The organism is Archangium violaceum, assembly GCF_016887565.1.
Lineage (GTDB): Bacteria > Myxococcota > Myxococcia > Myxococcales > Myxococcaceae > Archangium > Archangium violaceum_B.
In genome coordinates, this window is the sequence record NZ_CP069396.1 from 3,843,504 (window position 1) to 3,958,846 (window position 115,343).

At 69.1% G+C, this 115,343-nt stretch carries 88 protein-coding genes (2 of these 88 cut by a window edge); 51 read left to right on the forward strand and 37 right to left on the reverse strand.

Annotated features, from left to right (window positions below; all coding sequences use genetic code 11):
- The 21 genes from JRI60_RS15915 to JRI60_RS16015 all read left to right on the forward strand — a co-directional run.
- A protein-coding gene (locus JRI60_RS15915; protein WP_239470546.1) for an ATP-dependent helicase HrpB crosses the window boundary here: on the forward strand, positions 1–142 show its 3' end. Its footprint begins 404 nt before the window's first position; only the last 142 of its 546 coding nucleotides appear in the window; its start codon lies off the left edge, out of view; the stop codon is at positions 140–142.
- 131 nt (positions 143–273) lie between these two features.
- Positions 274–1,065: a type III secretion protein gene (locus JRI60_RS15920; protein ID WP_204226716.1), complete on the forward strand. Its 792-nt coding sequence runs from the start codon at positions 274–276 to the stop codon at positions 1,063–1,065.
- Between the two features lie 53 nt (positions 1,066–1,118).
- Positions 1,119–2,675 (forward strand): hypothetical protein, encoded by a 1,557-nt coding sequence (locus tag JRI60_RS15925; RefSeq protein WP_239470547.1) that lies wholly within the window; start codon positions 1,119–1,121, stop codon positions 2,673–2,675.
- 24 nt (positions 2,676–2,699) lie between these two features.
- The gene (locus JRI60_RS15930) at positions 2,700–3,374 is read left to right on the forward strand and encodes a FliH/SctL family protein (RefSeq protein ID WP_204226717.1); all 675 of its coding nucleotides are present in this window, start codon (positions 2,700–2,702) and stop codon (positions 3,372–3,374) included.
- A 2-nt stretch (positions 3,375–3,376) separates the two neighbouring features.
- Positions 3,377–4,687, forward strand: a complete 1,311-nt coding sequence (gene sctN, locus JRI60_RS15935) for a type III secretion system ATPase SctN (protein ID WP_204226718.1) — start codon at positions 3,377–3,379, stop codon at positions 4,685–4,687.
- Positions 4,688–4,723: 36 nt separating this feature from the next.
- A complete protein-coding gene (locus tag JRI60_RS15940; RefSeq protein ID WP_204226719.1) occupies positions 4,724–5,215 on the forward strand; it encodes a flagellar assembly protein FliH in 492 nt (163 codons plus the stop codon).
- Positions 5,216–5,254: 39 nt separating this feature from the next.
- Positions 5,255–6,235 carry a flagellar hook-length control protein FliK gene (locus tag JRI60_RS15945; RefSeq protein WP_204226720.1) on the forward strand — a complete coding sequence of 327 codons (981 nt, stop codon included), beginning with the start codon at positions 5,255–5,257 and terminating at the stop codon, positions 6,233–6,235.
- The gene (sctQ, locus tag JRI60_RS15950; RefSeq protein ID WP_204226721.1) at positions 6,232–7,614 is read left to right on the forward strand and encodes a type III secretion system cytoplasmic ring protein SctQ; all 1,383 of its coding nucleotides are present in this window, start codon (positions 6,232–6,234) and stop codon (positions 7,612–7,614) included. Before JRI60_RS15945 ends, sctQ begins: the two co-directional genes overlap by 4 nt.
- A gap of 152 nt (positions 7,615–7,766) precedes the next feature.
- Entirely contained in the window at positions 7,767–8,423 is a 657-nt protein-coding gene (locus JRI60_RS15955; protein ID WP_204226722.1) for a FliO/MopB family protein, read from the forward strand.
- Between the two features lie 13 nt (positions 8,424–8,436).
- The gene (sctR, locus tag JRI60_RS15960) at positions 8,437–9,264 is read left to right on the forward strand and encodes a type III secretion system export apparatus subunit SctR (RefSeq protein ID WP_430384382.1); all 828 of its coding nucleotides are present in this window, start codon (positions 8,437–8,439) and stop codon (positions 9,262–9,264) included.
- Between the two features lie 7 nt (positions 9,265–9,271).
- Positions 9,272–9,538, forward strand: coding sequence for a flagellar biosynthesis protein FliQ (gene fliQ, locus JRI60_RS15965; protein ID WP_204226723.1), 267 nt, complete (start codon positions 9,272–9,274; stop codon positions 9,536–9,538).
- Positions 9,535–10,353, forward strand: a complete 819-nt coding sequence (locus tag JRI60_RS15970) for a flagellar biosynthetic protein FliR (RefSeq protein WP_204226724.1) — start codon at positions 9,535–9,537, stop codon at positions 10,351–10,353. The genes fliQ and JRI60_RS15970 overlap by 4 nt, the downstream gene beginning before the upstream one ends.
- A 15-nt stretch (positions 10,354–10,368) precedes the next feature.
- Positions 10,369–11,433, forward strand: a complete 1,065-nt coding sequence (sctU, locus tag JRI60_RS15975; RefSeq protein WP_204226725.1) for a type III secretion system export apparatus subunit SctU — start codon at positions 10,369–10,371, stop codon at positions 11,431–11,433.
- 12 nt (positions 11,434–11,445) lie between these two features.
- Positions 11,446–11,727 carry an EscU/YscU/HrcU family type III secretion system export apparatus switch protein gene (locus tag JRI60_RS15980; protein WP_204226726.1) on the forward strand — a complete coding sequence of 94 codons (282 nt, stop codon included), beginning with the start codon at positions 11,446–11,448 and terminating at the stop codon, positions 11,725–11,727.
- A gap of 50 nt (positions 11,728–11,777) precedes the next feature.
- Positions 11,778–12,254 carry a hypothetical protein gene (locus JRI60_RS15985; RefSeq protein ID WP_204226727.1) on the forward strand — a complete coding sequence of 159 codons (477 nt, stop codon included), beginning with the start codon at positions 11,778–11,780 and terminating at the stop codon, positions 12,252–12,254.
- Between the two features lie 4 nt (positions 12,255–12,258).
- Positions 12,259–12,738: a SycD/LcrH family type III secretion system chaperone gene (locus tag JRI60_RS15990; protein ID WP_204226728.1), complete on the forward strand. Its 480-nt coding sequence runs from the start codon at positions 12,259–12,261 to the stop codon at positions 12,736–12,738.
- Positions 12,739–12,841: 103 nt separating this feature from the next.
- Positions 12,842–13,408: a hypothetical protein gene (locus JRI60_RS15995; RefSeq protein WP_204226729.1), complete on the forward strand. Its 567-nt coding sequence runs from the start codon at positions 12,842–12,844 to the stop codon at positions 13,406–13,408.
- 221 nt (positions 13,409–13,629) lie between these two features.
- Positions 13,630–14,196 (forward strand): hypothetical protein, encoded by a 567-nt coding sequence (locus JRI60_RS16000; RefSeq protein ID WP_204226729.1) that lies wholly within the window; start codon positions 13,630–13,632, stop codon positions 14,194–14,196.
- A 237-nt stretch (positions 14,197–14,433) separates the two neighbouring features.
- Complete coding sequence (locus JRI60_RS16005) at positions 14,434–15,000, forward strand: hypothetical protein (RefSeq protein WP_204226729.1); 567 nt, start codon at positions 14,434–14,436, stop codon at positions 14,998–15,000.
- A 237-nt stretch (positions 15,001–15,237) separates the two neighbouring features.
- Positions 15,238–15,804, forward strand: a complete 567-nt coding sequence (locus tag JRI60_RS16010; RefSeq protein WP_204226729.1) for a hypothetical protein — start codon at positions 15,238–15,240, stop codon at positions 15,802–15,804.
- A gap of 103 nt (positions 15,805–15,907) precedes the next feature.
- Positions 15,908–16,471, forward strand: a complete 564-nt coding sequence (locus JRI60_RS16015; RefSeq protein ID WP_343213408.1) for a tetratricopeptide repeat protein — start codon at positions 15,908–15,910, stop codon at positions 16,469–16,471.
- A gap of 178 nt (positions 16,472–16,649) precedes the next feature.
- Here JRI60_RS16015 and JRI60_RS16020 read toward each other — a convergent pair whose 3' ends face one another.
- Positions 16,650–17,105, reverse strand: coding sequence for a hypothetical protein (locus JRI60_RS16020; RefSeq protein ID WP_204226730.1), 456 nt, complete (start codon positions 17,103–17,105; stop codon positions 16,650–16,652).
- A gap of 113 nt (positions 17,106–17,218) precedes the next feature.
- On the opposite strand from JRI60_RS16020, the gene sctV reads away from it, so the two are divergent.
- A complete protein-coding gene (sctV, locus tag JRI60_RS16025; RefSeq protein ID WP_204226731.1) occupies positions 17,219–19,345 on the forward strand; it encodes a type III secretion system export apparatus subunit SctV in 2,127 nt (708 codons plus the stop codon).
- 74 nt (positions 19,346–19,419) lie between these two features.
- Here the strand turns inward: sctV and JRI60_RS16030 are convergent, their stop codons facing one another.
- The 3 genes from JRI60_RS16030 to JRI60_RS16040 all read right to left on the reverse strand — a co-directional run bounded on the left by JRI60_RS16030 (position 19,420) and on the right by JRI60_RS16040 (position 22,387).
- Complete coding sequence (locus JRI60_RS16030) at positions 19,420–19,992, reverse strand: hypothetical protein (RefSeq protein ID WP_204226732.1); 573 nt, start codon at positions 19,990–19,992, stop codon at positions 19,420–19,422.
- Positions 19,993–20,181: 189 nt separating this feature from the next.
- Positions 20,182–21,285: an FHA domain-containing protein gene (locus tag JRI60_RS16035; protein ID WP_204226733.1), complete on the reverse strand. Its 1,104-nt coding sequence runs from the start codon at positions 21,283–21,285 to the stop codon at positions 20,182–20,184.
- Between the two features lie 40 nt (positions 21,286–21,325).
- Positions 21,326–22,387: a tetratricopeptide repeat protein gene (locus JRI60_RS16040; protein WP_204226734.1), complete on the reverse strand. Its 1,062-nt coding sequence runs from the start codon at positions 22,385–22,387 to the stop codon at positions 21,326–21,328.
- 113 nt (positions 22,388–22,500) lie between these two features.
- Between JRI60_RS16040 and JRI60_RS16045 the strand changes: the two genes are divergently transcribed.
- The gene (locus tag JRI60_RS16045; protein ID WP_204226735.1) at positions 22,501–23,016 is read left to right on the forward strand and encodes an outer membrane beta-barrel protein; all 516 of its coding nucleotides are present in this window, start codon (positions 22,501–22,503) and stop codon (positions 23,014–23,016) included.
- Here JRI60_RS16045 and JRI60_RS16050 read toward each other — a convergent pair.
- Genes JRI60_RS16050 through JRI60_RS16060 form a run of 3 tightly spaced genes read right to left on the reverse strand, consistent with a single transcriptional unit; the run spans position 23,013 to position 27,148 of the window.
- Complete coding sequence (locus JRI60_RS16050) at positions 23,013–23,810, reverse strand: RDD family protein (protein ID WP_204226736.1); 798 nt, start codon at positions 23,808–23,810, stop codon at positions 23,013–23,015. The genes JRI60_RS16045 and JRI60_RS16050 overlap by 4 nt on opposite strands.
- A gap of 33 nt (positions 23,811–23,843) precedes the next feature.
- Entirely contained in the window at positions 23,844–26,417 is a 2,574-nt protein-coding gene (locus tag JRI60_RS16055) for a hypothetical protein (RefSeq protein WP_204226737.1), read from the reverse strand.
- A 20-nt stretch (positions 26,418–26,437) separates the two neighbouring features.
- Positions 26,438–27,148, reverse strand: coding sequence for an expansin EXLX1 family cellulose-binding protein (locus JRI60_RS16060; RefSeq protein WP_204226738.1), 711 nt, complete (start codon positions 27,146–27,148; stop codon positions 26,438–26,440).
- A gap of 225 nt (positions 27,149–27,373) precedes the next feature.
- On the opposite strand from JRI60_RS16060, the gene JRI60_RS16065 reads away from it, so the two are divergent.
- The 17 genes from JRI60_RS16065 to JRI60_RS16145 all read left to right on the forward strand — a co-directional run bounded on the left by JRI60_RS16065 (position 27,374) and on the right by JRI60_RS16145 (position 58,788).
- Positions 27,374–29,161 (forward strand): adenylate/guanylate cyclase domain-containing protein, encoded by a 1,788-nt coding sequence (locus JRI60_RS16065; RefSeq protein WP_204226739.1) that lies wholly within the window; start codon positions 27,374–27,376, stop codon positions 29,159–29,161.
- A complete protein-coding gene (locus tag JRI60_RS16070) occupies positions 29,161–30,453 on the forward strand; it encodes a serine/threonine-protein kinase (RefSeq protein ID WP_204226740.1) in 1,293 nt (430 codons plus the stop codon). The genes JRI60_RS16065 and JRI60_RS16070 overlap by 1 nt, the downstream gene beginning before the upstream one ends.
- 25 nt (positions 30,454–30,478) lie before the next feature.
- Positions 30,479–32,824: a FecR domain-containing protein gene (locus JRI60_RS16075; RefSeq protein WP_204226741.1), complete on the forward strand. Its 2,346-nt coding sequence runs from the start codon at positions 30,479–30,481 to the stop codon at positions 32,822–32,824.
- 176 nt (positions 32,825–33,000) lie between these two features.
- A complete protein-coding gene (locus JRI60_RS16080) occupies positions 33,001–33,774 on the forward strand; it encodes a 2,3-dihydro-2,3-dihydroxybenzoate dehydrogenase (protein ID WP_204226742.1) in 774 nt (257 codons plus the stop codon).
- Between the two features lie 97 nt (positions 33,775–33,871).
- Complete coding sequence (dhbC, locus tag JRI60_RS16085) at positions 33,872–35,095, forward strand: isochorismate synthase DhbC (RefSeq protein ID WP_204226743.1); 1,224 nt, start codon at positions 33,872–33,874, stop codon at positions 35,093–35,095.
- The gene (locus JRI60_RS16090) at positions 35,092–36,756 is read left to right on the forward strand and encodes a (2,3-dihydroxybenzoyl)adenylate synthase (protein WP_204226744.1); all 1,665 of its coding nucleotides are present in this window, start codon (positions 35,092–35,094) and stop codon (positions 36,754–36,756) included. Before dhbC ends, JRI60_RS16090 begins: the two co-directional genes overlap by 4 nt.
- Before the next feature lie 14 nt (positions 36,757–36,770).
- Entirely contained in the window at positions 36,771–37,697 is a 927-nt protein-coding gene (locus tag JRI60_RS16095; RefSeq protein ID WP_204226745.1) for an isochorismatase family protein, read from the forward strand.
- Between the two features lie 60 nt (positions 37,698–37,757).
- Positions 37,758–42,092 carry a myxochelin non-ribosomal peptide synthetase MxcG gene (gene mxcG / locus JRI60_RS16100; RefSeq protein WP_204226746.1) on the forward strand — a complete coding sequence of 1,445 codons (4,335 nt, stop codon included), beginning with the start codon at positions 37,758–37,760 and terminating at the stop codon, positions 42,090–42,092.
- A 38-nt stretch (positions 42,093–42,130) separates the two neighbouring features.
- On the forward strand, positions 42,131–43,507 hold the full coding sequence (locus tag JRI60_RS16105; protein WP_204226747.1) for a class II 3-deoxy-7-phosphoheptulonate synthase: 1,377 nt from the start codon (positions 42,131–42,133) through the stop codon (positions 43,505–43,507).
- A gap of 87 nt (positions 43,508–43,594) precedes the next feature.
- The gene (gene mxcH, locus JRI60_RS16110) at positions 43,595–46,150 is read left to right on the forward strand and encodes a TonB-dependent siderophore myxochelin receptor MxcH (RefSeq protein WP_239470548.1); all 2,556 of its coding nucleotides are present in this window, start codon (positions 43,595–43,597) and stop codon (positions 46,148–46,150) included.
- A gap of 51 nt (positions 46,151–46,201) precedes the next feature.
- Positions 46,202–47,434, forward strand: a complete 1,233-nt coding sequence (locus tag JRI60_RS16115; protein ID WP_204226749.1) for an MxcI protein — start codon at positions 46,202–46,204, stop codon at positions 47,432–47,434.
- Between the two features lie 124 nt (positions 47,435–47,558).
- On the forward strand, positions 47,559–48,236 hold the full coding sequence (locus JRI60_RS16120; protein ID WP_204226750.1) for a MotA/TolQ/ExbB proton channel family protein: 678 nt from the start codon (positions 47,559–47,561) through the stop codon (positions 48,234–48,236).
- Between the two features lie 2 nt (positions 48,237–48,238).
- The gene (locus tag JRI60_RS16125) at positions 48,239–48,670 is read left to right on the forward strand and encodes an ExbD/TolR family protein (protein WP_204226751.1); all 432 of its coding nucleotides are present in this window, start codon (positions 48,239–48,241) and stop codon (positions 48,668–48,670) included.
- Positions 48,657–49,508 (forward strand): TonB family protein, encoded by an 852-nt coding sequence (locus tag JRI60_RS16130; RefSeq protein WP_239470549.1) that lies wholly within the window; start codon positions 48,657–48,659, stop codon positions 49,506–49,508. Before JRI60_RS16125 ends, JRI60_RS16130 begins: the two co-directional genes overlap by 14 nt.
- Positions 49,509–49,569: 61 nt before the next feature.
- A complete protein-coding gene (locus JRI60_RS16135) occupies positions 49,570–50,580 on the forward strand; it encodes a stage II sporulation protein M (RefSeq protein WP_204226753.1) in 1,011 nt (336 codons plus the stop codon).
- Positions 50,581–50,633: 53 nt separating this feature from the next.
- Positions 50,634–54,587 carry a serine/threonine-protein kinase PknK gene (locus JRI60_RS16140; protein ID WP_204226754.1) on the forward strand — a complete coding sequence of 1,318 codons (3,954 nt, stop codon included), beginning with the start codon at positions 50,634–50,636 and terminating at the stop codon, positions 54,585–54,587.
- Between the two features lie 211 nt (positions 54,588–54,798).
- A complete protein-coding gene (locus JRI60_RS16145; protein ID WP_204226755.1) occupies positions 54,799–58,788 on the forward strand; it encodes a serine/threonine-protein kinase PknK in 3,990 nt (1,329 codons plus the stop codon).
- 56 nt (positions 58,789–58,844) lie between these two features.
- Here the strand turns inward: JRI60_RS16145 and JRI60_RS16150 are convergent, their stop codons facing one another.
- The 12 genes from JRI60_RS16150 to JRI60_RS16205 form a co-directional block, all read right to left on the reverse strand.
- Positions 58,845–59,315: an NUDIX hydrolase gene (locus JRI60_RS16150; protein WP_204226756.1), complete on the reverse strand. Its 471-nt coding sequence runs from the start codon at positions 59,313–59,315 to the stop codon at positions 58,845–58,847.
- Positions 59,312–60,733: a DUF2380 domain-containing protein gene (locus JRI60_RS16155; RefSeq protein ID WP_343213409.1), complete on the reverse strand. Its 1,422-nt coding sequence runs from the start codon at positions 60,731–60,733 to the stop codon at positions 59,312–59,314. Before JRI60_RS16155 ends, JRI60_RS16150 begins: the two co-directional genes overlap by 4 nt.
- Positions 60,734–60,851: 118 nt before the next feature.
- A complete protein-coding gene (locus JRI60_RS16160) occupies positions 60,852–62,159 on the reverse strand; it encodes a DUF58 domain-containing protein (protein ID WP_204226758.1) in 1,308 nt (435 codons plus the stop codon).
- A complete protein-coding gene (locus JRI60_RS16165; RefSeq protein WP_204226759.1) occupies positions 62,156–63,157 on the reverse strand; it encodes an AAA family ATPase in 1,002 nt (333 codons plus the stop codon). Before JRI60_RS16165 ends, JRI60_RS16160 begins: the two co-directional genes overlap by 4 nt.
- Positions 63,154–64,449: a DUF4350 domain-containing protein gene (locus JRI60_RS16170; protein WP_204226760.1), complete on the reverse strand. Its 1,296-nt coding sequence runs from the start codon at positions 64,447–64,449 to the stop codon at positions 63,154–63,156. Before JRI60_RS16170 ends, JRI60_RS16165 begins: the two co-directional genes overlap by 4 nt.
- Complete coding sequence (locus tag JRI60_RS16175; protein WP_204226761.1) at positions 64,442–66,316, reverse strand: DUF4129 domain-containing protein; 1,875 nt, start codon at positions 66,314–66,316, stop codon at positions 64,442–64,444. The genes JRI60_RS16170 and JRI60_RS16175 overlap by 8 nt, the downstream gene beginning before the upstream one ends.
- A gap of 1 nt (position 66,317) precedes the next feature.
- Positions 66,318–66,590, reverse strand: a complete 273-nt coding sequence (locus JRI60_RS16180) for a hypothetical protein (protein ID WP_204226762.1) — start codon at positions 66,588–66,590, stop codon at positions 66,318–66,320.
- Positions 66,591–66,638: 48 nt separating this feature from the next.
- Positions 66,639–67,526, reverse strand: coding sequence for a phosphate ABC transporter substrate-binding protein (locus JRI60_RS16185; protein WP_204226763.1), 888 nt, complete (start codon positions 67,524–67,526; stop codon positions 66,639–66,641).
- A gap of 45 nt (positions 67,527–67,571) precedes the next feature.
- Entirely contained in the window at positions 67,572–69,800 is a 2,229-nt protein-coding gene (locus JRI60_RS16190; protein WP_204226764.1) for a TonB-dependent receptor, read from the reverse strand.
- Positions 69,801–69,812: 12 nt separating this feature from the next.
- Positions 69,813–71,756: an ATP-binding protein gene (locus JRI60_RS16195; protein WP_204226765.1), complete on the reverse strand. Its 1,944-nt coding sequence runs from the start codon at positions 71,754–71,756 to the stop codon at positions 69,813–69,815.
- A 3-nt stretch (positions 71,757–71,759) separates the two neighbouring features.
- Positions 71,760–72,359 carry a YfiR family protein gene (locus tag JRI60_RS16200; protein ID WP_204226766.1) on the reverse strand — a complete coding sequence of 200 codons (600 nt, stop codon included), beginning with the start codon at positions 72,357–72,359 and terminating at the stop codon, positions 71,760–71,762.
- A gap of 144 nt (positions 72,360–72,503) precedes the next feature.
- Entirely contained in the window at positions 72,504–74,174 is a 1,671-nt protein-coding gene (locus JRI60_RS16205; protein WP_204226767.1) for a PQQ-dependent sugar dehydrogenase, read from the reverse strand.
- A 153-nt stretch (positions 74,175–74,327) separates the two neighbouring features.
- Between JRI60_RS16205 and JRI60_RS16210 the strand changes: the two genes are divergently transcribed.
- The 5 genes from JRI60_RS16210 to JRI60_RS16230 all read left to right on the forward strand — a co-directional run bounded on the left by JRI60_RS16210 (position 74,328) and on the right by JRI60_RS16230 (position 80,883).
- Positions 74,328–74,873, forward strand: coding sequence for a DUF2780 domain-containing protein (locus JRI60_RS16210; protein ID WP_204226768.1), 546 nt, complete (start codon positions 74,328–74,330; stop codon positions 74,871–74,873).
- A 63-nt stretch (positions 74,874–74,936) separates the two neighbouring features.
- Positions 74,937–77,042, forward strand: coding sequence for an ATP-binding domain-containing protein (locus tag JRI60_RS16215; protein WP_204226769.1), 2,106 nt, complete (start codon positions 74,937–74,939; stop codon positions 77,040–77,042).
- A gap of 87 nt (positions 77,043–77,129) precedes the next feature.
- Positions 77,130–77,726, forward strand: coding sequence for a TIGR02265 family protein (locus JRI60_RS16220; RefSeq protein ID WP_204226770.1), 597 nt, complete (start codon positions 77,130–77,132; stop codon positions 77,724–77,726).
- Positions 77,727–78,010: 284 nt separating this feature from the next.
- Complete coding sequence (locus JRI60_RS16225; protein WP_204226771.1) at positions 78,011–80,119, forward strand: hypothetical protein; 2,109 nt, start codon at positions 78,011–78,013, stop codon at positions 80,117–80,119.
- 20 nt (positions 80,120–80,139) lie between these two features.
- Positions 80,140–80,883: a hypothetical protein gene (locus tag JRI60_RS16230; protein WP_239470550.1), complete on the forward strand. Its 744-nt coding sequence runs from the start codon at positions 80,140–80,142 to the stop codon at positions 80,881–80,883.
- A gap of 4 nt (positions 80,884–80,887) precedes the next feature.
- Here the strand turns inward: JRI60_RS16230 and JRI60_RS16235 are convergent, their stop codons facing one another.
- A complete protein-coding gene (locus tag JRI60_RS16235) occupies positions 80,888–81,922 on the reverse strand; it encodes a medium chain dehydrogenase/reductase family protein (protein WP_204226772.1) in 1,035 nt (344 codons plus the stop codon).
- A gap of 66 nt (positions 81,923–81,988) precedes the next feature.
- On the opposite strand from JRI60_RS16235, the gene JRI60_RS16240 reads away from it, so the two are divergent.
- Together JRI60_RS16240 and JRI60_RS16245 are read left to right on the forward strand one after the other, a co-directional pair.
- Positions 81,989–82,864 carry a LysR family transcriptional regulator gene (locus JRI60_RS16240; protein WP_204226773.1) on the forward strand — a complete coding sequence of 292 codons (876 nt, stop codon included), beginning with the start codon at positions 81,989–81,991 and terminating at the stop codon, positions 82,862–82,864.
- A gap of 531 nt (positions 82,865–83,395) precedes the next feature.
- Positions 83,396–84,592 (forward strand): heparin lyase I family protein, encoded by a 1,197-nt coding sequence (locus tag JRI60_RS16245; RefSeq protein ID WP_204226774.1) that lies wholly within the window; start codon positions 83,396–83,398, stop codon positions 84,590–84,592.
- Position 84,593: 1 nt separating this feature from the next.
- Here JRI60_RS16245 and JRI60_RS16250 read toward each other — a convergent pair whose 3' ends face one another.
- The 6 genes from JRI60_RS16250 to JRI60_RS16275 form a co-directional block, all read right to left on the reverse strand.
- Positions 84,594–85,094 (reverse strand): CBS domain-containing protein, encoded by a 501-nt coding sequence (locus JRI60_RS16250; RefSeq protein ID WP_204226775.1) that lies wholly within the window; start codon positions 85,092–85,094, stop codon positions 84,594–84,596.
- A gap of 193 nt (positions 85,095–85,287) precedes the next feature.
- Positions 85,288–85,662 (reverse strand): glutaredoxin domain-containing protein, encoded by a 375-nt coding sequence (locus tag JRI60_RS16255; RefSeq protein WP_204226776.1) that lies wholly within the window; start codon positions 85,660–85,662, stop codon positions 85,288–85,290.
- A gap of 236 nt (positions 85,663–85,898) precedes the next feature.
- Positions 85,899–88,178 carry a hypothetical protein gene (locus JRI60_RS16260; protein ID WP_204226777.1) on the reverse strand — a complete coding sequence of 760 codons (2,280 nt, stop codon included), beginning with the start codon at positions 88,176–88,178 and terminating at the stop codon, positions 85,899–85,901.
- Positions 88,168–88,809, reverse strand: coding sequence for a hypothetical protein (locus JRI60_RS16265; RefSeq protein WP_204226778.1), 642 nt, complete (start codon positions 88,807–88,809; stop codon positions 88,168–88,170). Before JRI60_RS16265 ends, JRI60_RS16260 begins: the two co-directional genes overlap by 11 nt.
- A gap of 138 nt (positions 88,810–88,947) precedes the next feature.
- Complete coding sequence (locus JRI60_RS16270; protein WP_204226779.1) at positions 88,948–89,601, reverse strand: response regulator; 654 nt, start codon at positions 89,599–89,601, stop codon at positions 88,948–88,950.
- Positions 89,579–92,782, reverse strand: coding sequence for a ligand-binding sensor domain-containing protein (locus JRI60_RS16275; RefSeq protein ID WP_239470551.1), 3,204 nt, complete (start codon positions 92,780–92,782; stop codon positions 89,579–89,581). The genes JRI60_RS16270 and JRI60_RS16275 overlap by 23 nt, the downstream gene beginning before the upstream one ends.
- A 167-nt stretch (positions 92,783–92,949) precedes the next feature.
- On the opposite strand from JRI60_RS16275, the gene JRI60_RS16280 reads away from it, so the two are divergent.
- Entirely contained in the window at positions 92,950–94,554 is a 1,605-nt protein-coding gene (locus tag JRI60_RS16280; RefSeq protein WP_204226781.1) for a serine/threonine-protein kinase, read from the forward strand.
- A gap of 12 nt (positions 94,555–94,566) precedes the next feature.
- Here the strand turns inward: JRI60_RS16280 and rho are convergent, their stop codons facing one another.
- From rho to JRI60_RS16315, 7 genes are all read right to left on the reverse strand, one after another.
- On the reverse strand, positions 94,567–96,042 hold the full coding sequence (gene rho, locus JRI60_RS16285) for a transcription termination factor Rho (RefSeq protein ID WP_239470552.1): 1,476 nt from the start codon (positions 96,040–96,042) through the stop codon (positions 94,567–94,569).
- 301 nt (positions 96,043–96,343) lie between these two features.
- Positions 96,344–98,827, reverse strand: a complete 2,484-nt coding sequence (sppA, locus tag JRI60_RS16290) for a signal peptide peptidase SppA (RefSeq protein WP_204226783.1) — start codon at positions 98,825–98,827, stop codon at positions 96,344–96,346.
- 47 nt (positions 98,828–98,874) lie between these two features.
- Positions 98,875–100,095: a PEGA domain-containing protein gene (locus tag JRI60_RS16295; protein ID WP_204226784.1), complete on the reverse strand. Its 1,221-nt coding sequence runs from the start codon at positions 100,093–100,095 to the stop codon at positions 98,875–98,877.
- A 23-nt stretch (positions 100,096–100,118) separates the two neighbouring features.
- Positions 100,119–101,546 carry a PEGA domain-containing protein gene (locus JRI60_RS16300; protein ID WP_204226785.1) on the reverse strand — a complete coding sequence of 476 codons (1,428 nt, stop codon included), beginning with the start codon at positions 101,544–101,546 and terminating at the stop codon, positions 100,119–100,121.
- A gap of 101 nt (positions 101,547–101,647) precedes the next feature.
- A complete protein-coding gene (locus JRI60_RS16305) occupies positions 101,648–103,585 on the reverse strand; it encodes a DNA gyrase/topoisomerase IV subunit B (RefSeq protein ID WP_204226786.1) in 1,938 nt (645 codons plus the stop codon).
- Between the two features lie 12 nt (positions 103,586–103,597).
- The gene (locus tag JRI60_RS16310) at positions 103,598–105,982 is read right to left on the reverse strand and encodes a DNA gyrase/topoisomerase IV subunit A (RefSeq protein WP_204228961.1); all 2,385 of its coding nucleotides are present in this window, start codon (positions 105,980–105,982) and stop codon (positions 103,598–103,600) included.
- Between the two features lie 523 nt (positions 105,983–106,505).
- Positions 106,506–107,186, reverse strand: a complete 681-nt coding sequence (locus tag JRI60_RS16315; protein ID WP_204226787.1) for a hypothetical protein — start codon at positions 107,184–107,186, stop codon at positions 106,506–106,508.
- Positions 107,187–107,322: 136 nt separating this feature from the next.
- On the opposite strand from JRI60_RS16315, the gene JRI60_RS16320 reads away from it, so the two are divergent.
- The gene (locus tag JRI60_RS16320; protein ID WP_204226788.1) at positions 107,323–107,982 is read left to right on the forward strand and encodes an MBL fold metallo-hydrolase; all 660 of its coding nucleotides are present in this window, start codon (positions 107,323–107,325) and stop codon (positions 107,980–107,982) included.
- Here JRI60_RS16320 and JRI60_RS16325 read toward each other — a convergent pair.
- Positions 107,958–108,695 carry a M50 family metallopeptidase gene (locus tag JRI60_RS16325; RefSeq protein ID WP_204226789.1) on the reverse strand — a complete coding sequence of 246 codons (738 nt, stop codon included), beginning with the start codon at positions 108,693–108,695 and terminating at the stop codon, positions 107,958–107,960. The two genes, JRI60_RS16320 and JRI60_RS16325, sit on opposite strands and share 25 nt — an antisense overlap.
- Before the next feature lie 208 nt (positions 108,696–108,903).
- Between JRI60_RS16325 and JRI60_RS16330 the strand changes: the two genes are divergently transcribed.
- Together JRI60_RS16330 and JRI60_RS16335 are read left to right on the forward strand one after the other, a co-directional pair.
- On the forward strand, positions 108,904–111,075 hold the full coding sequence (locus JRI60_RS16330) for a S46 family peptidase (RefSeq protein ID WP_204226790.1): 2,172 nt from the start codon (positions 108,904–108,906) through the stop codon (positions 111,073–111,075).
- Positions 111,075–111,743, forward strand: coding sequence for a hypothetical protein (locus tag JRI60_RS16335; RefSeq protein WP_204226791.1), 669 nt, complete (start codon positions 111,075–111,077; stop codon positions 111,741–111,743). Before JRI60_RS16330 ends, JRI60_RS16335 begins: the two co-directional genes overlap by 1 nt.
- Positions 111,744–111,836: 93 nt before the next feature.
- On the opposite strand, the gene JRI60_RS16340 is transcribed toward JRI60_RS16335, so the two are convergent.
- The 3 genes from JRI60_RS16340 to JRI60_RS16350 form a co-directional block, all read right to left on the reverse strand.
- The gene (locus JRI60_RS16340) at positions 111,837–112,346 is read right to left on the reverse strand and encodes an RNA polymerase sigma factor (RefSeq protein ID WP_204226792.1); all 510 of its coding nucleotides are present in this window, start codon (positions 112,344–112,346) and stop codon (positions 111,837–111,839) included.
- Between the two features lie 116 nt (positions 112,347–112,462).
- The gene (locus JRI60_RS16345) at positions 112,463–114,094 is read right to left on the reverse strand and encodes a sigma 54-interacting transcriptional regulator (protein WP_204226793.1); all 1,632 of its coding nucleotides are present in this window, start codon (positions 114,092–114,094) and stop codon (positions 112,463–112,465) included.
- A 73-nt stretch (positions 114,095–114,167) separates the two neighbouring features.
- Positions 114,168–115,343: the 3' portion of a hypothetical protein gene (locus JRI60_RS16350; RefSeq protein WP_204226794.1), read on the reverse strand. It continues 216 nt past the right edge of the window; the window shows 1,176 of its 1,392 coding nt (coding positions 217–1,392); its start codon lies beyond the right edge, outside the window — the gene reads right to left on this strand; it ends in the stop codon at positions 114,168–114,170.

The window sequence follows — 115,343 nt, forward strand, 5'->3', positions numbered from 1 at the left end:
CTCCGGAAAGACCTTCTCCAACGCGGAGCTGCTGTCGCTCCAGGCCGGTATGTACAAGTACACCCAGGAGCTGGACCTGACGAGCAAGGTCGTCGAGAAGGCCACCAGCGGCCTCAAGGACACGCTGAAGACCCAGGTCTAGTCTCTCGGCTGGTCGTCTGCTTCTCGAAGGGCGTCTCCTCGGATGAGAGGGGGCGCCCTTCCTCGTTTCCCGCCTGTTTCCGGGTTGGGTCTTGTTGGAAACAACGCCACGCATCTAAGCTAGGCCCGCCCATGACGCTCCGACCGTACGCGCTCGCCGCCCTCCTCGCTCTCGTGGTGGGGACCGGCTGTACCATCGACCTGCAGCACGAACTCTCCGAACAGGACGCCAATGAGATCTACGTCCTGCTCAGCAAGAACGGCATCGCCGCCACGAAGATGAAGGAAGAAGGCGGCAATGAGCTGCGCTTCCGCATCGTCGTTCCCAAGGCCGACGCGGCCCAGGCCGCCGAGCTGCTGAAGGCGTACTCGCTGCCCCGTCCCATGGAGAAGGGCCTGAGCCACTTCGCCAAGGGCGGCATGGTGCCCACCGCCACCGAGGAGCGCGCCATGCTGCTCAAGGCGCTCGGCGGCGAGGTGTCCAACGCGCTCAACCAGATCGACGGCGTGCTGGAGGCCCGGGCCATCGTGATGATCCCGGAGAACAATGACCTCACTCAGCCGGAGAACAAGCCGATGCCCTCGGCGTCGGTGTTCATCAAGTATCGGCCGACGGCCAAGAACGAGTCGCCCATCAAGCGCGAGGACGTGCAGCAGTTCGTCTCCACCGCGGTGCCGGAGCTGAAGCCGGAGGCGGTGACGGTGCTGCTGACGCCGGCCATCGCGGGCGAGGCGGAGGTGAGCCCGGAGAGCCGTCTGCAGGATGTCATGGGCATGCGCATGACGGCCGGCAGCGTGAGCCAGTTCCGGATGATGGCCGCCGTGGCCGTGCTGCTCATCCTGGCCTCCATCGGCCTGTCGGCGTGGTCGTTGATGCGCGGGGGCGGCGTGGCCGCCACGGCCCGCGCCAGGCCCAAGCAGTAACGCGAGTCCTCTCCGTCGTTTTCTGGAAACGTCTCCCACCCCCAGGGTGACCGTTGGATCAGTTCCTCACGTCGCTGAGCAAGCGCCAGACGATGATGCTCCTGACCGCGATCACCTTTGGTGGTCAGGAGGGGGTCGGTGCGCTGGAGCATCTGCCCGAGGACGAGGGGGAGATGCTCCAGCACCGTGCCCAGGAGATCCTCCAGATCCCTCGTGACAAGCGGATCCCCCTGCTGGTCCAGGAGATCAAGCGCCTGATGAAGGACCGGCGCGGCCAGCTCTGGAGCGCGGATCCGGAGCGGCTGGCGGCGTTGCTCAAGCGCGAGCGCCTCGCCCTGGTGGAGGTGGTGCTGCGCGCGCTGCCGGCGCCGCTCGCGGACTCGGTGCGCTCCCACCTGCCTTCCACGGGGCGGGTGAAGCTCACGCGCGAGGTGCGGCCCCAGGTGCTGGACATCGTGCGCTGGAAGCTCGAGGAGCTGCTCGCCCGCGAATCCTCGGCGCACGTGCCCTTCAAGTTCACGGACGTGCTGTTGCTGCAGACGCGCGAGCTGCTCACCGTGTGTGATCGGCTGGGCGCTCGCGTGCTGGGTCCGGCGATGGCGAGCCTGCCGGACGCGGAGCGGGAGCCGGCCGTCGGGTCGCTGCCGCCGCACCTGCGCCAGCTGGCCACGCGGGCCGTGACGGCCAACGCCGCGCGCAAGATGGCCGAGGAGGACGCCAAGGCGCAGCTGGAGCAGTACGGGGGCCTGCAGAGCCTGGCCGCCGCCATCCGTGGCGCCGGCGTGCACCGGCTGGCGCGCGCGAGCGTGGCCCAGTCCCCCGAGTTCGCGGCGCGCCTGCTGGAGAAGCACCGCGGCGACTTCGGACAGATCCTGGCGAAGTGGGTGCGCGACGAGCGCGCGAAGCCGACGAGCCGTGGCGATGGTGGCCGCACGGACATCGTCACGGATCTGGAGCGGCTCGCGGCCCGGGGTCTCATCGAGCGCCCGGTGCGGCTCACCCCGGCACGGCCGCCCGCCCTCGGACCGCCTCCTCCCAGCGTCAAGCCGGCACCGGCGGCCCAGCCTCGCGGACCGTCCATGTCGCGCGAGATGCGCGCGGGGGCCAGCTCCGAGCCCTCCTCGGTGCGCCGGTCCGCGTCCTCGCAGTCCGTCGTCGGCGTGCGGAGGGATCCGATCGCCGAGCGCGAGGCCCGCCGGGCGGGGGCCAGCCCGCGCAGCTACGTGGGGCGCCCGGAGGACGCGGACAACTCGCGGGTGAGCCGGGTGTCCACGCGCAACTCCCGGGAGAACCCGCCCGTGGCACCGGATCCCACCGGAGCCCGGATCGGACCGGCGCCGTCGCGGGGCACCCGGTCCCGTGTCGACGAGCGGCTGGGGGAGGACTCGGAGGTCTCGCGCGTCTTCCGCTCGCCGGTGGCGCGCACGCACAGCCGCAGTGCCGTCCCCCGCGACAATCCCGAGGTCGAGCCCGATCGCCCGCCCAGGGTGCTGGGGACCAGCACCTCCCTGCCCGCCGTGCAGCCGGAGGGGACGCGGGTCCAGCGGCGCTCCCGCTCGGGCGTACAGCCGGCGACGACCGGGCGTGGACCGAGGGGCGGAACGCGATAGCATTCCGCGGACAAGGAGCTTTCCATGGCGATCGGCAAGGTGATCAAGGGTGACTCGGCGGCCGAGCCGGCACCCTCTGGGGGAGATCGGCCGGTGCTGCGGCCTCCGCGCCCGGGTGTGATGAACGCCGAGGTCTTCGAGGCCCGGCAGAGCGCCCAGGGCATCATCGAGGAGGCGCAGAAGGAGAAGGAGCGCATCCTCGCGGAGGCCCAGAAGGAGCGCGAGGACGTGCTGGCCAAGGCGCGCGAGCAGGGCAAGCAGGAGGGCATGGCCCAGGCCACGGAGCTCATCCTGCGCGCGAAGATGCAGGCGGGGGAGATCCTCGCCCAGCAGGAGCAGGACGTGGTGGCCCTGGCGTGCAAGATCGCCGAGAAGATCATCGGCCGCGACGTGGAGCGCGATCCCACGCTGCTGGTGGACATCTGCGCCAAGGCCATCGAGGAGCTGCGCAACGCGCGGGCGGTGGTGCTCCGGGTGAATCCCAAGTCGGCGGCGGTGCTGCGCGCGCGCAAGGCGGAGCTGATGGAGCTCATCGGCCGGGCGGTGGATGTGGCCATCCGCGAGGACCCGGACGTCGCCCCGGTGGGCTGTATCGTGCAGACGGAGTTCGGCAAGGTGGACGCGCAGCTGCCCACCCAGTTCGAGATGCTGCAGAACGTGCTGTTCCCGGACCAGGGCAAGAAGGAGGGCCCTCCGTAGCCATGGCTCTCGATCTCTCGCGCTACTACTCCCTCATCAAGGACGCGCCGCTGTACCGGGTGCGCGGCCGCGTCACCGAGCTGACGGGTCTGGTCATCAAGGCCAGCGTGCCCGGCGTGCGGGTGGGCGAGCTCGTCATCATCAAGGGCGCCAGCCGGGCCGCGGTGAAGGCCGAGGTGGTGGGGTTCCAGGGCGATGAGGTCATGCTCATGCCCCTGGGCGAGCTGTACGGCATCGGCCCGGACAGCGAGGTCATCCCCACGGGCAGGCCGCTCTCCATCAAGTGCGGGGAGGAGCTGCTGGGCCGCGTGCTCAACGGCATTGGCGAGCCCATGGACGGCAAGCCCCTGCCCGAGGGCATGCTCGACTGGTCGGTGGACCGCGACTGCCCGGACCCCTTCAAGCGCCAGCGCATCGAGCGCCCGCTGCCCCTGGGTGTGCGCTGCATCGACGGGCTGCTCACCGTGGGCGAGGGCCAGCGCGTGGGTCTCTTCGCAGGTTCAGGCGTCGGCAAGTCGACGCTGATGGGGCAGATCGCCCGGAACACCCAGGCGGACCTGAGCGTGGTGGCCCTGATTGGCGAGCGTGGCCGCGAGGTGCGCGAGTTCATCGAGGACGCCATGGGCGAGGAGGGCATGAAGCGCGCCGTGCTGGTGTGCGCCACCTCGGACCAGCCCAGCCTGGTGCGTCTGCGCGCCGCCTACGTGGCCACGGCCATCGCCGAGTACTTCCGCGAGCGCGGTGGCAACGTGCTCTTCATGCTCGACACGGTGACCCGTCTGGCCCGCGCCCAGCGTGAGATCGGCCTCGCCATCGGTGAGCCTCCGGCGCGCCAGGGCTACCCGCCGAGCGTGTTCTCCATGCTGCCGCGCATCCTCGAGCGCACGGGCAACTCGGACAAGGGCAAGTGCACCGCCATCTACACGTGCCTCGTGGCCGGCGGTGACATGGAGGAGCCCATCGCCGACGAGGTCCGCGGTATTCTCGACGGCCACTTCATCCTCAACCGTGCCCTGGGCGAGCGCAACCAGTGGCCCGCCATGGACGTGCTGGCCAGCCTCTCCCGTGTGATGAGCGGCATCGTCTCCAAGGAGCACAAGAAGGCGGCCGGCAAGCTGCGCGAGACGCTCTCGACCTACGAGAAGCAGCGCGACCTCATCCTCCTGGGCGCCTACCAGTACGGCACGGACCCCCGGACGGACTACGCCATCGACAAGTACGACGCCATCATCGACTTCCTCAAGCAGGACACCCACTCCAACAGCCCCTTCGAGGAAACCGTCCAGAAGCTCATCGGGCTCTTCGAGGATTAACGGGGCGGGGGCATTCCGGGCTAGGATGCGGACACCATGCCTCCGTACCGGTTGCAAGTCCTGCTCGAGATGCGCGAGCGCGCCAAGGAGGAGGCCGAACAGGCCTTCTCGGATGCCGTCAAGGCGCTGGAGAAGGAGAAGGCCGAGCTCAAGCGCCTCCAGGAGGATCTCGAGAAGCGCAAGGCCGAGCGCAAGCAGAAGGTGATGGCCTACCTTCAGCAGGTGATGGCCAAGGGCGCCACTGGCGTCAACAGCCTCACCATGATGAACCGCTACGAGGACCGCCTCAAGGACGAGGAGGCCCAGGTGGCCCTGGAGATCGAGCGCCAGAAGGAAGCCATCAAGGTCGCCGAGAAGCTGGTGGAGCAGCGGCGGCGGGAGATGGCCGAGGCGGCCAAGGAGCTCAAGGCCATCGAGAAGCACAAGGAGACCTGGCAGAAGCAGATCCGCGCCGAGCGACAGGCGAAGGAGGAGCTGAACCAGGAGGAAATCGGGAACACCTTGTTCCTGATGCGCCAGCGCAAGTAACCTCGGGGTTCCCCCCGTCTGGTCTGGTGGTGTGACGCGATGAGCCGAGTCGAAGACGATCGTCAGGCACAGAAGGCTGCTGAGCGGCTGGTCCAGGAGAAGCGTCTCCAGGAGTCCAAGACGAAGCAGCGCACGGAGGGCGAGAACGCCTTCTCCAAGCTGGTTCAGCAGCAGAAGTCCCAGCAGGCGCAGACGCAGCAGACCCGGACCCAGGACCAGGGCCTGGGCAAGTCCGTGCTCGCCAGCCTGCTGAAGGAGAACGACGCCAAGGGCAAGACGGAGCAGCGCGGCGAGGCCCAGAAGAGCACGTTGCGTCAGACGGGCAAGGCCCTGGACGAGCGCGTCCAGCAGTCGCGCTCGGGCGAGGGCGAGCGGCTGTCCCAGGGTCGTCAGACGGACTCCTCCCAGACGAGCCAGTCGGCCCAGGGCCGGCAGATGGATCAGGGCGTGGTCCACACGCGCGCCGAGTCGCGCCTGGCGGACGCCAAGAACACCGACGACGCCCTGAACGAGCGCGGCGAGGCGCTCACCAAGGGCAGCGAGAACTCGGCGGCGGGTCAGGCCGGCCGGAGCAAGGGCTCGCTCAAGACGGACGCGGACGGCGGTGGCAAGGGCGGTGGGGACGGCAAGGACAAGAAGGACGGCGGGGCGGAGCTGGCCGCTGGCTTCCGCTTCAACCCCGCGCTGATGGCCCCCGTGCCGGTGGCGAAGCCCAAGCCCACGGCGGGCTCGGAGCGGCTGCGCGCCATCGCCAATGAGATCGCCCAGAAGATCGTCGAGCGGGTGCGGGTGGGCACCAATGCCGCGGGCAACGCGGAGTTCCAGATCGACCTGCGCAGCGACGTGCTCAGCGGCCTGTCCATCAAGCTCAGCGCGAAGAACGGGAAGATCCACGCCGTGTTCAGCGGCGGTGATCGGGACGTGTTGAAGATGCTGGAGGAGCAGCGCGAGGGGCTCAAGAACGCGCTGGCCGGACGCGGTCTCACCCTTGAGGACCTGCGTATCGAGGCGAAGTCATGAGTCGTCTCGACCTCGATACGGACGATGGTCCCGGCGAACACGAGCGCACCATGGTCGTCGATACCCGGCAACTGAAGCGCCCGGTCCCGGGGCCGGGGAAGCCCTGGCGCCCCTTCTCCTTCAAGAAGCTGGAGAAGGTGTCGCTCACCGAGTCCCGGCTCACCGGGCGTCTGAAGTGGTTGACGCCGAAGGCGGAGGCCGTCGAGGCGCTGTGCGCCCGGCTCAAGGCCATCTTCGACGCGCAGGTGGGCTTCTCGCTGGAGACGGTGCAGGTGTTCGGCTCGGGCGAGCTGCGCCACCACATGGCGGAGCCGGCCTTCCTGTCCTTCCTGGTGCCCGGTCCGCATCGCGGGCGCGCGGTGCTGGAGGTGGAGCTGGCCCTGGCGCACGCGGCGGTGGACGCGCTGCTGGGAGGCGCGGGCGAGGCGGTCGGCCTGCGGCCCCTCACCGACATCGAGGAGGGCGTGGCGGGCTTCGTCCTGCTCGAGGCGCTCAAGGCGCTGGGCCCGGGGATGGATCCGGGGCAGCCCAAGCTGCGGATGGAGGGCGTGGCGCGCGGGGTGGACGAGGCGGTGGCGCGGCTGGGCGAGGAGGGACCGGTGCTGGTGGTGCAGCTGCGCGCCCGGCTCGGCTCCCATGATGGCGTGGTGCGCCTCTTCGTGCCCTCGGGCGTGCTGGATGTGATGGAGCCGGCGCAGGTGGCCGAGCAGCGGCGGGTGCAACTGCGCGCGGACGTGCAGTCGCACCTGGGCCGCCTGTCGTCGACGCGCGCCTGGCTGCGCGCGGAGATCGGCTACGCGGAGATCTCCAGCCGCGACCTGTCGAGCCTCCGGGTGAAGGACGTGGTGCTGGTGGACTCGCTCACGGCCCGGCCGGACCGCGGCGAGGAGGGCACCGCGCGGCTGCGCCTGGGACTGGGGCGCGTGGGCTGCCTGGACGCGCAGGTGCTCGTCGAGGAGGGCCTCTACCGGGCGCGCATCACCGCGGTGGTGCTCGGGGAGCAGTCCTTCCAGCGGCGTGTGCCCTCCGAGGCGGACGAGGCCGCGGCGGAGTCCCTGGGCGAGTCCGGAGAGGGGGAGGACGAGGAGTTCACCAACCCCGAGATGAACAACCCTATGTCGGAGAGTGGTGCCTTGGACGACAGAATGGATGCAGGCGACCTGCTGGGTGACATCCCGCTGCAGATCTCCGTGGAGCTGGCCCGGGTGCCGGTGACGGCCGACCAGGTGGTGTCCATGAGGGTGGGGCAGGTCATCGAGCTGAGCCGGGCGCCGGGCGAGCCGGTGGACCTGTCGGTGAACGGCAAGGTGATTGCCCGGGGCGAGCTGGTGGAGGTGGAGGGGCAGCTGGGCGTGCGGGTCCTCTCGCTCGCGGGCTGAGGTCCATCGTCCGGTTCGGGGGCACCACCGTGGCATTGCGACGAGAAGACCAGAGCGTGCCGCGGAGGGGTGACCCAGGCAGGCGAGCGATGGGGCAGGGCAGGGGGGACCGTGGCGGTCTCTTGCCCGATGCACTAGCCTCGCGACCCACCATGGCAGTGTTTCCCGCTTTCCTCCTGCGTCCGGCCCTCGTGGCGTGCGCATGCGTGCTGCTCGCGTCCTCGGCCCGGGCCCAGGCCACCGCCTCGCCCACGCCACCGGCTCCCGCCGCCGCACAGGCACCCACCCCCGTTCTGGCGCCTACGCCGAAGTCTCCGGAGCCCCCGGACCTCACGACGAAGGGTGCCACCGACCCCTTCTCCAGTACGGGGCAGGCGGGGTCCGGACTGGATGAGGAGCCCGAGAGCCTCGGGTGGATGCTGACGCGCACGCTGCTGCTGTTCGGCGCGGTGCTGGCCTCCATCTACCTGACGCTCAACGTGGGCCTGCGCAAGCTGATGGGGTTGCAGGGCGTGGCCACGGGGCGCCCCGCGGTGGTGTCGGTGGTGGAGCGGATTCCGTTGGATCAGCGCCGCACCCTGTTCGTGTTGAAGGCCGCGGGCGAGTACCTGCTGGTGGGCGGTGGCGAGAGTGGCCTGCAGTTGCTGTCGAAGCTCGATACCGAGGCGGTGGAGCGCATCCGTTCCGAGCGGCCTCCGGCCAACGTGATTCCCCTGTCCCCCTTCCTCCAGAAGCTCCTCGCCCGCCGCAATGCTTCCCCATCGGGCGCTCCTGCCCAACCGAGCGGCACCCAGCCGCCGGGCGCCTGATTAGAGACGACCCGTGAGACTCACTCCTTCCGTTCGCCTCCCCGCTTTCCGCATCGTGCCGTGGCTCTTCGCCATGGCGTTCGCGCTGAATCCGTTCATCGCCTTCGCCGCCAAGCGGGGCGGTGGCTCCGGCGCCGAGGCCGTGGCCGTCGAGTCGGTGAGCCCCGACTCCTTCGCCTCGCGGCCGCTGGTGCTGATGCTGGCGCTGGCCGCCCTGTCGCTCGTCCCCTTCGTGTTGATGATGGTGACGAGCTTCGTGAAGATCTCCGTGGTGCTCTCCATCGTGCGCTCGGCACTGGGCACCCAGCAGATTCCTCCCACCCAGGTCATCACCGGCCTGGCCATCATCCTCACGGTCTACATCATGGCCCCGGTGGGACAGGCCATGTACCGGGCCTCCGAGGTGGACATCCTGTCCAAGGGGCCCAGCCTGCTGTCCTCGGAGACGGTGGGCAACCTGATGGAGGCGGCCAAGAAGTCCCGCGAGCCGCTGCGCGAGTTCCTCATCAAGAAGATCACCAACAAGGACCGCGCGCTCTTCTTCAACCTGGCCAAGAAGATGCGGACCACGGAGGAGGATCGGCAGGACATCACCGACCGGGACTTCATGATCGTCGTCCCGGCCTTCGTGGTGTCCGAGCTGAAGGAGGCCTTCCAGATCGGCTTCCTGCTCTTCGTGCCCTTCATCGTCATCGACATGGTGGTGGCCAACATCCTGCTGGCGCTGGGCATGCACATGCTCTCGCCCACCACCATCTCCATGCCCTTCAAGCTGCTCCTCTTCGTCCTCGTCGACGGCTGGTACCTCATCGCCAAGGGCCTGGTCGTCGGCTACCTGTGAGACGCACATGAACCAGCTCAACTCCATCCTGCAGCAGGCGCTCTATCTGGTGCTCGTGGTGTCGGCGCCGCCGGTGCTCATGGGCCTGACGGTCGGCATGATCATCGCCATCTTCCAGGCGACCACGCAGATCCAGGAGCAGACGCTCTCGTTCGCGCCCAAGGTGGTCGCGGTGTTCGGCGTGCTGGCGTTGACCGGTCCGTGGATCGGCAGCCAGCTGGTGCGCTTCACGTTCCACGTCTTCGATCAGTTCCCGGCCCTCATCGCCAGATGAACGTCTCCGAGGTCATCGCGAAGCTGACGGAGCAGGCCAACCTCTCGCTCGTCATCTTCACCGTGGGCCTGCTCCTGTGCCGCATCATGCCGGTGCTGGTGCTCTCGCCGTTCCTGGGCGGCGAGGTGGTGCCCACGGAGATCAAGATGGGCGTGGGCGTCACGCTCTCCGTGGTGCTCTTCCCGGCGGTGAGCGCGCGCATGGGGGCCATCCCCACCAGCGCGCTGCCCTTCATCGGGCTGATGCTCAAGGAGATCTTCATCGGCGTGTCGCTGGCCATGATCGTCAACATGGTCTTCGAGGCGGCGCGCGTGGCCGGCAACATCGTGGACACCATGTCCGGCAGCAACAACGCCCAGCTGTACGTGCCGCAGCTCGGGCAGCAGGTGTCCATCTTCTCCAGCCTCAAGGTGCAGCTCGCGGTGGTGCTCTTCCTCACCCTCAACGGTCACCACCTGGTCATCGAGGCGCTCGCCGAGAGCTTCGCCATCGTGCCCCTGGATCGCTTTCCGCGCTTCAGCCAGGGCATGTGGCCGTTCATGGATTTGATGATCCGCTCCTTCGCGGACCTGCTGAAGATCTCCATCGCCTTGTCCGCGCCGGCCATGCTGGCCGCCTTCCTGACGGACCTGGCGCTGGGAGCCATCAACCGCGTGGCGCCCCAGATTCAGGTGTTCTTCATCTCCATGGCCATCAAGCCGCTGGTGGGCGTCGTCATCGTCTTCATGTCGCTCGGCCTCATCATGGGGCGGATGCAGACCGACTTCGCGGACATGCTCGCCATGCTGCGCGACGCGGTACAGCTGCTCGGCTGATCCGGGGTTCTCGCCATGTCCGATGAAAAGACAGAAGAACCCTCACAAAAGAAGCTCGACGACGCCAAGAAGAAGGGACAGGTCTGGAAGAGCAAGGACCTCACCGGCGTGTTCGGGCTCCTCGTGGGCCTGGGCGTGGTCAAGGGCACGTGGTCCAGCGTGGAGGAGCAGGTCACCCAGCTCTTCCAGTTCAGTTTCGATCACATCGCCCACCCGGAGGATCTGGAGAAGGCCACCTACCAGCTCATGCTGATGGGGCTTCAGACGATGCTGGCGCTCACCCTGCCGGTCGTGGGGGCCGTGGGGATCGTGGGAGGCCTGGTGGACTTCCTCCAGGTGGGTTCGCTGTTCACGATGGACCCGCTGATGCCCAAGCTCGAGAAGCTCAACCCGATCGAGGGGGCGAAGAACCTCATCGGCAAGAAGCAGATCATCGAGCTCATCAAGAACCTGACGAAGATCTCCGTGACCGCCTACGTCACCTATGGCGTGGTGCGCGACGCCATGCCCCTGGTGGTGGAGACGGTGCGCCGGGACATTCCCACCATCATGGCGGTGATGGGCGAGCTGGTGTACCGCGTCGCCATGCGCGTGGGCCTGGTCTTCTTCCTCTTCGCCATCTTCGACGTCTGGTGGCAGCGCAAGTCCTTCATGAAGGACATGATGATGTCGAAGGAGGAAGTGAAGAAGGAGTACAAGGAGAGCGAGGGCGATCCGCACCAGAAGGCCAAGCGCAAGGAGATGGCGCAGGAGCTGCTGGAGGGGGCGCAGATGGAGGCCGTGAAGGATGCCGACGTCATCGTCACCAACCCGGACCACGTGGCCGTGGCGCTCAAGTACGACAAGGACTCGGACGGAGCGCCGAAGGTGCTGGCCAAGGGGATCGACTTCAAGGCCGAGCGCATCAAGTCCATCGCGCGTGACTCGGACGTGCCCACGCTGCGCAACGTGCCCCTGGCGCACGCGCTGCTGCGCGTGGACGTGGGCCAGGAGGTCCCCGAGGAGCTGTACGACGCGGTCGCCGAGGTGCTCAACTTTGTCTACGGCTTGAAGAACCCCACCCCCGCGGCGCGGGCCTGACGCGAGGTTCCCATGAGTGAAGATGTCGAGATGGCGATCGCGATCAAGTACGACAAGGAGAAGGATGTCGCGCCTCGTGTGGTGGCCAAGGGGATGCGCATCAAGGCGGAGAAGATCCGCGAGATAGCCAAGCAGTACAACATCCCCATCATGAGGAACGTGCCGCTGGCCAACGCGCTCTACCGCATCGACGTGGGCCAGGAGGTCCCCGAGGAGCTGTACGACGCGGTCGCGGAGATCCTCAATTTCATCTACGAGCTGCAGCGCGAGCAGCAGGCAGGCGGCAAACGCTGAGGGTGGAGTAGACTGTAGCCCCCCAAATGGAGTGAGGTTCGTTCCAGACCATGGCCAAGATAAACAATCAGCCCCCGAGAGCACCCCTCTGGCCCTGGGGGGGACCCCGTGCGGTACGCGAGAAGCTGGTCGATCCCGCCCAGCTCGATCGCAAGAAGCGCAAGGTTGGCAACCCGAAGAACCCGGCGCTCGCCTCGGCGGCGCTGCTGGACTTCATCGGCCCGGCGCACTCCTCGGAGGAGATCCGCCTGCCCACGCCGCCCAACCCCAAGGGGCATGACGCGGACCTGGAGGGCTTCGCGGACCGGCCGTACCTGGCCAGCGTGGCCGGGCGCGCCGAGGGCGAGCAGCGGCAGCAACTCGAGCGGAGCCTGGGGCGCATCAACGCGCCGCCGGAGCGCATGGATCGCCTGAAGGGTCTGCTGCAGCGCGAGGCGCAGATGCTGGCGCTGGTGGGCCAGGTCCACTCGGAGATCCAGGACATCCAGCGCCGCATGCGCGAGGAGCAGCAGGAAGAGGGTTACTAGCACCATGGCCGCATCGGACAGCAACAACCCCGCGCAGGACGAGGCGAAGCTCCAGGCGATGATGCAGCGCTGGGCGGATGGCAAGGCCACGCTGCGCGACGTGCGCGGCTACACGGACGATGAGCTGTACGCCATCGCCAAGACGGCCTACTTCTTCTACTACCAGGGCCGGGTGAACGAGGCGCGCACGCTCTTCCAGGGCCTCTATGCCGTCAACCCCGCGGACGCCTACTTCGCCAAGGCGCTCGGCGTGGTGGAGATGGCCGCCGGCAACCCGCAGGGCGCTCTGGCCGCCTATGACGTGGCCCTCAAGCTGGCCGCCAACGACGCCGCCGCCTACGTGGGCCGCGCCGAGGTGAAGCTCGCCATGGGCCAGAAGCCCCAGGCGGCGGAGGATCTGCGCCGCGCGGCCCAGCTCACCAACGACGGCGACCCGGTCCACGCCAAGGCCTCCGCGATGTTGGAGGCGCTGGGAAGGCGCTGAAAAAGGCGGGAGAAAATAGGGGAGGAAACTCCCGGAAGGTCCCCGCGATAATCTGTATGTAAGGCGGGCGGCACTGGTGCTGCCCCTCACCCGGAGAGAAACCATGAAGATCGGCGGCTTTCAGCTTCCCAAGCTCAACCTCGGCAACCTCATCGGCGGCATCGGCGGGCAGGTTCTCAACGGAATCAAGGACACGCTGAAGAGCGTCGTTGGCGACTTCTTCAAGTCCGGATTTGAGGGCGCCAAGAAGAGCCTGCTGGACACCATCGCCAAGCAGCTGGGTCTGCCCGCTCCGTCCTCCGCCAACATCGGCGCCCCGGGCGCCCCCAACGGCAACACGGGCATCGTGGGCAGCGGGGGAATCACCGGCGGCGCGGCCACCGGTGGCACGGCGGCGGCGGGTGGCGCGGGCAACACCACGGCCGGCAGCCCGGTCGGTATGGCCAACCAGGGAGGTCAGTTCAACCCCTCCAACGCCCGGTCGATGATCGCCGAGAACATGGGCGCTGAGGCCGCGTCGATGTTCGACGGCCTGCCCCCTGCGCAGCAGAAGGAGATGGCGATGCAGGCGGCCATGCAGAAGACGGCGCGCATCAGCCAGCTGATGACCAACATGCTGCAGACCCTGCACGAAATGAGCAAGTCGATCATCCAGAACACCCGCGGCTAGTCCGGCCGGGTGGGGCCAGCTCCAAAAGGCCCTGGATGCAGCAGACGGCGGGTGCCCGCGAGAGCGTGGCACCCGCTGTTCGTTTTTGTGGCCCTCGAGAGGTGCCTCGCCCCGGAGAAAATCGGGAAAATAAATCCCCGAGGAAACTCCGGCCGAGCGGTTGCGATAATCTGTATGTAAGGCGGGCGGCACTGGCGCTGCCCCTCACCCGGAGAGAAACCATGAAGATCGGCGGCTTCCAGCTTCCCAAGCTCAACCTCGGCAACCTCATCGGCGGCATCGGCGGGCAGGTCCTCAACGGAATCAAGGACACGCTGAAGAGCGTCGTCGGCGACTTCTTCAAGTCCGGATTTGAGGGCGCCAAGAAGAGCCTGCTGGACACCATCGCCAAGCAGCTGGGTCTGCCCGCTCCGTCCTCCGCCAACATCGGCGCCCCGGGCGCCCCCAACGGCAACACGGGCATCGTGGGCAGCGGGGGAATCACCGGCGGCGCGGCCACCGGTGGCACGGCGGCGGCGGGTGGCGCGGGCAACACCACGGCCGGCAGCCCGGTCGGTATGGCCAACCAGGGAGGTCAGTTCAACCCCTCCAACGCCCGGTCGATGATCGCCGAGAACATGGGCGCTGAGGCCGCGTCGATGTTCGACGGCCTGCCCCCTGCGCAGCAGAAGGAGATGGCGATGCAGGCGGCCATGCAGAAGACGGCGCGCATCAGCCAGCTGATGACCAACATGCTGCAGACCCTGCACGAAATGAGCAAGTCGATCATCCAGAACACCCGCGGCTAGTCCAGCCGGGTGGGGCCAGCTCCAAAAGGCCCTGGATGCAGCAGACGGCGGGTGCCCGCGAGAGCGTGGCACCCGCTGTTCGTTTTGGGGGTCCTCGAGGGGTGCTTCCCGTCCGAAGCCTCGAGGCGGAGAAAAAATCGGGAAAATAAATCCCCGAGGAAACTCCGGCCAGGCAGTTGCGATAATCTGTATGTAAGGCGGGCGGCACTGGTGCTGCCCCTCACCCGGAGAGAAACCATGAAGATCGGCGGCTTTCAGCTTCCCAAGCTCAACCTCGGCAACCTCATCGGCGGCATCGGCGGGCAGGTTCTCAACGGAATCAAGGACACGCTGAAGAGCGTCGTTGGCGACTTCTTCAAGTCCGGATTTGAGGGCGCCAAGAAGAGCCTGCTGGACACCATCGCCAAGCAGCTGGGTCTGCCCGCTCCGTCCTCCGCCAACATCGGCGCCCCGGGCGCCCCCAACGGCAACACGGGCATCGTGGGCAGCGGGGGAATCACCGGCGGCGCGGCCACCGGTGGCACGGCGGCGGCGGGTGGCGCGGGCAACACCACGGCCGGCAGCCCGGTCGGTATGGCCAACCAGGGAGGTCAGTTCAACCCCTCCAACGCCCGGTCGATGATCGCCGAGAACATGGGCGCTGAGGCCGCGTCGATGTTCGACGGCCTGCCCCCTGCGCAGCAGAAGGAGATGGCGATGCAGGCGGCCATGCAGAAGACGGCGCGCATCAGCCAGCTGATGACCAACATGCTGCAGACCCTGCACGAAATGAGCAAGTCGATCATCCAGAACACCCGCGGCTAGTCCAGCCGGGTGGGGCCAGCTCCAAAAGGCCCTGGATGCAGCAGACGGCGGGTGCCCGCGAGAGCGTGGCACCCGCTGTTCGTTTTGGGGGTCCTCGAGGGGTGCTTCCCGTCCGAAGCCTCGAGGCGGAGAAAAAATCGGGAAAATAAATCCCCGAGGAAACTCCGGCCAGGCAGTTGCGATAATCTGTATGTAAGGCGGGCGGCACTGGTGCTGCCCCTCACCCGGAGAGAAACCATGAAGATCGGCGGCTTTCAGCTTCCCAAGCTCAACCTCGGCAACCTCATCGGCGGCATCGGCGGGCAGGTTCTCAACGGAATCAAGGACACGCTGAAGAGCGTCGTTGGCGACTTCTTCAAGTCCGGATTTGAGGGCGCCAAGAAGAGCCTGCTGGACACCATCGCCAAGCAGCTGGGTCTGCCCGCTCCGTCCTCCGCCAACATCGGCGCCCCGGGCGCCCCCAACGGCAACACGGGCATCGTGGGCAGCGGGGGAATCACCGGCGGCGCGGCCACCGGTGGCACGGCGGCGGCGGGTGGCGCGGGCAACACCACGGCCGGCAGCCCGGTCGGTATGGCCAACCAGGGAGGTCAGTTCAACCCCTCCAACGCCCGGTCGATGATCGCCGAGAACATGGGCGCTGAGGCCGCGTCGATGTTCGACGGCCTGCCCCCTGCGCAGCAGAAGGAGATGGCGATGCAGGCGGCCATGCAGAAGACGGCGCGCATCAGCCAGCTGATGACCAACATGCTGCAGACCCTGCACGAAATGAGCAAGTCGATCATCCAGAACACCCGCGGCTAGTCCGGCCGGGTGGGGCTACTTTCCCGGTCTTTCAGGACCGTGATACAACAGCGGGTGCCCGCGAGAGCGTGGGCACCCGTTTTCATTTCGAGGACCACCAACGATGGATTCCAAGAAGGCCAACTCCGAGCAGCTCCTGCGCAGTGCGGCTCAAAAGACCAGCCCTGAGTACATCAAGAGCCTGCCGGAGGATCAGCAGAACCGGATGCTCAACGGGGAGCTCAGCCTCGGCCAGATCACCGGCCTGACGGGCCCCGAAATGCTCGAGATGGCCATGCAGGGCTTTCGGCTGTACGAGGCGGGCAAGTACAAGGACGCCCTGATCGTTTTCGAGGGACTGTGTGAGCTCGATCCGGCCGAGGCCTACTATCGGACGGCGCTCGGGGCCATCCTTCTTGCTTCCGAGGACCTCAACGGGGCGCTGAAGAACTTCAACAAGGCGCTCACCCTCAATGCCAAGGACACGGCCGCGCTGGTGAACCGCGGTGAGGTCCACCTGCGGCTGGGCAACCTGGTCGAGGCCGCCCACGACTTCGCCAAGGCCGTGGAGCTGGATCCCGAGAACAAGGATCCCCTCACCATGCGCGCTCGGCTTCTGGCCGCCGCGGCCCTCGAGACCATCGAGGCGGCGCAGAAGAGCGCCAACGCCGACTCGGCCAAGAAGTAACCTTTGCACGGCGATCGCCCCGGTGGGGGATGCTTCCGAGCATCTCCTCCGGGGCATTCGTGTTTCACGGCGCGTGAGCGGCCCTGCGCCCGCCTGGCCGTGAAAACGAAAGGAGCGACCCCCTTTCGGGAGCCGCTCCTCGATGGACCCATCCGCTGGAGCGCCGAGCCCGGGTGGGCTACTCCCACTTCACGGGCTTCTGGAACTGCTCGAGGATCTGGTTGAAGATCTGCTTCCAGGTCGCGTCGCGGCTTGAGCCGATGGCGCTCGACGCGGTGCCGATCGTCTTCAGCTTTTCGGTGAGCGTGTTCGCGTCCAGGGGGACCTTCCCGCTCAGGACGTCCGCCTCCAGTTCCTTCAGCATCTCCTCGGCCGCGTCCCTGGAGCGGAAGGAACCATCCTGCTGGTAGCGCTCCTCCAGCTTCTGCCGGTACGGACCCAGGACCTGATCGAGCACCTGCTTCTTCTGCTCGCGAGTCAGCTCCCCGGTGCTCTCGAAGGTGCTCTGTGCCGAGTGCCCCGCCAGGGTGCGCTGCTGCGGAGCGGCCGGGGCCGTCTGCCGGGCGGTGGACGTCTCCGTGTTGCGCTGCACGGTGGCGGTAGGCGCGCCGCCAGTTCCTCGGATGGTCGTCATGGTCTGCTCTCCTGTCACACCATTATCTCAGGAACTCGCACGAAGTTGCGTGTCAAGCCTCCTGGCAGGCCCTTGGGGCCGGAAGGGGATGCGGGCTAAGATGGTCGCCGCCGATGCCAGCCCAGAGCAATAGCTTCCTGTCCAAGTATTCCGACATCGTCCTCGCCTGTGTGGTGGTGGCCATCATCGGAATGATGATCGTCCCGCTGCCAACGCTTCTGCTGGACGTCCTCCTCACCCTGAACATCAGCATCTCCGTGGTGCTGCTGCTCATCTCCCTGTACGTGCCACAGGCGCTGCGGCTGTCGGTGTTCCCGACGCTGCTGCTCATCACCACGATGTACCGGCTGGCGCTCACCATCTCCACGACGCGCCTCATCCTGCTCACGGGTGATCCGGGCGAGGTGGTCGAGGCCTTCGGTCACTTCGTGGTGCAGGGCAACTTCGTCGTCGGCCTCGTCATCTTCGTCATTCTCGTCATCGTCAACTTCATCGTCATCTCCAAGGGCTCCGAGCGTGTGGCGGAAGTGGCCGCGCGCTTCACCCTGGACGCCATGCCCGGCAAGCAGATGTCCATCGACGCGGACATGCGCGCTGGCTCCATCGACCAGGAGGAGGGCAAGCGCAAGCGCCGCGACCTGGAGCGCGAGAGCCAGCTCTTCGGCGCCATGGACGGTGCGATGAAGTTCGTCAAGGGCGACGCCATCGCCAGCATCATCATCACCGTCATCAACATCGTCGGTGGCCTCGTCATCGGCGTGATGCAGAAGGGCATGGACGTGGGCAGCGCGGCGGAGAAGTACGTGCTGCTCACCATCGGTGACGGTCTGGTCGGTATGATCCCCGCCATCCTCATCTCCACCTGCGCCGGTATCATCGTGACGCGCGTGGGCGGCGACGAGGAGGGCAACCACCTCGGCAAGGACATTGGCGCGCAGCTGACGGCCTACCCGAAGGCCATCGCCATCGCCGCGGCCATGCTCTTCGGACTGGGTCTCATCCCCGGCCTGCCCAAGATTCCGTTCTTCATCCTCGGCGGCCTGGCTGGCTTCGGCTCCTGGAAGATGCTGGAGAAGGAGAAGAAGCTCGCCAGCGGCGAGGAGCCAGGCCTCACCAACGGCGAGACGCCGGAGGGCGAGACGCCGGCGGCCACCGAGCCCCAGCCCAAGGAGGCCATCAACCCGGACTCCGAGCTCTTCATCCCCGTCGTCACGCCCATCGTGCTCGAGGTCTCCGACTCCCTGGTGCCCTTCGTGGACTCGCGCCAGGACAACGGCAAGTTCCTCTTCGAGCTCATCCCCTTCATGCGCGACGGCCTCTTCGTGGAGCTGGGTGTTCGCTTCCCCGGCGTGCGCGCTCGCGGCAACCCGAACCTGCCTCCCGGCTCGTACCAGATCCAGATCAACGAGGTTCCCCTGGTGACGGGCCAGGTGCAGATCGGCAACGTGCTGGTCAACGACACGGTCGAGCGCCTGAAGCTGATGAACATCCAGGGGTATGAGTCGATCAACCCCGCCACGCGCCAGCCCGCGGCCTGGGTGCCCCAGCAGCACAAGGACATGCTCGAGGCGGCCGGTCTCACCACCTGGGACGTGCCCGGCTACATCATCCTCCACCTGGCGTCCGTGCTGCGTCGCCAGGCGCGCGAGTTCGTCGGCGTCCAGGAGACGCAGTCGATGCTCGACCAGCTGGAGAAGGCCTTCCCCGCCATCGTCAAGGAGGTCGTCCCCAAGGTCGTCTCCGTGCTCAAGCTCACGGACATCCTCGGCCGCCTGGTGGAGGAGGAGATCTCCATCCGTGACCTGCGCGGCATCCTCCAGGCGCTGGCCGAGTACGGCCAGGTCGAGGCCGACAACGTGATGCTCACGGAGCACGTGCGCTCCAGCCAGCGGCGCTACGTGTCCCACAAGTACGCGCGTGGCACGGGCACCCTGGTGGTCTACTTGTTGGACCCGCAGATCGAGGAGGCCATCCGCGGCTCCATCAAGCGCACCTCGTCGGGGACCCACCTGGCCCTGGAGCCGGACATCGCCCAGGAGATCGTCCAGGCGGTCAAGTCCGAGTGCGGCCACCTGCCGCCCAGCGCGCAGCGGCCCGTCATCCTCACCGCCATGGACATCCGGCGCTACGTGCGCAAGCTGCTGGAGTACGAGTTCAACCCGCCGTTCTCCGTCGTCAGCTTCCAGGAGCTGTCCCCGGACCTCAACATCCAGCCGGTGGCCCGTATCTCCATCCGCTAGGCCGCTGGACCGGCTCCGAGCCGTTCATCCCCCGCCCATCCGCGAGCACGCGGGTGGGCGGTGTCGTGTCGTGGCTAGTTCTTGAAATAGTCGAAGGCCGTGCCGTCGGACTTGTTGATGAGTCTCAACGTGGGGCGGCCGGTGTCCTGGGTCGCGCTCAGGACGTAATCCATCACGAAGTCTCCTCCGGAGGCGTCCCGGTCGTAATTCAGACTCGGATCGCACGTGCTCTCGTACCGCTGTCTCCTGGCGGTTGCACGGAACCTGAGGGTGTTGCCTTCCTGGGCGACCGCGGTGCCCTTCATGAAATCGATGGTGTAGGACTGGCAGCCGCCCACTCCTCCATCCGAGCCAAGCACCCAGGTGAAGTTTCCGTTCGGCTCGAGGAAGATGCCGAAACCGCGATAGGGCGCCATGTCCCAAGGGTCTCGAGCGCCCTTGAACCAGACCTTCGTGTCGAAGTTGTACATCTCCGTGGCCAGTTGATAGCCCATGGAGGTGCTCCAGTGATCCAACCAGACTCCGCGCAGGTTGGCCTGCATCTCGGGGACGGGCTCACCATCCGGTGTTGGCTCGACGCCGCATTTACAGGCGGACAACAACACGAGTGCCAGTGCGGATTTGTATGTGGTTGATTTGATTTTCATATCACTCTCCGAGACCGCTCATTCCCATACAGTCAGTTGGACTCGATGGGACGCTGCGTGAGAATGCCTGGAGAGTCAAGCACGGAGGGCTGGCGCTGGCGGGCGACGGACTCTCGCCCGCGAGCGCCCGCTCCCCTGCTTGCCATTGGCTGGCTGGGGAGCAGGCGAGGGAGCCCGGCGCGCGGGGCTTCAGATGCCGACGAACAGGGCGACCAGCAGGCCCAGCGCGGCCAGGCCGATGACGCCCAGCACCACCAGCGGGATGAGGCGCTTGGGGTCCTTCACGGCGGACCGCGCGTCGGCCGGCTCCTCCTTGGCGACGACCGGCGGCGCGACCTGGGCGGGCTCTTCCTCCGCGGCAGGCTCTTCCTGGGCTGGCGGTTCCGGCTCCTCGGCGGGCTCCGGGTCGGGAGTAGGGGCCACCTTGGCCGCGGCCTGCGCCTCCTGGGCCTTGGCTTCCTCCGCGGACTTGTCGGTGCCACGCTTGGGTGGCGTGCGCTCGCGCGCGGCCGGCAGCGACTGCGTCGAGTTGCCCTCGTCGTCCGACAACGCCGACGCGCTCAGGTTCGGTGAGAGGGACTCGGCCTGCTCCTCGGGAGCCTCGGACGGGCAGACGTAGACGAGCCGGACACCCCCCACCTCCACCTCGTCGCCGTCCCGGAGCGTCTTGCGGTTGGTCCGCTTGCGGTTGACCTTGATGCCGTTGCGGCTGCCCAGGTCCTCCACGTGCGTGCCGGACCAGTCGCGCCGCACCTTCACGTGCCGGCGGGAGATGAGATCGTCCCGGAAGATGATGTCCGCCGAGTCGTCCCGGCCGATGACGAACTCCTGGGCGTCGTTGATCTCCAGGCGCTCGCCCTCGCGGGGGCCGTTCATCACCCGGAGGTAGCGCTCCTCGCCGCCGGACAGGCCCCGCATCACGTCCTTCACCATGTTGCGGGCGACGAAGGACGTCTTCTGCGACTCCACGTCGTGCGGCAGGTCCGCCACCTTGTCGAAGCGCACGTCGAACTGGGCGATGGCGATGACGTCACCATTGCGCAAGAGGCGCTTCTCGCCCTTGGGCAGGGGCTTTCCGTTCACCTGGGTGCCATAGGCGCTGCCCAGGTCCTCCAGGAAGAAGAGGTTGCCCTCCTGGGTGATGCGCGCGTGATTGCGCGAGACGGCCTGCTGCGCCAGCACCACCTGGCAGCCCTTGTCGCGGCCCAGGGTGATGATGGCGTCGTCCAGGACGAACTCGGTGGCCTTGCCACCGGCTTCACTGCTCTGCTTGACCGTAAGCCTGACGCTCATCGCGATGGCGGGGTTCGGGGACGTGAGGGGTGGAGAGGGACTAGTAGGACTGCGCGCTGATGAACTTCTCGCACGTCTCCATCTCCGAGGGGAAATCCTCCACCGAGCCGTACTTGATGAAGTTCTTGCAGGCCACCTCGGCCAACGGGCGCTTGTGGGCGTCCGAGTACAGCTGGAAGAGGCCGTAGTGGCAGGGGGCGAACTTGCCGTCCAGCTTCACGCAGTCCTTGTAGGCGCGCTCCTCCTCGGACAGCAGGCCCTTCTGCTTGTACTGCTGCGCCAGCTGGAAGAGGGCGGCGGGGTCGTTCTGCGCCTTCTGCGTGTCGCGGTACTCCTTGAGGGCCGAGTCCGTGAGGGCCGCCTTGCGCTGGGCGATGCTCAGGTTGTCGATGCACTGCGGGTGATTGGGATTGACGGCCACGCAGCTGCTGAAGGCCATCTTGGCCTCCTCGAAGCGGCTGAGCTCATTGAGCACCGCGCCCAGGTCGTTCCACCAGTCCGCGTTCTGGTTGGGGGCGATCTGCACCGCCTTGGTCATCTCCTCCACCGCCTCTTCCTTCCGGTCCTGGCGGTAGCGGACGATGCCCAGGTCATGGTGGAACTCGGCGACGTTGGGGTTGATCGCCAGCAGGGTGAGGAACTCCTTCTCCGCCTCGGACAGCTTGTTGAGGTTGATGTAGGTGAGGCCCAGGTTCTTGCGGGCCTCCAGGTAGTCCGGGTTCACCTTCAGGGCACGCTTGAGGTTGTCGTGCGCCTTTCCGTACGCGCCCTCATTCAGGTAGATGACGCCCAGGTTCATGTAGGCGGCCGCGTGCTCCTGGTTGAAGCGGATGGCCTTGATGAAGTGCTCCTTGGCCTTGGCATTGTTGCCGGAGTACAGGGCGATGAGGCCCTTGTTCACCCAGATGTCCGCGAACTGCGGGGCGAACTCCAGGGCCAGGTCGCAATACACCTCCGCCTGTTTGAGGTCTCCAGCGTTGATCTGCTGGGTACATAGCTCGGTGTTGACCAGGGCCCGCTCGCTGGGAGGCGGCGTGGTGATACAGCCGGAAGCCGAGGCCAGGAGCAGGGGAAGGGCGAGAGCGGAGCGGAAGGAAGGCATGACGGGCGGGAGTGTAGGAGAGGGCCCCCCCCTGGATCAACGCCCCCCAGCAGGGAAGAATCCTCGCGGTTTCGCTGGTTTGGCCGCTGCCTTCCGGCGCTAGAGTCGGGGCCATGCGCTCGTACCTCTCTGCCCTCGGCATCGCGGTGGCCCTCTTCGTGGCCGCCCCCGCCCACGCCCAGTTCGCCAACCGCAGCCTCGGCCTGTCGGCGGGCTACATGAACTTCAACGGCACGGCCAGTCTCAACAGCACCGTCTTCATCGGCTTCGACGCCAGCCTCTACATCGAGAGCGGCTTCGAGGTCGTCTCGCTGACGAAGCTCGCCTTCCCGCAGGATCCCATCAGCGGCAAGCGGGTGGTCGGCCTCGCTCCGTCGCTCGGCATCCGCTACCTCATCCTGGAGGAGTCCATCCGGCCCTACGTGGGCGCGGACCTGAGCTACCTGCACGTCTTCAAGGACCAGGGGGAGTCGAACTTCGTCGGCATCGGGCCCAACGCGGGTGTCGAGTTCTTCGTGACGGACTCCGTCAGCCTCGGGGCGCGGGCGCAGTTCAACGCCTACCTGTCGCTGTCGGAGCGGGTGCAGACGTCGCTCATCCTGTCCGCGGGCACGTCCGTCTACTTCTAGGCCGCCCCTCGCACCCGGCCCCCGGCCTGAGCGCTGGGAGAGGGCAGCAGCGCCGCGGCCACCAGCAGCGTCCACTTCTCGTCCGAGAGGTGGGCCGGCTTCTCCATGGCCAGCAACTCCTGCAGCTTCGTGCCCAGCGCGGAGAAGAGGCGCAGCCGGGCCTCCATCCGCAGCTCCTCGCGCCGCAGGGCCGCGGAGAGCACCAGCTCCCGGGCCTCGGCGCTCAGCCGCTTCACCCGCGAGACGAAGAGGGGATCCGTCAGCAGCCCCTCGCCGCCCGTGGCGCCCAGGGCGGAGGGCGCCTTGAGGCGGCGCTCGCGAACCACGATGGTGCCGGCGAGCATGTCCCCCAGCCGCTGCTGTGAGCCGGACAGCAGCGCCGTCACCCCGCCCACCAGATAGAGGAGGGGGAGCCGATCCACCGGCCGCGCCAGGTTGCGCAGCGCCGCGTGGTAGAAGCCGATGCGCACCCCGCTCTGCTGGATGACGCGCAGGCCCAGCGCCCGCTTGCCCACCGTCTGGCCGCTCCAGGCCGTCTCCAGGGCGATGCCGTAGCCCCAGTCCACCAGGAAGTAGATGACGATGCCCAGGGCGCTGCCGAAGCCGGGGAAGGCCACCATCACCAGGCTGAGGACGGTCATGAACACGCCCGTGCCGAAGACGACGATGAGCGCGTCCAGCAGCCACGCCAGGAAGCGCGAGTAGATGCCCGCGAGCGTGAAGCGGAACTCCACGTACTCGGGCGTGAGCACGGCATGGGTGCCGTCGAGGAGGGTGTCGGGCGTGTCCGTCACGCCCTCCACTCTAGGCCAGAGTCGCGCCGCGCGTCAGGCTGCACGCCAATGGGCCCGGAGCCACTCCGAGGCGTGGTGCCGCGCGAAGAGCCGGCCCACGCCATGCAGGTCCACCCACTCCCAGACTCCGAGCCCGCCCTTGCGCTCGAGCCCCTTGAACATCACCCGGCCCGCGAAGCGGAACACCTCCGCCAGCTCGCCCGTCGGGTGGAAGCCCACCGTCAGCCGCAGGGGCTCGGGCGGGAGGAAGTAGCGCTCGTGGATCTCGGGGTGCAGCGTCTCCGGCGCCACCTGGAGCTGGCAGAAGAGGCGGTTGTCTCCCACTGCCTCCTGGTAGGCCAGCAGCGTCTCCTCGGAGAGCGCGACGCCCGCGTTGTAGATGTCTCCCGGGGCGTCCTCTCCCTGCTTCGCGGCCTCTTCCAACGAGTCGCGCACCACCTGCTCCAGGGCCCGCATCGCCGCCGCCAGGTCTCCCGCCTTCAACGCCGCGCGAGCCTCGGCCTCGGCCGCGTAGGGCACCTGGACCGAGAGCGGCGCGCCCACGAACACCAGCCAGGGGTGTGCCAGCGACGGATTGCCCCGCCGCTGCCGCTCCTGCGCGAGCATCGCGTCCGCCTTCGCCCTCGCCGCCCCCGAGCGCGCCGTGCCCCGGGCGCTCTCGTTGATGCGGTCCGCGATGGCCACCTTCGAGCGGCCGAACACCTCGTCTTCCAGGGTGATGATCAGCGGCGCCGGACCGAAGGAGAGGAACACGCCCGCCTCCAGGCCCTCGCCCCGGCCACGCGCCAGCGCCGATTCCTTCTCCCGTTGGAGGATGGGTCTCAGCCCGGGCCGGGCCGATTGCAGCTTGCGGTCGTACTCCTCCTCGATGGCCTTCAGCGCCGTCTCCACCTGCTCGTGCGAGAGGGCCTGGGCCAGGCGTTTCTCGTACGACACCAGGAGGCGGCGGATCTCCACCGCCAGCGTCACCAGCCTGTCCACCGTGCCGCTCAGCGAGAGCGCGTCTCCCAGCAGGTTGTTGACCGAGACGCCGCCCTTGTCGGACAGCTGCACCATGCCCCCGTAGAGCGCCTTCGCCTCGGTGAGGATGGGCAGGTAGAACTCGCGCCGCAGGAAGTCCGCCATGGCCGCGCCACCGAGTAGCTGGGTGCGCCGCGTGAAGTCCTTCACGTCCACGAACAGATGGGCCACGGGAGCGCTCACCGCCGAGCGCAGGATGGGCTCCGGGCGAGTGGAGAGCTGATAGAGCCGTCCGGACTGGTACTCCGCCTCCAGTCCGCCCTCCTCCTCGTTCCCCATGCGCGGGTACAGCATGCGCCGCAGCGGGAACAGCGTGCGCTCCAACCACAGGTCGCAGACGAAGGCGGTGGCGGCCTGGGCATAGCTGGCATGCGCCCTGGCGCGAGAGAGGCCCGCGGCGGCCGCTGGCTCCTTGACCGAATACTCCTTGAGGCGGGTGGCCAGATCCTTCAGCGCCTCGGCCGAGGTGCCCTTCAGCGTCTCCGCGTGGGCTCGCAGGTCCTTCGACGACTGCTTGCGTGACTTGTCATCGGCCAGGAGCGCCGTCAGCGCGGCTGGCCGGATGGCGAGCTCCCGCAGGTACTGCGTCAGGGCCGATTTGAAGCCGCCGCCCTCGCCCAGGCGCACCGCGTGCACGAGGCTCTCGCGCAGGGCGCTCAATCCCATCGCAAGCTCGGCGCGGCGCGCCAGCGTGTCGTTCGCGGCAATCGCCTTCCCCAGCGTGGCCTGCACGGTGTCCACCGGCGGGCCCCCGGGGTACTGCGCCACCAGCTTCTCCGCGTCGGGGACTCCGGCCAGCAGCTCGCAGCCGTAGAGCAGGGAGCCGCCCGTCAACGGCAGCTTCGTGCCTCCCAGCACCGCCATGGGCCCCAGTGCCGACTCGATGCGCGTGACGAGCTCCGTGGAGGGCTGGGCCTCGCGCAGCACCCGTTCCATTCCCAGCCGCAAGGCGAGGTACATTCCCGTGGCCGCGGCCGTCATGAGCTGGCGTTGCAGCGAGTGCGGCAGCTCCAGCGAGCGCAGGGCGCTCTCCACGCCCGGAAATTGTGAGGACAGCATCAGCGCCACGAGGGCCGGCGTCTCCTCCCGCCCGCGCGACTCGCGCATCTCCAGGAAGGCGCGTCGCAGCAGCTCGATGACCAGCGCCACCAGTGAGCGCCCTCCGCCCCCCGGCCCCAACCAGGCCGCCATCACCCCTCCGGTGAGCAGCGGATGGGTGAGCGTGGCCAGGTCCGCGGCTGCTCGCGTGTCCGGTCCGCCAGAGGCCGGTGACAGTGTCGGTGGCAGCGCGGGCAGGGTGGAGAACTCCTCCACCAGCAGGAAGTGATCGAACTCCCCCTCGGAGAGCAGCTCCCGGTGCCTCGACACCAGCATCAGCGCGAGCTGGCGCGCGCTCTGGGGGAAGAGCGCGGCGGCCTCGGGGGTGATGTGGAAGGGGAGCCGCAGCTCCGCCAGCGATGTGCCCAGCGAGTAGCGCAGCCGGCCTGGCTCCAGGCGAAGCAGCTCGCCCGCGCGTCCGTGGAGCTCGGTCACCAGCTCGAAACGGCGCCGCGCGATGGGTGAGGCCATGGTTTCGGAGAGCCCCATGGCCAGATTATTTCACTTTTTCAGTCAGCCTTGAACTGGGCGGCCCCGTCGATGACCGAGGTGTTGTTGGGGGTCGGCGCGGGCAGGGTGTCCTCCAGCGTCTGCCCGTCCATGGCCGTCACCCGGACCTTGAGGGCTCCGGCGCCCACCCCGCCAGGCTCGACGAAGTAGTTGTAGCTCTCGCGTTTCACCGCCACCCAGGCGTTGTTCTTCCAGTACTCGAGCTTCGTTACGGGCACGCGGTGGTTGAGCACCTGGATGCCGGTCCACCACTGCGAGCTGCCATCCTTGAAGCGGTAGCGGATGGGGCCCTGCACGTCACAGGTCACCATGCGCCATTTCACGCTCACGCGGCCCTGGACGGGGTCGGCGAGCTTGGCGAAGGCCGACGGGCTGAGATCCAGGTGGCCCTTGGTGGAGCAGTCGGGGCAGGAGTCCACGATGCGCACGCGCAGGCTGCCCTTCGGCCCGTCGATCTGCACGCACGAGCCGCACACCGCGCTGTCCTGGTACTGGCCGATGTTCATCGCCGCCACGTCCAGGTCCTGCGGGGTGGCCATGAAGCTGCAATTACCCGTGCCGTCCGCCTCGTTGTAGAAGGTGATGAGGCCGTCCTGGTCCTCGCCGAGGGCACGCAGGGCCTCGCCAGGATCGGTGGGTCCACAGGCCGCCAGCAGTGGCAGCAGGGCCGCCGCGAACCAGCGGGCGGGAGCGGGCTTGTTGACGCGCATCTTCGGAACTCCTCCAGAAGGGAAGGGGGCTGGGAGTCTACCGTGTCCACGGGTCCGGTCGCTCGCTCCCGAGGTGTTCCCCTGGAGAGGGACCGGGCGGGGGCCGTCGAGGCTCCATGATTCGCTCCACACCTACGGGGAGTGATAAACCGGAGCCTTCCACGACGTGCCTTCGAGACCCGTGGCACCCCCAGACACGCGATGACAGCGACCCCTGTCCCCGGAGTGGAGACTCGCAGCTCGGAGGCAGCCCCCCGGGGCGTCTCGCTCTTCACGCGCCTGTTCCTCCTCATCCTCGTCTGCGCGCTGCCACCGCTGGTGGGGCTGGGATTGAAGATGATGGACACCAACGCGGGTGCCATCCAGGAGGGCGTGCGCCACCTGCACCGCTCCATCGTCGGAGACGTGCAGCGCTCCGTGCGGGGCGAGCTGGTGCGTGTCGAGCAGGAGCTCGAGGGCCTCGGGATGATCCTCTTCGCGCCCGGGATGGGGGACGACGCCATGCGGTACTCGCTCGTCGGTGCCCGCATGGCCACCCTGTCCAACATCGACTTCGTCTCGCTGTACGCCTCGGGTGGGCAGAGCGTGAAGACCGTGAAGGCGGACGAGGTGCCGGACCCGAAGCTGCCCTCCCGGCTGGAGCCCGAGCTGCTCGCGGCCCTCGGCTCGTCTGGCGGGCACCTGGTGGTCCAGGGCGTGCGTGTCGGCGCGCAGGGCGGGCCCGTGCTCGAGGTGTTCTTCCCCATCACGCGCGAGGGCACCGTGCGCGCCATCCTCGGCACCCAGGTGAAGCTCGGCGAGCTGTGCGCGCTGATGGGCGAGCTGGGCGAGAAGTTCCTCGGCTCGCGCGAGAACGTGTTCGTCGTGGACCGGGAGCGGAGGCTCGTGTTGCACGCGGACCCGTCCCGCGTGGCCGCCCGCGAGGACTTCTCCCAGCACGGCCTCTTCGCGGCGCTGAGCGGGGACTCGTCCTTCGGCACGGACATGGCCGCCATCTCGGACTTCCACCTGGGTGGCCAGGAGATGATCGGCTCGCTCGAGTCCCTCTCCGAGCGCGGTTGGGCGGTGGCGGTGCAGCAGCCCCAGGCCGTGGCCTATGCCTCCCTGTCGGAGATGCGCAGGTCCATCCTCACCGCGCTCGCGGTGGCCGCACTGGTGGCGCTGGGGGTCGGGCTGCTCGGGGCCCGGCAGCTCACCCGGCCCCTCCGGGACCTGGTGGCGGCGACGCGGGCCCTCGCCGAGCGCGCCTTCCGCGGCGTGGGCGAGCGCGTCACCCGGCGTGGGGACGAGCTGGGCACCCTGGGCCGCGCCTTCGACAGCATGGCCCTGACGCTGGAGTCGAAAGAGCGCGAGGTCATCATCCAGACGCAGGTGCGCGCGGCCCTCAGCCGCTACCTGTCTCCGGACGTGGTGGACCTGGTGGTGTCCAACCCCGACAAGCTGCGGCTCGGAGGCGAGCGCCGCGAGGTGACGATCTTCTTCGCGGACGTGGTGGGCTTCACCCGGCTGTCCGAGTCCCAGCCTCCGGAGATCATCGTCGCGCTGCTCAACGAGCTGTTCACCTTCGCCACGGAGATCATCCAGCGGCGCGGGGGCATCATCGACAAGTTCATCGGTGACTGCATCATGGCGGTATGGGGCACGCCCCAGGCGCACGAGGACGACGCGCTGCGCGCGGTGCAGGCGGCCGAGGACCTGCGCCGCTGGCTCGACGTGGGCAACCGCCGCTGGCGCGAGCGGTGGGGCATCGAGATCCAGCTCGCCATCGGCGTGCACACGGGCCCCGCGGTGGCGGGCAACGTCGGCAGCGAGAAGCGCATGGAGTACACCGTTATCGGTGACACGGTGAACGTGGCCGCGCGGCTCGAGTCCATGGCCCAGCCGGGGCAGATCCTTGTCAGCGAGTCCACGCGCGAGCGCATCGGCGAGGCGGCCGTCGACCTGGTGCCCGCCGGCGAGCGCAAGCTGCACGGCCGCACCGCCGCCACCCGCATCTACGAGGTGCCGGTCTGATGCTCCAGGTGGGGCAGCTCGTCGGCGAGCGCTTCCGTGTCTTGCGTACGCTCGGCCAGGGGGGAATGGGCACGGTCTACGTGGCGGAGCAGCTCGGCCTGGGCCGCCACGTGGCCCTCAAGGTGATGCACCCGCACATCGCCAGAGCCCCCGGTTTCTCCGAACGCTTTCAACGGGAGGCCCAGGTGCTGGCCCGGCTGCGCCACCCGGGCTCGGTGGAGGTGTACGACTACGGGCTCGACTCCGGCTTCCTCTACCTCGCCATGGAGCTGGTGTCCGGCGAGACGGTGGAGTCCCTGCTGCTGCGAGAGGGCGCCCAGCCGGTGCCGCGCGCGGTGGACCTGACCGTGCAGGTGCTGGAGGTGCTGGAGGCCGCACACGTGCTCGGCATCATCCACCGCGACCTCAAGCCCGCGAACCTCTTCCTCGACAACCACGAGGGCCGCGAGCGCGTGAAGGTGCTCGACTTCGGCCTGGCCGCGCTCGGCGGGGAGCTGAACGTGCGGCTCACCCAGGAGGGCATGGCCGTGGGGACGCCGGGCTTCATGTCCCCGGAGCAGATGCGCGGGCTGCCGCTGGACGGACGCAGCGACCTGTACTCGGTGGGGTGCGTGCTCTACGAGCTGCTCACCGGGGTGCCTCCCTTCCCGGTGGCGGTGTCAGCGGAGGCGGCCGTCGCGCACCTCTACAGGCCGGTGCCTCCCCTCCGGGAGATGCGGCCAGCCCTCTCCATTCCCCAGAGCCTGGAGGCCACGGTGATGAAGGCGCTGGAGAAGCTGCCCGAGCTGCGCCCGGCGGACGCGGCGGCCATGCGCCAGGAGCTGCTGGCCGTGCTCGACGAGCCGCTGGGGCCGGCCGCGCCGAAGAAGCGGGGCGAGGGCAAGAAGACGGAGCGGGGACTCGGGCTCGCGCGGCACGAGGTGCCCGTGCCGAAGCCCGTGGCCGGTGGGCTGCCCGTGGGGGTGGTGGCTTCGCGCGAGGGGAGCACGGAGACCACGCTGGTGATGTCGCTCTCGGCGTGCGGCTTCCAGGCGCGGGTCGTCTCCCCGGAGGGGCCCCTGGGGGAGCTCGGCGCGCTGCTCTTCGTCGCGGACGGGCGGGAGTCGCTCGCGCATGCGAGAGCCCTGGCTTCGCGCCCCGGTGCCCCGCCGGTGTTGCTGTGCGGCCCCGCGGATGACTGGGAACTGGTGACGGGTGCCCTCGAGGGCGGGCTCTTCGACTTCGTCCCCCTGCCGTTGGATTCGCTCGATCTGACCCGGAAGGTGTCGCGTGCTCAGAAATCCAAGCGTTAGAGCGCTCTTCGCCGCGCTCGCCCTTGTGCTGTTCTCGCCGGCCATTTCATGGGCCCAGCAGGCCCCGGACGACGACGTGTACGTGGTGCAGCCCGGGGACACGTGTGGCAGCGTGGCGCGCAAGGTGTTCGGCGACGCGACGGTCGGCTCGGCGAAGCTGCACGCGCTCAACAAGATGGGGCCGCCGCCGCACGAGCTGAAGCCGGGCACGGTGCTGCGCATCAAGGGCGACCCGGACGCGCGCCTCACCTTCATCAAGCCCGAGGTCAACTCCAAGCGGGCCGGCAAGGTGGAGTGGCGCGAGGCGAACACCGGGCAGGGGCTGTGGCGGCTGGACTCCGTCAACACGCTGCGCGAGGCCGGCGCCGAGGTCACCTTCCGCGATCTGACGCGGCTGCAGATGAACGAGAACGCGCTCGTCGTCATCTACGGCAAGGCCGCCCAGGCGACGGACAAGGTGAAGAAGTCCGGCGCGGTGGAGCTGCTGCAGGGCGAGCTGAACGTCTCTCTGGCGGAGCTGCGCGGCGAGCCCGTGGGAGTGCAGATGCCGGCGGCCACGGTGGCGGCGCGCTCGAAAGACATCCACGTGGGCGTGGACGCGCAGCAGATGAGCCGCGTGTCCGTCTTCGACGGTCAGGCCGAGGTGTCGGCGCAGGGCCAGAGCGTCCAGGTACCGAAGGATCATGGGACGCGGGTGGCCAGGGGCCAGCTTCCCGAGAAGCCGCGCCCGCTGCCCGAGGCCCCGTCGTGGGCGGGCGGTGTCCGCTCGGTGCGGCTGCTGCTGGAGGACAAGGGGGTGGACGAGGAGCTGGCGTGGGCCCCCGTGAAGGAGGCGGCGTCGTACCGGGTGGAGCTCGCGCGAGACGAGCGCTTCAACGACCGGGTGCACGGCGAGACGGTGCAGGCGGCGGGGGAGGGCCCGAAGTCCGTGGCTCGAGCACTGGGGCCCGGCAGGTACTTCGCGCGAGTGCGCGCCGTGGACGCGGCGGGCCTGTTGGGCAAGGCCTCCGCCGTGCGGCAGGTGGAGGTGCTGCGCGTGAAGACGGAGCGGGGCGTGGTGGGGCCCCAGGGCATCCAGGGCATCCAGGGCATCCAGGGCGCGCTCCGGGTGGACTTCTCGGTCGAGGGCGCCGAGTCGCTGGACTTCCGCCTCGACGGCGCGCCCACGACGCACCCGGTGCGGGTGGAGAGCGTAGGCACGCATACGCTGGAGCTGATGCCTCGCGGGGTGCCCGACGCGCGCCCGGAGAAGCTGTCGCTCACGGTGTCGCCGCCCCGCGTGGAGGTGGACCTGGAGCCCGTGGCCGATGCCTTCCGGGTGAAGGTGCTGGTGCTCGACGAGCGCGGGACGCCGCTGGAGGGACCCTTCCCGCAGTTGAAGCTGCTCGGGCAGTACGGCACGCGGGTGGAGGCGTCGCTGCAGCGCCAGAAGGATGGCTCGTTGATGACGCGGGCGGTGCCGGGCATGCGCGGCGGTGAGCGCGTGGCCGCCCTGGAGGCACTCTGGGGTGACACGTCCATCCAACAGGTCAGTGCCCTGGCGCCGGTGGAGCAGCGAGCCCCGGCTCCCGTGGTGACCGTGGAGCCCGCGCCCGTCGTGAAGGCCGCCGAGGAGGAAGTGGCGCTCCAACCGCTGCTGGGCGCTCCGTCGGGTGGCTTGGTGGAGGCGGCTCCGCTGCCCACCGCATGGCTGCCGCAGGCCTGGCTCGGCGAGCTGCGCGTGCAGCCCGCGTTGGGCTCGGGAGGCGTGGACCTCGCTCGCGGTCGCACCGTGCTCGCCGTGGAGGGCCGGGTGTCCGAGCGGGTGGCCCTGGGCACGGCGGTGGCCCTGCGTCCCGGAGCGTTGCTGCGCGGTGGTGACGAGGCGGGCGAGCTGCCCGCGACGGCACCGTCCGTCTCGTTGTCTGGGCGGGTGCGGCTGACGGACTCCCCGGCCTTCCGCGTGCTGCTGTCCTTCGATGGCACCTTCGCGGGCTCCGGCTTCGGCCAGGAGGTCCAAGGGCTGCGGCTGCGTCCAGCGCTGCTCGCGGGGATGCGCAGGGGGCAGTGGGCCTTCTCCACCAGCCAGGGTTACGCCCTCCGGCCGGGTCAGGCCCAGGCCACCTGGGACAGTGCGTATCAGGCGTGGTTCCTGCCCCTTCCCCGGCTGGCGCTCGGGGCCGAGCTCGATGGGCTGGTCGACGCCACGCCTCGTGCGGACGGACCCGTGGCCTTCGCGGCCGGGCTGGGTGCGCGCCTGCGACTCGCTGGATTCGAGCTGGGGACCTCCGTGCGCCGGGGCTTCGGTCCCGACGGGACCCGCGTCTGGGGCGACTGGAGCGCGTTGCTGACACTCGGCTGGTCGGGGCTCACTCCCACACAACCCCAGTAGCGACACCAACCTCCGGAGTCATCCTCTCGCTTCACTACCCGTGCGCGCGGCGCTTGACGGGAAGGGGCGGGATATGGCACCTGTCTGCCCTGAATAATGATAATGAGAACCATTCTCATTATCTGAGTGTCGTTTCGGCCCGGCGGTCTCGGGCGCGTCGAAGGGAGTCGGAAGAGATGGGAGCGACCACCAGAGTGGCCCTGGTGACAGGTGCGGCGCAGGGCATTGGTGCGGAGGTGGCGCGGATGCTGGCCGACGGTGCGTCGGTGGCGTTGCTCGACAAGCGGGAGGAGGGGCTGGCCTCGCTGGTGGCGGAGCTGCGCGAGCGCGGGTGCCGTGCCGCCGCCTTTCCGGCCGACGTGAGCGACAGTGCCGCGGTCGAGCGGGTGGTGGAGCGGGTCGAGCGCGAGCTGGGGCCCATCGAGATCCTGGTCAACGTGGCGGGTGTGCTGCGGATCGGCTCGGTCGTGTCGCTGAGCGATGAGGACTGGGCCTCCACCTTCGCGGTCAACACCCACGGGGTCTTCCACGTCTCCCGCGCGGTCGCCAGGCGCATGGTGCCTCGCCGGACGGGAGTCATCGTCACCGTCGGCTCGAACGCCGCCGGGGTGCCGCGCATGCAGATGGCCGCCTACGCCGCCTCCAAGGCCGCCTCGACCATGTTCACCAAATGTCTGGGATTGGAGCTGGCCCAGCACAACATCCGCTGCAACGTGGTGTCTCCCGGCTCGACCGACACGGCCATGCAGCGCTCGCTCTGGGCCGACGAGAACGGTGCGCAGGCGATGATCTCCGGCTCTCCCGAGACCTTCCGCGTGGGCATTCCGCTGCGCCGGATCGCCACTCCCACCGATATCGCCGAGGCGGTGTCCTTCCTGGTCTCCGACCGGGCCCGCCACATCACCATGCACGACCTGTGTGTCGACGGTGGTGCGACCCTGGGGGTGTAGGAATTCTTGCTGTCTCGAAGTTGAGAATAGTTTGCATTTTCAATGTCAGTCGTGCGGGAAGAGTGGTCCTGAATCCCGACACGGGAAGGTGACTGTAATGACCGAGAGTCCCACGGTGCCGCAGGCGCTGGCCGCGCAGTTGCTCGAGAGTTACGAGGCCGGTTCGTCCTTCTTCTTCGCCTCGCCCAAGCGCACGCTGTTGGCGCGAGGCACGTTCGCCACCGTGCCGCACGCCGGTGGCACGAACGCGCTGGAGCGTCTGCCCGAGCGCGTGGCGGCGGTGCTCAACGACGCACGGGAAGCCGCTCATGACATCCCGGTGGCGGTCGGCGCGGTGCCCTTCGACGGCTCGGTCCCGGCGCAGCTGGTGGTGCCGATGACCCTGCAGCGGGCGGGGCCGCTGGTGTTCGATTCGGCCGCTCCCGTGCATCGTGCCCCGGCGGCGCGCTACACGGTCCGGCCGGTGCCCGAGCCCGCCGCCTATATCGATGGGGTGACGCGGGCGCTGGAGCTGATGCGCAGCGGCCCGCTGCGCAAGGTGGTGCTGTCCCGCTCGCTGCACCTCAGCACCCCCACGCCGATCGATCTGCGGCAGCTGCTGCGCAACCTGGCCCAGCGCAACTCCACGGGCTACACCTTCGCGGTGGACTTGCCTCCTCAGGCGACCGCGCCTGGGGCGGGCCGGCGGACGCTGATCGGCGCCAGCCCCGAGCTGCTGGTCTCTCGCTCGGGAATGCAGGTGCTGGCCAATCCACTGGCGGGCTCCGCGCCTCGCAGCGCCGATCCGCGCGAGGATCAGGCTCGGGCCGCCGCACTGCTGGCGTCGCCCAAGGATCTCCACGAGCACGCCGTGGTGATCGACGCGGTCGCGGAGGCCATGCGTCCATTCTGCAAGCGGCTGGAGGTGCCCGCTGGGCCCTCGCTCGTCAACACCGCCACCATGTGGCACCTGTCGAGCCGGATCACCGGCGAGCTGGCGGATCCGTCGATTTCCTCGCTGATGCTGGCCCTCGCGCTGCATCCCACGCCGGCGGTGTGTGGCTACCCGACCGAGCTGGCCCACGCGGCGATCGACACGATCGAACCGTTCGATCGCGGCTTCTACACGGGCACGGTGGGCTGGTGCGACGCGAACGGAGACGGCCAGTGGGCCGTGACCATCCGCTGCGCCGAGGCCGATGAGCGCACGCTGCGGCTGTTCGCGGGAGCGGGGATCGTGGCGGGCTCGAAGCCCGAGTCCGAGCTGGCCGAGACCGAGGCGAAGTTCCGCACCATGCTCCAGGCGATGGGGCTGGGGCAGGGCGCCGAGGTGCAGCCATGACTTCGCCTGTCCCTCGGGAGGAAGCGGCCCCGCTGCCGGGCTGCCCCACGTGGCCCGAGGAGTTCGCCACGCGGTACCGGAAGGCCGGCTACTGGCGGGGCGAGACCTTCGGCCAGATGCTGCGCGAGCGGGCCCGGAATCACGGTGAGCGCACCGCGCTCGTGGCCGGCGCCCAGCGCTGGACCTACCGCGAGCTCGACGCGCGAGCAGACCAGCTGGCCGCCGGGTTCCATGCCCTGGGCATCAAGCCGCGGGACCGGGTGGTGGTGCAGTTGCCCAACATCGGCGCGTTCTTCGAGGTGATCTTCGCGCTGTTCCGGCTGGGCGCGCTGCCGGTGTTCGCGCTTCCCGCGCACCGTGGCGCGGAGATCAACTACTTCTGCTCGTTCACCGAGGCGGTCGCCTACATCATCCCGGACAAGCACTCCGGCTTCGACTACCGCACGCTGGCCGAGCAGGTCCGTGGCGCGGTGCCGACCCTGCGGCATGTGATCGTCGCCGGTGAGGCCGGCCCGTTCACCTCGTTGAGCGGGCTGTACGCCTCTCCGGCCGAGCTGCCGGGGCCGAGCGCCAGCGACGTGGCGTTCTTCCAGCTGTCGGGCGGCAGCACGGGCGTCCCCAAGCTCATTCCGCGCACCCACGACGACTACATCTACAGCCTGCGGGGTAGCGTGGAGATCTGCCAGCTCGACGGGTCGAGCGTGTACCTGTGCGCGCTGCCCGCCGCGCACAACTTCCCGCTCAGCTCGCCGGGCGTGCTCGGCACCTTCTACGCGGGTGGCACGGCCGTGCTGGCGCTGAACCCCAGCCCGGACGAGGCCTTCCCGCTGATCGCGCGCGAGCGGGTCACGATCACCGCGTTGGTGCCTCCGCTGGCGATGATCTGGCTGGAGTCCGCCAAGGCCAGGCGGCACGACCTGTCGAGCCTGCGCGTGCTGCAGGTCGGAGGCGCGAAGTTCAGCGCCGAGGCCGCCCGGCGGGTGCGTCCCACGCTCGGCTGCACGCTGCAGCAGGTCTTCGGCATGGCCGAGGGACTGGTCAACTACACGCGGCTGGATGACCCCGAGGAGCTGATCGTCACCACCCAGGGTAGGCCGATCTCTCCCGACGATGAGATCCGGGTGGTCGACGAGGAGGGGAACGAGGTCGCTCCGGGGGAGACCGGTCAGCTGCTGACGCGCGGTCCCTACACCATCCGTGGCTACTACATGGCCGAGGCGCACAACGCGCGGGCGTTCACGCCCGATGGCTTCTACCACACGGGTGATCTGGTCCGGGTGACACTGGAAGGCTACCTGGTGGTGGAGGGGCGCGCGAAGGATCAGATCAACCGGGGCGGTGACAAGGTCGCGGCCGAAGAGGTCGAGAACCACCTGCTGGCTCATCCCTCCGTCCACGACGCGGCGGTGGTCGCCATTCCGGATCCGTTCCTCGGCGAGCGCACCTGCGCGTTCGTCATTCCCCGTGAGACACCGCCGACCGCCGCCGCGCTCAATGCCTTCCTGCGCGAGCGCGGACTGGCGGCCTACAAGATTCCGGATCGGGTCGAGTTCATCGCCGCGTTCCCGAAGACCGGGGTCGGCAAGGTCAGCAAGAAGGCCCTGCGCGAGACGCTCACCCGTTCCCCCTCGAAAAACGCCGCTTCCACCCCTTCGCGTTGAAAGGAGTCACTCCCATGGCACTCCCCGCCATTTCTCCCTATCCCATGCCCGGCGAGGCAGACCTGCCCAGGAACAAGGTGTCGTGGACGCCGGACCCCAAGCGCGCGGTTCTGCTGATCCACGACATGCAGAACTACTTCCTGAATGCCTTCACCCCCGGCCAGTCGCCCGTGACGGAGCTGCTGGCGAACATCCAGCGGTTGAAGCAGCACTGCGCCGCGCTGGGCATTCCGGTGGTGTACTCGGCCCAGCCCGGCGGTCAGACGCCCGAGCAGCGCGGACTTCAGCTGGATCTCTGGGGTCCGGGCATCAACGGTGGCCCGCACCAGAAGCAGATCGTCGATGCGCTCGCTCCGGGTGAGAACGACATCCTCCTCACCAAGTGGCGTTACAGCGCGTTCATCAAGACCGGGCTGCTGGAGCTCCTGCGCGAGCGCGGGCGCGACCAGCTGATCATCACGGGCATCTACGCTCACATCGGCTGCCTCCAGACGGCCAGCCATGCGTTCATGCACGACGTGCAGGCGTTCCTGGTCGCCGACGCGCTGGGCGACTTCTCCCTGGAAAACCACCAGATGGCGCTGAACTACGCGGCGCGGCTGTGCGCCGTCACCACCACCACGCAGCGGGTCATCGACGAGCTGCGGCCCGCGACCGCCCAGGGCGAGCAGCCCCTGAGCCGTCAGCAGGTGCGTGAGGATGTTGCCGAGCTGTTGCTGCAGGGGCCCTCGGAGATCGGCGATGACGAGAACCTGCTCGAGAGAGGGCTCGACTCGATCCGGATCATGAGCCTGGTCGAGCGTTGGCGGCGCACCGGAGCGGAGATCTCCTTCGTGGAGCTGGCCGAGCGCCCGACCCTGACCGATTGGTACGCACTGCTGTCCTCGAGTGCGCGGGGCGTGACGGCGACGTCCCAGGGCCAGTCCCACCGCCCCTCGTAGTCCATGCAACGAGGGGTCATCCCCTCACCGTGTGTGTTTCCCCCCAGGGAGTACCGAGCGATGAGCGATTCACAGGACGCCCGCTGGCCGCTGTCGGCGGCCCAGCACGGAATCTGGCTGGGCCAGCAGTTCGATCTCGAGAGCCCGGTGTACAACGCGGGCGAGTGTCTCGAGATCCGCGGGCCCGTCGATGTGGCGCTCTTCGAGGCGTCGGTGCGGCAGGCCGTCGGAGAGGCCGAGGCGCTCAACGTGCGCTTCGTGTCCGGTGGCGAGGGGCCCGTTCAACTCCTCGGGCCTTCGCCGGACTGGACGCTGCACGTGGTCGATGTCAGCGACGCTCCGGACCCCTGGGAGGCCGCGCGGGCGTGGATGAGGGAGGACCTGTCCCGGCCTGTCGATCTCGCTTGCGGGCCGCTCTTCGCGGAGGCGCTGTTCAAGGCCGCTCCCGACCGGTTCTTCTGGTACCAGCGCATCCATCACATCGCCATGGATGGCTTTGGCTTCTCGCTGCTGGCACGGCGGGTGGCGGATCTCTACACCGCACGCGTCACCGGCCGGCCCGCCACGGGTGGCTTCGGCTCGCTGCGCACCGTGTTGGACGAGGACGCGGCCTACCGGGCCGGGTCTCAGTACGAGCTCGACCGGGCCTTCTGGGTGGAGCGCTTCGCGGATAGGCCCACCCCGGTGAGCCTGGCGGAACCCGCGCCCATGTCGGCCAGCTTCGTACGCCAGACGCGCCACCTGTCAGCTGGCGACGTGGAGCGGTTGCAGACGGCCGCCCGTCAGGCGGGTGTGAGCTGGCCGGACCTCGTGCTCGCGGCCACGGCGGCCTGGTTGCACCGATTGACCGGTGCACCGGAGGTGGTGCTCGGCCTGCCGGTGATGTCCCGGCTCGGCTCGGCCGCGCTGCGCGTCCCGTGCATGGCGATGAACATCGTGCCGTTGCGCGTGCCCGTGCGCCCGGGGATCGGCTGGTTCGATCTGGCCCGTGAGGTCGCCTCGGAGCTGCGCACCATGCGGCCCCACCTGCGCTACCGGTACGAGCAGCTCCGCCGCGACCTGCGGCTGGTCGGCGGGCAGCGCCGGCTGTTCGGCCCGGTGGTCAACATCATGCCGTTCGACTACGCCCTGCGCTTCGCGGGGATGCCGACCGTCGCGCACAACATCTCCGCCGGGCCGGTCGAGGATCTCTCGATCGGTCTGTACGCCCGGTCCGATGGTGGCGGAGTGCGGGTCGACTTCGACGCCAACCCGGCCTGCTATCGCGCCGAGCAACTGGACACCCACCAGCGCGATTTCCTCCAGCTTCTGGAGTCACTGGTCGGTGCGCCCGACCAGGTCGTGGGTCGTGCCAGCGGCCATGGCGCCACACCCGCCTCCAGCGTGGGGGCAGGGGAGGGCCGCTCGCCCGTGCTCGACGGAGGACCGCTCCCCTCGACGGTGCGCGCGGTGCTGGAGATGATCTCCGATCGTGCCCACGAGCAACCCCATGCGGTCGCGGTGGAACATGGCCAGCAGCGGCTGAGCTACCGCGAGCTGCTTCAGGCCGCCTGTGTGATGGCGGACCAGCTCGTCGACGCGGGCGTGCGGCCCAACACCCCCGTGGCGGTGATGTTGCCCAGGGGAATCGATGCGATCGTGGCGAGCCTGGGCGTGCTGTTCTCCGGGGCGGGTTATCTGCCGCTCGACCCCCAGGGGCCCGCGTCCAGGACCAGCGCGATCCTCGAGGACGCCGCTCCCGCGTTGATCATCACCACCGATCCGGCGGCCCCGGGTCGTCCGGTCGTGCGGAAGAATGAGCGGAGCGCGTCGGCCTCGCCCCGCCCAGCTCCCGCCGCGCAGACGGCGGACGAGCAGTTGGCGTATGTCATCTACACCTCCGGCTCGACGGGTCAGCCCAATGGTGTGCAGATCACCCGGGGGGCGCTGGCCCACTTCGTGGCGGGGGCGACGCAGCGCTACGGGCTGAGCCGCGAGGACCGGGTGTTGCAGTTCGCGCCGCTGCACTTCGATGCCAGTGTCGAGGAGATCTTCCTGACCCTGTGCGCTGGCGCGAGGCTGGTGCTGCGTACCGATGAGATGCTCCAGTCGGTGACGCGGCTGCTCGACGCCTGTGCCGAGCACGGCATCACCGTGCTGGACCTGCCCACGGCGTTCTGGCACGAGCTCGCCTACAGCGTTTCAACGGGCGCGGCCCGTCTGCCGTCCTGCATCCGCACGGTGATCATCGGTGGAGAGGCCGCGCTTCCCGAGCGGGTCGCGCGCTGGCGCGCCGCCGTCGGGTCCGAGGTGACGTTGCTCAACACCTACGGCCCCACCGAGGCCACCGTGGTGGCCACCGTCGCCACGCTCAGTGGTGCTGGCGAGCCCGGGTCCGTCGGAGAGGAGATTCCGATCGGCCGTCCGCTCCCGGGTGTTCGTGCGGTGCTCATCGACAAACACGGGAAACTCGCCGCTCCGGGCACCGAGGGCGAGCTGTACCTGGTGGGCGGCGGTCTGGCGCGAGGTTATCTGGGACGCCCGGAGCTGGACGCGGCGCGTTTCAAGCTGCTCGATGCTCTGCCCGGCAGTCCACGTGCCTACCGTACGGGTGACAGGGTCCGGGTGCGCGAGGATGGACAGCTGGTGTTCGTCGGTCGCGTCGATGACGAGTTCAAGATCAGCGGTCACCGGATCGACCCGGCCGAGGTCGAGACCGTGCTGCTGGGACACCCCGGCGTGCGCGAGGCCGCCGTGGTCGGTCAGAGCCTGCCGGGAGGCACGAAGCGGCTGTGCGCGCACATCGTCGCGGCGTCCCCCGCTCCCTCCGCGACGGAGCTGCGCCGGTACCTGCTGGCGGAGCTGCCCGCGCCCATGGTGCCGGGTGCCTTCGTGTTCTCCGAGCGCCTGCCCCGGACCAGCACGGGCAAGATCGATCGCTCCGAGCTGCGCCGCATGCTGCCCACCGAGGAGTCCGCCTCGGCGACCATCGCGGCCACCGAGCTCGAGCGTGTGGTGCTGCGCGTCTGGGAAGAGGTCCTGGGCGTGAGCGGCATGTCCGCGCAGGACGACTTCTTCGACCTTGGCGGGCAGTCGCTCCAGAGCATCCAGGTGGCCAACCGGCTCAGCGTCGCGCTGGGCCGCGAGGTTCCCGTCGCCACGGTGTTCCGTTACCCGACCGCGGCCGGGCTGGCGCAGATGTTGGAGCGAGGCGCGGAGGCCGGGTCCGAGAGCGGTGGCCTCACCGCCGCCATGCTCGCCGATGCCGAGCTGTCCGAGGAGATCGTTCCCCGACAGCTTCCAACCCCGAGCCAGGCACAGCAGGCTCCACCGCGGCAGGTCCTGCTGACCGGCGCCACCGGCTTCGTCGGCGCACACCTGCTCGACCAGTTGCTGCGCCAGACCGATGCACGGGTGGTCTGCCCGGTGCGCGCCAGCGACGAGGCGCAGGCGATGGAGCGGATTCGCGCGGCCCTGGTGGCCCAGAGGCTCCCGACCACGGGCCTCGCCGAGCGGGTGCTGGCACTGCCGGCCGACCTGACGCAACCGATGCTGGGGCTTGGCGCCACGCGGTTCCACGGGCTGGCGGCCGAGTGCGACGCCGTCTACCACAACGCCGCGGTGGTCAGCGTCGTGCGCGAGTACGGCAGCCTGCAGGCGGTCAACGTGCGGGGGACTCGCGAGCTCCTGAGGCTGGCCGCCGCCGTGCGGCCCAAACCCTTCCACTACGTCTCGACGCTGGCGGTGGCCCCGCAGGCGAACCTCAGCCCCGAGGTTCCCGAGGACTTCGTGCGCGCGCACCCCGGTCTGCGCGATGGCTACCAGCAGAGCAAATGGGTGGCGGAGCGGCTGGTCCAACAGGCGGGCGAGCGCGGTCTGCCGGTGGCGGTGTACCGGCTTGGGCGAGTCGTGGGCGCGCCCGACAGCGGCATCGTCAATCCGCAGGACCTGGTCTGGCGCATCCTGCTGGCGGGCATCCCCGCGGGGGCGCTCCCCATGCTCGACGTGAGCGAGTCATGGACGCCGGTGGATTATGTGGCGCGGGCGCTCGTGCGGCTCTCGCTGGTGCCTCGGCCCGGCACGGTGTTCAACGTCACGCCCGTTCCGGAGGTCCGGCTGATGGAGCTGTTCGGCTGGGTGCGTGACTACGGCTACCCGGTCGAGCTGTTCCCGGTCCCCGAGTGGCGCGCGCGCGTGGCGGAGCGCGCGGGCAACGCGGACAACAGCACCACACTGGCGTTCTTCGATCTGCGCTCGGGCTCGGCGGAGCCCGCCTTCGGCCTGGGGCCCATCCGCAGCGAGCGGGTGACACAGGCCCTGGAGGGCAGCGGCATCTCCTGTCCGGTGGCCGATCGCCAGCTGCTCCACCGCTACCTGGACTACTGCGTGGAGCACGGCCTCCTCCCGAAACCGTGACGACTTCCCCAGCCCCTCTTCTTGGAAACGGTACTTCTGTGACGAACCGAAACTGGACCCCCCACTCCTGGCGGGAGAAGCCCGCCAACCACATTCCCGACGACTACCCGGATCCTCTCGCGCTCGCTCGCACCGAGGCCGAGTTGTCGCGCCTGCCTCCCCTGGTATTCGCGGCCGAGTCACGCCGCCTGACGGCCTCGCTCGCCCAGGTCGCCGAGGGCAAGGCGTTCCTGCTGCAGGGTGGTGACTGCGCGGAGAGCTTCAAGGAGTTCACGGCCGACAACATCCGAGACACCTTCCGGCTGATCCTCCAGATGGCGGTGGTGCTCACCTTCGCGGGTGGCCGTCCGGTGGTGAAGGTGGGCCGGATCGCCGGTCAGTTCGCCAAGCCCCGCTCCAGCTCCGTCGAGACCATCAACGGGGTCACCCTGCCGGCCTATCGCGGCGACATCATCAACGGGATGGACTTCGATCCCCTCGAGCGCACGCCGGATCCGAAGCGGCTGCTCAAGGCCTATCACCAGTCCTCGGCCACGCTGAACCTGCTGCGCGCCTTCTCACAGGGCGGCTACGCGGACCTCTGCGAGCTGCACCGGTGGACGCTCGACTTCATCGCGGGCAGCCCGCAGGGCGACCGCTACCGCGGGCTGGCGGACAAGATCTTCGAGTCCCTGTGCTTCATGCGCAGCCTCTGCGTGAGCCCGGAGCACCAGCCCTCCCTGGGCCCGGTCGACCTCTTCACCAGCCATGAGGCCCTGCTGCTGAACGTCGAGCAGGCCATGACCCGCGTCGATTCCTCGACGGGGGATTGGTACGACACCTCCGCGCACATGCTGTGGATTGGCGAGCGGACGCGCCAGCTCGACGGGGCGCATGTGGAGTTCATGCGGGGCATCAAGAATCCCATCGGCCTGAAGTGCGGCCCGACGCTGGAGCCGGACGAGCTGTTGCGGCTGATCGACGTCCTCAACCCCAAGGCCATCCCGGGGCGACTGACGCTCATCGGCCGCTTCGGCGCGGACAAGGCCGCCGAGTGTCTGCCCAGGCTGATGGCCGCCACCCGGCGTGATGGCCGCCCCGTGGTCTGGTCGATCGACCCGATGCACGGCAACACGCTCAAGGCGAGCAACGGGTACAAGACCCGGCCCTTCGACCGCATCCTGTCGGAGGTGAAGACCTTCCTTCAGGTCGCCGCCGCCGAGGGCGTTCATCCGGGCGGTCTGCACCTGGAGATGACCGGGCAGAACGTCACCGAGTGCCTGGGCGGTGCCCGCGCGGTGACCGAGGACGACCTGTCCAGTCGGTACCACACCCACTGCGATCCGCGACTCAACGCGGACCAGGCGCTGCAACTCGCCTTCCTCGTGGCGGAGGCGCTCCACTCTCTCCGAGACCTCCAGGTCCGGGCGGCCTGAACCGGAGATCCTCCTTGACAGTACTGGCCGTAGGGGACTAGCTCTGCCGCGAAAATGAAAATGAGAACCAGTTTCATAATCCCCAGCGTGTCTGGGGATCATGACAGATGCGGAGGCCACGGCCTTTTCGTCCCGGCGGTGCTGCTGGCGGGGCTTCTCGTGTCCGGTCTGGCCCAGGCCCAGGCTGGAGCGCTTCAACCTGGAGGAGCGGGGGCGCCCCAGGAGTCCGGAGCGGTTCCGGCTCCTGCTCCGGCGCTCGTGCCGCCGAAGTTGCTGGAGTTCGTCCAGGCGCTGTACCCGGCCCAGGCGGAGCGCGAGCGGCTCGAGGCGAGGGTTCCCCTCCGGCTCAAGATCGACGCGAGCGGCACCGTCACGGAGGCGGAGGTGCTCGAGCCCGCCGGACATGGCTTCGACGAGGCGGCCCGCGAGGCGGCGCTCCGCTTCCGCTTCGAGCCAGCGAAGCGCAACGGCATCGCGATGCCCTCGCTCATCCTCTACACCTACGAGTTCCGTCTGCCCCAGCAGGAGACTCCTCCTCCTGCGGAAGCCGCCGAGCCCGTCGTGCCCCCCTCCAATCCTCCTGGCCCGGAGGCCGCCAACGAGGAGCCCATCGAAGTCACCGTCGAGGGCGAGTCCGAGGCGGAGCGCCGGCGCCAGTCCGCCGAGGCGGTCCAGGTCATCGAGACCGAGAACATCCAGCGCGAGGCCGCCGACATGGGAACGGCCCTGGCTCGCACGGAGAGCGTGGCGGTGCGCCGCGAGGGAGGCCTTGGCAGCCGCACGCGCTTCTCACTCGCCGGGCTCTCGGATGAGCAGATCCGCTTCTTCGTCGACGGCATCCCGCTCGAGCTGGCGGGCTTCGGGCCCAACATCTCCAACGTCCCCGTCAACCTGGTCCAGCGTATCGACCTCTACCAGGGCGTCGTGCCCATCCGCTTCGGCGCCGATGCCCTGGGAGGGGCGGTCCAGCTCGTCACCGACCAGGAGGTCCGCGGGACGAGCGCCGATGCGTCCTACGAGTTCGGCTCCTTCGACACGCATCGCCTCACGGCGGGTGTACGGCACTTCCAGGAGTCCACCGGGCTGTTCGCCCGGGCCAATGGCTTCTTCGATTACGCCAGGAATGACTATCCCATGGAAGTCCTGGTCGCCGACGAGCTGGGGAGGCCCAAGCCCACGCGCGTCTATCGCTTTCATGATGGCTACAGGGCCGCGGGGGGTGGTGTCGAAGCGGGCTTCATGGATAGGCCCTGGGCCAGGCGTCTGCTCCTGCGCGCGTTCCTGGGGACGTACGACAAGGAGATCCAGCACAACCCCGCCATGACGGTGCCGTATGGCGGGGTGGACTCCGGCGATCTCTCCGGTGGCGCCACCCTCCGTTTCGAGCAGCTCTTCTCCCAGGTGTTCTCGGTCGACGCGGTCGCCGGCTACACCTGGCGCCAGACGACCTTCCTGGATCTCGATCAGTGCGCCTACAACTGGTTCGGCCGCTGCGTCCGGGAGCTTCCGCAGCAGGGTGAAATCCAGCCGCGTGCCGTCGAGCGGTACGTGGATCAGCACACCGGTTTCGCACGGCTCAACCTGGGCTGGAATGTCTCCGAATCCCAGACGCTTCGCTTCTCGCTCGCGCCGACGTTCGTGACCCGGAGTGGCGAGGACAAGCGTCTCCGTGCCCGGCAGCAGGTCGACCCGCTCGACAGCGAGCGCAACCTGTTCTCGCTGGTCAGCGGTCTCGAATACGAGCTCGATGCCCTCGACGAGCGCCTCGAGAACATCGTCTTCGTCAAGGATTACCTCCAGCTGGCGCGCGCGGAGAAGCTCCTGCCCAGTGGTGTCTTCCAGCCTCTCGAGCAGAACACCCACGAAGTGGGCGTGGGTGACGGCGTCCGGTTCCGGCTCTCCCAGCGGCTCTACGCGAAGGCTTCCTATGAATGGGCCACGCGCCTGCTGCGTCCGGACGAGCTCTTCGGCGATGGGATGCTCATCAACGACAACCTCGACCTGAAGCCCGAGACCAGTCACAACGTCAATCTCGGACTCACTTTCGATACCGAGCAGATGCCGGCGGGCGCGTTTCGCGCCAGCGTGAATGGGTTCGGACGCCTCGCGAACCAGCTCATCATCCTCACGGGCAAGGAGAGCTTCTTCACCTACCAGAACGTCTACGCGGCCCGAGCCCTGGGCGTCGCGGGCTCGGCGGGGTGGACTTCTCCGGGGCAATACCTGGCACTTGACGGCAACGTCACCTGGCAGGACTTCCGCAACATCTCCAGCGAAGGCGACTTCGGTTCCTTCGAGGGCAGGCGCATCCCCAACCGCCCCTACCTGCTGGCCAATGGCAGTGCCCGCTTCCAGCTCGCGGGTCTGGTGAGCCCTCAGGACGAGCTCTCGCTGACGTGGCACTCACGCTACATCCACGAGTTCTTCCGTTCGTGGGAAGGCGCGGGCACCCGGGACAGCAAGATGGTGATTTCCTCTCAACTGCTGCACTCGCTCGCCCTCTCCTATGTCACCCGCGCCGCGCCCACCACGCTGAGCTGGACGGTCGACGTGCAGAACCTGACCGACGCGCCCTCTTTCGACTTCTACGGAGTACGGCGCCCCGGGCGGAGCATCTTCGCCAAGCTCACGGTGGCGCTCTGATTTCGCAGGACCCCCAGCAGTACGACTCAAGACAGCAGAAAGGCATCTCACGTGAAGCTCGCGACCCCTCTTCGCTCCCTCCGCTTCGTCACGGCGCTCGCCCTCCCTCTCCTCGCGGGTTGTGAGCCCGACGACACGAACAACCCGGACGGCGGGAATGGTTCCAACACCCCGCTGTATGCCATCACGACGCAGATCCTCACGGCCGATGAGCCCGTGAGCTACGTCCTGCTGACGGACAAGGTGGACCACGCCGAGTCGCTGGTGCTGGATGACAAGGCCATCGAGGTTCCCGGACGCGCGCTCGGCGTCGGCATCCAGAAGTCGGGCCACCTCTACGTGGCTGGAGACGAGGGCCCCACGGTCACCCGTTATACCCTGTCGAGCGCTGGACGCCTGGAGCAGTCGGGCGTGGTGAGCTTCGAGGGCAAGGGTGTGTCGTCGATTGGCGAGTACCAGAGCCAGTTCCAGTTCGTCTCGCCGACCAAGGCGTACTACTTCGACGGGCGCACCTCGCAGGCCATCGTCTGGAACCCCACGGACATGACGGTCACGGGGAGCATCAACCTCACTGGCATCTCCGTCGAGGGCGCGATCCTGACCTTCTCCGCGGTGCCGATCCGCCGCGAGAACCAGGTGATCATGCCCCTGGGCTGGCGCCCGGCCACGGGGATTGGCATCGTCAAGCAGGCCGGCGTGGTCGTCATCGACACGAGGACCGATACGGCGACGATCGTGAAGGATGATCGCTGCGGCTACGTGCGCGAGGGCGTCGTCGGTCCCGACGGCATGGTCTACATCGCGACGGAGGTGTACGGCTCGGCGGTGCGCCGGATGGCGGGCGAGAACACGCCGGTGCCTTGCGTGCTCAAGTTCGATCCCCAGACGCTCAAGTTCGATCCTTCCTTCTTCGTGGAGCTCAGCTCGCTCGCCAAGGGGAGCACCGCCGGTACGCTGTTCCCCGGCTCCAATGGGAACGTCTACCTGCGTGTCCTCGATGAGACCGTCTACACGGTGAAGGACGGAACGCACCCCCGGCTCGTGGCGAGCGCCCCGGCGTGGAAGTGGTGGAAGGTCCAGTTCAACCCCCTGTCCGCCACCCCCGTCGAGTCGCTCCCGGCGAGCTCCGGCAGTGCCTTCCTGTACCAGGCCGACGACCGCATCCTCTTCTCCGAGTTCACGAGCGGGTCCGCGTCGACGAACCTCCGTGAGCTGACGGACCAGAGCGGGAAGGTGACGACGAACTTCCAGGGCGTCGCCTTCTCCTTCCTCCAGGTTCGCTGAGCCGTCCAAGCGACCTGTTCTCCGCCGCGGGGCGTAGCCGGCTGGCTCACGTCCCGCGGTGGCTCCGCCCATCGCGGAGGTCATGACCCATGGTAAGGACCCTCACCGAGGAAGGAGGACGACGATGCCCATCGTTGAAATGATCAAGAATGTCTTCGTGCAGTGGGGCGCCAACTGGGTCCTCTGGCTGCTGTTCGCGCTCTCCCTGGGGAGCGTTGGTATCATCGTCGAGCGCTGGTTCGTCTTCCGCGGCAAGCAGGATGTCCTTCGCGAGCTCTCCGACACCCTCGAGGAGACGCTCTCGAGCGGGGACTTCCCCGGGGCGCTGGCGAAGCTTGAGAAGCGGACGTCTGTCGGAGCGGTGGTGGCCCGGGCCGGGCTCCGCCTCGCGCCGCGGGGGCTGACCGCCGCCGACAAGGGCATGCAGAGCGCCCTGGCCATCGAGCGCTCCACGTTGGAGAACCGCCTGGCCTATCTGGGCACCCTGGGAAACAACGCGCCCTTCATCGGACTCTTCGGGACCGTCATCGGCGTCCTCCTCGCCTTCGAGGCGCTCGGCCAGACGACGGGGGGACGCACCGGAGGGGTGGCCTCGAACCTCGTGATGGGCGCCATCGCGGAGGCCCTGGTGGCGACCGCCGTGGGCATCGGTGTCGCCCTGCCCGCGGTCGCGGCGTATAACTACTTCCAGCGGCGGATTACCCGCATGCTCTCGGATGCCGAAGCGCTCACCAACCTCGTGCTGGCCTATGTGTCCGCCCGGGAGAAGAGCGCCGGAGCGGCCGGGAAGGGAATGGACTAGTCATGGCGGGTGGAACGCAACCACGCGGCGGGCTGATCGAGGGAATCAACGTCACGCCGCTCGTCGACATCACGTTGGTGCTCCTCATCATCTTCATCGTCACCGCGAAGATGATCGACAACCAGGCCCTGCCCCTCGACCTGCCCCAGGCCTCCCAGAGCGAGGAGCTCCAGACGGTTCTCGCCATCTCGATCACCGCGGACGGTAGGATCCAGGTGGATGGAGCGGACACGGATGCAGCGGCCTTGCGGGACAGGGTGCGTCAGGCGCTCGCGACGGACCCGGAGCTTCGTGCCGTCATCCAGGCGGACGGAGCGGTTCCCCACCGGCAGGTCATCTCGGTGCTCGACCAATTGAAGGAGGTGGGGCTCACCCGCGTGGCCTTCGGCACGGTCCGTCCGGAGCCAACGGAGGATGGGCGTGCGAACCCCTGAGCCACCCCCGGAGCGCGAGTCCGGCGCCGAGAGCATCGCGGAGATCATCCTCGGACCCGTGAAGCCGAGGACGCCGGGCGTGCTCGTGTGGGCGGCGGTGGCGACGGTGTCCCTGCACGGTGTGGCGGGCGTGTTCGCATGGCGGGTGTGGCAGGAGGGGGCCTCGCGCGCTCCGCCGGTGGCCGCTCCGAAGCCGCCGATCCGGGTCGATCATGTGGTGGACCTGCGACCCCAGGCCATTCCCGAGCCTCCTCCTCCCGTGTCTCCCCCAGCTCCGCCTCCGCCGCGGCAACAACGGCAGCGAGCGGCTCGGGCCGAGACGCCACCGAGCCGCGCGAAGCCCACCAACGCGCCTCCCTCTTCCGAGCCCGCTCGGGCCGGAGAGGTCGTCGCCGTGAAGGAGGGGGAAGCGCCCCTCGACTTCACCGGATTCGACATCGTGAGCGGTCAGGCCGAGAGCTATGCCGGAGGCGTGACGGCTTCCAACGGAAGCTCCGCGCGGGCGGTCGAGGCCGTCGCTGGCTCCGGAGACGATGCCAATGGAACCGGAACGAGCAGGGCCCGCCCCATCCGGCTCCCCGCGCGCAACTGGGACTGCCCCTGGCCGCGTGAGGCGGACACGCTGCGCATCAACGAGCAGACGGTCGTGCTGCGCGTCGTCGTGACTCCCGAGGGCCAGGTGACCTCGGCCGAGCTGGTGTCCGATCCGGGCCATGGTTTCGGCCAGGCGGCGCTCGCCTGTGCGCGGGGGGCGCGCTTCGACGCCGCCCTCGACCGGGACGGCCGTCCGTACGCGGCCACCTCGCCGCCGATCCGGGTCCGGTTCAAGCGTCGGTGAGGGGGATGACGGGCCGTCGCCCCCTGGCTGATTCGTCGGGAGGCTCCTAGAGTCGCCTCGTATGGACATGCCCGAGTTCATCGAGGTGCGGCGGCCGCGCTGGGAGAAGCTGGAGTCCCTGCTCGACAAGGCGGAGGGGCAGGGTCTGCGCGCCCTCGAATTGGAGGAGGCCCGCTCGTTGGGCAAGCTGTACCGCGCCGTCTCCAGCGACCTGCTCTGGGTGCGCGCGCGCAGCGGCTCGGCGGACGTGAGCGCGTACCTCAATGACCTGGTGGGCCGGGCCTATGCGATTACCTACCCGGGCCAGCGGCCGCGCTTCGCGGACGTGTGGGGCTTTGTCGCCCGGGGCTTTCCCGCGCTGATGCGTCAGGAGTGGCGCATGTACGCGGCGTCGGTGCTCCTGTTCCTGGCGGGCGCGGGCTTCGGGTACCTGGGCATGCTGGTGGACCCCGACGCGGCGCCCTACCTCGTCCCCGACCAGCACCTGGGCATGGACCCCATCAAGCGCGCCGCCGAGGAGGCCGCGGGCGATGGCATGTCGGTGGGGCAGCAGGCCCAGTTCACCACCTTCCTCTTCACGCACAACATCCAGGTGGCCTTCCTCGCCTTCGCGCTGGGCATCACCGTGGGCGTGGGCACGGCGCTGATGCTCTTCACCAACGGGCTGATGCTGGGCGCGCTCGCGCAGGTGTACACAGCCAAGGGCATGGCTGGCTGGTTCTGGGCGTGGATCCTCCCCCACGGCATTCCGGAGATCACCGCCATCTGCATCGCGGGCGCGGCGGGCTTCGTCATCGCCCGGGGTCAGATCGCTCCGCGCGGTCTCCCTCGAGGCATGGCGCTGCGCCAGGAGGCCGTACGCGCGGTGAAGCTCCTCTTCGGCACGCTCGCGCTCTTCGTGCTCGCGGGCTTCATCGAGGGCACCATCTCGCAGATCCACCCGCCGAAGCTCTCGGTGGCCTTCAAGGTCTCCTTCGCCCTGACGGTGGGCCTGGGCGTCTACGCGTACCTGTGCTCGGACTGGATGAGAGGGGCGCGTAGGGCCGCCGCGGATGGAAGCGGCGCGTCGTAGAAAAGCAGCTTCATGAACGTGGTAGTTTGTCTGTTCGAGGGGCGCACCACGGCATGGACAACGACATCACGGATCCGTCTCCGTCAGGCACTCCAGGGCTTCCTCTCTCCCGGGGAAAGAGCGTCGCTGGGCGTTTCATCATCGAGGATCTGGCTGGGCGTGGCGGCATGGGCTTCGTCTACCGGGCCAGGGATTGCCTCTCCGACCGGCCCGTCGCCCTCAAGTTCCTGCACGTCATCGACTCGCCGGAGGTGGCCTACCGCTTCAACCGCGAGGCCGTGCTGCTCTCCGAGCTGTGCCACCCCGGCATCGTCTCCTATGTCGCGCATGGCACCACCGAGGCGGGCCAGCGCTTCCTGGCCATGGAGTGGCTCGAAGGCGAGGACCTGGCTCAGCGTCTGAGCCGCCAGTCCCTTGGCCTCTCCGAGGCCCTGGCCTTGCTGCGCCGCGCCGCCGAGGCGCTCGTCACCGCGCACCAGCAGGGCATCGTCCACCGTGACCTCAAGCCCTCCAACCTCTTCCTGCGGGGAGGCCGTCCCGAGGACGTGGTGCTGTTGGACTTCGGCATCGCCCGCACGCGCTCCCTGCTGGCGGTGACACGCCCCGGCATCGTGGTGGGCACTCCGGGCTACATGTCGCCCGAGCAGGCCTCCAGCCAGCCAGACACTCCCCCCAGCGCCGACATCTTCTCCCTGGGCTGTGTGCTCTACGAGTGCCTCACGGGTCAGCCGCCCTTCGCCGCTCCCCACTTCGCCGCCGCGCTGGCCAAGATTCTCTTCACCGAGCCCGCTCCCCTGCACACGCTGCGCGCCGATCTGCCCCCGGGCGTGCAGGTGCTGGTGGACCGCATGCTGGCCAAGGACCCGCGGCGGCGGTTGCTGGATGCCTCCACCCTGCTGGAGGCGCTCTCGGCGCTGGAGTCCGTGCCGGAGTTGTTGTTGCCCCGTGGCATGGAGGACTCGCGTCCCCCCAGCCTGGCCGGGGCCGAGCAGCAGCTCGTCAGTGTCTTGCTGGTGTCCCTGTTGGGCGTGCAGCCCGATGAGCAGGGCCCGGTGGAGCGGGCCTGGGCCTCCTCGCTGGATGCGCTGCGTGTGGCGCTCGCTCCCCTTGGCGCCCGGGTGGAGTTGCTGGCGGACGGCTCGCTGGTGGCCACGCTGGTGCCAGAGCGCGGCAGTGCCACGGATCAGGCCGCCCTGGCGGCCCGGTGCGCGCTCACCTTCAAGGAGCGCTGGCCCGAGGCCGCCGTCGTCCTGGTCACGGGCCTGGGCGTCATCAATGAGCACCTGCCGGTGGGTGATGCCATGGACGGGGCGGGGCGGCTGTTGCGCCAGCTCGAGCGGATGCCCGCCTCCTCCTGTGTGGTGTTGGACGAGGTGACGGCCGGATTGCTGGGGCCCGGCTTCCAGCTCTCGCGCTCCTCGGCGGGCACCTTCCTGCTGCAAGGCGAGCAGCTCAGCGCCGATGCGTCCCGTCCGCTGCTGGGCAAGCCCACCCCCTGCGTGGGGCGCGAGCAGGAGCTGGCCCGGCTCGACTTCACGCTCGACTCCTGCATCGAGGCGCCAGCCGCCCGGGCCCTCCTGGTGACGGCCCCCGCGGGCGTGGGCAAGTCCCGGCTGCGCCATGAGTTCCTCCGCCGCATCGAGCGCCAGGAGCAGCGGGTGCTGGTGCTGCTGGGGCGGGGAGACCCCATGAGCGCGGGGGCCTCGTACGGCCTGCTGGGGCAGGCGTTGCGGCGGCTGTGCGGCATCGTGGAAGGGGAGAACCTGGAGGCACGCCGGACCCGGCTGTACCAGCGCGTGGCCCGGCACCTCCCCGAGGACGAGGCCCAGGATGTCGTCGAGTCCCTGGGCGAGTTGTGCGCCATCCCCTTTCCCGGGGAGGCGAGTCCACGCCTGCGTGCCGCGCGCGGCGATCCGCGGCTGATGAGCGCTCAGGTGAGCCGGGCGCTGGTGTCCTTCCTGGGCGCGGAGTGCACCCACCAGCCGGTGCTGCTGGTGTTGGAGGATCTGCACTGGAGCGATGCGCTCACCATCAAGCTGGTGGACGAGGTGCTGCGGGAGCTGGCCGGACGGCCATTGATGGTGCTGGCGCTGGCGCGGCCCGAGGTGAAGGAGCTCTTCCCCGGGTTGTGGTCGCCCTCCCTTCAGGAGTTGCCGCTCCAAGGCCTGAGCCGCAAGGCCAGTGCCCGGCTGGCGCGCGAGGTGCTCGGGTCGCGGGTCTCCGACACCGTCGTGCGGAGGGTCGTGGAGCAGTCCGACGGCAACGCGCTCTTCCTGGAGGAGCTCATCCGCGTGGCGGCCGAGGGACGCGGGGAGGCCGCGCCGGAGACGGTGCTGGCGGTGCTCCAGTCGCGTCTGACACGGATGGAGTCCGGGGCCCGTCAGGTGTTGCTGGCCGCCAGCTTCTTCGGCCGCACCTTCTGGGCTCAGGGGGTAGGGGAGTTGTTGGGCCGGCAGGACGCGACGGACATGCTGGCGCAGCACCTCCGGCAGCTCGTGGCGCAGGAGGTCATCGAGCCACAGCCCGACAGCCGCTTCCCCGGCACGGTCGAGTACCGCTTCCGGCACGCGCTCGTGCGGGACGCGGCCTATGGCCTGGTGCCCGACCGTCACCGGCTCACGGGCCACGGTTTGGCCGGCGCCTGGCTGGAGCGGATGGGGGAGACCGACCCGGTGGTGCTCGCCACGCATTACCAGCTCGGGCAGCAGCTGGAGCTCGCGGCCCATTTCTATACCCGGGCCGCCGAGCAGCTCTTCGAGCGCAATGCCTTGCAGGGATGTCTCCAATGTGTGGAGTCGGCCCTGGCCTGTGGCGTGGGCGGCGAGGCCCAGTCCCGGTTGCGCGCGCTCCAGGCCGTGGTGGCCATCTGGCTGGAGCAGATCCAGAGGGCGCTGGAGCTCGGAATGCCGGTGGTGTCCGAGTTGAAGGCGGGCAGCCGGTTGTGGTGCAGGTTGATGGGAGGACTGATTCTCGGGACCGGGCAGGACGGTCAACAGGAGCGGGCGGTCAGGCTGAGAGAGCTCCTGCTGCGCACCTCTCCGGAGCCCGAGGCGCTCGCCGCCTATATCGAATCCGTTGCCCTGCTGGGTCTCACCATGGCCTGGTCCGGTTCGCGCCAGGGAATGGAGCAACTGCTCGGGCGCATCATCGAGGTGGGCGCGGACATCGTGAGCGATGATCCGGTGGCGCGTGGCTGGATGAGATTCATGCAGGGCTATTTCCTTCACCTCATCGAGGCCAGGCCCTGGCAGGCCTTCCTGGTGGCCGAGCTGGGCATGCGGGACTTCCGGGAGATCGGCTCCGAGCGCAACGCGAGCGCGCTGGAGACCCTGTCGGGGATGGCCCTGGACGCACTGGGGGCATTGCCCGGGGCCTTGGAGCGGCTGCGGGATGCGGTCGCCATCTCCCTGCGGACGGATCAACGTCTCGTGGGAGCCCACGCCCGGCATCATCTGATCCAGGCGTTGGCGGGCAGCGCCGATCCGGAGCATCAGCGCGAGGCGCGGGAGCTGGTTCGCGAGTGGATGGGAAATGGAGACTTCCTGTCCTTCAAGCAGGGCACGGCGCACGCGATGCTGGCGAAGGTGGTGGCGGCCAGCGGCGAGCTCCATGAGGCCGAGGTGTATGCCCGCAGGGCCTGCGAGCTCCTGGAGCCGTTCCTGTCCTACCTGGTCTATGCGCGCACGGTGCTCAGCAACGTGTTGCTCGCCCAGGGGCGCGCCACGGAGGCCCGGCAGGTGGCGGACCTGGGTGTGCAGGACGTGGCGCGCATGGGCAGCTGGGGGGTGTACGCGGTCGCCATGCACCTGGCGCTGACGGAGGCCTGCTTCGCGGAAGGGGATGAGTGCACGGGGGAGATGGCCCTTCGGGAGGCCTATGAGTGCGTTCGAGCGCGCGCCGACGACATTCCAGACCCCGCGGCGCGCGAGCGCTTCCTGCGCCAGGTGCCCGAGAATGCTCGCACCCTCGCGCTGGTCCGCCAGCGCTGGGGCGAGGCCACGGCGTAGGACGAGCGGCGTTGGTGGGTGCACCCCGCCCAGCGACGCACAGTAGAAAAGGGCTTCACGACCCGACTCGGCGGGTCGTGAGTCTTCACTCGCGGAGAATCCATTCCGGCGGTTCGTCGTGTTAGCCTTTTCCCATACATTGGGAGGCGCATTCGCTCCTTTTTGGAGCGGTGGCCGCTCCGGCGACTGCGGGAGGGCACAGACGTACATCATGGACAACGACAGCACGGAGCCGACGGTTCCCCACAAGGTCCAGCCCCAGTTCCTTCTTCAGGGGCTCGTCATCGCCGGCCGCTTCACCCTCGAGGCGCTGGCGGGTCGTGGAGGCATGGGGACCGTCTACCGCGCCACGGATTCCCACTCCGGACGGCCCGTTGCCATCAAGCTGCTGCATGCCGTGACATCTCCGGAGGTGGCCTACCGCTTCAATCGCGAGGCACTCCTGCTCTCCGAGCTGAGCCACCCCGGCATCGTCTCCTACGTCCACCATGGAACCAGCGAGGCGGGGCAGCCCTACCTGGCCATGGAGTGGCTCGAGGGGGAGGACCTGTCGAAGCGTCTGGCCCGTCAGCCTCTCACCCTGCCCGAGAGCCTGCGCCTGCTGCGCTGCGTAGCCGAGGCGCTCGCCACGGCCCACGCACAGGGCATCGTCCATCGTGACATCAAGCCCTCCAACCTCTTCCTGCGCGGGGGCCGTCCCCAGGACGCGGTGCTGCTGGACTTCGGGCTGGCCCGTTACACCACGCGCTCCCTGGTGGCGGTGACGATGAGCAACACGGTGCTCGGTACAGCGGGCTACATGGCACCGGAGCAGGCCTCCAGCCAGCCGGAGATTTCTCCCGCCGCGGACATCTTCTCGCTGGGGTGCGTGCTGTATGAGTGTCTCACGGGCAGGCCGCCCTTCGATGCCTCGCACTTCGCCGTCGCGCTGGCCAAGATTCTGTACGCTGAACCGGCCCCGCTGAACACGCTGCGCGCCGACCTGCCTCCCGACTTGCAGGTGCTGGTGGACCGGATGCTGGTCAAGGATCCGCGGCGGCGGTTGCCGGACGTGGCCAGCCTGCTGGAAGCACTGACGGTGCTGGAGTCCGTTCCCGAGCTCGTTCCACCGCGGGCATCGAAGCAGTCGCGCTCTCCGGGCCTGGGTGATGCCGAGCAGAAGCTGGTCAGTGTCCTGTTGGTGTCCTTCGAGCCCATGCGGGGCGGGGAGTCGGGCGGGCATCTGACCCAGGGCTTCGCCCTGCGCGACTCGTTGCGCCCGGCGCTCGCGCCCTATGGGGCCCAGGTGGAACTGCTGGCGGATGGCTCGCTCGTGGTCTCGCTGGTGCCGGAGCGGGGGACTGCCACGGATCAGGTGGCGCTAGCGGCCCGGTGTGCGCTCACCCTCAAGGAGCGCTGGCCCGAAACCACCGTGGTGCTGGTCACCGGCCGCGGCGTCTTCAACGAGCGGTTGCCGGTGGGCGATGCCCTGGACAGGGCGGGGCGGCTGCTGCGCCAGTTGGAGCGGATGCCCACCGCCGCTTTCGTGGTGATGGATGAAGTGACGGCTGGCCTGCTCGGGTCGGGATTCCAACTCTCTCGCTCTTCCGAGGACTTCTTCCTGCTGCAGGGAGAGCAGTCCTGGACCGACGAGTCCCGTCCGCTGCTGGGCAGGCCCACGGCCTGTGTGGGCCGGGAGCAGGAATTGGCCCTGCTGGATTTCACCCTCACGGCTTGCATCGAGGAGCAGGCGGCCCGGGCCGTATTGGTGACGGCCCCTCCGGGCATGGGGAAGTCCCGGCTGCGCCACGAGTTCCTCCGTCGCATCGAGCGCAGGGAGTCACGGCCCCTGGTGCTGCTGGGGCGGGGGGATCCCATGGGCGCGGGAGCCTCCCATGGTCTGCTGGGTCAGGCCCTGCGGCGGCTGTGTGGCCTGGTCGAGGGGGAGTCGCTGGAGGCGCGCCGGGGTCGGCTGTTCCAGCGCGTGACCCAGCACCTGCCCGAGGACGAGTCCCAGGATGTTGTCGAGTTCCTGGGTGAGTTGTGCGCCATTCCGTTCCCCGAGGAGGACAGCCCGCGCCTGCGCGCCGCACGGGGAGATCCGCGTCTGATGAGCACGCAGCTGGGTCGGGCGCTGACGGCCTTCCTGAAGGCCGAGTGCACCCACCAGCCGGTGCTGCTGATGTTGGAGGACTTGCACTGGAGTGACGCGCTCACTATCAAGCTGGTGGACGAGGTATTGCGCGAGTTGGCCGAGCACTCCTTCATGGTGCTGGCGCTGGCGCGGCCCGAGGTGAAGGAACTCTTCCCGGGCCTGTGGTCGAGGCGATTGCAGGAATTGCAGCTCAACGGCTTGAGCCGCAAGGCCAGTGGCAGGCTGGTGCGTGAGGTGCTGGGACCGAGGATGACCGACTCCGTCGTGCAGAGGGTCGTGGAGCAGGCCGACGGCAACGCGCTCTTCCTGGAGGAACTCATCCGAATGGTGGCCGAGGGGCGCGGGGAGGCTCCGCCGGAGACGGTGCTGGCGGTACTGCAAGCGCGCTTGATGCGGATGGAGCCAGGGATGCGCCAGGTGCTGCTGGCCGCCAGCTTCTTCGGCCGCACCTTCTGGTCGGGTGGGGTGAGAGCGCTGCTGGGTCGCCAGGGCGAGGACGAGTCGTTGGAGATGCACCTGCGGCAACTCGTGCGACAGGAGGTCATCGAGCCGCAGCCTTCCGGGCGCTTCCCTGGCCTGGACGAGTATCGCTTCCGGCACGGGCTGGTGCGGGATGCGGCCTACGGTCTGGTGCCCGACAACCATCGGGCAATGGGCCACCGTCTGGTGGCGGCGTGGCTGGAGCGGATGGGAGAGCCAGACCCGCTGGTGCTCGCCACGCATTACCAGCTGGGGCAGCAGTTGGATCATGCCGCGCTCTTCTATGCCCGGGCCGCCGAGCAGCTCTTCGAGCGGCACGACCTGCAGGGGACGATGCGCTGCGTGGACGAGGCCCTGGCCTGTGGTGTGAGCGGCGAGCCCCTGGTCCGATTGCGTGCGCTGCAGTCCGTGGTGTGCTTCTGGAGGGATGAATTCGCGAAGCTGCTGGAACTGGGGGGCCCGGTATTGGAGGGGTTGAAGGCGGGCAGTCCGTTGTGGTGCAGGCTGGTGAGCGGGCTCATCATCGCGAACGCGCATGACGGCCGCCACGATCAGGTGGCCAGGCTGAGTGAGCTGCTGTTGCGTACCAATCCGGAGCCGGAGGCGGTCGCGCCTTATGTTGAGTCCATCGCATTGATGGGCGCGGCGGCCATCTGGTCCGGTGCTCGCCAGAAGGTGGAAGTCCTGCTCGGGCGGTTGTTGGAGGTGGGCCCCGAGGTCATGGCGCGAGACGCCGTGGTGCGTGGCTGGATGGGGTTCTTGAAGTCCCATCTGCTCTACCTCCTCGAGGCCAGGCCCTGGCAGGCCTTCTTGGTGTCGGAGCAGGGCTGGCGGGACTTTCGAGACATCGGTTCGGAGCGGGAGGTCATCCTGCAACAGGCACTCTCGGGCGCGATGTTGGTCTCACTGGGGGACATTCCTGGCGCGGTGGAGCGCCTGCGCGCGGCCGTGGCCGTCATCCAGGGCAAGGAGTTGCACCTCGTGGGCACCCATGTGCAGCTCTATTTGCTCCAATCGCTGGCCAGCAGCCCGGAGCCGGCACATCGGCAGGAGGCCCTCTTGCTGGCGAGGGAGTGGGTGACTCATACGCTGGTCATCGAACGGACGAACAGCGAGAATTCCTTTTCCTTCAGGCGCGGCATGTCGTGCGCCATGCTGGCGCATGTCATGGCGGGCAATGGCGAGTTGCGCGAGGCCGAGTCCCATGCACGCATGGCGTGTGCTCAGCTGGCGCCGTTCCCGGCCTATCTGATCTTCGCGCGGACGACCCTCGCCTCCGTCCTGCTGGCCCAGGGGCGCGTGGCGGAGGCCCGGGCGGTGGCGGCGCTCGGTGTGCGGGAGTTGGAGCAGATGGGGAGCGAAGGCGAGTACGCGGTATCCATGTACCTGGCGTTGGTGGAGGCCTGCTTCGCCGGGGGGGACATCGGGGCGGGGGAGGCGGCCTTGCGCAAGGCCGTGCGGTGCGTGCGAGCGCGTGCCGACGACATTCCAGAACCAGCCACGCGCGAGCGCTTCCTTCGTCGGGTGCCCCAGAACGCCCGTATCTTGGAACTGGCCCGCCAGCGCTGGGGCGAGGCCGTGGCGTAGGGCCTACAGAACGCCGCGTGTCTCACACATGCTCATGTCCTCTTCAGGGGAGAGGTTCAGGCTTCCTCGTCAGGAAGGAGCGTTCGGAGCAACTCGTCGTCCGGACCGAGCGGGCGCCAGCCAGGCGGCGGCGGCGTGGCGAGGAGTGTTGCCATGACATGCCTGGCGCGCTCCTCATGGGTATCCGGGGTGAAGGCACTCCACGAGCCGAGGGCGATGGCAACCTCCAGACGAGCTTCGTCGTCCAGCACGGCCGGCCAGCCGTCGGGGAGGCTCTCCCACAGCTCGCGCACGAGTTGTCCGCGCACCAGACGTGTGAGCCGATGGCTTCGCTCCGCCTCGGCCACCAACCCGCTGAACACCTGCACCGCGTTGACTTCGTCCCCGCCAAGCTCCTGGGCCAGTTCCACCAGCGGGAGGGTAGGGCGCGCCTCTGCGAAGGCTGTGAGCGAGTCGTAACCACGCTCGCGGACCCGCTCGTACAGGCGGACCTTCCAATCGCCCTCCCAGGAACGATCCTCGCTCATGCTCCTCTCCAGGGAGTAAAGGCCACCGGAAGATTATGGCGCTTCATCTCCCTTGCGACGATCCTCAGGATGGTATTGGGCGTCAACATCCGGCCAGCGACGGTCTCGGCGTCGTGCAGCGCCTTCATGATCATCTGGTTCCATTCGCCGGGCCATGTGCGACCCAGGCGCCAGTCGCCACCGCCATGGAGCGCCTCGTGTTTTGCTTGCTCCATGCTGACGCAGAACTGGTCGATGCTCATGTCGCCGGTGAATCCGCGCTTCTCGAACCACTCTCGGAACTCTCGCGGCAGGACGTGGTGCTGAGGTGGCTCGGCCATGCCGGCTCCCGCTCTGCCTGTCACACGCATGCCTCGCACCTCGGGCCCGTCGCCGAGCGCCTCGCGCACGCCTCGCGGCAGGTCCTGGTTCGATTCGGACATCAGCACCTGGCCGGCGTGTATCCGCACAGCGGCGCTGACGACGGATACGGAGATGACGCCCGCCTGTACGAGCCGGCGCATCATCTCCACCCACTCAGCGGAGACGACAATCCGAGTGCCCATCATCACACCATCAGCTCCCATCACGAGGCCGACACCGAGTGTGGCGGGAGCGGTCGGCGGCAGCCGAGGCAACGACACTCTCATCGCCGACAGAAGAGTGAGCATCTCCATGCTCTGCGCCGCCGCCATGAACTGCCTTCCGCGCTTCTCTGCTACGCGCACGGCTTGTCGGGTTTTATCGAACTCGCCGGTGAGGTGGCCGATCAGCGCGGGGAGGTCGGCCGCCGCTGCTTCGACCTGTCCAGGGTTCAATGAGGAGAGGGCTGTCATGGCGGGCTCGAGCATCTTCTGCGAATGGTCCAGGTCCATGAGCAGCTTCTCCACACTGTAGAAGGGGCATTGCTGGAGCACGACGTCAGTGAGGTTGAGGAAGTCGAGCCATGCGGCGAGCAGGATGGAGCCCAACATGGCGGCTTCGAGGCGTGGGCCTGCGAGGCGTAGGAGGGCGAGCTCCATTTCCGGGTCATCCACCTCCGAGGCGGTGTTGGCCAGCCGGGTGGCTGCAGCGAGCTCGGCGTCAATCCATCGCAATTGACGTTCACCATGACTGACGTAGGGGACAAAGAGGCCGGCGGCTCGGCCGGCGATTCCCAACTTGCTGGCCTTGAGTCTGGAGAGCTCGCCAGCGATGCGGCGCGTGGTGCCCGATACGTCGAAAATGGCACTGAAGACCGCTTGACGGGCCTGTGTGGATGCAAGTGGCGAGGAGGGTGGGGATGCGAGGCCGTGCGGAGGCTCCTTGCTCGGCCCTTGGGCCAACGCAGGCGCCGCGGTCTCGCGAGGTGTGTAGCTCAGGCTCGTACCCCGGCCGAGCGGTGACGTCAGCGGCACGCAGCCGGTGGACTGCAGAGCCATGGTGAGCAGCAGCCCCACCCACCTGGCCCGTGGCGAGTCAGTGTGCATTGTCTGTTCCCAGGCCCACGAGGGCGAATGAGCCTGTCCTGGCGTCAAGGACGGCTCGGAGCCCATGGTCAGTCGAGGCCCTTGGCGCCTACAGCACGCCGCGCGCCTTGATGTCCAGGTAGCGGTTCACCGCGGCCAGGCTCAGCTCATCCGGCTGGACGTCGAGCATCTGCACTCCCCCGGAGCTCACCTTCGCCTTGAGTGCCTCGCGGTCCGTCAGCAGCTCGCTGGCCACGGCCTGTTGGAAGGCCTGCTCGGCGCCCGAGGGCGGCGTGCGCAGCAGGTTCGCCAGCGCCGTGTCCCGTACGGACAGACACAGGGGCACGTGTCGCCGCGCCAGCCGGTGCAGCGGCGCCACCATCGTGGAGGCCTGCTCCTCGTCGAGGAAGTCCGTGAACACGCACAGCAGGCTGCGCCGCGTGAGGCGCACGTTCAGCTCCTTGAAGAGCGCCAGGTAGTCCACGTACGTGAGGCTCGGTGTCGTGGAGTAGAGCGTGTCCAATATCTTCCGGTACTGCATTCGGCCCGCCGCCGGAGGCAGGTAGGCCTTCACCCCGTCCGCGAACACCGCCAGCCCTACCCGGTCCCCATTGCGCACCGCCACGAAGGCCAGGAAGAGCGCCGCGTTGACGGCATGGTCCAGCTTGGTCAGCCCGTCCACCTGCGCCGCCATCGAGCGGCCCGCGTCCACGCAGATGAGGATGGACTGCGAGCGCTCGGACTCCATCACCCGCGTCACCGGCCTCGTGCGCCGCGCCGTGGCCTTCCAGTCCACCTCGCGCACCGAGTCTCCCTGCGCGTAGTCCCTCAGGCGCGCGAACTCGCTGCCCCGGCCGTCCCGCCGCAGCTGCCGCAGGCCCAGGTTCACCAGATCCAACGCCGCGCCGGACAGCAGCAGGCGGCTCGCGCCCCGCAGGTCCGGGAACACCGACACCTTCTGCTCCGCGGGCACATGCCGCTCGTGGAAGACGAGCCCCAGCGGCCCGCGCACCCGCACGTGCACATCCCCGAAACCGAACCTGCCGCGCTTCACCGGCGTCACCCGGTACACCCAGCGCGTCTGGCTGTCCGGAGGCAAGTGCAGCGGGGCCTCCTCGGGCTCGGCGGTGAAGGACTCGGGCACGTCGTCGCGCACCCGCACGTCCACCGCCTGCCCTCCCCGGTGCACCAGCAGCAGCTCCACCTTGTTGGGCGCCCCCACGGACAGACGGGCCGGCAGCTTCCGGCTCACCTCCAGACGCACCCGGCGGGCCAGCAGCAGGTCCACTCCCGCGAGCGCCAGCCCGAGCGCGTCCAACACCAGCACCACGCCGCCGAGGCCCGGGAAGAATCCCGCCGCCATCATCGGCACGGCCAGCAGGCACAGCAGCACCCACAGGCGCCCGGTGGGAATCACCGCGGGACCTCGATGGACTGCACCACCTCGCGCAGCACGTCCGAGGGCGTGGCCCCGTCCAGCTCCGCGTCCGGCGACAGCAGCAGGCGGTGCTTCAACACCGGCGCGGCCAGGAAGCGCACGTCATCCGGCGTGACGAAGCCCCGGCCGCGCAGCGCCGCCAGCGCCTTCGAGGCCAGCAACAGGTGCACGCCCGCGCGAGGCCCCGCGCCCAGGCGGATGCGGCTGGAGGTCCGCGTGGCCGCCACCAGCTTGCGCACATAGGAGAGCACCGGCGGCTCCACCGTCACCTCGTTGAGCGCCGCCCGTGCCGCCAGCAGTCCCTCCTTCGTCACCGCCGCTCCCACGCCCGCGCGCGTCAGGTCTCCCGAGTCGAAGCCCCGGTGCACCGAGGCGAGGATGGCGTCCTCCTCCTCGGGCGCCGGGTAGCCCACGTCGATCTTCAGGAGGAAGCGGTCGAGCTGCGCCTCGGGTAGCGGGTAGGTGCCCTCGGACTCCACCGGGTTCTGCGTGGCGAACACCGTGAAGAGCGGTGAGAGGGGCATGTTGCGGCCCTCCAGCGACACGGCGCGCTCCTGCATGGCCTCCAGCAGCGCGGACTGTGTCTTGGCGGGGGCGCGGTTGATCTCATCCGCCAGCAGCAGGTCCGTGAAGATGGGGCCTCGCACCAGCACGAAGGACTGGCTCTTCAGGTCGAAGATGCTGGTGCCCAGGATGTCGGCGGGCATCAGGTCCGGGGTGAACTGGATGCGCTTGAAGTCCGAGCTGACGCTCCTCGCGAGCGCCTTGGCCATCAGCGTCTTGGCCACGCCCGGTACGCCCTCCAGCAGCACGTGGCCGCCGGCGATGAGGCCGACGAGCATCAGCTCCAGCGGCTCGTCCTGGCCGACGACGGCCTTGCGCACCTCGGAGAGCACGCCCTCGCGGATGGCATGGGCGGCGGCCACGGCGTTGCTGGCGGCGGTGGACGGGTGGGGGGCGATGGTGGGCAGGGTCATGACTCCTCGGCTCTCGACATGGCGGGCTCGCCCGGCGGCGGCCCGGAAGGATGGATGCGCTGGCGCAGCATCGCGGCGCGCGTGGCCAGCTGCTGCAAATCACTCTCGGTGTCGGTGGACTCGGCGTTGCGGGCGATGGCGCGCAGGCCGTTGGCCAGGTCCTCCCGCCCGCGCGCCGCCAGGCTCTCGGCCACGGCCTTCGCGGGGGCGTGCGCGGGCAGGCCCGCGTGCAGGGCCAGCTCCTGGGTGAGGCCACGGGTGATGAGGCCAGCGGCGAAGGCGTGGTGCCGCCCCTCGCGGTACAGGCGGCTCATGGCGAAGAGGGCGTCGGTGGCCCCCACGCGCACGGCCTCGGGCGGCGGGCGCGGCCGGCCGAAGCGCTTGAGCGCCACCGCCCACAGGCTCAGCCCCAGCAGCAATTGCGCTACCGCGAAGTGCAGGCCGTAGCGGCGGGCGAAGTCCACCAGGGAGCGCTCGTTGGTGAAGCCGTGGTGGTGCTCGTCGAACTCGTAGGGCCCCGGGCCCAGTGCCCTCAAGGCGCTCAGCCAGAACTGCGCGTTGTCCGCGCGCGCGAGCGCCTGGTTCATCGCCAGCTCCGGCGCGCCCACCACCAGCACCTTGCCCGCGCCGTAGGGCACCACCGCCGCCACCGTCAGTCCCAGCGGCTCGTCCTCGAGCAGCGGCACGGCGCCCGTCTCGGGCAGCGTCAGGTAGGCCTGCACCTTCGCCTCCACGCGCTCCACGCCCAGCGTGTACGGGCTGGACAGGGGCGGGACGAGCGTGCGCATGGGCAGCGAGGTGTCCGCCTTGCGGAGCTTCACCCCCACCGCGTCCAGCAGCCGGTTCTCCTTCGAGCCCCAGGGGACATAGACGAGGTGGTGTCCCTCGCGCACGTGGTCGAGCAGCTTCTCCGTCTCGGTCTCGCTCAGCTCGGGCACGTGCAGCCGGTTGAGGCCGTGGCGCGGCACCTCCTCGTCGTCCTCCTCCTCATCCGAGTCGGAGGCGAGCGCCGTCTCGTCCGGGTCGTCCTCGCGGGCATCCTCCACCTCCACCGCGAGCAGCACCGGCGAGCCCGTGCCCTGGACGATCTGCAGGTCCGCGGTGCGCCGGAGGACGGGCATGCCACTCTCCTCGGCGAGCAGGTAGAGGCCGCGCGCCCCGTCCGGCTGGGCGCGCCAGGTGGAGAGCGTGTCGGCGAAGCCACCCCGGGCCGCGCCGCGCACCAGCCACGAGCCCAGCAGGGCGGTGACGATCAATCCCCCCACCACCAGCAGCGGGAAACGGTCACGCACTGGCGGCCTCCGGGGTGGCGGGGGTGGACAGCAGCGGGGCGCACAGCGCGCGGAAGTCGCGGTAGCCGTCCGAGCCCACCGGCAGGTTGCCGTACCAGGCGAAGTCGAAGCGCAGCGTCAGCTCGCGGAAGGGGGGCACCCACTCGCGGCGGCCCTTGAACTGGCGCAGGTAGTCCCAGTTGCTCAGCGTGGTGTCGTAGTGGATGACGCCATCGCGGTGCAGTCGGGAGAGCAGGGCGAGGTACAGGCTGCGCACCGCCTCGCGGTACTCACCCCGGGCGGCCAGCTCGTCGGCGAGCTGGGCCCAGCCCTCGGGTGGGCGGGAGAGGGCGTTCGTCGGATCCGCCGCCAGTGTCGTCGCGTCCTGGGTGCTCACCTCGAGCCGCGCGCCCTCGTCCTTCGCGTTCTTTCCGAGCGCCTTCAGCAGCACCAGCGCGAGCACCACCAGCACCCCGGCGACGAGGACCACCACCAGCACGTTGGCCACGTTCAGCCCGCTGAGGCCGGACCAGTTCGGGGGCTTCGCCGGAGCGGGCTCGTCCCGGTCGAAGAGCTTCTTCAGCCAGTCCCCCAACCATTTGAGGAAGCGCTGCCAGGGGCCCTCGGGCTCCGGCTCGGTGGGGGCCTTCTCCTTCTGCTCCTGGGGGTCGGGCACCTGGAACTCGGGTCGCGCGAGGATGTCCCGGGCGCGAGCCTGGGAAGCCCGTGCATCCGCCTGGGCCTTCTCCAACTCCGCCGTCTGCTGCGCGAGGGTGACGCCCTGCTCGAGCCGCTCCATGGCCCCGCAGTCCTCGTCCTCGTACACGCTCTCCTCCACGCCGTGCACGAGCCGCTGGAACTTCCGGGCCTCGGCCGGGCTCAGCGAGGCGAGGGTCTGCTTCCATGAATCCGTCGCCTCATGCTCGCAGAACTCGGCGAGGCTCTCCAGGCGCTGCTCCGTCTCCGCGAGGGACTCGGGTTCCTTCGACTGCTGCGCCCGTGCCGGCGTGGCCAGCAGGCAGGTTCCCACGAGCGCGAGCAGGACGAGCGCCGCGCTCCGGGCTCCCGCGCGTCCAGCCGGCAGCCTCGAGGGCAACTGTTGCACCGCCGCCAGCAGGTCCAATCCTTCCTGGCGGACCCGCCCATCCACCAGCAGCAGCGTGGCGGTGGCGGCCCGCAGCGGCTCGAAGAGGGTGAAGGTGACGGCCACGAGGAAGACGAGCCAGGGCGTGTTGTCCAGCGAGGCGAAGCGCTCGGCGAAGGTGAGGTCGATGCCGAGCAGCTTGCGGCCGACGTAGAGCAGGGCGTTGACGCCGACGTGGAGGTTGAAGAAGACCAGGAACTGGACCAGCAGCAGCAGGCGGACCCCGGTGGCTCCAGAGCGCGCCGGGCCGAGCATCTTCGAGCACATCCCGTACAGGCCCAGGGGGCTGCCGCGACCCTGCATGGTGGCGGCGAAGCCCACCAGGTGCGCGGACAGGAAGAGGAAGGCGGAGCCCAGCGAGAGGGTGAGCGTCAGCAGGTTGAAGAGGAAGAGGTAGGCCACGGTGCACAGGAGGCTCGGTGCGCGGGCCAGCGCGGCGCGCAGCGAGCCCCACGCCGTGGGCTCTCCCGGGCCCTGGCCGAGCAGCAGCTCCTGCACGTGGTGGCAGGCGGCGCCCTGGAAGAGGCCCCGGACGAGCCAGGCCAGGGTGAACCCGAGCGCGGGCAAGGACAGCGAGCGGTGGTTGGTGACCGCGTCCGTCAGGTGCATCAGGGCGGCGGTGACGAGCGCTCCGCCGGGCAGGGTAAGGGCCCACACGCCGGAGCCGCGCACGCACACGCGCAGGCCCGCGTCCAGGATCGCCACCGCCCCTCGGGGGCGCAGCTCGAGCGCGGAGACGGCCATGTCAGAGCTCCGCCGCCATGCGGGCGAGCAACAGGACACCGCCATACAGCAGGGAGGCTCCGATGAGGGCCAGCAGCACGTTGCCCACCGTCCATTCCCGGCGCTCCGCCAGCGCCTGCAGCGACTTCAGCCGCTTCTCCAGACAGCTGGCGCACCGATTGATGCCCTCGAACTGCGTGGTGCACTCGCGGCAGATGACGCGGCGGCACTCCACGCAGATGCCCAGCCCGGTGCGCTCCGGGTGATAGTGGCAGCGGCCCGAGCCCTGAATCATGGGTGCAGCCTACGAAATCCCGGGCCGACCGTGCCAGCGGGTCGGAGACTACTTCTCCGGGAAGTAGCCCACCTCGAGGACGATCTTCTGTCCCTCGGGTGACAGGGCGTAGTCGATGAAGTCCCTGTCGATACCGCTCGCCTCGCGGGGCAGGTAGAAGAAGAGCCTGCGCGACAGGGGATAGGCGCCGCTCCGGATGTTCTCCGGGGTGGGCGCGATGGCCTCCGCGTGTGCGTCCTTCTTCACCTTCACCTCCTTGACGCCCTTGGCGTAGGCGGAGCCCCCGTAGCCGATGCCGTTGCGATCCAGGGACACCGCGTGCACCACCGCCGCGGTGCCAGGCAGGGTCAGGGCCCGCGGGGTGAAGTCCTCGCCGCCGAGCACCTCGTCCTTGACGAAGGAGTAGGTGCCCGAGGAGTTCTCCCGCGAGTAGGGGACGATGGGGGCGTCCCTGCCGCCCAGGTCCTTCCAACGGGTGACGTCAGCCAGGTAGATGTCCTTGAGCTGCGCGATGGTGAGGACGTCCACCGGGTTGCTCTCATGGACGTAGAAGGTGATGCCGTCCCGGGCGACGGGGACCTCCACCGGGCCGTCGGGGTCGCGCTGCCGGGCCTGCTGTTTCTCGGCCTCCTTGATGGGGCGGCTGGACATGGCGATGTCCGTGGTGCCGTTGATGAGCGCCGCGATGCCCGTCCCCGAGCCGCCTCCGGTCACCTGGATCTTCGCGCCCGGGTGCGTCTTCATGAACTGCTCGGCCCAGCGTTGTCCCAGGAGGACCATCGTGTCCGAGCCCTTCACCGTCACGGTGCCTCGGGGCCCCTTCACGGCGGCGCTCGGGGAGCCCGCATCCACTTGCGAGGAGGACGGCGGGCGCCTGCAGCCGGCGAGCAGGGCGATGAGCGTGGCGGTGAAGAACAGGGACAGCGGCGTTCTCATGGGAACGCCCACTCTACAACGGGGCCCTGTCCCTGGCGGGGACGATCAGAGGTCGATCTCCACGCTCGCGAAGACGCGGCGGCCCTCCATCTGGTAGTCGAAGGGGAAGTCGCCGATCTTCACCAGGTAGTTCCGCGCGTTCAGCAGGTTGGTCACCTTGAGCTCGGCGGTGGCCCAGCCGGTGAGCTGGTAGCGGACGTTGGCATCGAATCGGACCCAGGCGGGCACCACCGAGGGCCTCGCGGCGGCGTTCAGGGGCTCCAGCAGCTCCTCCTCGCGGCGGTGCACCTCGCTCTGGTAGCGCCCCTGGAGCGCGAAGCTGAAGCGCTCCCGCTGATAGCTCGCCCCGGCCTTGGCCAGGTGGGTAGGTGCCCAGGTGAGGCGTCCCGCACGGGCGGGTGACACGCCATTCGAGTCGGAGCCATCGAGCAGCCGCACATAGGTGTAGCTGCCGAAGGCCGACACCCGGCCCTGTTGCCCCAGGTCCACCTCCGCCAGGAGCTCGGATTCCAGGCCCGCGTTGGTCTGGGAGAGGAGGTTGGTCAGTTCGCCGTCGCTGTAGCCGGTGAGGTTGTCGTAGCGCGAGTGGAAGAGGGTGTTCCGCCAGATGAGATTCGGGCTGATGCTCCAGTCGGCGCCGAGGTCGAAGGTGGTGACCTGCTCGGGACGCAACACCTCGACATTGGCGTCCAGCATCCAGGTGTCGGTGCCGAAGAGCTCACCCGAGGACGGTGCGCGGAAGGCCCGGCCGGCCTGGAACTTGAGGCTGAGCGCGGAGCTGGGGAGGAACACCAGAGACAGCCTCGGGCTGAGCTGCTCATAGGACTTGTAGCGCCGGGACGAGTCCGGCTGCCTCGGGTCACGGTAGTGGAAGAATTGGAAGTCGTAGCGCAGCCCCAGGGTCAGCGACAGGGGCAGGTCCAGCATCCGGCTCCAGACGAGCTGGGAATAGGCGCCCACCTTGTTGAAGGGCTCGTCGAGGATGGCCGCATAGAGGGGGCGGAGCAGCACCGGAGTCTCCGAGGCGGGGTAGCCCCCCTCCGCGTCGGCGAGGTCGGCGTTGCTATAGTGCTGCTCGTCGCCATGGTACAGGGTGGTGCCGTACTCCACGCCGCCGAGCAGGGAGAGGTGCCCATCCAGCAGGTTGGCCGAGAGCTGGGCCCGTCCGAAGAGCTCGTTGACCGCGCTCTTGAACACCTCGGTCACGCCGGAGGGGTAGAGCCCGTCGAGGGCGCCGCTCGGATAGAAGCGCACGTGGTTGTCGTACTCGTGCCGCTGGTACTTGAAGACGTATTCCTGCTCCAGCGTGCCCCCGGGCGGCGAGTGGTAGCGCAGCACCGCGATGTGCCGGCGGTCCCTCATGGGCTCTTCGATGTCGGGTACCCAGAACGCCCAGCCATGGCCGGTGCCGTAGCTCCAGTCCTGCAGGTGGTACTGCAGGGACAATCCCTCCAGCGCCTCGAGCGCCTCCACCTTGACGAAGAGGTAATCGCTGTCATGGCGGTCGCGGATGGTGAAGCGCTGGAGCGCACCCGTGGCATCGGTGCGCCCCGAGCCGTCATACGAGAGATAGGAGAAGCCATCCGTGCGCAGGTGCTGGAAGCCGACCACCGCGGAGACGTGCCGGGAGCGGGTGACCGCCACCGCGTCCACGGCGGCGGTGCCCTGGCTGCCGAAACGCAGCCGCGCCTCGCTGTTGATCTCCATCCGCTCGCCCTCGCTCAAGGTGCGTGCCGAGGAGAGGGTATTGAGCGCGATGACCCCGTGGATGGCACTGGAGCCATACAGGGATGAGGCGGGGCTGCGGAGGATCTCCACGCTCTTCACCATGAAGAGGGGGGTGATGTCCCAGGTGAACGCGGCGGCCGTGTCGTTGTCGTTCATGGGCACGCCGTCCACCAGCAGGAGCAGGTGGTTGTTGTTCCACCCCTCCCAGAGGCCGCGGGCGCCCACCGTGCTGCGCTCGTAATCGTGCGAGGCGAAGAAGCCGGGCTGGCTGAAGAGGATGTCCTCGAGCGTCGTCCAGCCGAACCGCTGCATCTGCTCGCGTGTCACCACCGAGGCCACGCCGGGTGCCTCCCGGGCCTTCTGGAGGCGCTTGGAGGGCGCGGAGAGCTCCACCTGGAGCAGCTCCTCCAGGGAGAGGGATTGTGTCCACTCGGGTTCCGAGTCCTCTTCCGGGGCCGGTTCGTCATGCGCTTGGGCGGGGAGGGTCGACAGGGCCGCGGCCAGGGGCAGCATGCGGCGCCAGGGAATCGGGGAACGGGGCGACATGGGGGGATGGCCTCAACTCATGACGGGGAGGGAGGAGGGGGAAGCGTGACCCTCGAGCAGGGCGCGGAGCCGCTCGCGCAGGATGTCCATGTCGATGGGTTTGCCCAGGGCCCGCTCCTGGTGCTGTTCGAGGAAGGCGCGGGTCGTCTCGGTGAAGGCGCCGCCGGAGAGGAAGAGCACCGCCCGGGCCTGCTCGGGGTTCGTCCGCTGGAGCTCGGCGTAGAGCTCCATGCCGGTCATCTCCGGCATCATCAGGTCGCACAGGATGACGTCGAAGGGGGGGCCCTGACGCACCCGGGCCAGGGCCTCGCGTGCACCCGTCGTCACGACCACCTCGTGCTCGCGGCCCAGGGCCCTGCGGAGCGCGGCCCCCACCAGGGGCTCGTCATCCACCACCAGGATGCGGGCCCGCTTCGCCCTGGGGGCCGGTGCGGCCGGCTCGTCCGTGCCATCGCGCGCCGCGGTGGTGCAGGGCGGGAGCACCACCGTGAAGGTGCTCCCTTCGTTCGGCTCGCTCTGGACCTCGATGAGGCCACCCAGGCTGGTGACGATGCCCTGGCAGACGGACAGTCCGAGCCCCGTGCCCACCCCCACCGGCTTGGTGGTGAAGAAGGGAGTGAAGAGACGGCCGCGGACCTCGGGTGTCATCCCGCTGCCGGTGTCGGTGATGGCCACCCGCACCCGTCCGTCCTCTCCCTGTTGGGTGGAGATGCGGATCTCATTCCGGTCCGCGGCCCCCGGCTCGATGGCGTGCGCGGCGTTGATGAGCAGGTTGAGGAAGACCTGGGCCAGCCGGACCTCGTTGGCCTCGACGGGCGGGACCGGCTGGTAGTCGCGCACCAGTCGGGCGCGGTGGCGGATCTCATTGCCCGCCATGTTGATGGCGGTCTCCAGGGTGTGTCTCAGGTCCGTGGGCTCGCGCTTGCCGTCGTCCCCGCGCGAGAAGGACTTGAGGCTCTGGACGATGTGCTGCACGCGCGCGCAACCCTCGCGGGCCTCGGAGAGGGCCTTGAGCACCTCCTCCCAGTCCTCCTCCTCCTGCGTGGACGGGGCATCCGGGGTGCCTTGTTGGGCGAGGCGCTTCAATTGCGGCAGCTCGCGCAGGGCGAACTGGAGATTGGCGGTGACGTAGGCGAGGGGATTGTTGATCTCATGCGCCACGCCGGCCGCGAGCGTGCCCACGGAGGTGCGCCGGTCCGCGACGATGAGCTGCTCCTGGGTGCTGCGCAGCTCGCGCACCTGGGACTCGATGAGGGCGCGCTGTTCGTACAGCCGGTCCAGCATGCGCGAGAGCGCGGCGGCCAGGGTGCCCGTCTCGTCGCGCCGGCTGAGGTCGAGCTCTCCCCGGGCGCCCAGGTCTCCCTCGGAGATGCGCAGCGCCACGCGGGTGACGCGATTGAGGGGCTTGACCAGCAGGGTCCCCAGCGCGGAGGCGGCCAGCATCCCGATGCCGATGATGAGCGCGGAGATGAGCGCGGCGAGCTGCTGGGTGCGCCGGCTCTCCCGTTGCAACTCGGCGAGGCTGAGGCCCAGCAACAGCGTGCCCTGCTGGCCCCCCCGGGTCTGGATCTGGACCCGGGCGAGCACCTCCTGCCCGCGGATGAACGCCCCCTGTCTGGCTTCGAGTGGCTCCTTCGGGGCGCGCTCCGGGTGCCAGGCGGACAGGGGGGTGCCATCCTCGAGCAGCAGCAGGGCGAAGACGGCCTCCGGAATGGAGTCGAGCGTCTCCAGGTGGCGTCTGCCGTAGATGGGGTCCCCGAAGTCGAGCGCCGGTTCGGTGGCGTTGGCCAGCAGCCGGGTGAGGCCCAGGGCGCGGTCCAGCATCCAGTGCTGTGCCTGTTCTTCCATGCGCGCGGGGAAGAAGAGGAGGAAGAAGAGGGCGAAGGCGGTGGAGAAGAGCACCACCAGGGTGATCAGCCGGGCCCGCAGGGAGAGATGACGGGGCATGAGGTCCATGGATCACTCCCGGTCGGGTTTGACGAGCTGGGAGAGGCTGAGCAGCCCGGCATCGAGGTCCGCGCCCTCCTCCCGGGCCGCCGAGAGATGGACGAGGATGATGGGCGAGTCCCCCTGGCGGCTGAGCCCGATGGCCAGGCCCTGGGCGACCTGGGCGCGGCTGCCCGTGAAGGAGAGGATGGACAGGTGCCTCGTCACCTGGGCGATGCGGTCCGTGTAGGCCTCGAGGCCCTCGCACGCGTAGAGCGCCGCCGCGCGGGCCGCGGAGAGCTCCGCCTGGAGCTGGGACGGATCACGGAAGCCGATGCGGATGACACGCACGGGCCGGCCCAGGATGGACTTCCCGCGCGAGGCTGCCTCCAGCGCGCGGGTGAACTCCCGAGCCGTCTGTTCCGAGCCCTCGTTGCCCTCCAGATGGAGGACGACCACGGTCAGGGGCGGAGGGAGGGTGCCCATCCTCCGGTCGTAGGCGAGGATGCGCACCAGCAGGGATGCGCGCAGCGTGGAAGGAAGTCCCTCGGCCCGTGCCGTCTGGCTGAGCAGCGCGAGCAGCACGCCGAGGGTCCAGAGGCCGCGTCCGAGCCGTCCCCGGTTGCTGTTCATCGTGCATCCCCCAATGCCAAGCCTGACATTGGAAGTATTCCACCGAAGGCGGGGGCGCGCAGCCTGGCGGGTCTCGGCGCCCGGAGTGCTGTCGTGTTCTGGAAGCCCTGACGAGTCGGGAAAAGTGTGTGGGTGGTGAGTGACTCAGGGATTGCCGTCGGTGGCCATGGCCTTGCCCGTGCCTGCCTTCTGGGCGCTAGGAACGGGCGCCCCCTCCTGGATCCACCCCTCCACCACCTCCAGCTGCTCGGGGCTCAAACCTCCAGCGGGCATGGGAGGGAGCCCTGGAGTGGTCCCCTGGAGGCGCAGGTAGAGCTCGCTCTTGAGGTCGCGGGGGATGACGAAGGGCGAGTGCCCGGGGCGGGGGGCCAGCAGCCGCTGCGCGTTGCCGATGTCGTCGCAGCGCGCGAGGCGCAGGTTGCCGGCATTGCCACCGGCGGCGCCGTGGCAGCTCGTGCAGAGCGGGTCGATGATGTCGCGCTGGATGCGCGAGAACGAGTCGTCGCGCGTGGCGAGCTCGCGGCAGCGCGCATCCTGGTCGGCGTCCTTGCCAGGATTGACGGACAGCCCGGGCGCGGGGATGCCATCGCCCTGGGAGGGATCGAAGAACAGGCGCAGGACGGTGCCGTTCTTGTCCTCGACGAGGAAGATGGAGCCGTCCCGGGCCACGCTCACGCCGACGGGAGAGCCCAGGGGCTGGGAGCCCTTCTTGTACCAGCCCTTGATGATCTCGAAGGGCTCGCCGGTGGGCTTGCCGGTGGCATCGGTGGGGATGGCGACGAGCTTCTGCCCGAAGTCCCGGTACCCGTGGTACGTGACGAGCAGCTTGCCCTTGTACCAGTCGGGGAACATGCCTCCGGAGTAGTACGCCATGCCGAGGGGAGCCACGTGGGCGGGCAGCTGGAGCGCGGGCTGGCGCATGCGCGAGCAGTCGAAGCCCTTGAACTCGGGACTGGCCTTGTTGCCGTCGTAGCAGTAGGGCCAGCCATAGTCCTGCCACGGGACGATGATGTTGAGCTCCTCGCGGGGCTCGGTGCGATCATCGAGCGTGCTGTCGGCCTTGTTGATGGAGTCTCGGGAGTTCTCGCCCTGGACGAACAGCCCCGACTCGGGGTGGATGGCCATGGCCATGGAGTTGCGCAGCCCGACGGCGTAGTTCATCCACCGGGGGGCGGTGCGGTTCGGGCCGGTCAGGGCGTAGCGCCGGATGACGCCTCGCGCGGAATGGCCTTGCGCCTCGGGGCAGGTGCGGCCCTTGGCGTTGCGATAGCCTTTGGTGGCCTCGCAGTTGTCCGAGGCGGAGCCGCGATTGACATACAGGTAGCCCTGCTTGTCGAAGAGGATGGCCGTCAGGGGATGGCGCCCGTCGGTGGGGAGCTCGTCGACGACGGTCTCCTTCGTGGAGGCGGGATCGGCCGCATCGGGGTTGACGCGGATCACCCGGGAGATCTCCCCGACGTAGAGCAGCCCATCCGGGCCGATGGCCGAGCCATGGGGGCGATCGAGCCCATCGAGCAGCTTGCGCTTCACATAGGTATGGGAGGCGGCGTCCGGGGTGAGGCGCCAGAGCGAGCCCTTCCTGGGGACCCAGCCGCCCATGTCGACCACGACGAGGCTGCCATCGGCGAGGGTCGTCACCGTGCGGGGGAAGCGGAAGCCATCGGCGACCACGCCGACGCAGACGCCGCGAGGCGTGGTCACGTCGATGCGGGGTAGGCCATCACAGTTCCCGGAGGCGGTGTACTTGCCTGTCTGGGCCGAGGCCCCGAGGGGAAGGGTTGCGAGCAGCAGTCCAAGGCGAAGCGACGTCTTCATGAAGTGGGCTCCCGGGGAGGGATACTACCCCGGAGGCGCCCCCGGGTTCCGTCCTGCAACGGACGTCCACTCCGGCCCGTGCGAGGTTTTCCGGTGGGAGGGAGGCGAGGTCCGTTAGAACCGCCGCTCTCTGAAGACACGGAGGAGAACGGAATGGACCTCATCGGACAGCTCTCGCAGCAACTGGGAGTGGACTCCAACCAGGCGCAGGGCCTCGCGGGCTCGTTGCTGAAGCTGGTTCAGGGCACCGTGAAGGAGAAGCTGGGCGCGCAGGCGGCGGATCAGATGGGGCAGGCCATTCCCGAGATGCAGGGCTGGGAGCAGCAGGCCCCGCGGGAGGGGTCCGGTGGTGGCGGGCTGCTGGGAGGGCTCGGAGGACTCCTCGGGGGACAGGGCCAGTCGGGTGGGGGCGGCGGTGGGCTGATGGGGGCGCTGGGCGGCCTTGGTGGCCAGGCGGGCGAGGTGGCGGGCATCGTGGCGCTGTTGCAGCGCTTCAACATCGACGCGGGCAAGGCCTCGCTGGTGGCGCCGCTGCTGCTCAACTTCCTCAAGTCGCGGCTCGACCCGAAGCTGGTGAGTGGCATCCTCACCGTGATGCCGATGCTCGCCAACCTGGGCGGCGGTGGGAACACACCGGAGGGGGGCGGCTCCCAGGGCGGCGGAGGCCTGGGCGGAATCCTGGGGGGCCTCATCCGCTGAGGTCATCGGGAAAGCGAGGGGTTGACCCGTTCGACCTCTCGCGTCACCTTGCGCCACTGGACCATGAGCAACCCTGACGGAGAGCTGCCCACCGAGGCAAAGGCCATCATCGCGGAAGAGGAGGCGCTCCTCGGCCGCGTGCTCGCCTCATTGGAGGCCGCGAGGCAGCGGGGCGACAGCCGTCATCAAGAGACGCAAGGGCTCGTCGCCCAGTTGCAGGTGCTGCGTGACGAGGCCGCCACCGCTCCCGTGGCGGACCTGCCCCACCTGCTCCATCAGATGAACCAGGCGCGCGCGCTCCTGGAGCGACAGGGGACGACCCTCCTGCCGGATGCCAACGCCCCGTACTTCGCGCACCTGCGCGTGGAAGGGCCCGCCGGCATCCGGGACTACCTGCTGGGCCGCACCAGCTTCGCCGACGCGTCCGCCGACGTCCGCATCATCGACTGGCGCTTCGCCCCGGTGGCCCGGGTCTTCTACCGTTACGGAGAGGGCGACTCGTACGAGGAGTGGTTCGGCGAGCGGCTCTCCGAGGGCACCGTCGAGGTGCGGCGGCTCGTCGTCATCGATCGCGGGCGGCTCACGCGCATCCAGTCCGGCACGCTCGTGCTGGCGCGCACGCCCGAGGGCTCCTGGCGGCAGCTGGGCTCGGGACCTTCCTCCCAGCTCGCGGGCGGCTCGGGGACGGCGGTGCGGCCGGGCCAGCTCGGAGTGGGGGAGGGGGCCTCGCGGCGCGAGGGGTCTCTCGACGTGACGGCGATGCTCGACGCCGAGCAGTTCGAGGCCGTGAGCGTGGCCGCGGATCAGCCGCTCCTGGTGCTGGGGAGCGCGGGCAGCGGGAAGACCACGGTGGCCCTGCACCGGCTCGCGAAGATCGCCTTCGACGACCGCGCGCGCTACCCCGAGTCGCGGATGAAGGTCATCGTCCCGGAGGAGGGGCTGGCCAGGCTCTCCCGGCGCCTGCTCGCGCCGCTCGGCCTGGACAAGGTCTCCGTCGAGACGCTCGACTCCTGGGCCGCCATGGCAGCGCGCATCTCCTTCGGCGCCAAGGCCATCAAGCTGTGGGAGGACACGCCACCGCTCGTCGCGAAGCTCAAGCGACACCCGGCCCTGCGCCTGTCGTTCGCGGCCCGGCTGGGCGTGCTCAAGTCCTCCGTCACCACCCTGCCGCAATTGCGCAAGCGGCTCGCCGAGGTCTTCACCGACCGGCGCTTCCTGGAGGGCGTGGTCTCCCGCTCGAACGGGGACCTGCCGCTCACCGCCGTCGACGAGACGGTGCGGCACACGATGCTGCAGATCGCCACGCCGCTCTCGCGCGAGCTCGAGGGCGTGGACCCCGAGCGCCTCGAGACGCTCGACGGCAAGTCCCTGGAGAGCGACACGCCCGACGCGCTGGCCGGCACCCTGGACCTGGAGGACCTCCCGCTGTTGCTGTTCCTGCGCTTCCAGGGAGGCAACCTGGGCGCCGTGGGCCGGCTGGTGCACGTCGTGCTCGACGAGACCGAGGACTTCTCCCTCTTCGAGCTGTTCGTGGTGGGCAAGCTGCTGGGCGAGGCCCGGAGCTGCACGCTGGCGGGTGACGAGATGCAGCAGACCTCGACGAGCTTCGCGGGATGGCCCGCGGTGCTCGCCGAGCTCGGAATCCGTGACGCGGCGACCTGCCGGCTCCAGGTGTCCTACCGCTGCCCGAGGCCGGTGACCGAGCTGGCGCGCAAGGTGTTGGGCACTCAGGCCACCACGGCGGCACCCCAGACGGGCCGCGAGGGAGCGCCCGTGGGCTTCCACCACTTCCCGGACGAGGCCCAGGCCCACCTCTTCATCGGCGAGGCGCTGCGCGACCTGTTGGAGCGCGAGCCCCATGCGTCCGTCGCCGTCATCGCCAGCAGCCCCGACCAGGCGCGGGCCTTCCACCGCGTCGTCGCGGACATGTCCTGGGCCCGCCTCGTGCTGGAGGGGGACTTCTCCTTCGAGCCGGGCGTCGACGTGACGGACGTGGACAACGTCAAGGGGCTCGAGTTCGACTACGTCGTCATCCCGGATGCGACGGCGCGGGCCTACCCGGCCCACGACGAGGCTCGTCGCAGGCTTCACATCGCCATCACCCGCACCTCCCATCAGCTCTGGATCGTCTCGGCGGAGGTCCGCTCGCCCCTGCTCGCTGGCTCATGAGGCCGCCACTTCGCTGTCCAGACGAGAGGACTTCGAGTGAAAATCATTGTAACCAAAAATGGACAGTCGTGGCAGAATGCGGGGGCGATGGAGCAGCGCGCCCAGCTGTTGTCACGGCTGTCGAGGTGCAATCCGGGCCAGCAGGTTCCCGGAATGTTTCTCGATGCCGTGCTCGTGTCTGCCGACGCCCGGAGCGCGGAGGTGGGTGGGCTCGCCCGGCGCCTGCTCGGTGAGGGAGAGCGGCTGGTGGAGAGCTACCGCTACCCGGTGGCCTGGATGCTGGGGATGCTCGACGTCATCGGGCAGGCCGCGGTGGCCAACGGCGAGTCCTACGGCGAGGCGCTCTTCCACTGCGGGCAGGATGCGGGCCGCGCCTATGTCCGGAGCTCCGTGGGACGGGTGCGTGCCCTGGGCGCCATCGCGTCCGGCCTGCACCGCACGCTGGAAGGCATCCCGAGCGCGGCCGCGGTGGCGGTCAATTTCGGTGAGCATTCCTACCGGCGGCTGAGCGCCAGCTCCGGGGAGCTCGTCTTCAAGCAGGACATGATTGGCCTGGCCTGGAACGCCGGCATGGTGGTGGCCAGTACTTCCGCGGCCCTGTCCATGGGCCCGGATGAGCTGAAATTCGAGGGCATCCCGACGGACGAGGATGCCAGCAGCTTCCTCCTGCGCATCAGCTGGTAGCGGGTTCCCAGCCCTCTCCGACAAGACAGGGATTGGCCTCGCGCCATGCGCGGTGGCTGTCCGTGTATTCCCTGACAGCCCCAGCCAGCGTGGCAAGCCCGGCCATGCCTCCAATCCCTAACGCATGCTCCAGACCCGGGGTCTCGGAGCGGCGGTGCGTGAAGCTTTTTCGTGGCAAGGTTGATTCGTCACGCGAGTCAATGACTTTCGGTCCGGTGCTTGACGGGGAATGGAGGGATGTGTTTCCTGTTGTATGAAAGCGATTGGGAGCAGGGGGAATTGTCATGCAGGGAATCACGGAAGGGCTGACGAGTCTTCCGACGGGTGCCGCGAGGTCGGTCACCGGTCCGTACTCGGGGTACTCGCTCCATGGTCCGGGTGGCATCCAGGTGGTGCTGCCCGAGCAGGGGGCGGTGCTGGGCCGGGCGACGCTGCTGAGCCCCACGACGGTGTGGACCCTGTCCGGGAGCGTGGCGGACACGCTGATGCACGAGCGGACGCTGCGGGTGTGTCTGGACGCGGGTGGGACGACCATCGGCCCACTGGTGGGAGAGGCCCGGTGGAGTGATGCCGGGGAGCGGGGCACCGCGCTGGGCATCCAACTGCTGGGCATCTCCGCGGAGCAGGGACGGCAAATCCTGTCATTGTTGGATGACGCGGTCCTCCGAGGCAGCGCCGAGCCCGAGGCCTCGCCCCTGCCGGTGCAGGAGGAGATCTCCGGAGGCGAGCGCATCGAGTCCATCCTCACGGCCATCTCCGCCATGAGCAACAAGGGCGTGCTGCGCCGGCCGGGCCGGACGGTGCGGGTGGCGTTGGAGCGTCTGGACGCCGAGGCGGGCCTGCTGCACTGGCGTTGCACCGAGCCGGGGGGCGAGTGGGGCGAGCCGCCCTATGAGCTCGAGGTGATGGGTTACAACTCGGCCTATCGGATGCGCCTGGCGGGGCCCGTGGCCGACGGGGAGCGGCTGGTGACCCGGCTGCCCGAGCGGCTGTGGCGGGTGCGTCACCGCTGGCACCGCCGCGTGCCGGCGCCCCCGGGCCTGCGGGCCCGCTTCGACCATCCACTCTGGAGGGAGCTGGGGCGGCGGGAGCGTGAGATCGTCGACGTCTCCTTCTCCGGCCTGGCCGTGCGCGGTGGGAGCGATGACCTGATCTTCCCGGGCCTCATCCTGCCCCTGGAGGTGGAGACGGCGGAGGGTGAGTCCATCTACCTGAGCGGGGAGGTGCGTCACGTGTCGTCCGCGCGGAGCGACGGACGGCGGGTGTTCGGTCTGGAGGTCCGGCCGGTGACGGAGCGGGACGCGGTGGAGTGGACGCGCCTCGTCTCGCAGTCGCTCTGCCCCAGCACGCGCACCAGCGAGGAGCTGCTCGAGCCGCTGTGGGACCTGTACGTCGCCTCGGGCTACTTCAACCTGGCGGGCAAGTCCTCCGAGCACTTCGCCGAGCTCCGCCGGAGCTTCATCGACCTGGGCAGGCGGGCGGCGCAGCTGCCGCGGCTCTTCTGCCAGACGGTGTGGCCCTCGGAGCGGGGCGTGGAGGCGTCGCTCTCCTCGCTGAAGCCCTACCGGTACTCCTGGATGCTGCACCAGCTCGGGCGGCGGCCCGGGCGGCCGGAGAACGCGCCCCACGTGCCGGGGCAGATCCTCCGCGACACCTACCTGCGCACGCTGGAGCACTCGCAGAGCGACCCCGAGTTCCGGTGGATGTTCTGCTACGCCGAGTCCACCGTGCCCTGGATGTACCGGACGCACCTGCGGTTCGTCCAGCGGATGCAGGACGGCGGGCAGTCGCTGGTGATGCCGCTGCGGATGATGGACGTGGAGTGCGGCGAGCCGAGCGGGCAGATCCGCCCGGGGGACCTGGACATCGGTCCCGCGTCGATTGGCGAGAAGTACCTGCTGGCCAGCCAGATCGCCCGCACCCGCCCGGCCTGCTACGTCGAGGCGCTGGACTTCACCCGCGACCGCCTGGAGCTGTGGGGCGTGTCCCGGGCCTGGCAGGGGGCGGGGCTGGAGCGCGAGCGGCGGATCCTCGTGGCGCGCCGCCAGGGCATTCCCTTGGCCGCGCTGGTGCTCGAGCTGGGGCACCCCGGGACGAACCTCTTCCGGCTGCTCGATGCCGCGCGCCTGTTCCCGCTGTCTCCGGACGGGCGGAGCGCCTACGTGGCGCTGCTGGACGAGGCGCGCCGCTGGTTCGCGCTCCGGGGGCGAAGCACCTTCGTCTACCTGTGCGAGGACGGCGGCGAGTACGCGAAGGCGGCCCGGCTGCACGACGACCCCTCGGCGCAGCCCTGTCTCTGGATCATCCCCGCCACCCTCGTCCCCGAGTTCCTGGAGCACATCCACGAACAGTCCGTCGGCAGTCCCCAGCAGAGCACCTCTCACCACGCTTGAGTTCACAAAGGAGCAACATCATGGAGCTGCTGAAGAAGCTGTACGAGCCTCACACCCTCCTCGCGCGCAGCCGTCTGGATTCCGACTCCTCCATCCGCCGGCTGTTGGATCCGTCGCTCAAGCCCATCGTGCTCGAGCGCTTCCTCATCGAGTGGATGGCGCGCGCCTCGTACATGACCGAGCCCGTGGACGGGTGGATCCGCCGCACGGGGCAGCGCTGCATCGAGCAGGGCATGGAGCGGCTGGGCCAATCGCTCATCACCCACGCGAAGAGCGAGACGGGCCACCACTTGATGACCATCGAGGACGCCCGCGCCCTGGTGCTCCACTGGAACGGGCGGCACACGCCCCAGCTGAACATGGAGCAGCTGCTCGGGCAGACGCCCACCGAGTCCATGAAGGAGTACCGCCAGCTGCACGAGGAGACCATCGAGGGCCCGTACCCGGTGGGGCAGATCTCCATCGAGCGGGAGATCGGCTTCCTGGCCGTGCACTTCGGGCCGCGGATGATGAAGCAGGTGGAGAACGTCCTGGGCAAGGAGGTCGCCGACAAGCTCACCTTCCTGGCCGAGCACGTGGCGGTGGACGTGGGCCACACGCTGCTCAATGAGAAGATGCTCGAGGATGCCATCACCCGCTCGCCCGAGAACGCGCGCATCTACGCGGAGACCGGCGCCCGGGCGATGACGACGTACATCCGCTTCCTCGGTGACTGCCTGCACATCGCGGAGGATCTGCTGGCGCCCCTGCGCGCCGTGGCGTGAGTCGTCAGGATGGCTCGGGCACCGCGCGGAGGAGGACGATCTTCCCCCGGACACCTCCGCGCTCGAGCAGCTCCTGGCCGGCCCGCCCCGACAGGAGCGGCAGGCGGTGCGCGATGAGGGGCTCCACCTTCCGCTCCGCCAGCAGCTCGAAGAGCCGGGGGAGATCCTCGCGGAACGGCTTTGGATCCTCCCGGTAGAGCTGGGTGATGCCGTAGAAGGCGGAGCGGCGGCCCCGGAGCCGTGTCCCCACGAAGAGGGACGCCATGCCCAGGAAGGTGCCCAGGTTGTCGCTGCTCCCGTCGCGGCCCACCGCGCTCGTGAAGCCGTAGGAGACCACCTGCCCGCCCTTGCGCACCGCGCGCGCGCACAGGGTGATGTTTCCTCCGCCAATGCCGTCGAAGGCCACGTCCACGCCCTCGGGGACGAGCTCCCGCACTGTCTGGTCGAAGGGGCGCTCCTTGTAGTCGATGAACCGCGCGCCCTGGGCACGGATGGCTTCGCTCTTGGGTGGAGAGTCCACGCCGAACACCTCGGCACCGGCCACCCTCAGCAGTTGGAGCAGCGCCGTGCTCACGCCTCCTCCCGCTCCCGTCACCAGCGCACGCGTGCCCCGCTGCACCCGGGCCACGCGGTGGATCATCTGGTACGCCGTCACGTAGTTGAGGATGAGCGCGGTCACCTCCGCGTCATCGAGGCCGTCTGGTACGGGGATGAACTCCTCCGCGCCCCGGGTCATGAACTCCGCGCAGCCACCGTGGACCGTCAGCGCCGCCACACGCTGGCCAACCCGGAGCCCGGTGACGCCGGGGCCGATGGCGTCCACGTCCCCGACGACCTCGTAGCCGGGGGTGAACGGAAACCGGGGCGCGTAGGGGTAGTAGCCGCGCCGCATGATGATGTCGGTGAAGCCGACACCGGTGGCGCGCACGCGCACGCGCACCTGGCCGGGACCGGGTGGCTCGAGCGGCAACTCCCTCAGCTCGAGCGCCTCGGGGCCGCCCTTCCTCGTCAACAGGACCGCACGGTAGGTGGAAGTCATGTGTGAGGAATTAGCGCCGCCGCCGATGGGCGTCGATGCGCAAGCGTGCAATACTGCGTTGCACGTATGCAGGCGACGAGCTGGGATGATCTGCGCTTCTTCCTCGCCGTGGCGAAGCACGGGACGCTGGCCACGGCCGCCCGTTCGCTCGGCGTGAACGCCTCCACCGCCGGGCGCCGCATCCAGGCACTGGAGAAGTCGTTGCGCGTGAGGCTCTTTCTTCGCACGCGCGAGGGTTTGCGTCCATCGGCCGCGGGCGAGCAGCTCCGGCAGCGGCTGGCGAAGCTGGAGCCGGAGCTGACGCGTCTCATCGGAGGCGAGCTGACGCCGGCCGAGGCCGTGGCCGGCACGGTGCGCATCGCCACGACGGAGGCCCTGGCCGCCTATCTGGTGGATCGCGGGTTGTGCGCGCTCAAGGACGAGCACCCGGGGCTGGTCCTGGAGCTGCTCGGAGGCAACCGCCCGGTGGACCTGGCTCGCGGCGAGGCGGACATGGCCATCCGGGTCACGAAGCCCGAGGGCGCCAACCTCAAGGTGAGGCAGCTCCAGGCCCAGGCCTTCGGGGTGTACGGGTCGGCGGGCTACCTGCGGCAGCGGGGCCGGCCACGTGGCGAGCGCGAGCTCGGGGGTCATGACCTGGTGGTGGTGGGCGGTGAGCTCGGTGCGCTGCCAGAGGCGCGCTGGATGGAGGGGCACCAGGGCGCTCGCATCGTCCTGAGGACGAACAGCATGCCCGCGCTCCTGGCCGCCGTCCGCAACGGGGTGGGGCTTGGAGTGCTGCCGAGCGGGTGGGCCCAGGTCGAGCCGGATCTCGAGCGTCTCTTCGAGGTGCCGGAACTCCCGCGTCGGCCCATGTGGTTGGTCATCCAGCCCGAGGCCCACGAGCGCGCCGCGGTCCGGGTCGTGGCGGCGCGTCTCAAGGAATTGCTGGACCCGGCCTAGCGCGGCCCTTGTCGAGGATTGCCCATGCCACCCACCGTCATCCGCTCCCCCCGAGCCCTCCTCCTCGCCACGGCCTTCTCGGCACTCGGGCTCGGCGCCTGCGTGCAGGAGTGTGAGTTCAAGCCCCATTGCGAGGGAAACGTCGTCATGGATTGCCCTCTTCGCTCAGGGCTGCCATGTGGACGCCGCGCTGGGCACAGCCGTCCGTGACTCGCAACGAATTTCGACTCCCGCGTCTCTCCCAGTCGCGACGCTCGTCACCTTGCTCCTCGCGCGGGCTTCGACGCGGTGTGTTGATTGAGTGACAAAAGTGTTGGATGATCTTTGGCACCTCAAACGTCCGCGAGTCGCGGACCGCTGAAGGAGTCAAAGACACACGCGCTGGTGCAATCCCTGCCGGCAATCGGGGTCGAGACCCGATTGGCGCAGCAGGGGAACCGCGTCCCGAAGATCTGAACCCTCATCCACCGGCCGCCGCGCGCGGTCCGGACCCACTCGTCGTCTGTCGACATTTCCTGGAGAGCCCCTGACGTGAAGAAGACCCTCCTCTTGGCTGAAGCGCTGTTCGTCCTCGCTGGTATCGGCTGTGGTGGAAACCCCGATGACCTGGTTTCCAATTCCAACGAGCCGGGTGAATCCCTCGCGGTCTCATCCGAGGCGTTGACCACGCAGAACTGCGCGCAGCTGACGGCCAACTCGGTGATCGACAACGGCAACGATGGCAACCTCCCGACCAACACGCTCGATGACCTGGCCGACACGCGCTGGAGCAGGTTCGGCAGGGACTCGTGGATCGACTACGACCTGGGCTCGGTGCAAACCCTGACGGGAGTGGCCATCGCGTGGCACCAGGGCAACGCGCGCGCCAGCGAATTCTCGGTCTCCGTCTCCTCGGATGGGCTGAGCTACACGTCCGTCTACACCGGGAAGAGCACTGGCACGACGACGGCGGCGGAGACGTACTCCTTCGCTGCCCGCGCCGCGCGCCGCCTGCGCATCTACGTCAAGGGCAACACCGTGAACGAGTGGTCGAGCATCGCGGAGGCCCGCGTGTGCGGAACGTCCTCGACCGGCGGCGGCACCGGCTCCGGCGTGGTGTGGCGCGGTGACTTCGAGACGGGTGACCGCTCCCAGTGGTCCAAGACGCAGATGGTCAGCGCGGACCGGCTGCAGGTGCTGTCCTCCCCCACGCGTCAGGGCAGCTACGCCATCAAGGTGACCGTGAAGCAGGGGGACAACCCCATCAGCGCCAGCGGCAACCGCAACGAGCTGGTGCGGATGACGAACGAGAAGGAAGGCGACGAGTACTTCTACCGCTGGAACACGATGTTCGCCTCGGACTACCCGAGCGCGAAGACCTGGCAGCTCTTCACCCAGTGGCACCACTCCGGCGACAGTGGTTCGCCGCCGGTCGAGTTCTACGTCAATGGTGAGACGATCTACCTGCGCCTGCAGGGGAGCAACGTGGTGTGGAGCAGGCCGCTGGTGCGCGGGCAGTGGCTGGACTTCATCTTCCACGTGAAGTGGTCGGCCAAGTCGAGCGTCGGCTTCGTCGAGCTGTACGTCAACGGCCAGCTCGTCCTGCCCAAGAAGTACTCGGCCACCCTGTACAGCGGGATGACCAACTACCTGAAGGTGGGCCTGTACCGGAACAGCACCATCGCCCCGACCGGCGTGGTGTACCACGACGGGTGGATCCAGGGCCGCAGCCTGGCGGACGTCCAGTAGCTCAGGGCAGCCCGGCCACCCACCGCACCAGGTCGGAGGTGGTCACCAGCCCCGTCAGGGCACCCCCCGGTGCCACGACGGGGACCCGGTGGACGCCCGCGATGGCCATGACCTTCGCGGCCTCGGCGAGCGAGGCGCCCGCCGGCACGGTGAGCACCTGCCGCGTCATCACGTCCTCGACAGTGGTGTCCTCGAGGACGTGCTGGTCGGAGGGCAGCGTCACGGAGTCCGCGGACTCCTCGTCGAGCTGGTGGCGCACCAGGTCCGTCTTGGACAGCATCCCCACGAGCAGGCCCGCCTCGTCCACCACGGGAATCCCACTGATGGCGTGCTCCAGCATCAACTCGGTCGCCGTGCGCAGGCTGGTGTCCGGGTGGACGGCGATCACGTTCCGGACCATCACCTCGTCCACCGTGCACAGCGCCGGGGCGGGCAGCGGCTCCGTCTCTTCCTCGTAGAGGGAGGAGACGGTCGGGAGGTCGGTCAGAAGGGCGGCGCGCATGGTGGTGCTCCTGTTCAGGGGCCCCGCTCCGCGTCTGGCCACTGCGCCCACGCTTCTGGAGGCCCGATGCTCGAGGCCTTTCAATGCAAAGTGGGCGCCATGCCCTTTCAGAGGGCTTTTCGGGAGCGTGTGCGCAGGTCCTGCGTTCGGGGTTGGCCGGTCGCGCAGGCCCTGCATGTCCACGCTGGCCTGCTCAGCTTCCGAGCAGCTTCTTCAGGGACCCATCCGCCAGGGCCTTGGTCGTGTCGTCGAAGCCGCCGATGAGCACGCCGCGCACGAAGACCTGGGGGAAGGTGGGCCAGCCACTCCACATCTTGATGGCGAGCCGCTGCTTCCACATGCCGAAGTAGCTGCCGTACTCGAGGTAGGTGAACTGGATACCTGCCTCGGTGAGGGCCTGGCGCACCCGCTTCACGAAGGGGTTCTGCGCCATGCCCACCACGACCACGGCATCACGCTCCACGGTGGTGCGGACCTGGTCGACGACGTCTCGGTGGAAGTTGGCCATGGCCTCGGCCACGGCGGGAGCGCGCTTGTCCTGAGGGTGCAGGGGACGGGGGGTTGTCATATGGGGCGCCAACCTAACGAGTGCCTCCTCGCGCTCGCAATCCAAAACGCCCCGTCAGGGTTCCGCGGTCTCCACGTCTCTCTTTGGTGAAAGGAGCGGTGGCCAGGCTGATGGCGACGACGCCGAGCGCGATGAGCCCCAAGCATGCCGCTGATGCCGGCTCCTCCGACGCGCTCGTCGGTGACTGCCTGGCCACCGCTCCGATCCTCCCCCGTACCCGCTGATGTGCTGCTACGTCATTCGAGCACGCGCTCGCAGCGGCCCGGGATGGCGCCCCTGGCCAGCTGCTCGTTCATCCCGTGCGGGAAGCGGACCTCCTTCGTCTTCGGCTTCGGCCCGTGCGGGTTCACGCACACCGCCACCTTGTCGAGCGTCACCGCCCAGCCCTGCACGCCGAGCGGTCCGAACCCCCAGCCGGTGATGCGCCTGCCATTGGCGCTCATCGCCATGGGCGTGCCGAGGTCCCACTGCTCGACCGCGAGCATGCCCTGGTCGATGAGGAAGTCGCCGAAGTTGACCATGCCCAGCTCCCGCGTCCACAGGAACGGCTCGCGCTGCGTGAAGAAGCCCGAGAAGCCCAGGATGACCGAGCCGTCGTCCGACACCACGGTCGCCGACGCGCGGTTGAAGAAGTCCGGCAGGCCGGGGACGGGAAGCTTCCCCAGCGACTCCAGGCCCGTGCGCTCGTCCCAGCGCCATGCACTACCGTTCTCCGCGCCCTGCCCGACGATGACGGAACCGTCCGCGCTGACATCCCCGGCCTCACCGACCAGGACGTCCGGGTCCATCAGGTGCTGCTGGCCGTGCTTCCAGTAGACGCCGATGCGGCCGCTGTACTCAGGGTGGAGGTCGTTCCACCCGACCACCACGCGGCCGTCCTCGTTGGTCGCGTTCGCCCGCGTCCAGGGTCCCAGGCCTCCGAGGTCCTCCAGGCCTCGCTCGGCCGTCCAGCGGAAGGCGAACGGCGAGCCGCAGCCCCCCGGGCCGTACGCCAGTCCCACCACCGCGTCGCCGTTCCCCGAGAGGTCGAAGGGGCTGGTCTCCACCGCGTCGCACGAGCCCACCGCGCCCTTGCGCACGGGGAGGGCCTTCCAGGACTGGCCTCCCGTCCAGATGCCCGTGCGAATGAGCCCATCCGGGCCGGTGAAGCTGCCGGAGATGATGCGCCCGCTCTTGTCCACCTTCACGTTGCCGTTGCCGCCGAGCACCGTGAAGCCGTCCTTCTCCGACCACCGCCAACCCGGTGCGTCCTGCCCCACGAAGCCGCCGACGATGACCTTGCCATTGCCCGACACGCCGGAGGGCTGGATGCTGGCGACCGGGATGGCGAAGAAGTTCTCGTCCGCCTCGGCGACGTTGAAGAGGATGTCCGCGGTGATGGGCGCGCCCGCCGCGGCGGCGAGCTCGGTGTAGGCGCAGCGGTCGTCCGTCTCCGAATGCCCCGACTCTCCCGCTCCGTTGTAGAACTCCTCCCCACCCGGCAGGGGCGAGGGAGGCGTGGAGAAGCCGCCCTGCACGATGCCGTCCACGTACACCACGTACCGTGCCCCCGGCGTCAGGCCGTTGAGGGTATAGCTGCCATCCGGAGTGGTGGACTGGCCCTGGCTGTAGTCACCGGACAGCGCGGACACCGAGTCGCCATAGGGGTTGGCGACGTTGCGCGCGATGACGTTGATGCCGGTGAGGGGCGTGCTGCCGTCGGTCAGCAGGATGCGGCCGCGGAGGGTGCCCCGGCTCCCGGGCCAGCCGGCCGCGGGGTAGAGGTTGGAGAGCGAGGCGAGGTCGTCCGGGTGCTCCACCGTGGATTGCGCCGCGCCCGTCTGCTCCGGGCTGATGAACGGGTACATCGTCTCGATGTCGTCCACGGTGAGCGGCGCGGAGTACGGCGGCGTGCAGCCCGTGGGGCCTTCCGCGTCGCCGTAGAAGGCGATGGCGCCGTTCGTCTGCGAGTGGGCCAGGTTGATGGAGTGGCCGAACTCGTGGGTGAAGACGGCCGCGAACCCCGTGCCCGTGGCGTCCGATGGGTCCACCGCGGCGCCATTCATCACCGCCCAGCTCTCGGTGATCGTCGTCCCGTCGGACCACTCCGGGCTGGCGATGCCGAGCACCCCGTCGGGCGCGCCGAAGAAGTCGCGGATGATGGAGCCGTCATGGTCGTACAGGACGTGGATGCCACCTCCATTGAAGGTGCCGACGACCTGAGCCGCGTTCGTCCCGTCGATGTCCGGCAGCCCCAGGAGGGCGAAGTCACCGGCCACGGTGGCCGTGAAGTCCGAGCTGGGGACCTGCGTCCACTGGCCGAACGCGAAGGCCGTGAGGGCATCCGCGGTCTTGTTGCTCAGGACGCCCAGGGGGCCCAGGTCGGTGTACACCCGCACGGGGACGCCGTTGGGGTATGCGTAGGGAATGCGGCGTTCCGGGTCGGCGATGAGGAGCGGGCCGCCAGCGTGGGCCAGGGTGGCCGTGGTGAGCGCGGCGACGGCTCCGAGACGGAGGAAGCGGTTCCTAGCGCTCATTCTTCATCCTCCCCTGGCTCACCCAGTTCTCCCGCACCGCGCGGCGGACCAGACCGAGAAAGGACTCGGCGTCCACGGCGCCCCGCTTCTTCGACAGCATCGCGGCCTCCTCCTTCTTCAGGAGCTCCGGGGAGACCCTCACGCCGTCGAACAGGCCCTCGTTGTCCGTCGCGTTGAGCACACGGTCGTTGGCGATGCGCAGCTTGCCCTGCTCCAGGCCCACCGTGGTCTGCAGTCCCGTGAGCCGTGCGGGCGCATGGAGGAACATCACCACCCGCTCGTCCTTCGTGTAGCGCGACCAGCCGTCCGGAGTGACGGTCATCAGCGTGCGGCCGTTCGGCATCTTCCGCGGAGCCCGCAGGCCGAACTGGCGGAAGGTGTACGTCCCTCCCGAGTGCTTCCCGCGGAGCTGCTCGTCCACGCGCAGGGTGACTTCGGTGTACGGCACTCCGCGCGCATCGATTCCGTCGCTGACGCTCTGCACCGCGCCGACGAGGATGCTGTCCGACTGCTGGATGAGCTCCACCAGGTTGCGCCTGCTCGCCGACGCGGCGAAGGCCTCCGCCGAGAACAGCAGACAGGTGAGCAGCGCGAGCACTCCGCGCCGCGGGTTCCACTCCGGATACGACATGTCGACCTCCCAGACTCCAGTGAGTGCTCCGGCTCACGTCTTCCGGAGCACGTCGCCGAGGGTAGGGGGGCCGTGGAGGCGCCACCATCGGGGACTCCCTGAGGGGGCCTCGGGGAATCCCCGAGACGGTGCGGCGGCTCAGGTGGACTCGGTCGGCACCAGCCCGTGGCGCATGGCCAGGCGGACGAGCGCGGGCACGTCGTAGATGCCCAGGCGCTCCATGAGCTGTGCACGGTGTGTCTCCACCGTCTTGACACTCACGCCGAGCCGCGCGGCGATGCCGCGTGTCCCATGCCCCTCCGCGATGAGCTGGAGTGTCTCTCGCTGGCGGGGCGTGAGCAGGTCCAGCTCGTTCGGTGCGGGCGCTCCCTCGCCGGTGCGCAGGAAGCCCGCCACCACCGCCCCGGAGATGGCGGGGCTGAGGTACGTGCGCCCCTGATGGACCGAGTCCAGCGCCACCTTGAGCTCGTCCACTGCGGAGTCCTTCACGAGGTAGCCCGCCACGCCCGCGCGGAGCGCCTGGGCGACGTACTCCGTGGCGGTGTGCATGGAGAGGATGAGCACCCGTGTGGCGGGGCACAGCCGCGCCAGGCGCCGCGCCACCTCGATGCCGTTGAGCCCCGGCAGGGAGATGTCCAGCAGCAGCACGTCCGGCCGCAGGCGCCCGGCCAGCTCGAGCACCTCCTGGCCATCCCCGCTCTCCGCCAGCACGGTGACGTCCGGGAGGGACTCCAGCAGGGCCCGCAGCCCCGCCCTCACCAGCTTGTGGTCATCCGCCAGCAGTACGCGCACGATGCTCCTCCTCTTCGGCGAGTGGCACCTCGGCCACGACACTCGTCCCCTCGCCGGGCCGGGACGTCACCTCGAAGCGGCCCCCCAGGTCCCTCACCCGCTCCTGCATGCCGAACAGCCCGAAGCCCCGGGAGGCGCCACCCGCGAGTACCGATTCGGGCGCGAAGCCCTTGCCGTCGTCGCGCACCTCCAACCGGACGGCCTCTCCGGCCGGCTCCAGCCGGACGTCGATGTGCCGCGCGCCCGCGTGGCGCAGGGCGTTGGTGACCGCTTCCTGGATGACCCGGAACAGGACGATGTCCCGCTCCGCCCCGAGCACTGGCAGATCCGGGGCCGCGTCGAAGCCGATTCCGACGCCACCGCGCTGCCGCACGCCGCGCAGATAGCCCTCCAGGGCGGGCACGAGGCCGATCTCGTCGAGCATCGGCGGACGGAGGTCGATGGAGAGAGCCCTCACCTGGCCGATGAGCCGGTCCACCAGGGAGATCGTCTCGGCGAGGCGGTCCATGCCCGGGCCGGCGGCTCGCCCCGCGGCGGCCACGAGGCCCAGGTTGATCTTCACGGCGGTGAGCGCCTGGCCGAACTCGTCGTGCAGCTCCTGGGCGAGGTGCTTGCGCTCCTGCTCCTTCGCCGCCTCCAGCCGCATCGTCAGGCGGCGCAGGCGCGCGAAGGCCTCCCGCAGGCCGTCACGGCTGGTGCGGGCCTCCGCCAGCGCCTGCTCCCGCTCGGCCTGGAGCTCGCGGAGCGCCCGGTTGCGCCGCTGCAGATCCCTCGTCCTCCAGCCCAGGCCCGCGACCACTCCGAGCATGAGCAGCACCAGGGCGCCGAAGTGGACCTCGCCACGCCGCCAGAAGGGTGGGGTGACCCTCAGGGCGAGCGGGCGCGTCTCGCCCCAGTCACGACCCGGAGCACGCCCACGGATGCTCAGCTGGTAGTCTCCGGGCGGCAGCGCGTGGAAGGTGAGCTGGCTGCGCGACCCGAGCGGCAGCCAGGCGCCGTCGGCCGTGAGCCGGTAGGCGTACTCCGCGTCGCCCCGGCTGAAGTCGAGGACGGCGAACTCCAGCGAGAAGGGCTGCGCCCAGGGCACCTCCAGGGAGGTCAGCTCCCACACGGGACGATCGGGGCGTGCCTCCATCCCCTCGATGGAGGTGATGATGAGGGGAGGAGTGGGGCCCCGTTGGGGACGGACGGAAGGGTCCAGCGCGACGACGCCCTTCCGGGTTCCCCAGTAGAGCCGCCCACCGTCCAGCGCCACGGCCTTGGCGTTGAAGACCACCGTCGGCAGCCCGTCGGACGCGGCGTAGCTCTCGAAGTGCCCCGACGCCTCGTCGAAGCGCGAGAGCCCCGCTCTCGTCGACACCCAGAGCGCCCCGTCCGGCGAGCGCGCGAGCGCCACCACGTGGTCGTCGATGAGGCCCTCGCCGCGCGTCCAGCGCGCCACGTCCGGGATTCCCCCTCCCGCGTCGGGCACGACGCGCTGGAGCCCCCCACCCACGGTGCCAATCCACACCGCTCCGGACGGGTCCTCCAGCAGCGCGCCGACGTGGTGGTGACTGAGCCCCGGCGAGCCGCCCGGGGAGAGGCGCGTGCACTCGAGGGTCTCTTCCTCCACCGTGCAGAAACCCGCCCCGCCCGAGCGCGTGCCCACCCAGAGCCGCCCGCGGCGGTCCTCCATCAACACCGTGACGAAGTCGTCGGGGATCGAGCGCGGGTCCGCGGCGGAGTGACGGAAGACGACGAAGTCATCGGTCTCCGGCTGGTAGCGGTAGAGGCCGCCCCCTCCAGAGCCAAGCCACACGCGCCCCCGGGAGTCCTGGAGCAGCGAGTAGACGAAGCCCGGCGCCCGGCCTTCTCCCTCGCCCAGTCCCCGCCGGTAGAACCGGAAGTCGCCGGTGGCCGGGTCGAAGCGCCATGAGCCGTCGGAGACCCCGGCCCAGATGGTGCCCTCGCGGGTGCGCAGCAGGGAGAGGACGCCGTTGACCTGCTCGCCCTTGGAGGCGGGCACGACCAGCGGCTCCACCACGCCCGTGGCCACCGTCAGCGTCGCCACTCCGTCGCCGTAGTTGCCCAGGAGCAGGCGCCCGTCGCCATCGGGCAGCACCGCGTAGATGTCCCCCAGCGCCAGGGCGCCCGCTCCTTCCGGGTCCACCGTGTCGACGCGCTGGAGGACGGGTGGATGGAGGGAGGCCCGGACGAGCCCCGCGCCGAAGGTGCCGACGAACAGTCCCCGCTGTGCGTCCAGCGCCAGCGCTCCCTGGTCGATGTACTGCGCACCCGCTCCCCGCAGGGGCGTCTCCTCCGCGGTCATCCGTCCGGTCGCCGTGTCCAGGCGGTACAGGCCCTGGCCATAGGTTCCAATCCAGAGCGTCCCTTCTCCATCCGGCTCCAGCTCGGTGACATTGATGAGCGTGTCGGAGAGCGCCACGCGGCGCAGGTGCCCGGCGCCGGGTTCCCACCGGTAGAGGCCGTCCCGCGCGCCGACCCAGAGCCCTCCCGCCTCGTCCGGCGCGAGGCTGAAGATGTCCTGGGCCGCGCGCCCACCGGTCTCGGCGGGAACCCGCTCGAAGGAGGACTCGCCCGCGCGCCGCCGGAACAGGCCCCGGCCCACGGTGCCGGCCCAGAGCGTCCCGGAGCCCTCGCGGTGCAGCGTCATGACGAACTCGTCCCCGCCACCGGGCAGCAGCGGTGTCCGCGAGGCTCGGCCGGTCCCGGGGTCCAGCAGGCTGAGCCCGGAAGCCGTTCCCACCCACAGCTGGCCACCCTCGGCGTCCGCGAGCGCGAAGACTCCGCCATCGTCGATGCTCGCCGGGTTCGCGGGGTCGTGGCGGAAGTGCTGGAACGACCAGCGCGCCCGGTCGAGCAGGTTCAGTCCCCCCGTGTTCGTGCCGATCCACAGCCGGCCCAGCGCGTCCTCATGGACGGTCCTCACGGCGCTGCTCGTCAGGGACTCGGGGTGACCCACCTCGTGCTGGAACTTGCGGAAGCGCTGGCCGTCATGGAGGTAGAGCGCTTCCCTCGTTCCAATCCACAGCAGCCCCACCCGGTCGCGGAACACCTCGGTGATGATCTCGGCCTCGAAGGAGCGGGAGACGCCCACCTCGCGGAAGTCGAGCCGCGGCGCACCTGACGACGCGCCCGTCAACAGCAGCAGGAGCAGGGTGCTCCCGAGGACTCTGACCACACCGCGCGACACATCGGACACCCGTGGAAACGTACCAGCAGTCCCACTGGCATGCGCCCGGTGGACAGGGGCGCGCTGCGGCATCCATATCCCACCTGGAGGGTGACCCCCTCCGGGAGTACCTGGATTCCGCACCTGGGGTCCGAGTGGTGTAGAACAAGGGGTCGATGGAGCTCTCCCAGGTCAGGCCCTACCTCTCGGCGCCCAACTCGTTCGAGGGCACGTCCCTCGTGTCCGAGGAGGTCCGCTCCTTCCTGCAGGAGCGGTTGGTGCTCCTCTACAAGATGCTTTTCGTCCTGACCTTCGCCTTCTACACCTTCACCACCCTGGCCGCCGTCCTCATGGTCGGGGTGCCGTGGACGCGCGCCCTGGTGGATCCCAGCTACGCCTTCCACCTGGTCGGCACCGTGATCTCGCTGGTGCTCTGGTTCCTGTGCCGGGGCAACTCCCGCTCCCTGCGGGCCCTGTCCTGGCTGGACAGCGCGGGTCTGCTCTTCGTGCTCTTCCTGCTCAAGCTGGATGCCTTCTTCGACCGGGACACCCTGTCCCTCCTGCTCTGCACCAACGGCGCGCTCATCTCCCACGCGGTCATCGTGCCCAGCTCCGTCCGCCGGACGTTCTGGATCTCCTTGATTGGCGCCCTCCCGGATGCGCTCGTCGCCGCCTGGATGGCCCACGTCCAGGGGCACACCGACACGCTGCTTCCCATCCTGGATGTGCTGCTGTGGAGCGGGGTCTCCGTCACCATGGCCACCCTCGTCTCCCACGTCATCTACGGCCTGCGGAAGCAGGTCCAGGCGGCGCGGAAGCTGGGCCAGTACACGCTCATCAAGCGCCTGGGCGCCGGGGCCATGGGCGAGGTGTATCTGGCCAGCCACGCCCTGCTGCGCCGCCGCACCGCCATCAAGCTGCTGCGCGCGGACGCGGACGGACATGGCCTGGTGCGCTTCGAGCGCGAGGTGCAGCTCACCAGCCAGCTCACCCATCCCAACACCATCGCCATCTACGACTACGGCCGCACCGCGGATGGGCTCTTCTATTACGTGATGGAGTACCTGGAGGGCGTGGACCTGGACGGGCTGCTCTCCGTGTCGGGACCGCAGCCGCCCGGGCGGGTCATCCACATCCTGCGTCAGGTGTGCGGCGCCCTGGAGGAGGCGCACGGGTTCGGTCTGCTCCACCGCGACATCAAGCCCGCCAACCTGTTCCTCTGTCGGCGCCGGGGCCTGCCGGACCTGGTGAAGGTGCTCGACTTCGGACTGGTGAAGGAGGTGGGGGGCGCCGAGGACGTCTCCGCCCAGCGGGTGCATCTGGTCGTCGGCACGCCGCTCTACCTCGCGCCGGAGGCCATCGTCTCTCCGGCGCGGGTGGATTCGCGTGGGGACCTGTATTCACTGGGCGCGGTGGGCTACGCGCTGCTCACGGGCTGCCATGTCTTCGAGGGCCGCTCGTCGACGGAGATCTGCTCGCACCACCTGCACACGCCGCCCACTCCGCCGAGCTCACGGTTGGGCCGCGAGCTGCCGAAGGATCTGTGCGACATCCTCATGCGTTGTCTGGGGAAGCACCCCGATGACCGCTACGCCAGCGCCCGGGAGTTGCGTGCCGCGCTGGAGACCTGCGCGGACGCGGGGACGTGGAGCGAGGAGGTGTCCGAGCGCTGGTGGGCCGAGAACGGTTCCATGATGGAGCTGGCCCGGCCCCGGCAAGAGCCCTCGGGCCTCACCGGGACGCAGACGCTGGTGAAGGAGATGGTCGACCGCGTGGCGTAGTGGCTTCGCGGCTCACAGCTCGTCGAGGAACTCGTCGTTGTACGTGTAGCGGCTCAGCCGCTTGACGAGCGCCTCCATGGCCTCCACCGGCTTCACCGCGAAGAGCATCTGGCGCATCTTCTTCACCTTCTCGTACTCCTTGAGGGTGAAGAGCTTCTCCTCCTTGCGCGTGCCCGACTGGCCGATGTTGATCGCCGGGAAGATGCGCTTCTCCGCCAGGAACCGGTCCAGCGTCACCTCGGAGTTACCGGTGCCCTTGAACTCCTCGAAGATGACCTCGTCCATGCGGCTGCCCGTGTCGATGAGCGCCGTGCCCACGATGGTCAGGCTGCCGGCCTCCTCGGTGGCTCGCGCCGCGCCGAAGATGCGCTTGGGCCGCTCCAGCGCTCGGCTGTCCACGCCGCCCGACAGCGTCCGGCCCGAGTTGTCCACTTCCTTGTTGTAGGCGCGCGCCAGTCGCGTGATGGAGTCCAGGAGGATCATCACGTCCTTGCCGCTCTCCACCAGCCGCCGCGCCCGCTCCAGCGCCAGCTCGGCCACCTTCAGGTGGTCGCCCGTCGGCCGGTCCGAGCTCGAGGCCAGCACCTCGGCCTTGATGCTGCGGCGCATGTCCGTCACTTCCTCGGGGCGCTCGTCGATGAGCAGCACCATGAGGTGGATTTCCGGGTGGTTGGACACCACCGCCTGGGCAATCCGCTGCAGCATGATCGTCTTGCCCGTCTTCGGCGGCGCCACGATGAGCGCGCGCTGACCCTTGCCGATGGGGGCGATCAGGTCCATCACCCGCGTCACCATCTCGCGGTGGCCGTTCTCCAGCTTGATGCGCTCCACCGGGTCCACCGACGTCAGGTCGGCGAAGTGCGGCAGGCGGCCCACCTGCTCCAGCGGGCGGCCATCTACCTGCTCCACGCGCTGGATGAGGCCCTTGTTGCCCTTCGTCTGCGCGAGCGCGTTGATGTACTGGCCCGGGCGCAGCCGCAGCTTCTGCACCAGGTTCTTCGGAAGCTCCGCGTCGTCCGGCGAGGGCAGCAGGTTGCGCTTGAGCTGCCGCAGGTAGGCGTTGGGGCCCTTCACCTCGGTGTCGAGCACGCCCTCCACCGGCGCCAGCGAGGGCTGGGGTGCCGGCTGATGCTGCCGCGGCTGTCCACCCTGATGGACCGGGTGGCCACCCTGTTGTCCGCCCTGCGGCTGTTGCTGCTGGGCCATCCGCTGCTGGTGCTGCTGCAGCTCCTGGGGCGTCAGGAACACCTGCTGTTGCTGACCGTCCGGACCGGGCACCAGGCGGTAGGCCTGTCCTTCCGGGGTGAAGTGCACCTGTGCACCCCGGCGGCGGCGGCGGCGACGGCGGCGGCGGCCTCCACCCTGGCCGGGCGGGCCTCCACCGGGCTGTCCCGGCGCGGGCGCCGAGCCCTCGCCGTCATCGGGGCCCTCGTCGCCCTCGTCGTCACCATCATCCACGTCCGGCGGCGCCTCGGCACGGGCGGCCATGGGGGACGGGAGGTCTCGGGGATCGCGGTTATCGGTTTCGCTCATGGTCTACGGGAAGTTGCGGTGCCCCCTGTGAGGGGGTCCCCCGGCGGGAGCCGCGCGGAGTCGATGACTGTGGGACAGAAGCCCGGCGCGGGGTCCTCGGGAAGGCCCTCGCGTTGGCGCGAGCCACCCGCCGACCGAACCGCCGGCTCCTGGAGCGTCCCGGCGGCTCGAGGCCGACCGGAAAGCGCCATACAACACTAACAGAGGACACGCCCGGAGCCCTGAGAATTTCGCGTTTCGGTGTCCTCCTTGTGGCTCAACGGACAGTCAGGGTGAAGGGTTGGGAGGCCTTCAGTCCTGGCTCCATCATTCCCGGAGAATCCAGACCCGTCTCCCGGATGAGCCCTCGCACGCCCGGTGGGAGGGCGGGCTCGGGGGCGGGGAGGAGGTCCGCCAGCACCCCTGGCTCTCCGCCCATGGAGGACAGCAACCCGCGAGCCTCACCCAGCACCACCAGGTCCAGCTCCTCCCCGTCGGGCACCCCCGCCCGCTTGCGCGCCGACGCCACCGCCTCCACGAAGCCGCCCAGGGAGTCCACCAGCCCCCGCTCCTTCGCCGCCGCGCCGGACCACACCCGCCCGCGCGCCAGGGTGTCCACCCGCGCCTTCTCCAGGCTCCGCGAGGCGGCCACCTGGGTGATGAAGTCGTCGTAGGCCGAGTCCACCCAGGCCTGCACCGCCTTCCGTTCCTCCTCCGTCCAGGGCCTCCAGGAGCTGAGCAGATCGGCCATGGGCGCGCGGGTGAGGGTCTCCTGGTTCACCCCCAGCTTGTCACCCAGCAGGCCGCGCAGCGCGGGCTTCAGGAAGAAGACGCCGATGCTTCCCGTCAACGTGGTGGGGGCCGCCCAGAGCTCATCGGCGCCCATGGCGGCGTAGTAGCCGCCCGAGGCCGCCACGTCCCCCATGGAGGCGATGACGGGCTTGGCCTTCTTCGCCTCCAGCACCGCCCGGTACATCAGCTCCGAGGCCAGCACGTCGCCTCCGCCCGAGTCCACCCGCACCACGATGGCCACCACGGAGGGGTCCTTCCGGGCCCGCTCCAGCGCGAGCGCCACCGTCTCCGCCCCGGCGATGGCCTCGCCTCCCAGCGGCGAGCCGCGGCTCTTTCCCCCGGAGATGTTGCCCAGGACGGGCACCACGGCGATGCGGCGGCGGCCACTCCAGCGCAGCTCCCGCTCGTTGCGCGGCGAGTAGGTCGGGTCGTAGCGGGCCCCGGGCGCCAGGGCCTCCAGCTTCGCGTTCAGCTCCTCGGGGAGCAGCACCCCGTCGATCAACCCCAGCTCCTTCGCGCGGGCGGCGGTGAGGATGCCCGCCTTCCAGGACTCCCGCAGACGCTCGGGAGGGATGTTGCGCGTCTTCGCCACCTGCATCTCGTAGTAGCCCGTCTGGGTGTCCAGGTAGGCCTCGATCGTCTCGCGCTGCGCGGGACTCAGGTCGCGGCGGGTGAGCTGCTCGGGGGCCGTCTTGTAGTCGCCCACGCGCGCCACGTCCCAGGTGACGCCCAGCTTCTCCATCGTCCCGCCCAGGTAGGTGACGCTGGCGGACAGTCCGTTGACGAGCAGCGAGGAGCCGGGCAGCGCGTACACCTCGTCCGCGGCCGAGCCCACGAAGTAGGCCGTGTCATCCACGCTGTAGAGCACCGCCATCACCCGCTTGCCAGCGGCGCGCAGCCTCAGCACCGCCTGGCGCAGCTCCTCCGCCTTGGCCCAGCTCACGTCCGGCAGACCCGACACCTTCAGCAGCACGCCCTTGAGCCGCGGATCCTTCGCGGCCTCGTCCATCCACTTCAGCAGCTGGATGTACGGGTCGGATCCGGTGATGCCGAGCAGCGACAGTCCGGGGTTCCCCCGGGCGCTCAGCCGGTCATCCAGGTCCAACATCGCCACCGAGCCCGCGTCGAGGCGCACGGCCGGGTACTTCTGGCCGGAGAGGCGCACCGCCACCACATGGTCCAGCCCGTCCCGCTCCGAGCCTCCGGCCGCGTAGGTGACGCCGAAGTTCGAGGTATCGAGCGTCAGGGCGACCTGCAGCGCCAGCGAGCGATCCGTACCGAGCCCCTGCGAGAGGCCCGCTCCCAGGCGCACACCGGAGACGAGGTGGCCCAGCACCGTATAGGTGAGGCGCCCATTTTCCCAGTCGCCTTCCCGGGCGAGGTAGTCCGCGCTCAGCGTCAGGTTCTCGCCGAGGGGGCGCAGGCCCACGGCCAGGTTGTAGCGGCGGGGCAGGGAGTAGGGCCCCTCCTCGGGAGCGCTCACGTCCTTCACCACCAGGCCCACGGAGAGGAAGCGCGTGGGGCGGACGGTGAGGCCCAGGTCGAAGCTGGAGAGCCAGTCCAGCGCGTCGTCGCGCGAGGAGTACCCGTTGTAGGCCGCGCCGAGCGACAGCTTCTCCCCGCCGAGCGCCAGGCCGAGGGACGTCTTCCGGTAGTCCGGCAGCCCCCGCCCGCGCATCCACTCCATGCTGAAGCCAGCGCCCAGGCCGCCCAGCAGCGTGCTGCCGAGGTACAGCCCATCACCCAGCTGGTCGTGCGCGAGGTCGCGCTCGTGCAGGTAGTACAGCTGGGCGGGGCCCACGTAGCGCAGGCCGGCGGGGTTGACGGTGAGGGCCGTGGCCTCGTCCACCAGCGCGGCGGAGGTGGGGGGCAACGTCACCCCGCGGGGGGGCGTGGCCGGCTGGAGGACGAGCGCCGGCTGTGCGAGCGCGAGACCGGGCAGCAGCAACAGGGAGAGGAGGGCACGCATGGCCCTCGGACTCTAGGCCCCGCGCTCCGGTGCACAAGCGCCGTGTCTCACCAATCTTCGGTTCCGTTCACTCCCTCCAGCGGATCCCCCTTCTTGGACTTCTTCTCCTGGATGCGCCGCTTGCCGCCGCGATCCTCGCCGTTCCACTCGTCCGTGCCGTGGGCGTTCTCCAGCGGATCCGACGACTTCACCACCTTCTCCCCGCCGCCCTCGGCATTGTTCACCAGGTGATTCACCAGGCGGTTGACCTCCGACTTGAGCTGGCCGAACTCGTCGCCCTGCAGCACCACGCGCTTGCTGCCGAGCCGCTTGCCGGTGCGCATCTCGAACAGGCCCAGCACCAGCTCCGTGGTGTTGTTGTCCGGCATGTCGCGCACGGTGCCCACCAGCCCCTGCTCCAGCCCGAGCGACTTGCCCATCCCCGCCACCGACGGGTTGGAGACATTGCCCCCACGCATCACCTCGGAGGCCACGCCGTCCAGCTTCGTGTCATAGGCCTTGTAGGCGTCCGTCGGCTGAAGCGCGGTGCTCGCCTCCACGTCGTCCGGGCTCACCTCGAGGATCTGCCCGTACTGGCGGAAGCCGGGCCGCTCCAGGCGCAGCAGGTGCTTGCCCACCGACAGCGTCGACACCGTCACCGGGGTGTAGCCCTTGAACTCGTTGTCGATGAAGACGCGCGCGCCGGCCGGACGGGACTTCACCGTCGCCCCACCGCGCAGCGCCGCGTTGACGCCCGTGGCCACCTGCAACCGCAGCGCGATGAGATCCCTGCTGAAGCGCTTGGTGTCCATCTCGTAGGTGGGGTTGAGCGCCATCAAGTCCAGCAGCGCCAGCTTCGCCTCCTCCGCGTCGCCGCGCAGGTGCATCACCGCTGCGTAGAGCGCGGTGGCGTCGCACAGCGGGTTGCAGGAAGCCGTCATCGCGCCGGCGGCCTTCTGCAGCTCCTTGAGGGTGGCGCGTATCTTGCGCTCGGCGTCCTCGTAGTCCTTCTTCTCGAAGGCCTCGAGGCTCTCCTTGTAGCCCTGCTCGCCGCGCTTGAGGGCGGTCTGCGCCTCCTCGTCCGGGGGCATGCCGAAGAGCTCCTCGGGCTTGCGCACGGTGTAGCCCTGGAACTGGCCCAGGGCTTCGTTCATGTAGTTCTCCAACCGCGGTCCGCTCGATTCGGCCGTGGGATCCATGGGAACGATGAGCGAGGAGATGCGGCGCGGGCCGGGGGGCGGAGCCGCCAACGCCAGGGTGGGGAGGAGCAGGAGCGCAAGGGCTTTCATTCGATGGACCTCGGAAAGGAACGCTACCAACCGGCGCCGGGGTTCCCCAGCCGTGGTCCCAGCAGCTTGGGCTGGGGTTGGGTGGCCAGGAGGATGCTCGCGGTGGTGGCCGCGGCCACTCCACCCACCGTGGCCCAGAACCAGGGCTTCTTCACGACGGGCGGCAGTGCGATCGCGATGGGCAGCCGGGAGGAGGGCAGCACCTGCTTGCCCGTGACGAAGTCATGCACCCGGGCCACGGCCTCCTGGCCGCGGGCCTCTCCGGGCTTCAGCACCACGCCGTGCAGGCGGTTGGCGAGCTGGAGGTCCCACGCGTGCAGCGCGGTCACGAGCCCCTCGCGCTCCTGCTTCACCACCGCGAGCACCACATAGCGGGCGCCGAGCCGCTCGCCGAGCTGTGACACCTCGGGCGGGAGCTTGTCGGTGACGAGCGTCGGAGACCTGGACGCGTTGACGGCGAGATCCTGCACCGCGGACAGGCTGGGCGTGGGCTCCAGCGTGGGCCGCAGCTCGGCGCGCTTGGAGGACTCCACCACCTGGAAGGTGCCGAAGGGCAGATGACCGGGGAGGGTGAGCACGACCTGGTGCGCGCCGGGCGCGAGCTCCACGTCCTTCAGCGGCGTGGTGCCCACGCTCTCTCCGTGCAGCAGTACCTGCGCGCCCGCCGGGAGGGAGTCGATGGCGAGCGCGCCCCGCGGCTGGCGCGAGAGGCCCACCTTCGCGGCGTTGAAGGCCTCGTGCACGTCCTGACCGAAGAACTCGGTCTCGGGCTGGACGGTGGGGGAGGCGAGCAGCGCCTGGGTGAAGGACTCCTGGGCCCCGGCGGCGTCCCCGTTGAGCATCCGCGAGGCGCCCAGGAAGATGTGGACGCGAGCCAGCCGCTCCGGCTTCGTGTCCACCGCGTATCGCCGGTAGAAGGCGGCCGCCTCGGAGAACTTCTTCGCCGCGGCCTCCGTGTCGAGGTTGTCGTAGAGGCCCTTGCCCTCGTCGAAGAGGGCATCCCCCTGCTTGAGGGAGATGGGCGGCGGGGGCGGGAAGAGGGGCGCGAAGTCCACCAGCTGCACGTCCGGCCAGGCGCCGAGCGCGCCGCGCAGGTCGGTCTCGATGCGGGAGGCGGTCTCGGTGGTGCCCCGGTCCGCGGGGACGGCCAGCACCGCGACACGGCCGGCCCAGGCGGGGGGCGGGAGCTGCTGCTCCTGGGGCGCGGGGGCGGGCTCGGAGGGCTCGGCCGGGGGGTTCTGGGGCGCCTGGGCCTGCTCGGGAGCCTCCACCGGAGTCTCGGCCGGGGCGGGCGTGGGCTCCGGAGCGGGGGTGCTCTGCTCGGCGGGCGGTGTCTTCTTCGACTTGCGGGACGAAGCGGCAGCGCCACCAGGGGCGGCTGCCTCCGACACACTAGGGGCGGCACCCAGCAGGAGCGCCAGCGAGAGGGCGAGGGGGGTCTTCAGATGCACGGAGCGGGATGCTAGCCGAGCCGGGGGGCCGCGCACCATGCCCCGCGAGCTGCCGGGGGGCGGTCCGGGAGGGCCCGGTACCCCGCCCCCGGCGGCGGGTCCTACACGTCCAGCTCCTCGACCTCGTTGGCGCTCTCCATGATGAACTTGAAGCGCGCGCTGACGTCCCGGCCCATCAGGTCGTTGATGACCTGGTCGGTGAGCAGCGGGTTGTCGATGGTCACCTGCAGGCTCTGACGCTTCTTCGGATCGAGCGTGGTCTCCTTCAGCTCGTCCGGCGTCATCTCACCCAGACCCTTGAAGCGCATGACGCTGGGCTTGGCGTTGCCCTTGACCTTCTCGCGGATGATCTGATCGCGGTGGACCTCGTCGAGCGCCCAGTACGTCTCCTTGCCGATGTCCACCCGGAAGAGGGGCGGCTGGGCGAGGTAGATGTGCCCCTGCTCGATGAGCGGGCGCAGGTGCCGGTAGAAGAAGGTGAGCAGCAGCGTGGCGATGTGGTTGCCGTCGCTGTCGGCGTCCATCATCAGGAAGACGCGGCCGTAGCGCAGCTTGGTGATGTCGAAGTCGCTGCCGATGCCGCAGCCCAGGGCGCTGACGATGTCCGTGAGCTCCTTGTTGCCCACCACCTTGTCGGTGGAGGCCTGCTCGGCGTTGAGCACCTTGCCGCGCAGCGGGAGGACGGCCTGGGTGCGCCGGTCCCGGCCCTGCTTGGCGCTGCCACCTGCGGAGTCACCCTCGACGAGGAAGAGCTCGCTGGTGCCCGGCTCCGTGGAGGAGCAGTCCGCCAGCTTGCCCGGCAGGTTGAGCCGGTGGCTGACGGCCGTCTTGCGGCTGATGGCCTGCGAGGCGGCACGGCTGGCCTCGCGGGCACGGGCGGCCAGCACGATGCGGGCCACCACCGCCTCGGCGATGGACTTGTTGTCGTTGAGCCACTTCTCCAGCGCGGGGCGGATGACGCTGTCCACCTGGGCCGTGGTCTCCGGGTTGTTGAGGCGCCCCTTCGTCTGGCCCTGGAACTGCGGCTCCACCACGTACGTGGAGAGGATGGCCGTCATGCCCTCGCGGATGTCCTCCGCGGTGAGCGTGACGCCCTTGAAGGAGAGGTCGTGCGTCTCGATGTAGTTGCGCACGGCCTTCACCACCGCGCCACGCAGACCCCCCTCGTGCGTGCCGCCCAGCGGCGTGGGGATGCCGTTGACGTACGAGCGGATGTGCTCGTCCGTGGCCTCCGTCCACACCAGCGCGGCCTCCAGGCGCACCCCGTTGTCACGCGAGTGGTAGAAGATGGCCGTGCTGCCTGACGGCACCACCGGCTTGCCGCGCTCGGCCACCACCTTGGTCAGGTACTCGGCGATGCCACCATCGTGCTTGAACTCCTCCTTCACGGGCGGGGTGGCCGTGTCGTCCTTCCAGACGACCGTCATGCCCTTGTGGAGGTAGCTCTTCGCCTCGAGCCGCTCGCGGATGAGCTTCGCGTCGAACCTCAGCTTCTCGCCGAAGATCTCCGGATCCGGCTCGAAGGTCGTGGAGGTGCCGGTGCCACGCGCCGGACCCTCCGCCTTGAGCGGGCTGGTGGGCTTGCCCTTGCTGTACGTCTGCACGTGGCGCTTGCCGTCGCGCTTGATCTCCACCACCAGCTTGCGGGCGAGCGCGTTCACCACCGAGCTGCCCACGCCGTGCAGACCGCCCGAGTGGATGTAGTTGCCCTGCTCGAACTTACCGCCCGCGTGAAGCGTGGTGAGGATGATCTCCACCGCCGGCTTCTTGAACTTGGGCATGATGTCGATGGGGATGCCTCGCCCATCGTCCACCACCGTGATGGTACGGCCGTCCTTGTGGAGGGTGACCTCCACGGTGGACGCATAGCCGTTGATGACCTCGTCCACCGAGTTGTCGAGGATCTCCCACAGCAGGTGGTGGTAGCCCGTAGCGTCGGTGCCACCGATGTACATCGCCGGGCGCTTGCGGACCGGCTCCAGGCCCTCGAGGACCTGGATGTCCGCGCCCGTGTAGGTCGTCTTCTTGGTCGTCGCCATGACAGTCTCCGGCTAGTCCTTCTTCTGCTCCGGCAGCGGGACGAAGAGGGGTGCGTGCAGCACCTCCTTCACCGCGTCCTTGCGCGACATCTCGTGGCCCTTGCCACCACGGCCCGTCACCTCGTGACGGCCCGCGTGCAGGGTGAGCTTGCGGCCCTTCTGCGTCTCGAAGGTGATCCCCGCCTCCTTGTTGCCGTGGGGGACGACCTGGAAGTCCACCACCCGGTCTCCGTCCTCCACCTTGATGACGGTGACACCCTTGCCAGGGCCGGCCAGCTCGTTGATCTCCGCCACCTTGCACACCAGCACGCTGGTGCGCTCGGTGAGCACGCCCACCAGGTCCTTGTCCTCCACCGGCTGCACACCGACGATCTCATCGCCCTCGCCCGTCTTGGCGTAGCGGCGGCCGGCGCGGGTGGAGATCTCCAGGTGCGGGGCCAGCGGGAAGCGCATGCCCATGCCCTGCTTCGTGACACCCAGCAGCTTCTCCGGGCGCCACAGGCGGCTGTCGAGCGACAGCGCCGCGACCACGCGCTCGCCGTCGTCGAACTTGAACAGCTTCTGCACCGGATCGCCGTAGCCGGTGGAGGCCGGCACGTCGTTGAAGCGGGTGACGTAGGCGGTGCCGAAGTTGCTGAAGAGGACGAGGTTCGCCTTGAGGCTGCCGGCGAGCACCGTCATCACCGCGTCACCCTCGCGCAGACGGGTGGAGTTGGGATCCTTCACCTCGCGCACGCGCTTGATCCACCCGTCGCGGGTGAGGACGACGTGGGCGTCCTCGTCGGCGATGAGGGCCTCGGCGTCGAAGGTCATCTCCTCGGCGCCGCGGAAGCTCACCTTGGTCCGGCGCTTGCCGGTGCCGTAGGCGGCCTTCACCTCGGCCAGCTCGTCCTTCACCGTGCCCCACAGGCGCTGGTTGCTCTTGAGCAGCGCCTCCAGCTCCTTGATCTGCTTGCGCTTCTCCTTGAGCTCGTTCTGGACCACCAGGATTTCCAGGCGGGCCAGCTTGTAGAGCTTCATCTCCAGGATGGCGTCCACCTGGAGCTCATCCAGCTTGAAGCGGGCAATCAGCTTCTTGGCGGCGTCCTGCTTGCCCTCGGAGGCGCGGATGATGCGGATCATCTCGTCCAGGGCGTCGTAGACCTTCTCGAAGCCCTCGAGGATGTGGACGCGCTTCTTGAGCTCGTCGAGCTGGTACTGGATGCGGCGCTTGATGACCTGGAGACGGAAGTCCAGGAAGTACTGGAGGATCTCCTTGAGCCCCAGCCGCTTGGGCGTGCCGACCTCGGGGTTCTCCGGGTTGGGCACCAGGCACGTGAGGTTGACGTTGAAGTTCGTCTGGAGGGGCGTGTTCTTGTAGATGTACGCCATCACCAGCTCGGGGCTGGCCTCCTTCTTGAGCTCCATCACGATGCGCACGTCCTTGGTGGACTCGTCGCGCACGTCGACCACGAGCGGCAGCTTCCGCTCCCGGACGATCTCGCCGATCTTCGCCACCAGGGTGGACTTGTTCACCGTGTAGGGGATGGACGTGATGATGATCTGCTGGCCGCCGCGCTTGAGCTCCTCGAGCTCGTACTCGCCGCGCAGACGCACACCGCCCTGGCCGGTCTCGTAGATCTCCTGCAGCTCCTTCTGGGAGTTGAGGATCTCTCCGCCGGTGGGGAAGTCCGGGCCCTTGACCCACTTGAGCAGCTGCTTGGTGGTGAGGCTGTTGTCATCCACGAGCGCGGTGAGCGCGTCGCACAGCTCGCCCAGGTGGTGGGGCGGGATGTTGGTGGCCATGCCCACGGCGATGCCCGTGGTGCCGTTCATCAGCAGGTGAGGAACGCGCGAGGGCAGGACGATGGGTTCCTGGCGGGTGCCATCGTAGTTGGGCCGGAAGTCGACGGTCTTCTGGCCCAGCTCGTTGAGGAGCTCGTCGGCGAGCTTCTCCAGGCGGCACTCGGTGTAACGGTAGGCGGCGGCGGCGTCGCCATCGAGCGAGCCGAAGTTGCCGTGGCCGTCCACGAGCGGGTAGCGCAGGGAGAAGTCCTGGGCCATGCGCACGAGGGCGTCGTAGATGGCGGTGTCGCCGTGCGGGTGGTAGGGGCCCATGATGGCGCCGACGACCTGGGCGCACTTCTTGTACTTCGCGTCGTGCGAGAGGCTCAGGTCATTCCACATGCCGTACAGGATGCGGCGCTGCACGGGCTTGAGGCCGTCGCGCACGTCCGGGAGGGCGCGCGAGGTGATGACCGACAGGGCGTAGTTGAGGTAGCGCCGACGGGCCTCCTCGGCGAGCCCGGCGGGAGTGGCGCCACCGCCCCCCCCCGCGGCCGCGGGCGCACCATCGCCGCCCCCGCCGCCCGAGGCCCCCTGCTTCTTCCGCGTCTTGTTTTCGGCTTCTGCGAGCATGCTCATGTGTTCAGGTCAGGACCGTTCGTATCCCTATGGAACGCGGGGCGCGGCTCGCGCACTCCGCACCCGGCCCAGCAAATGATGGGTCGGCGGAAGTAGCACGGCCCTCCGTCAAAGGGAACAAAATCGAGGGTTTGCACAGCCTCGGGCGTGGGGTTCCTATACATCCGTTCAGTGTCCGGGGCTACGAAATCAATCATCCAAGGGCTTGAAAAATGGGGCCATTCCGCTTGCCTGCCTGGGTTGGGACCGGGACGACGGGTAGGGGCGGAACGGACGGGGGGTAGGGGGGCAATGCCTACCAGGAGGGTAGACAGGCCGGGGGTGGGTAGGGGCCTGTTTGTCCTGACGGGTAGGGCGGAGGGGGCATCGCGGTACGGCATGGACCCGGGTCCGAGGGCCATTGGCGGATATTGGATCGGGGGTCTGACATGACTCGCGCGGTTCGCTTCCCGGCGTGCAGGGCTACCTGGGAAGCGTGGGCTCGGTGGCGTTTCCCCTCCGCCTGATTGCTCTCGGTCTACTTGCTCTCGGTGCCGACGCGCTTGCCGCCCTGCTGTGCCGTTCCCCAGCTCCCACCGCGCCGGAAGATCATCACCTTGCCGCTGCTGGCACTCCCACTGAGCATGCCGGGGATGGAGGCCTGGATCGCCTTGCTGCCGGGTGGGTGGTAGACGACGCGCACCTTGCGGCCCGAGGGCAGGTTGCTCGTGGCGTCGATGAGCAGGAAGACCGTGTTCCCCTCGATGTGGATGCGATCGGGATCTCGCCGGTGATCCAGCTCGGTGAGCAGCTCGCCGTCATCCAGGGTGCGCGAATCGTCCGACAGGCGCCGCACCTTCACGCGCAGGTAGCCGTCCGAGCTCGTGCCGGAGAGGTCTCTCGTGCCCTGGATGACGAGGGCCAGGTCCGCGCCGTTCTCGGGTGCCTTGTCGGAGAGCTTCAGGCCCGACTGCGTGTTCGAGTCCGTGTCGAGCAGCACGGTGGCGCTGGCACAGCGGCTGCCACACTCCTGCCCGAAGGGGGGTTTGTCGAAGCGCAGCCGCAGCGCGAAGTCACTGCCCTGGGGTCCTACCGTTGCCTCCACCACCACGGGGCGCTCCTCGTCCGGTGGAGGGGTGTAGCGGAAGGTGGCCCGGTCCTTGGCCATGGCGCTCGTGGCGAGCAGGGTGAGAGCCAGGGGGAGCAGCGGGGTCTTCAAGCGGGGGCCTCCTCGGCACGGGGGGAAGGGTCCACATTCAAATGCGAAGCGGTGTCCCGTCTCAAGAGCGCTCCTCTTCCCGCGCGCGGGGCATAGAGTGGACACCGTGGGGCGGAGGCCCGCCCGGAGGATGCCGATGCAATCCCTGTACGTGCGCCAGTTGAAGCTCGGGCCGATGGACAACTTCGTCTACCTGGTGGGCCCCAAGGACTCGCCGGAGGTGTTGGTCGTGGACCCGGCGTGGGACGTGCCCGCCATCGAGAAGGCCCTCGAGCAGGATGGCAAGCGCCTGGTGGGCGCCTTCGTCTCGCACTGCCACGGCGACCACACCAACGGGCTGCCGGAATTGCTCTCGCGTCACGACGTGCCGGTGTACGCGCAGCGCGCCGAGGTCGACTTCTCGGAGGACCTGCGCAAGCTGGCGGGAGGCGCGATGCGACCCCTGGGCCCGGGGGATGCCCTCACGGTGGGCGGACGCGGCTTCCAGGCGTTGCACACCCCGGGGCACACGCCGGGCTCGCACTGCCTGCTGGCGCAGGACGCGCTGGTGTCGGGCGACACCGTCTTCATCAACGGCTGCGGGCGGTGCGACATGCGCGGAGGCGACCCGGAGGCGATGTACCGCTCGCTGTCGCAGGTGCTGCTGAAGGTGCCGGACAGCACGCGGCTCTTCCCCGGGCACGACTACGCGGACGTGCCGGTGGCGGCCATGAGCGACGTGCGCCAGCACAACCCGTACTTCGCCTTCCCGGACGTGGCCTCCTTCGTGGCCTACCGGATGCGTCCGAGGCGCTGAGGCCCGTAGCCCATGTTCTCCGGGGGCGCGGCGCGCAGCGACCAGCGGGCGAAGAGGCCCAGCAGCGCGAGCGAGACGAAAGACCAGAGCGCGGCCCAGGCCCAGGAAGGCACGGGGGTGAGGTGGGCGAGCAGGGTCGCGTCGCTGGCGGAGCCCACGGCGCCGTGCAACAGGTCCGAGCGCAGATCGAAGGCCACGTAGAGCGCGGTGAAGGCGGCGAGGAAGAGGTTGAGCATGTCCACGCCGCCGTCCGGGAGGTACTTCGCCGCGAGCGCCAGCACGAGCGCGGTGCCCAGGCAGAAGGCCAGGGTGAAGCTGTCGCCGGCGTAGAGGACGCCCATCACCGCGAGCCACAGGCACGCCGCGCCGAGCACGAGGCGGCGCAGCCGGAAGCGGAAGGTGGCCAGCAGCAGGAAGGCCCCAGCGAGCGCGCTGCCCACATAGCCGGCGGAGTAGACGGCCACCTGGGCCATCATCCCGGAGGGCAGCCGGGACAGACAGGCTCCGGACTCATTGGCGGCGAGGGTGATGCGGTCCACGGCGCCCCCGGTGAGCAGGGTGGCGAGTGCGTGACCGCTCTCGTGCATCATCACCACCAGCAGCTTCAGGGGCCACAGGGCGGGCGAGTCCCAGAAGTACCAGCCCGTGCCCAGGAGCACGAGGAGAAGGGCCACCCGGCCGAAATCCAGCTTTGCGCCGCTCGAGGTCTGCATGCGGGGCCCACAACACGTCCCCACATGGCTTGTTCCCCGGGACTCCTCCCGCTCCCTGGCAAGCCCGTGGGGTGAACGAGCGAGACTCCGTGTATGCCCCCTCTCCCTCTGGGAGAGGGCTGGGGTGAGGGTATGTACCCCTCTCCTGGTCTCCCTGGCCACCCGAGACCATCGCCAGCGGAGCCGAGACGAGATAGGGAAGGGCTCCATGAAGAAGACGCTCCTGCTCCTCTCGCTCGTGGCTGCCCCGGCGCTGGCCGGGGAGGGAAAGTGGACCCCTCAGCAGGTCCTCGAGCTCGACCCGGCGTGGTTGAAGGCCCAGGGTCTCCAGGTATCGCCGAAGCGGCTGTGGGATCCCAAGCGGGGCACCGGCCTGCTGGCGGGCGCGGTGAACGTGGGCGGCTGCACGGGCGCCTTCATCGCCGAATCGGGCCTGGTCATCACCAACCACCACTGTGCCTTCTCCATCATCCAGGAGCACAGCACGCCGCAGCGCGACCTCCTCACCCAGGGCTTCCTGGCGAAGGGCCGCGAGGAGGAGCTGCCGGGCAAGGGCGCGCGCGTGCAGGTGCCGCGCAGCTTCACGGACGTGACGAAGGAGATGCTGGCGGCGGTGCCGGAGGGGGCGGATGACCTCTCGCGGCAGAAGTCGCTGGAGCGCAAGGACAAGGAGCTGGTCGCCGCGTGCGAGAAGCGCCCGGCCACGCGCTGCAAGGTGGCCAGCTTCGACGGCGGGCTGCGGTACGTGCTGATCGACTCGGTGGAGCTGGCGGACGTGCGGCTGGTGTACGCGCCGCCGCGCGCGGTGGGCGAGTACGGCGGAGAGGTGGACAACTGGATGTGGCCGCGTCACACCGGTGACTTCGCCATCATCCGCGCGTACGTGGCGCCGGACGGCTCGGCGGCGCAGTACAACGCCCAGAACGTGCCCTACAAGGCGGAGTTCTTCTTCCCGCTGGCCACCGAGGGCGTGAAGCCGGATGACTTCGTGATGGTGCTGGGCTACCCCGGGACCACCTTCCGCGCGCTGCTGGCGGATGAGATGGCCGAGCGCCAGGCGCGCTACTACCCGCGCCTCATCGACGTGTACGGCGAGCTCATCCGCATCCTCGAGGAGGAGGGCGCGAAGGACCCCGCGGGGAAGATCGCCGTGGCCTCCAACCTCAAGAGCATGCACAACCGCTACAAGAACGCGGGCGGACAGCTCGCGGGCCTCAAGCGCGGGTCCCTGGTGGAGAAGCAGCGGGCGGCCGAGGCGGCGGTGGTGGCGTGGGCGGAGAAGCGCAAGGAGTCCGCGGGTGCGTTGAAGGCGCGCACGGAGCTGCTGGCGCAGCAGGCCGAGAAGGCGAAGACGTTCGAGCGCGAGTTCCTGCTCGACGTGCTGAAGGCCTCGGTGAAGGGGCCGTCGCTGGCGGTGACGCTGGTGCGGCTGTCGCAGGAGCGGGCGAAGCCGGACCTCGAGCGCAAGCCCGAGTTCATGGACCGGGAGCTGCCGCGGCTGAAGGACAGGCTGGAGCGCGAGCAGAAGAACTTCTTCGCGCCGGCGGACAAGCGGATGTTCCTCGCGCTGGTGCGGCGGGCCCAGACGCTCGGTGAGAGCGAGCGCATCGCGGCGGTGGACAAGCTCTTCGGCCGGACGTACGCGGAGAAGGAGGTGTCCGCGAAGATCGACGCCCTCTATACCGCCTCGAAGGTGCTGGACCTGACGGAGCGGCAGAAGATGTCGGGCGAGACGGAGGCGCAGCTGCGGGCGCGGAAGGATCCGCTGCTGGACTTTGGCTTCGACCTGGCGGCGGAGGTGGTGGCGCTGGACGAGCTGAGGGATCGGCGTGCTGGGGCGAGCGCGCGGCTGTTCCCCGAGTGGCGCCGGGCGGTGTTGGCGCAAGCGGGCAAGCCGGTGGCGCCGGACGCCAACAGCACGCTGCGGGTGACGTTCGCGAAGGTGAAGGGCTACTCGCCCCGCGACGGAGCCTTCTACACGCCGCAGACGACCCTGGCGGGCGTGATGGAGAAGCACACGGGCGAGGAGCCCTTCGACGTGCCGGACAAGGTGGCCGCCGCGGCCGAGGCGAAGCGCTACGGGCCGTGGGTGGACGCGCGGTTGAAGGACGTGCCGGTGAACTTCCTCGCGGACGCGGACACCACGGGGGGCAACTCGGGCAGCCCCACGGTGAACGGCAAGGGACAGTTGGTGGGCGTCAATTTCGACCGCGTGTGGGAGAACGTGTCGAACGACTTCGGCTACAACCCGGACGTAGCGCGCAACGTGAACGTGGACGTGCGCTACGTGCTGTGGCTGTTGGATCAGGTGGAGGACGCGGACGCGCTGCTTCGCGAGCTGGGCATCCGCAAGGGCCCCAAGGCCCAGGAGCGCCGCTGATGTCGGACGGAACCGAGGGTGGACCGCCGCCGCTGCCGGTCTTCGGACCGGAGGAGAAGGTGTGCGGCAACTGCAAGCTGTGGGCGGCGCACTCGGTGGATCACCGGGGCTGGGTGGGCCACTGCCGGTTGCAGGCGGAGCGGGGGCTGTTCCCGCCCTCGGCTCCGCTGTGCAACAAGTTCCTGGCGCGAGGCGTGGCGGCGAAGGCGGCCGAGGAGGCGTCGCGCCGCGAACGCTCCGCGCGGAGCGTGGCACCGGTGGTGCGGCGGCGGGAGCGGGACCCGAACGAAGTGGTGGACCTGGAAGGGCTGGAGCTGAACATGACGCGCGCGGAGCTGATGGAGCTGATCCGGGAGGCGGTGGGCGAGGGCGGTGAGGCGCCGCCCCTGGCCAACAAGTGGGAGGGCGGCACCCTCAAACTGGTGCCCGGGAAGACGGACGTGCAGGGGCGGGACATCCCCATCGACGCCTTCTTCCACAAGATCGTGATGGTGCGCGACAAGCTGCGGGTGATGGAGCAGAAGCTCAACGCACACCCGAAGCTGACGGACGCCGAGAAGGTGGAGATGCAGAGCTACATCACACGCATCTACGGCTCGTTGACGAGCTTCAACCTGCTCTTCCGCGACAAGGAAGATCACTTCGTGGGGTCGAAGTCGGAAGACTGATGAGTCCCCATCCCCTCTCCCTTCGGGAGAGGGACGGGGTGAGGGTAACGGAGTCCTCGGATTGCATCCCACCGTGCCCGAGGCGTTACACCCTCACGGCTCCAGGCCGCGGTCCTTCATTTCAGCCTGGGCGCGCAGACGGCCGCGGTGCAAGGCGCTCTTCACGGTGCCTTCAGGGATGCGCAGCATGGAAGCGATCTCCGGGTAGCTGTAGCCGCGCATTTCCCGCAGCCACAGGACCTGACGCTGCTGCTCATTCACCTTGGCCAGAGCCTCTTCGAAGTGCCGCTGCATCTCCGTGCCCACGGCCTGGTTCTCGGGCGAGGCGGGGGCCTCGGGCTCGTGCTGCAGCCGCTCGCGGCGCTTGCGGGCACGCAGCCAGTTGATGCTGCTGTTCACCATCACACGATGCAACCACGTGGAACACGACGAACGACCGTCAAAACCCGTGGGGCGCTGAGCCAAGCGGGTGAAGACGTCCTGCACCACATCCTCTGCGTCGTCCGCGTCGCCCACGATGCGGCGTGCGATGGCCAGTGCCCGTGTGCGGTACTGGCGGTACAGCTCGGCGAAGGGAGGAAGGGCGATGACCGCGGCATCCATGGTGTATGCCTCCTGGACACCCTCATCGGGTGTCTGGAAGCTGGAACGCACGGGCCTCGAAAAGGATCTAATCGCCCCTGGCGCCGCCCGAAACCGGATTTCCCCGGCTCGGGGTGCTACTCCGACTCCTCTTCCTGCTTCGTGAGACCCCACTCCTTGAGCCGCTTGAAGAGGGTGGAGCGGGCCACACCCAGCTCGCGGGCCACGCGCTCGCGGTTGTTGCCATAGCGGCGCAGGGCGGCCTCGACGATCTGCCGCTCCAGCTTGAAGAGCATCTGCTCCAGCGTCATGCCCGGAGGAAGCTCGGGCACCGACACGCCCGTCTCGCGGTTCACCTCCTGGTCGAAGGTGAGGTCGGTGGCGTCGATGGAGGCGCCCTTGCGCAGAAGCAGGGCGCGGTGCACCACGTTGCGCAGCTCGCGGATGTTGCCCGGCCACGCGTGCTGCTGGAGCCGCTGCACGGCGGCGGGGGTGAGCCGCACCGTCTGACCTCGGGGCGAGTAGATGCGCAGGAAGTGCTCGGCCAGGGCCAGCATGTCCCCGCGCCGGCTACGCAGCGGAGGCAGGTGCAGGGGCACCACGCACAGGCGGTAGTACAAATCCTCGCGGAAGCGGCCCTCGCGAGCGGCGGTCAGCAGATCGCGGTTGGTGGCGGCCACCACGCGCACGTCCACGTGCATGGGGCGGCCGGCGCCCACGCGCTTGATCTCTCCGTTCTCCAGGGCACGGAGCAGCTTGGCCTGGAGATCCAACGGCAGCTCGCCGATCTCGTCGAGGAACAGGGTGCCCCCGTCGGCCTCCTCGAAGGCGCCCTTGTGCGCGTTGGCGGCGCCGGTGAACGAGCCCTTCTCATGGCCGAACAGCTCGCTCTCGATGAGCTCCTTGGAGATGGCGGCGCAGTTGACGGGGATGAAGGGGCGGTCGGCGCGCTGCGAGCACTCGTGGAGGGCGCGGGCCACCAGCTCCTTGCCGGTGCCGGACTCACCGAGGATGGCCACCGCGGCGGAGGAGGGGGCCACGCGCTCGATGAGCTCGGTGAGCTGCCGCACCGACGGGTCGTTGCCGATGATGCCGTGAAAGGACAGCTCCTTCCGGGCCGCGGTGACGGGCTCGAGGATGAGGTCCGTTTCACCCACGCGCAGGGTGGAGGGCAGGCCGACCTGCACCTCGAAGATTCGCACCGAGCCCATCCAGGTGCCGTTGGTGGAGTTGGTGTCCACCACGTGGAAGTGGCCATCGCGCCGGGTCACCTTGAGGTGACGGCCGGAGATGAAGGGATCCTCGATGACGAGGTCGCAGGAAGGGTCCTTGCCCACGGTGAAGCTGTCACCGCTGAGCTTGTGGACGGTCTCGTCGGAGCCCCGCTTGATGCGCACCTGGGCGGGCTGCCAGCGCGAGGTGGAGTCGCGGGGCTGAAGCTCGGTGCGGGAGCCGACCTCGGTGGGGCCCTCGGACTGGCCGCTGCCATGGAGCCGGAAGATGGCGCGCCATTGACCGAGCGCGATGTCCGAGCCGTCCGCGAGTTCGCCCTTGCTCATGGAGGTGCCAGCCACCTGGGTGCCCTTACCTGACAGGTCCTCCAAGTTGCAGCGCTCGCCATCGAAGGTGAGAGCGACCTGCTGCCGACTCACCTCGGGGTCGGGGATGACGACGTCGCTCTTCTCGCCGCGACCGAGCACCATGCGCTCGCGTCCCAGACCGACCCGCAGCACCTCCTCACCTCGACGAAAGAACACCAGCTCTGGCATCGAGCCTCCCTGAAAAGTCGTGGGGCTCTCCTAACCCGTGGCGTGTCCCTCACGCAACTCCCAGACATGATTTTCAGGGTAGGGTGATTTTCTCCAACCAGGAGAGTAACCACCCGACCTCGTCACGTGCGCGTGCTTCCTCCATCTCTTCTCGCAAGGAGGGGAGGGGCCACCGCTCGAGCGCGGCCTTGTCCGAGGCCACCGCGGCGGCGCTCAGCTCGTCCTGGCGTGCATGGGTTTCCGCCTGGCCGCAGTGGTCTCTCAGGTCATCGGCGCCGGCGTCCATCAGCAGCGTGCCTACCGAGGTCTCCAGGTAGCTGGAGGTCTCGGTGAGGCGACTGCCGATGCGCCAGAGCATGCGTCCCATCCATCGGCGTTCATCCTCGGAGAGCCGCTCACGGGTGGCCTCGGCTCGCCGGAGCAGGAGGAGTGCGCTGCTGATGCCGGTGGCTCGCTCCACGACCAGGGATGCGCGAGCGCTGGGGGTCGAGAGCCCTGCCTCTCGCAAGTGGTCTCGTGCCTGTTGGAAGGTCCACGTGTGGGAGCTCCTCGTCCAGACGGAGAGGACCGAGAGCTCATCGAGCGCGGTGAGTTCTTGCGGGGTGAGCGGGGATTTTGCCTCGGTGCCTGCCAGGAGCAACAACAAGCGAGGCTGCATGGATGGGGCGGAGACCTCCACGAGCCGGGCAAGCCGCTGGCGAAGTATGGGGAGGGCCTCCTGTCGGAGCGCCGCTGGAAGCGAGTCCTGACCCAGCATCTCGGATGCCGCCGTGAGCAGAGCGGGCTCCTCCAGTGTGGGGACCTGTTCGAGCAACCAACGGGCGCGCTCCTCGGAGAGTTGGAGGGATGCGAGTGCGAGGGTGAGTCGGATGGGAGAAGAGGAGGTTCGGCGCCAGACTGCTTCCTCTTCGTTGGGATTGTAGGGAGAAAGGAAGTCCGCGTCTGGCAGCAAGGAGCCCTGCCGCAAGTTGGGGCGGCCCAACTCCATCCAGGCCTCGCGGAATGCTCGCTCCCAACCTGACGAGGGCGCCTGCTGGCGTGACACCCACAGCTTCTCCAGGAGTTTCGGCTCCGGACGTTCCGGGGCTACGGCTCTCAATCGGGCGATGACCTCCCGAGCCTCTGGAAGGTTGTTTTCTTCCAGTGCGATGCACGAGAGGACGAGGAGTGCTGGCGCATCGTTGGGTGCGTCCGCCAATGACGCCAGGATTTCCTTCCTGGCGAGTTCCACGTTGCCCGAAACCAGGGC

Coding starts and splice junctions, on each gene's coding strand:
- JRI60_RS16145 (WP_204226755.1), top strand. CDS start 54,799: ATGGACAACGACAGCACGGAGCCGACGGTTCCCCACAAGGTCCAGCCC.
- sctU (WP_204226725.1), top strand. CDS start 10,369: ATGTCCGATGAAAAGACAGAAGAACCCTCACAAAAGAAGCTCGACGAC.
- JRI60_RS16295 (WP_204226784.1), bottom strand. CDS start 100,095: ATGAAAGCCCTTGCGCTCCTGCTCCTCCCCACCCTGGCGTTGGCGGCT.
- JRI60_RS16210 (WP_204226768.1), top strand. CDS start 74,328: ATGGACCTCATCGGACAGCTCTCGCAGCAACTGGGAGTGGACTCCAAC.
- JRI60_RS16090 (WP_204226744.1), top strand. CDS start 35,092: ATGACTTCGCCTGTCCCTCGGGAGGAAGCGGCCCCGCTGCCGGGCTGC.
- JRI60_RS15980 (WP_204226726.1), top strand. CDS start 11,446: ATGAGTGAAGATGTCGAGATGGCGATCGCGATCAAGTACGACAAGGAG.
- JRI60_RS16035 (WP_204226733.1), bottom strand. CDS start 21,285: ATGAGCGTCAGGCTTACGGTCAAGCAGAGCAGTGAAGCCGGTGGCAAG.
- JRI60_RS16200 (WP_204226766.1), bottom strand. CDS start 72,359: ATGAACAGCAACCGGGGACGGCTCGGACGCGGCCTCTGGACCCTCGGC.
- JRI60_RS16305 (WP_204226786.1), bottom strand. CDS start 103,585: ATGGCGACGACCAAGAAGACGACCTACACGGGCGCGGACATCCAGGTC.
- JRI60_RS16165 (WP_204226759.1), bottom strand. CDS start 63,157: ATGACCCTGCCCACCATCGCCCCCCACCCGTCCACCGCCGCCAGCAAC.
- JRI60_RS16240 (WP_204226773.1), top strand. CDS start 81,989: ATGCAGGCGACGAGCTGGGATGATCTGCGCTTCTTCCTCGCCGTGGCG.
- mxcG (WP_204226746.1), top strand. CDS start 37,758: ATGAGCGATTCACAGGACGCCCGCTGGCCGCTGTCGGCGGCCCAGCAC.
- JRI60_RS16280 (WP_204226781.1), top strand. CDS start 92,950: ATGGAGCTCTCCCAGGTCAGGCCCTACCTCTCGGCGCCCAACTCGTTC.
- JRI60_RS15920 (WP_204226716.1), top strand. CDS start 274: ATGACGCTCCGACCGTACGCGCTCGCCGCCCTCCTCGCTCTCGTGGTG.
- JRI60_RS16215 (WP_204226769.1), top strand. CDS start 74,937: ATGAGCAACCCTGACGGAGAGCTGCCCACCGAGGCAAAGGCCATCATC.
- JRI60_RS16150 (WP_204226756.1), bottom strand. CDS start 59,315: ATGAGCGAGGATCGTTCCTGGGAGGGCGATTGGAAGGTCCGCCTGTAC.
- JRI60_RS16135 (WP_204226753.1), top strand. CDS start 49,570: ATGGACATGCCCGAGTTCATCGAGGTGCGGCGGCCGCGCTGGGAGAAG.
- fliQ (WP_204226723.1), top strand. CDS start 9,272: ATGAACCAGCTCAACTCCATCCTGCAGCAGGCGCTCTATCTGGTGCTC.
- JRI60_RS16250 (WP_204226775.1), bottom strand. CDS start 85,094: ATGCGCGCCGCCCTTCTGACCGACCTCCCGACCGTCTCCTCCCTCTAC.
- JRI60_RS15995 (WP_204226729.1), top strand. CDS start 12,842: ATGAAGATCGGCGGCTTTCAGCTTCCCAAGCTCAACCTCGGCAACCTC.
- JRI60_RS15985 (WP_204226727.1), top strand. CDS start 11,778: ATGGCCAAGATAAACAATCAGCCCCCGAGAGCACCCCTCTGGCCCTGG.
- JRI60_RS16190 (WP_204226764.1), bottom strand. CDS start 69,800: ATGTCGCCCCGTTCCCCGATTCCCTGGCGCCGCATGCTGCCCCTGGCC.
- JRI60_RS16325 (WP_204226789.1), bottom strand. CDS start 108,695: ATGCAGACCTCGAGCGGCGCAAAGCTGGATTTCGGCCGGGTGGCCCTT.
- JRI60_RS16225 (WP_204226771.1), top strand. CDS start 78,011: ATGCAGGGAATCACGGAAGGGCTGACGAGTCTTCCGACGGGTGCCGCG.
- JRI60_RS16040 (WP_204226734.1), bottom strand. CDS start 22,387: ATGCCTTCCTTCCGCTCCGCTCTCGCCCTTCCCCTGCTCCTGGCCTCG.
- JRI60_RS16070 (WP_204226740.1), top strand. CDS start 29,161: ATGCTCCAGGTGGGGCAGCTCGTCGGCGAGCGCTTCCGTGTCTTGCGT.
- JRI60_RS16345 (WP_204226793.1), bottom strand. CDS start 114,094: ATGCCAGAGCTGGTGTTCTTTCGTCGAGGTGAGGAGGTGCTGCGGGTC.
- sctN (WP_204226718.1), top strand. CDS start 3,377: ATGGCTCTCGATCTCTCGCGCTACTACTCCCTCATCAAGGACGCGCCG.
- JRI60_RS16055 (WP_204226737.1), bottom strand. CDS start 26,417: ATGGGGCTCTCCGAAACCATGGCCTCACCCATCGCGCGGCGCCGTTTC.
- JRI60_RS15940 (WP_204226719.1), top strand. CDS start 4,724: ATGCCTCCGTACCGGTTGCAAGTCCTGCTCGAGATGCGCGAGCGCGCC.
- JRI60_RS15945 (WP_204226720.1), top strand. CDS start 5,255: ATGAGCCGAGTCGAAGACGATCGTCAGGCACAGAAGGCTGCTGAGCGG.
- JRI60_RS16340 (WP_204226792.1), bottom strand. CDS start 112,346: ATGGATGCCGCGGTCATCGCCCTTCCTCCCTTCGCCGAGCTGTACCGC.
- JRI60_RS15990 (WP_204226728.1), top strand. CDS start 12,259: ATGGCCGCATCGGACAGCAACAACCCCGCGCAGGACGAGGCGAAGCTC.
- JRI60_RS16005 (WP_204226729.1), top strand. CDS start 14,434: ATGAAGATCGGCGGCTTTCAGCTTCCCAAGCTCAACCTCGGCAACCTC.
- JRI60_RS16015 (WP_343213408.1), top strand. CDS start 15,908: ATGGATTCCAAGAAGGCCAACTCCGAGCAGCTCCTGCGCAGTGCGGCT.
- JRI60_RS15955 (WP_204226722.1), top strand. CDS start 7,767: ATGGCAGTGTTTCCCGCTTTCCTCCTGCGTCCGGCCCTCGTGGCGTGC.
- JRI60_RS16140 (WP_204226754.1), top strand. CDS start 50,634: ATGGACAACGACATCACGGATCCGTCTCCGTCAGGCACTCCAGGGCTT.
- JRI60_RS16060 (WP_204226738.1), bottom strand. CDS start 27,148: ATGCGCGTCAACAAGCCCGCTCCCGCCCGCTGGTTCGCGGCGGCCCTG.
- dhbC (WP_204226743.1), top strand. CDS start 33,872: ATGACCGAGAGTCCCACGGTGCCGCAGGCGCTGGCCGCGCAGTTGCTC.
- JRI60_RS16255 (WP_204226776.1), bottom strand. CDS start 85,662: ATGACAACCCCCCGTCCCCTGCACCCTCAGGACAAGCGCGCTCCCGCC.
- rho (WP_239470552.1), bottom strand. CDS start 96,042: ATGGCCGCCCGTGCCGAGGCGCCGCCGGACGTGGATGATGGTGACGAC.
- JRI60_RS16180 (WP_204226762.1), bottom strand. CDS start 66,590: ATGATTCAGGGCTCGGGCCGCTGCCACTATCACCCGGAGCGCACCGGG.
- JRI60_RS16195 (WP_204226765.1), bottom strand. CDS start 71,756: ATGGACCTCATGCCCCGTCATCTCTCCCTGCGGGCCCGGCTGATCACC.
- JRI60_RS16120 (WP_204226750.1), top strand. CDS start 47,559: ATGCCCATCGTTGAAATGATCAAGAATGTCTTCGTGCAGTGGGGCGCC.
- JRI60_RS16205 (WP_204226767.1), bottom strand. CDS start 74,174: ATGAAGACGTCGCTTCGCCTTGGACTGCTGCTCGCAACCCTTCCCCTC.
- sppA (WP_204226783.1), bottom strand. CDS start 98,827: ATGCGTGCCCTCCTCTCCCTGTTGCTGCTGCCCGGTCTCGCGCTCGCA.
- sctV (WP_204226731.1), top strand. CDS start 17,219: ATGCCAGCCCAGAGCAATAGCTTCCTGTCCAAGTATTCCGACATCGTC.
- JRI60_RS16095 (WP_204226745.1), top strand. CDS start 36,771: ATGGCACTCCCCGCCATTTCTCCCTATCCCATGCCCGGCGAGGCAGAC.
- JRI60_RS16230 (WP_239470550.1), top strand. CDS start 80,140: ATGGAGCTGCTGAAGAAGCTGTACGAGCCTCACACCCTCCTCGCGCGC.
- JRI60_RS16045 (WP_204226735.1), top strand. CDS start 22,501: ATGCGCTCGTACCTCTCTGCCCTCGGCATCGCGGTGGCCCTCTTCGTG.
- sctQ (WP_204226721.1), top strand. CDS start 6,232: ATGAGTCGTCTCGACCTCGATACGGACGATGGTCCCGGCGAACACGAG.
- JRI60_RS16310 (WP_204228961.1), bottom strand. CDS start 105,982: ATGCTCGCAGAAGCCGAAAACAAGACGCGGAAGAAGCAGGGGGCCTCG.
- JRI60_RS16175 (WP_204226761.1), bottom strand. CDS start 66,316: ATGGCCGTCTCCGCGCTCGAGCTGCGCCCCCGAGGGGCGGTGGCGATC.
- JRI60_RS16235 (WP_204226772.1), bottom strand. CDS start 81,922: ATGACTTCCACCTACCGTGCGGTCCTGTTGACGAGGAAGGGCGGCCCC.
- JRI60_RS16010 (WP_204226729.1), top strand. CDS start 15,238: ATGAAGATCGGCGGCTTTCAGCTTCCCAAGCTCAACCTCGGCAACCTC.
- JRI60_RS15970 (WP_204226724.1), top strand. CDS start 9,535: ATGAACGTCTCCGAGGTCATCGCGAAGCTGACGGAGCAGGCCAACCTC.
- JRI60_RS16080 (WP_204226742.1), top strand. CDS start 33,001: ATGGGAGCGACCACCAGAGTGGCCCTGGTGACAGGTGCGGCGCAGGGC.
- JRI60_RS16320 (WP_204226788.1), top strand. CDS start 107,323: ATGCAATCCCTGTACGTGCGCCAGTTGAAGCTCGGGCCGATGGACAAC.
- JRI60_RS16265 (WP_204226778.1), bottom strand. CDS start 88,809: ATGTCGTATCCGGAGTGGAACCCGCGGCGCGGAGTGCTCGCGCTGCTC.
- JRI60_RS16260 (WP_204226777.1), bottom strand. CDS start 88,178: ATGAGCGCTAGGAACCGCTTCCTCCGTCTCGGAGCCGTCGCCGCGCTC.
- JRI60_RS16335 (WP_204226791.1), top strand. CDS start 111,075: ATGTCGGACGGAACCGAGGGTGGACCGCCGCCGCTGCCGGTCTTCGGA.
- JRI60_RS16020 (WP_204226730.1), bottom strand. CDS start 17,105: ATGACGACCATCCGAGGAACTGGCGGCGCGCCTACCGCCACCGTGCAG.
- JRI60_RS16330 (WP_204226790.1), top strand. CDS start 108,904: ATGAAGAAGACGCTCCTGCTCCTCTCGCTCGTGGCTGCCCCGGCGCTG.
- JRI60_RS15930 (WP_204226717.1), top strand. CDS start 2,700: ATGGCGATCGGCAAGGTGATCAAGGGTGACTCGGCGGCCGAGCCGGCA.
- JRI60_RS16185 (WP_204226763.1), bottom strand. CDS start 67,526: ATGAGAACGCCGCTGTCCCTGTTCTTCACCGCCACGCTCATCGCCCTG.
- JRI60_RS16125 (WP_204226751.1), top strand. CDS start 48,239: ATGGCGGGTGGAACGCAACCACGCGGCGGGCTGATCGAGGGAATCAAC.
- JRI60_RS16220 (WP_204226770.1), top strand. CDS start 77,130: ATGGAGCAGCGCGCCCAGCTGTTGTCACGGCTGTCGAGGTGCAATCCG.
- JRI60_RS16000 (WP_204226729.1), top strand. CDS start 13,630: ATGAAGATCGGCGGCTTCCAGCTTCCCAAGCTCAACCTCGGCAACCTC.
- JRI60_RS16030 (WP_204226732.1), bottom strand. CDS start 19,992: ATGAAAATCAAATCAACCACATACAAATCCGCACTGGCACTCGTGTTG.